Annotated in this window: 103 protein-coding genes and 3 pseudogenes (2 of these 106 only partly in view); 51 read left to right on the top strand and 55 right to left on the bottom strand. The window is 73.1% G+C overall.

What is annotated here, in order from left to right:
* The 9 genes from J2X68_RS09830 to J2X68_RS09790 form a co-directional block, all read right to left on the bottom strand.
* Positions 1–77: the beginning of a FadR/GntR family transcriptional regulator gene (locus J2X68_RS09830; RefSeq protein WP_310432085.1), read on the bottom strand. The gene continues 655 nt to the left of window position 1, outside the view; 77 of the gene's 732 nt are visible here — the first part of the coding sequence; it begins with the start codon at positions 75–77; the stop codon falls past the left edge of the window.
* A 153-nt stretch (positions 78–230) separates the two neighbouring features.
* Positions 231–1067 (bottom strand): undecaprenyl-diphosphate phosphatase, encoded by an 837-nt coding sequence (locus J2X68_RS09825; RefSeq protein WP_310432084.1) that lies wholly within the window; start codon positions 1065–1067, stop codon positions 231–233.
* 94 nt (positions 1068–1161) lie between these two features.
* Positions 1162–1527 (bottom strand): fluoride efflux transporter CrcB, encoded by a 366-nt coding sequence (gene crcB, locus J2X68_RS09820; RefSeq protein WP_310432083.1) that lies wholly within the window; start codon positions 1525–1527, stop codon positions 1162–1164.
* On the bottom strand, positions 1524–1955 hold the full coding sequence (locus tag J2X68_RS09815) for a DUF190 domain-containing protein (protein ID WP_310432082.1): 432 nt from the start codon (positions 1953–1955) through the stop codon (positions 1524–1526). Before J2X68_RS09815 ends, crcB (J2X68_RS09820) begins: the two co-directional genes overlap by 4 nt.
* Positions 1952–2407: a fluoride efflux transporter CrcB gene (gene crcB / locus J2X68_RS09810; RefSeq protein ID WP_310432081.1), complete on the bottom strand. Its 456-nt coding sequence runs from the start codon at positions 2405–2407 to the stop codon at positions 1952–1954. The genes J2X68_RS09815 and crcB (J2X68_RS09810) overlap by 4 nt, the downstream gene beginning before the upstream one ends.
* A 78-nt stretch (positions 2408–2485) precedes the next feature.
* Positions 2486–3454: an SMP-30/gluconolactonase/LRE family protein gene (locus tag J2X68_RS09805; protein ID WP_310432080.1), complete on the bottom strand. Its 969-nt coding sequence runs from the start codon at positions 3452–3454 to the stop codon at positions 2486–2488.
* A 133-nt stretch (positions 3455–3587) separates the two neighbouring features.
* Positions 3588–3875, bottom strand: a complete 288-nt coding sequence (locus J2X68_RS09800) for an ArsR family transcriptional regulator (protein WP_310432079.1) — start codon at positions 3873–3875, stop codon at positions 3588–3590.
* Positions 3876–4086: 211 nt separating this feature from the next.
* Positions 4087–5655 carry an arabinogalactan endo-1,4-beta-galactosidase gene (locus J2X68_RS09795; protein WP_310432078.1) on the bottom strand — a complete coding sequence of 523 codons (1569 nt, stop codon included), beginning with the start codon at positions 5653–5655 and terminating at the stop codon, positions 4087–4089.
* 103 nt (positions 5656–5758) lie between these two features.
* Complete coding sequence (locus J2X68_RS09790; protein WP_310432077.1) at positions 5759–7777, bottom strand: beta-galactosidase; 2019 nt, start codon at positions 7775–7777, stop codon at positions 5759–5761.
* 228 nt (positions 7778–8005) lie between these two features.
* On the opposite strand from J2X68_RS09790, the gene J2X68_RS09785 reads away from it, so the two are divergent.
* The 6 genes from J2X68_RS09785 (at position 8006) to J2X68_RS09760 (ending at position 13151) form a co-directional block, all read left to right on the top strand.
* Positions 8006–9334 (top strand): extracellular solute-binding protein, encoded by a 1329-nt coding sequence (locus J2X68_RS09785; RefSeq protein ID WP_310432076.1) that lies wholly within the window; start codon positions 8006–8008, stop codon positions 9332–9334.
* Positions 9331–10269 (top strand): sugar ABC transporter permease, encoded by a 939-nt coding sequence (locus tag J2X68_RS09780; protein ID WP_310432075.1) that lies wholly within the window; start codon positions 9331–9333, stop codon positions 10267–10269. The genes J2X68_RS09785 and J2X68_RS09780 overlap by 4 nt, the downstream gene beginning before the upstream one ends.
* Positions 10266–11171, top strand: a complete 906-nt coding sequence (locus J2X68_RS09775; protein WP_310432074.1) for a carbohydrate ABC transporter permease — start codon at positions 10266–10268, stop codon at positions 11169–11171. Before J2X68_RS09780 ends, J2X68_RS09775 begins: the two co-directional genes overlap by 4 nt.
* A complete protein-coding gene (locus J2X68_RS09770) occupies positions 11168–12202 on the top strand; it encodes a LacI family DNA-binding transcriptional regulator (RefSeq protein WP_310432073.1) in 1035 nt (344 codons plus the stop codon). The genes J2X68_RS09775 and J2X68_RS09770 overlap by 4 nt, the downstream gene beginning before the upstream one ends.
* A gap of 130 nt (positions 12203–12332) precedes the next feature.
* Complete coding sequence (locus J2X68_RS09765; RefSeq protein WP_310432072.1) at positions 12333–12683, top strand: VOC family protein; 351 nt, start codon at positions 12333–12335, stop codon at positions 12681–12683.
* Between the two features lie 75 nt (positions 12684–12758).
* Positions 12759–13151: a MarR family transcriptional regulator gene (locus J2X68_RS09760; protein ID WP_310432071.1), complete on the top strand. Its 393-nt coding sequence runs from the start codon at positions 12759–12761 to the stop codon at positions 13149–13151.
* Between the two features lie 54 nt (positions 13152–13205).
* Here the strand turns inward: J2X68_RS09760 and J2X68_RS09755 are convergent, their stop codons facing one another.
* Positions 13206–13604 (bottom strand): SseB family protein, encoded by a 399-nt coding sequence (locus J2X68_RS09755; protein ID WP_310432070.1) that lies wholly within the window; start codon positions 13602–13604, stop codon positions 13206–13208.
* A 268-nt stretch (positions 13605–13872) separates the two neighbouring features.
* On the opposite strand from J2X68_RS09755, the gene J2X68_RS09750 reads away from it, so the two are divergent.
* On the top strand, positions 13873–15318 hold the full coding sequence (locus J2X68_RS09750; RefSeq protein ID WP_310432069.1) for a glyceraldehyde-3-phosphate dehydrogenase: 1446 nt from the start codon (positions 13873–13875) through the stop codon (positions 15316–15318).
* 78 nt (positions 15319–15396) lie between these two features.
* Here the strand turns inward: J2X68_RS09750 and gndA are convergent, their stop codons facing one another.
* The 3 genes from gndA to J2X68_RS09735 form a co-directional block, all read right to left on the bottom strand.
* Entirely contained in the window at positions 15397–16836 is a 1440-nt protein-coding gene (gene gndA, locus J2X68_RS09745; protein WP_310432068.1) for an NADP-dependent phosphogluconate dehydrogenase, read from the bottom strand.
* A 188-nt stretch (positions 16837–17024) separates the two neighbouring features.
* On the bottom strand, positions 17025–17531 hold the full coding sequence (locus J2X68_RS09740; RefSeq protein WP_310432067.1) for a MarR family transcriptional regulator: 507 nt from the start codon (positions 17529–17531) through the stop codon (positions 17025–17027).
* A 395-nt stretch (positions 17532–17926) separates the two neighbouring features.
* On the bottom strand, positions 17927–19555 hold the full coding sequence (locus tag J2X68_RS09735) for a cellulase family glycosylhydrolase (RefSeq protein ID WP_310432066.1): 1629 nt from the start codon (positions 19553–19555) through the stop codon (positions 17927–17929).
* A gap of 465 nt (positions 19556–20020) precedes the next feature.
* Between J2X68_RS09735 and J2X68_RS09730 the strand changes: the two genes are divergently transcribed.
* Positions 20021–20461: an SDR family oxidoreductase gene (locus J2X68_RS09730; RefSeq protein ID WP_310432065.1), complete on the top strand. Its 441-nt coding sequence runs from the start codon at positions 20021–20023 to the stop codon at positions 20459–20461.
* A pseudogene (locus J2X68_RS40275) lies at positions 20350–20718 on the top strand (SDR family NAD(P)-dependent oxidoreductase); the annotation flags it as partial. The gene J2X68_RS09730 and the pseudogene J2X68_RS40275, both read left to right, overlap by 112 nt.
* 104 nt (positions 20719–20822) lie before the next feature.
* Here the strand turns inward: J2X68_RS40275 and J2X68_RS09720 are convergent.
* Positions 20823–21566, bottom strand: a complete 744-nt coding sequence (locus J2X68_RS09720) for a GntR family transcriptional regulator (RefSeq protein ID WP_310432063.1) — start codon at positions 21564–21566, stop codon at positions 20823–20825.
* Positions 21567–22612: 1046 nt separating this feature from the next.
* Here J2X68_RS09720 and J2X68_RS09715 point away from each other — a divergent pair.
* Positions 22613–23272, top strand: coding sequence for a YceI family protein (locus J2X68_RS09715; protein ID WP_310432062.1), 660 nt, complete (start codon positions 22613–22615; stop codon positions 23270–23272).
* Positions 23273–23458: 186 nt separating this feature from the next.
* Here J2X68_RS09715 and J2X68_RS09710 read toward each other — a convergent pair whose 3' ends face one another.
* Entirely contained in the window at positions 23459–24019 is a 561-nt protein-coding gene (locus tag J2X68_RS09710; RefSeq protein WP_310432061.1) for a TetR/AcrR family transcriptional regulator, read from the bottom strand.
* A 110-nt stretch (positions 24020–24129) separates the two neighbouring features.
* On the opposite strand from J2X68_RS09710, the gene J2X68_RS09705 reads away from it, so the two are divergent.
* Positions 24130–24816 carry an SDR family oxidoreductase gene (locus J2X68_RS09705; RefSeq protein ID WP_310432060.1) on the top strand — a complete coding sequence of 229 codons (687 nt, stop codon included), beginning with the start codon at positions 24130–24132 and terminating at the stop codon, positions 24814–24816.
* A 40-nt stretch (positions 24817–24856) separates the two neighbouring features.
* On the opposite strand, the gene J2X68_RS09700 is transcribed toward J2X68_RS09705, so the two are convergent.
* Complete coding sequence (locus J2X68_RS09700) at positions 24857–25357, bottom strand: PaaI family thioesterase (RefSeq protein ID WP_310432059.1); 501 nt, start codon at positions 25355–25357, stop codon at positions 24857–24859.
* Between the two features lie 91 nt (positions 25358–25448).
* Between J2X68_RS09700 and J2X68_RS09695 the strand changes: the two genes are divergently transcribed.
* On the top strand, positions 25449–25916 hold the full coding sequence (locus tag J2X68_RS09695) for a helix-turn-helix domain-containing protein (protein WP_310432058.1): 468 nt from the start codon (positions 25449–25451) through the stop codon (positions 25914–25916).
* 122 nt (positions 25917–26038) lie between these two features.
* Here the strand turns inward: J2X68_RS09695 and J2X68_RS09690 are convergent, their stop codons facing one another.
* Entirely contained in the window at positions 26039–26758 is a 720-nt protein-coding gene (locus J2X68_RS09690) for a DinB family protein (RefSeq protein ID WP_310432057.1), read from the bottom strand.
* Positions 26759–27082: 324 nt separating this feature from the next.
* Between J2X68_RS09690 and J2X68_RS09685 the strand changes: the two genes are divergently transcribed.
* The 3 genes from J2X68_RS09685 to J2X68_RS09675 all read left to right on the top strand — a co-directional run bounded on the left by J2X68_RS09685 (position 27083) and on the right by J2X68_RS09675 (position 30179).
* Positions 27083–27940, top strand: a complete 858-nt coding sequence (locus tag J2X68_RS09685; protein WP_310432056.1) for an SDR family oxidoreductase — start codon at positions 27083–27085, stop codon at positions 27938–27940.
* A 156-nt stretch (positions 27941–28096) separates the two neighbouring features.
* Positions 28097–28855: a nuclear transport factor 2 family protein gene (locus J2X68_RS09680; RefSeq protein ID WP_310432055.1), complete on the top strand. Its 759-nt coding sequence runs from the start codon at positions 28097–28099 to the stop codon at positions 28853–28855.
* A 166-nt stretch (positions 28856–29021) separates the two neighbouring features.
* Positions 29022–30179 carry a macro domain-containing protein gene (locus tag J2X68_RS09675; RefSeq protein WP_310432054.1) on the top strand — a complete coding sequence of 386 codons (1158 nt, stop codon included), beginning with the start codon at positions 29022–29024 and terminating at the stop codon, positions 30177–30179.
* A gap of 30 nt (positions 30180–30209) precedes the next feature.
* Here the strand turns inward: J2X68_RS09675 and J2X68_RS09670 are convergent, their stop codons facing one another.
* Complete coding sequence (locus tag J2X68_RS09670; RefSeq protein WP_310432053.1) at positions 30210–31121, bottom strand: AraC family transcriptional regulator; 912 nt, start codon at positions 31119–31121, stop codon at positions 30210–30212.
* 121 nt (positions 31122–31242) lie between these two features.
* On the opposite strand from J2X68_RS09670, the gene J2X68_RS09665 reads away from it, so the two are divergent.
* A complete protein-coding gene (locus tag J2X68_RS09665; protein ID WP_310432052.1) occupies positions 31243–32109 on the top strand; it encodes an NAD-dependent protein deacetylase of SIR2 family in 867 nt (288 codons plus the stop codon).
* Positions 32110–32124: 15 nt separating this feature from the next.
* Here J2X68_RS09665 and J2X68_RS09660 read toward each other — a convergent pair whose 3' ends face one another.
* The 3 genes and pseudogenes from J2X68_RS09660 to J2X68_RS09650 all read right to left on the bottom strand — a co-directional run bounded on the left by J2X68_RS09660 (position 32125) and on the right by J2X68_RS09650 (position 35635).
* Positions 32125–33642, bottom strand: a complete 1518-nt coding sequence (locus J2X68_RS09660) for a glycoside hydrolase family 43 protein (protein ID WP_310432051.1) — start codon at positions 33640–33642, stop codon at positions 32125–32127.
* A 273-nt stretch (positions 33643–33915) separates the two neighbouring features.
* A pseudogene (locus J2X68_RS09655) lies at positions 33916–34779 on the bottom strand (GNAT family N-acetyltransferase); the annotation flags it as partial.
* An 85-nt stretch (positions 34780–34864) separates the two neighbouring features.
* A complete protein-coding gene (locus tag J2X68_RS09650; RefSeq protein WP_310432049.1) occupies positions 34865–35635 on the bottom strand; it encodes a response regulator in 771 nt (256 codons plus the stop codon).
* A 110-nt stretch (positions 35636–35745) separates the two neighbouring features.
* Between J2X68_RS09650 and J2X68_RS09645 the strand changes: the two genes are divergently transcribed.
* Together J2X68_RS09645 and J2X68_RS09640 are read left to right on the top strand one after the other, a co-directional pair.
* Entirely contained in the window at positions 35746–37353 is a 1608-nt protein-coding gene (locus J2X68_RS09645) for a CHASE3 domain-containing protein (protein WP_310432048.1), read from the top strand.
* Positions 37350–38555, top strand: a complete 1206-nt coding sequence (locus J2X68_RS09640; protein WP_310432047.1) for a SpoIIE family protein phosphatase — start codon at positions 37350–37352, stop codon at positions 38553–38555. Before J2X68_RS09645 ends, J2X68_RS09640 begins: the two co-directional genes overlap by 4 nt.
* Positions 38556–38579: 24 nt before the next feature.
* Here J2X68_RS09640 and J2X68_RS09635 read toward each other — a convergent pair whose 3' ends face one another.
* Positions 38580–39386, bottom strand: coding sequence for a VOC family protein (locus tag J2X68_RS09635; RefSeq protein ID WP_310432046.1), 807 nt, complete (start codon positions 39384–39386; stop codon positions 38580–38582).
* 331 nt (positions 39387–39717) lie between these two features.
* Between J2X68_RS09635 and J2X68_RS09630 the strand changes: the two genes are divergently transcribed.
* On the top strand, positions 39718–41880 hold the full coding sequence (locus tag J2X68_RS09630; protein WP_310432045.1) for a SpoIIE family protein phosphatase: 2163 nt from the start codon (positions 39718–39720) through the stop codon (positions 41878–41880).
* A 60-nt stretch (positions 41881–41940) separates the two neighbouring features.
* Here the strand turns inward: J2X68_RS09630 and J2X68_RS09625 are convergent, their stop codons facing one another.
* The 4 genes from J2X68_RS09625 to J2X68_RS09610 all read right to left on the bottom strand — a co-directional run bounded on the left by J2X68_RS09625 (position 41941) and on the right by J2X68_RS09610 (position 49617).
* Positions 41941–43125 carry a type III polyketide synthase gene (locus J2X68_RS09625; RefSeq protein WP_310432044.1) on the bottom strand — a complete coding sequence of 395 codons (1185 nt, stop codon included), beginning with the start codon at positions 43123–43125 and terminating at the stop codon, positions 41941–41943.
* A 645-nt stretch (positions 43126–43770) separates the two neighbouring features.
* Positions 43771–46716, bottom strand: a complete 2946-nt coding sequence (locus tag J2X68_RS09620) for a hypothetical protein (RefSeq protein WP_310432043.1) — start codon at positions 46714–46716, stop codon at positions 43771–43773.
* 2 nt (positions 46717–46718) lie between these two features.
* On the bottom strand, positions 46719–48566 hold the full coding sequence (locus tag J2X68_RS09615; RefSeq protein WP_310432042.1) for an HSP90 family protein: 1848 nt from the start codon (positions 48564–48566) through the stop codon (positions 46719–46721).
* Positions 48567–48633: 67 nt separating this feature from the next.
* Positions 48634–49617: a hypothetical protein gene (locus J2X68_RS09610; protein WP_310432041.1), complete on the bottom strand. Its 984-nt coding sequence runs from the start codon at positions 49615–49617 to the stop codon at positions 48634–48636.
* Positions 49618–49884: 267 nt separating this feature from the next.
* Between J2X68_RS09610 and J2X68_RS09605 the strand changes: the two genes are divergently transcribed.
* Positions 49885–51306, top strand: coding sequence for an MFS transporter (locus J2X68_RS09605; RefSeq protein WP_310432040.1), 1422 nt, complete (start codon positions 49885–49887; stop codon positions 51304–51306).
* Positions 51307–51381: 75 nt separating this feature from the next.
* Here J2X68_RS09605 and J2X68_RS09600 read toward each other — a convergent pair whose 3' ends face one another.
* The 4 genes from J2X68_RS09600 to lnt all read right to left on the bottom strand — a co-directional run bounded on the left by J2X68_RS09600 (position 51382) and on the right by lnt (position 56383).
* Positions 51382–53310 carry a GAF domain-containing protein gene (locus J2X68_RS09600; RefSeq protein WP_310432039.1) on the bottom strand — a complete coding sequence of 643 codons (1929 nt, stop codon included), beginning with the start codon at positions 53308–53310 and terminating at the stop codon, positions 51382–51384.
* Between the two features lie 98 nt (positions 53311–53408).
* A complete protein-coding gene (locus J2X68_RS09595; RefSeq protein WP_310432038.1) occupies positions 53409–54212 on the bottom strand; it encodes a 3-hydroxybutyrate dehydrogenase in 804 nt (267 codons plus the stop codon).
* Positions 54213–54272: 60 nt separating this feature from the next.
* Positions 54273–54746: an NUDIX domain-containing protein gene (locus tag J2X68_RS09590; RefSeq protein ID WP_310432037.1), complete on the bottom strand. Its 474-nt coding sequence runs from the start codon at positions 54744–54746 to the stop codon at positions 54273–54275.
* A gap of 26 nt (positions 54747–54772) precedes the next feature.
* Positions 54773–56383: an apolipoprotein N-acyltransferase gene (lnt, locus tag J2X68_RS09585; protein ID WP_310432036.1), complete on the bottom strand. Its 1611-nt coding sequence runs from the start codon at positions 56381–56383 to the stop codon at positions 54773–54775.
* A gap of 257 nt (positions 56384–56640) precedes the next feature.
* Here lnt and J2X68_RS09580 point away from each other — a divergent pair, with 257 nt between their 5' ends.
* The gene (locus J2X68_RS09580) at positions 56641–57720 is read left to right on the top strand and encodes an O-antigen ligase family protein (protein WP_310432035.1); all 1080 of its coding nucleotides are present in this window, start codon (positions 56641–56643) and stop codon (positions 57718–57720) included.
* A 25-nt stretch (positions 57721–57745) separates the two neighbouring features.
* On the opposite strand, the gene J2X68_RS09575 is transcribed toward J2X68_RS09580, so the two are convergent.
* Together J2X68_RS09575 and J2X68_RS09570 are read right to left on the bottom strand one after the other, a co-directional pair.
* A complete protein-coding gene (locus J2X68_RS09575) occupies positions 57746–58321 on the bottom strand; it encodes a hypothetical protein (protein WP_310432034.1) in 576 nt (191 codons plus the stop codon).
* A gap of 117 nt (positions 58322–58438) precedes the next feature.
* Positions 58439–59224 carry an aspartate/glutamate racemase family protein gene (locus J2X68_RS09570; protein WP_310432033.1) on the bottom strand — a complete coding sequence of 262 codons (786 nt, stop codon included), beginning with the start codon at positions 59222–59224 and terminating at the stop codon, positions 58439–58441.
* Between the two features lie 39 nt (positions 59225–59263).
* On the opposite strand from J2X68_RS09570, the gene J2X68_RS09565 reads away from it, so the two are divergent.
* Positions 59264–60457 (top strand): glycosyltransferase, encoded by a 1194-nt coding sequence (locus tag J2X68_RS09565; RefSeq protein ID WP_399039589.1) that lies wholly within the window; start codon positions 59264–59266, stop codon positions 60455–60457.
* Between the two features lie 52 nt (positions 60458–60509).
* On the opposite strand, the gene J2X68_RS09560 is transcribed toward J2X68_RS09565, so the two are convergent.
* Positions 60510–61835, bottom strand: coding sequence for a TerD family protein (locus tag J2X68_RS09560; protein WP_310432142.1), 1326 nt, complete (start codon positions 61833–61835; stop codon positions 60510–60512).
* Between the two features lie 298 nt (positions 61836–62133).
* On the opposite strand from J2X68_RS09560, the gene J2X68_RS09555 reads away from it, so the two are divergent.
* The 4 genes from J2X68_RS09555 to J2X68_RS09540 all read left to right on the top strand — a co-directional run bounded on the left by J2X68_RS09555 (position 62134) and on the right by J2X68_RS09540 (position 66764).
* Entirely contained in the window at positions 62134–62556 is a 423-nt protein-coding gene (locus tag J2X68_RS09555) for a DUF6643 family protein (RefSeq protein ID WP_310432031.1), read from the top strand.
* 39 nt (positions 62557–62595) lie between these two features.
* The gene (locus J2X68_RS09550) at positions 62596–63420 is read left to right on the top strand and encodes an MOSC N-terminal beta barrel domain-containing protein (RefSeq protein ID WP_310432030.1); all 825 of its coding nucleotides are present in this window, start codon (positions 62596–62598) and stop codon (positions 63418–63420) included.
* Between the two features lie 183 nt (positions 63421–63603).
* Positions 63604–64209 carry a hypothetical protein gene (locus J2X68_RS09545; protein ID WP_310432029.1) on the top strand — a complete coding sequence of 202 codons (606 nt, stop codon included), beginning with the start codon at positions 63604–63606 and terminating at the stop codon, positions 64207–64209.
* Positions 64210–64316: 107 nt separating this feature from the next.
* Positions 64317–66764 (top strand): right-handed parallel beta-helix repeat-containing protein, encoded by a 2448-nt coding sequence (locus tag J2X68_RS09540; protein ID WP_310432028.1) that lies wholly within the window; start codon positions 64317–64319, stop codon positions 66762–66764.
* 4 nt (positions 66765–66768) lie between these two features.
* Here J2X68_RS09540 and J2X68_RS09535 read toward each other — a convergent pair whose 3' ends face one another.
* On the bottom strand, positions 66769–69108 hold the full coding sequence (locus J2X68_RS09535) for a hypothetical protein (protein ID WP_310432027.1): 2340 nt from the start codon (positions 69106–69108) through the stop codon (positions 66769–66771).
* Between the two features lie 281 nt (positions 69109–69389).
* Between J2X68_RS09535 and J2X68_RS09530 the strand changes: the two genes are divergently transcribed.
* On the top strand, positions 69390–70220 hold the full coding sequence (locus J2X68_RS09530; protein WP_310432026.1) for a DeoR/GlpR family DNA-binding transcription regulator: 831 nt from the start codon (positions 69390–69392) through the stop codon (positions 70218–70220).
* 53 nt (positions 70221–70273) lie between these two features.
* Positions 70274–70744, top strand: coding sequence for an SRPBCC family protein (locus J2X68_RS09525; RefSeq protein WP_310432141.1), 471 nt, complete (start codon positions 70274–70276; stop codon positions 70742–70744).
* Between the two features lie 34 nt (positions 70745–70778).
* Here the strand turns inward: J2X68_RS09525 and J2X68_RS09520 are convergent, their stop codons facing one another.
* The gene (locus tag J2X68_RS09520) at positions 70779–71903 is read right to left on the bottom strand and encodes a PLP-dependent cysteine synthase family protein (protein ID WP_310432025.1); all 1125 of its coding nucleotides are present in this window, start codon (positions 71901–71903) and stop codon (positions 70779–70781) included.
* 397 nt (positions 71904–72300) lie between these two features.
* On the opposite strand from J2X68_RS09520, the gene J2X68_RS09515 reads away from it, so the two are divergent.
* Complete coding sequence (locus tag J2X68_RS09515; RefSeq protein WP_054240675.1) at positions 72301–72624, top strand: hypothetical protein; 324 nt, start codon at positions 72301–72303, stop codon at positions 72622–72624.
* A gap of 214 nt (positions 72625–72838) precedes the next feature.
* The gene (locus J2X68_RS09510) at positions 72839–73375 is read left to right on the top strand and encodes an ATP-binding protein (RefSeq protein WP_310432024.1); all 537 of its coding nucleotides are present in this window, start codon (positions 72839–72841) and stop codon (positions 73373–73375) included.
* A gap of 63 nt (positions 73376–73438) precedes the next feature.
* Here J2X68_RS09510 and J2X68_RS09505 read toward each other — a convergent pair whose 3' ends face one another.
* Genes J2X68_RS09505 through J2X68_RS09495 form a run of 3 tightly spaced genes read right to left on the bottom strand, consistent with a single transcriptional unit; the run spans position 73439 to position 77045 of the window.
* Positions 73439–76000, bottom strand: a complete 2562-nt coding sequence (locus J2X68_RS09505) for an FtsX-like permease family protein (RefSeq protein ID WP_310432023.1) — start codon at positions 75998–76000, stop codon at positions 73439–73441.
* A complete protein-coding gene (locus J2X68_RS09500) occupies positions 75997–76755 on the bottom strand; it encodes an ABC transporter ATP-binding protein (protein ID WP_310432022.1) in 759 nt (252 codons plus the stop codon). The genes J2X68_RS09505 and J2X68_RS09500 overlap by 4 nt, the downstream gene beginning before the upstream one ends.
* On the bottom strand, positions 76752–77045 hold the full coding sequence (locus tag J2X68_RS09495) for an SHOCT domain-containing protein (RefSeq protein WP_310432021.1): 294 nt from the start codon (positions 77043–77045) through the stop codon (positions 76752–76754). Before J2X68_RS09495 ends, J2X68_RS09500 begins: the two co-directional genes overlap by 4 nt.
* A 186-nt stretch (positions 77046–77231) precedes the next feature.
* On the opposite strand from J2X68_RS09495, the gene J2X68_RS09490 reads away from it, so the two are divergent.
* The 3 genes and pseudogenes from J2X68_RS09490 to J2X68_RS09480 all read left to right on the top strand — a co-directional run bounded on the left by J2X68_RS09490 (position 77232) and on the right by J2X68_RS09480 (position 79285).
* Entirely contained in the window at positions 77232–77798 is a 567-nt protein-coding gene (locus J2X68_RS09490) for a TetR/AcrR family transcriptional regulator (RefSeq protein ID WP_310432020.1), read from the top strand.
* A gap of 8 nt (positions 77799–77806) precedes the next feature.
* Positions 77807–78391, top strand: coding sequence for a DUF4865 family protein (locus tag J2X68_RS09485; RefSeq protein ID WP_310432019.1), 585 nt, complete (start codon positions 77807–77809; stop codon positions 78389–78391).
* Positions 78388–79285, top strand: a pseudogene (locus J2X68_RS09480) (phosphotriesterase). The gene J2X68_RS09485 and the pseudogene J2X68_RS09480 overlap by 4 nt, the downstream one beginning before the upstream one ends.
* A gap of 21 nt (positions 79286–79306) precedes the next feature.
* Here the strand turns inward: J2X68_RS09480 and J2X68_RS09475 are convergent.
* Both J2X68_RS09475 and J2X68_RS09470 read right to left on the bottom strand, forming a co-directional pair.
* Positions 79307–79729, bottom strand: a complete 423-nt coding sequence (locus J2X68_RS09475) for a PPOX class F420-dependent oxidoreductase (RefSeq protein ID WP_310432018.1) — start codon at positions 79727–79729, stop codon at positions 79307–79309.
* Between the two features lie 64 nt (positions 79730–79793).
* Entirely contained in the window at positions 79794–80678 is an 885-nt protein-coding gene (locus tag J2X68_RS09470; RefSeq protein ID WP_310432017.1) for an NAD(P)-dependent oxidoreductase, read from the bottom strand.
* Between the two features lie 330 nt (positions 80679–81008).
* Here J2X68_RS09470 and J2X68_RS09465 point away from each other — a divergent pair, with 330 nt between their 5' ends.
* Positions 81009–81593, top strand: coding sequence for a TetR/AcrR family transcriptional regulator (locus tag J2X68_RS09465; RefSeq protein ID WP_310432016.1), 585 nt, complete (start codon positions 81009–81011; stop codon positions 81591–81593).
* 89 nt (positions 81594–81682) lie between these two features.
* A complete protein-coding gene (locus tag J2X68_RS09460; RefSeq protein ID WP_310432015.1) occupies positions 81683–82549 on the top strand; it encodes a glucose 1-dehydrogenase in 867 nt (288 codons plus the stop codon).
* A 46-nt stretch (positions 82550–82595) separates the two neighbouring features.
* Here the strand turns inward: J2X68_RS09460 and J2X68_RS09455 are convergent, their stop codons facing one another.
* The gene (locus J2X68_RS09455) at positions 82596–83840 is read right to left on the bottom strand and encodes an ROK family protein (RefSeq protein ID WP_310432014.1); all 1245 of its coding nucleotides are present in this window, start codon (positions 83838–83840) and stop codon (positions 82596–82598) included.
* 27 nt (positions 83841–83867) lie between these two features.
* The gene (locus J2X68_RS09450; protein ID WP_310432013.1) at positions 83868–84530 is read right to left on the bottom strand and encodes an alpha-ketoglutarate-dependent dioxygenase AlkB; all 663 of its coding nucleotides are present in this window, start codon (positions 84528–84530) and stop codon (positions 83868–83870) included.
* Positions 84531–84608: 78 nt separating this feature from the next.
* Between J2X68_RS09450 and J2X68_RS09445 the strand changes: the two genes are divergently transcribed.
* A complete protein-coding gene (locus J2X68_RS09445; protein WP_310432140.1) occupies positions 84609–85748 on the top strand; it encodes a methyltransferase in 1140 nt (379 codons plus the stop codon).
* Between the two features lie 335 nt (positions 85749–86083).
* Here the strand turns inward: J2X68_RS09445 and J2X68_RS09440 are convergent, their stop codons facing one another.
* From J2X68_RS09440 to J2X68_RS09425, 4 genes are all read right to left on the bottom strand, one after another.
* The gene (locus tag J2X68_RS09440) at positions 86084–87040 is read right to left on the bottom strand and encodes a collagen binding domain-containing protein (RefSeq protein ID WP_399039582.1); all 957 of its coding nucleotides are present in this window, start codon (positions 87038–87040) and stop codon (positions 86084–86086) included.
* A 489-nt stretch (positions 87041–87529) separates the two neighbouring features.
* Positions 87530–89455, bottom strand: coding sequence for a molecular chaperone HtpG (gene htpG / locus J2X68_RS09435; protein ID WP_310432012.1), 1926 nt, complete (start codon positions 89453–89455; stop codon positions 87530–87532).
* 157 nt (positions 89456–89612) lie between these two features.
* The gene (locus J2X68_RS09430; RefSeq protein WP_310432011.1) at positions 89613–90185 is read right to left on the bottom strand and encodes a hypothetical protein; all 573 of its coding nucleotides are present in this window, start codon (positions 90183–90185) and stop codon (positions 89613–89615) included.
* A 54-nt stretch (positions 90186–90239) separates the two neighbouring features.
* The gene (locus tag J2X68_RS09425) at positions 90240–91043 is read right to left on the bottom strand and encodes a class I SAM-dependent methyltransferase (protein WP_310432010.1); all 804 of its coding nucleotides are present in this window, start codon (positions 91041–91043) and stop codon (positions 90240–90242) included.
* A gap of 345 nt (positions 91044–91388) precedes the next feature.
* On the opposite strand from J2X68_RS09425, the gene J2X68_RS09420 reads away from it, so the two are divergent.
* From J2X68_RS09420 to J2X68_RS09390, 7 genes are all read left to right on the top strand, one after another.
* Positions 91389–92675, top strand: coding sequence for a sensor histidine kinase (locus J2X68_RS09420; protein WP_310432009.1), 1287 nt, complete (start codon positions 91389–91391; stop codon positions 92673–92675).
* Positions 92672–93319: a response regulator transcription factor gene (locus J2X68_RS09415; protein ID WP_310432008.1), complete on the top strand. Its 648-nt coding sequence runs from the start codon at positions 92672–92674 to the stop codon at positions 93317–93319. The genes J2X68_RS09420 and J2X68_RS09415 overlap by 4 nt, the downstream gene beginning before the upstream one ends.
* A 144-nt stretch (positions 93320–93463) precedes the next feature.
* Positions 93464–94027 carry a CGNR zinc finger domain-containing protein gene (locus J2X68_RS09410; protein ID WP_310432007.1) on the top strand — a complete coding sequence of 188 codons (564 nt, stop codon included), beginning with the start codon at positions 93464–93466 and terminating at the stop codon, positions 94025–94027.
* 337 nt (positions 94028–94364) lie between these two features.
* Positions 94365–95456, top strand: a complete 1092-nt coding sequence (locus tag J2X68_RS09405) for an alpha/beta hydrolase (protein WP_310432006.1) — start codon at positions 94365–94367, stop codon at positions 95454–95456.
* Between the two features lie 97 nt (positions 95457–95553).
* Positions 95554–95997: a VOC family protein gene (locus J2X68_RS09400; protein WP_310432005.1), complete on the top strand. Its 444-nt coding sequence runs from the start codon at positions 95554–95556 to the stop codon at positions 95995–95997.
* 171 nt (positions 95998–96168) lie between these two features.
* Positions 96169–97359 (top strand): MFS transporter, encoded by a 1191-nt coding sequence (locus J2X68_RS09395; protein WP_310432004.1) that lies wholly within the window; start codon positions 96169–96171, stop codon positions 97357–97359.
* Positions 97360–97409: 50 nt separating this feature from the next.
* Complete coding sequence (locus J2X68_RS09390) at positions 97410–98156, top strand: maleylpyruvate isomerase family mycothiol-dependent enzyme (RefSeq protein WP_310432003.1); 747 nt, start codon at positions 97410–97412, stop codon at positions 98154–98156.
* A 210-nt stretch (positions 98157–98366) separates the two neighbouring features.
* Here J2X68_RS09390 and J2X68_RS09385 read toward each other — a convergent pair whose 3' ends face one another.
* Positions 98367–98771, bottom strand: coding sequence for a MarR family transcriptional regulator (locus J2X68_RS09385; protein WP_310432002.1), 405 nt, complete (start codon positions 98769–98771; stop codon positions 98367–98369).
* Positions 98772–98857: 86 nt separating this feature from the next.
* On the opposite strand from J2X68_RS09385, the gene J2X68_RS09380 reads away from it, so the two are divergent.
* Together J2X68_RS09380 and J2X68_RS09375 are read left to right on the top strand one after the other, a co-directional pair.
* The gene (locus J2X68_RS09380; RefSeq protein WP_310432001.1) at positions 98858–100348 is read left to right on the top strand and encodes an MFS transporter; all 1491 of its coding nucleotides are present in this window, start codon (positions 98858–98860) and stop codon (positions 100346–100348) included.
* 101 nt (positions 100349–100449) lie between these two features.
* Complete coding sequence (locus J2X68_RS09375) at positions 100450–100734, top strand: DUF6332 family protein (RefSeq protein WP_310432000.1); 285 nt, start codon at positions 100450–100452, stop codon at positions 100732–100734.
* Here the strand turns inward: J2X68_RS09375 and J2X68_RS09370 are convergent.
* From J2X68_RS09370 to J2X68_RS09360, 3 genes are all read right to left on the bottom strand, one after another.
* Positions 100695–101360 carry a response regulator transcription factor gene (locus J2X68_RS09370; protein ID WP_310431999.1) on the bottom strand — a complete coding sequence of 222 codons (666 nt, stop codon included), beginning with the start codon at positions 101358–101360 and terminating at the stop codon, positions 100695–100697. The genes J2X68_RS09375 and J2X68_RS09370 overlap by 40 nt on opposite strands.
* Before the next feature lie 145 nt (positions 101361–101505).
* Complete coding sequence (locus J2X68_RS09365; protein ID WP_310431998.1) at positions 101506–102768, bottom strand: histidine kinase; 1263 nt, start codon at positions 102766–102768, stop codon at positions 101506–101508.
* A gap of 285 nt (positions 102769–103053) precedes the next feature.
* On the bottom strand, positions 103054–103743 hold the full coding sequence (locus J2X68_RS09360; protein ID WP_310431997.1) for a TetR/AcrR family transcriptional regulator: 690 nt from the start codon (positions 103741–103743) through the stop codon (positions 103054–103056).
* A gap of 154 nt (positions 103744–103897) precedes the next feature.
* Here J2X68_RS09360 and J2X68_RS09355 point away from each other — a divergent pair, with 154 nt between their 5' ends.
* Positions 103898–104353: a nitroreductase family deazaflavin-dependent oxidoreductase gene (locus tag J2X68_RS09355; protein WP_310431996.1), complete on the top strand. Its 456-nt coding sequence runs from the start codon at positions 103898–103900 to the stop codon at positions 104351–104353.
* A gap of 15 nt (positions 104354–104368) precedes the next feature.
* On the opposite strand, the gene J2X68_RS09350 is transcribed toward J2X68_RS09355, so the two are convergent.
* The gene (locus tag J2X68_RS09350; protein ID WP_310431995.1) at positions 104369–105640 is read right to left on the bottom strand and encodes a geranylgeranyl reductase family protein; all 1272 of its coding nucleotides are present in this window, start codon (positions 105638–105640) and stop codon (positions 104369–104371) included.
* A gap of 193 nt (positions 105641–105833) precedes the next feature.
* On the opposite strand from J2X68_RS09350, the gene J2X68_RS09345 reads away from it, so the two are divergent.
* Positions 105834–107189, top strand: coding sequence for a dipeptidase (locus tag J2X68_RS09345; RefSeq protein WP_310431994.1), 1356 nt, complete (start codon positions 105834–105836; stop codon positions 107187–107189).
* 319 nt (positions 107190–107508) lie between these two features.
* Here J2X68_RS09345 and J2X68_RS09340 read toward each other — a convergent pair whose 3' ends face one another.
* Entirely contained in the window at positions 107509–108552 is a 1044-nt protein-coding gene (locus J2X68_RS09340) for an NUDIX domain-containing protein (protein ID WP_310431993.1), read from the bottom strand.
* A 151-nt stretch (positions 108553–108703) separates the two neighbouring features.
* Complete coding sequence (locus J2X68_RS09335) at positions 108704–108898, bottom strand: hypothetical protein (protein ID WP_310431992.1); 195 nt, start codon at positions 108896–108898, stop codon at positions 108704–108706.
* 117 nt (positions 108899–109015) lie between these two features.
* On the opposite strand from J2X68_RS09335, the gene J2X68_RS09330 reads away from it, so the two are divergent.
* Positions 109016–109150 (top strand): hypothetical protein, encoded by a 135-nt coding sequence (locus tag J2X68_RS09330; RefSeq protein ID WP_310431991.1) that lies wholly within the window; start codon positions 109016–109018, stop codon positions 109148–109150.
* Positions 109151–109245: 95 nt separating this feature from the next.
* On the opposite strand, the gene J2X68_RS09325 is transcribed toward J2X68_RS09330, so the two are convergent.
* Positions 109246–110205, bottom strand: coding sequence for an ROK family protein (locus J2X68_RS09325; RefSeq protein WP_310431990.1), 960 nt, complete (start codon positions 110203–110205; stop codon positions 109246–109248).
* Between the two features lie 233 nt (positions 110206–110438).
* Here J2X68_RS09325 and J2X68_RS09320 point away from each other — a divergent pair, with 233 nt between their 5' ends.
* The 3 genes from J2X68_RS09320 (at position 110439) to J2X68_RS09310 (ending at position 112696) form a co-directional block, all read left to right on the top strand.
* Positions 110439–111476, top strand: a complete 1038-nt coding sequence (locus tag J2X68_RS09320) for a LacI family DNA-binding transcriptional regulator (protein WP_310431989.1) — start codon at positions 110439–110441, stop codon at positions 111474–111476.
* Positions 111477–111482: 6 nt separating this feature from the next.
* Positions 111483–112220 (top strand): hypothetical protein, encoded by a 738-nt coding sequence (locus J2X68_RS09315; protein WP_310431988.1) that lies wholly within the window; start codon positions 111483–111485, stop codon positions 112218–112220.
* 86 nt (positions 112221–112306) lie between these two features.
* Positions 112307–112696: a VOC family protein gene (locus J2X68_RS09310; protein WP_310431987.1), complete on the top strand. Its 390-nt coding sequence runs from the start codon at positions 112307–112309 to the stop codon at positions 112694–112696.
* A gap of 147 nt (positions 112697–112843) precedes the next feature.
* Here the strand turns inward: J2X68_RS09310 and J2X68_RS09305 are convergent, their stop codons facing one another.
* A protein-coding gene (locus J2X68_RS09305; RefSeq protein WP_310431986.1) for a DUF6986 family protein crosses the window boundary here: on the bottom strand, positions 112844–113159 show its 3' portion. 989 nt of this gene lie beyond the right edge of the window; only the last 316 of its 1305 coding nucleotides appear in the window; its start codon lies off the right edge, out of view; its stop codon occupies positions 112844–112846.

Genomic DNA, 113159 nt, shown 5'->3' with positions numbered 1-113159 from the left:
AGGTGGGTGAGTACCGCTTCCATCGCGCTGACGCGACGCGGCCCCGCACCACCTGTCTGGCTGTCTGACAGGTTCACGGAAGTGATACTCCGGGTGCGTTGCCGCCGCTGTCAAGACGGTCCGTGAAAGAAAAAATTCAGGGGGCGGGGAGCCTGAAAGGCGCTTTCCGCCCCCTGCGGGGACGACGAGGGGATGCGACCGGCTGGCCGCCGGCCGGTTCCCCGGGGCGGTCAGCTGTCGAGGACCCCGGCGGCCAGCAGGCCGAACAGCGCCACCCCGACGACCAGCCGGTAGACGACGAACGCGTTGAAGGAGTGCTTGGCGACGAACTTCAGCAGCCAGGCGATGGAGGCGTAGGCGACCACGAAGGACACCGCCGTGCCGACGGCCAGCGGCGCCGCCCCGGCGCCGGTGCCCAGCGCGTCCTTCAGCTCGTAGATGCCCGCCCCGGTCAGGGCGGGGATGCCGAGGAAGAACGACAGCCTGGTGGCGGCCACCCGGTCCAGGTCGAGCATGAGCGCGGTGGACATGGTGGCGCCGGAGCGGGAGAAGCCGGGGAAGAGCAGCGCGAGGATCTGCGAACTGCCGACCAGCATCGCGTCCTTGAACGAGGTGTCGTCCTCGCCGCGCTTGTGGCGGCCCATCTGGTCGGCCGCCCACATCACGCCGCTGCCCACGATCAGGGAGCCCGCGACCACCCACAGCGAGGCCAGCGGGCCCTCGATGAGCGGCTTGGCGGCGAGGCCCACCACGACGATCGGGATCGTCGCGTAGATCACCCACCAGGCGAACTTGTAGTCGTGGTGGTGACGCTCCTCACGGCTGCGCAGACCGCGGAACCAGGCCGAGACGATCCGCACGATGTCCTTGCGGAAGTACACCAGCACGGCGGCGATCGCCCCGACCTGGATCACGGCCGAGAACCCGACCACGGCGTCGTCGTCGACCGGGATGCCCATCAGCCCCTCGGTGATCTTCAGATGGCCGGTGGAGGAGACGGGGAGGAACTCGGTCACTCCCTCGACGGCTCCGAGGACGACGGCTTGGCCGACGGAGATGGCGCTCATGGAATCCAGTTCTGAGGAGACGGATCGGTCGACAGCGTGGTGGACGCTCCGGTGTCGTACACAGTCCTACCAGGCGCGGAGCGGGCCGGACCGGCTACGACCACGCCCACTGGCCTATCGCGACTCCGGCGGACGCGGCACCGATGCCCGCCACCACGCTCGCGGCGGCATTGACGGCGGCGTAGAGGCCCGCGCCGGTCTCGGCCAGTCGCAGCGTCTCGTACGAGAACGTCGAGTACGTCGTCAGCGCCCCGCAGAATCCCGTGCCCAGGAACAACCGCAGGTCGGGACCGACGGTGGCGGCGCCGGTCAGGGCGCCGAGGATCAGACAGCCGCTGATGTTGACGACGAAGGTACCCCAGGGGAAGAGCGCGTCGCGCCGGGCCTGCACCGCGCGGTCGGTCAGGTAGCGGAGCGGGGCGCCGATCATGCCGCCGACGACGACCACCAGCCAGTTCACAACGACTTCTTACCCTCCATGTCCGAATCGCCCCGGTTCTCGGTCCGGATGCCGCCTCGGACCGCGCCCTGGCCCCCCGCCCGGGCGGTCCCGCCCCGGCCGACGTACCGGATGACCTCGCAGGGATCGAGGATCACCATGCCCTCCGTGACCAGCTCGTCGAGTTCGGGCAGGAAGGCCCGCACCCGCTCCTCGGTGTCCACGACCACGATCGCGACCGGCAGGTCCTCGCTGAGCGAGAGCAGCCGGGAGGTGTGGATCAGCGAGGAGGCGCCGAAGCCCTCGATGCCCCGGAAGACGCTGGCTCCCGCGAGACCGGCCGCGTGGGCGCGGTGCACGATCTCCGTGTAGAGGGGCTTGCGGTGCCAGGTGTCGTTCTCGCCGACGAAGACGGTCAGCCGCAGGGCACTTCCGGTCAGTCTCGTCATCGCTGCCTCCACAGGAGAACGCGGCGGGTGGCCGTGGCCGCCAGCCAGACCGCGAGGAGCGCCGCGAGCAGGGTCGCGGCGAGGTAGGCCAGGGCCGTGCCGGGACGGTCCTCGCCGAACAGCTTGCGGATGTCGACGGCGTACGTCGAGAAGGTGGTGAACCCGCCCAGCACCCCGGTGCCGAAGAAAGGGCGCACGAGCCGGTGGGTGGTGACCGCCTCGGTGATCACCACCAGGAAGACACCGATCACGGCACAGCCGACGACGTTCACCCAGAAGGTCGTCCAGGGGAAGCCGCCGGACTGCGTGGGCCACCACAGCGAGGCCGCGTACCGGGCGACGGCGCCGATCCCGCCGCCGACGGCCACGACGGCGACCACCGGGAGCTGACCCGTCCCGGTGGCCCTCCGTACCGCGCCGGCGCGGAGGCTGTCGGCCTCCGGAACTGTCATGTCGTACGTCTCCTGCCCGGGGCCGGACCGTCCCGCCTCATCGGAGTGATCACCACCGGCACCAGCGTAACGCCGCCGCTACGTGCCCACGGGCGCCTCGCAGACCGCGATGCCGCGCTCGTGGAGACTGCCCAGGACCAGCCGGCCGCCGGTCTCGCAGACGCTGGTGACCATGCGGAACCCCGAGCGGCGGCGGGTGAGGTGGTGGACGATCCGGCCGTCGTCGTCGACCGCCAGCACCCCCGTCGTGCCGGACGGGCGGTACGGCACGTGCAGGGCGAGGCGAGCGGCGCGGCGGCGTACGGCGGGACCGGCGCGGTGCAGGAGGTCGAGCGGGGGGACGCGCGGGCCGGCCAGCGCCACCCAGACCGGGCCGCCGGGCGCGCCGCGCCAGAGGTTGTCCGGGAACCCCGGCAGCTGCTCGACAAGGGGTTCGGCCGTGCCGGCCCCAGGGCCGGTGAGCCGGTAGCGGGTGAGCCGGCGGGCCCCGGTCTCGGCGACGATCAGGAAGGAGTCGTCGGCGGCGCGCGCGAGACCGTTGGCGAACTGCAGCCCCTCCAGGACGACTTCGGCCTCCCGGGCGCCGGGGTCGAGGCGCAACAGGCGTCCGGTGCCGGTGTGTTCGACGAGGTCGCCGATCCAGTCGCGCAGGGGGTGGACCCGGCTGGACACGGTGAAGTAGACGGTTCCGTCGGGCAGCGCGACGGCGTTGCTGCAGAAGCGCAGCCGCTCCCCCGCCGCCGACTCGGTCAGGACGCGGACGTTGCCGGGGCCGCCGTCGGGGTCGACGCGCAGCAGCGCGCCGTCGGCGCAGCACACCAACAGGTCGCCGTCCGGTAGGAGTTCGAGGCCCAGCGGACGGCCGCCGATCTCGGCGACGTGCTCGATCCGGGCGGCGGGCGGGTCGTCCAGACCGTCGACACGCAGGATCCGCCCGTCCGACACCCCGGTCAGCACCCGCCCTCTGGGGTCGGCGACGACGTCTTCGGGACCGTGCCCGGGGAGGGTGATGAACCTGAGGGGGACGAGAGGCGTCCTACGGTCCATATGGGCCGCCCTTCTTGAGGAGGCGGCCATCCTCCCAGGCGGGCACGGTGTCGACGGGGCGTGGCGATGGTCCTTTGCCGGGCCTTTCCGGAGGGTGGGATCTCCGTTCCCCGGCGCCCCTTCCCGAAGTCCCCTACCACCCCTTCTCGAACATGCGCGCCACTTCGGCGATGCGCATCTCGTCGCGCCGGTAGTAGGTGCGGCGCCTGATCCGCTTGGCGCGCAGCACACCGATGCCGGCGAGCAGGCTGAGGTGGGTGCCCGCCACCTGGCGGCCCACGCCCAGCTTCGCCGCGACGACGTCCGCCGTGACGCCGTCCTCGACGAGGTCGCCGTGCCGCTGCGGCGGGAAATGCCGAGCCGGCTCCTTCAGCCACTCCAGTATTTCCAGTCGCCTCTCACTGACGGGAGTCCTCAGCATCGTCGTGCCCTCCGTCCCTGTGGTCGGGGCTCCCCCGGTACCGCGTCGTCCCACTGTTCCGCAGCCGGGGCCGCCGTGTCCCGGACTCCGCGAGCCTTGGCCGGGATCGAACACCCTTGCCACACAAGGGCGTTCGCGCTAACTGCGGGTGAAGGGCCGGAGGCCCGGCCGCGGGTGCGGCCGGGCCTCCGGTTCGGGAGTGCGGGGCGGATCAGCGGTGGCTGAACCACGACATGGAGGACAGGGCCTTGTCGTCGTAGCCGAACAGGGCCTGGTTCTCCCAGCCGTTGCCGGAGGTGGCGTCGGTCGGGTCCCAGCCGTTGCCGGTGACCGCGGTCCAGGTGGACTCCCAGTAGAAGAGGCCGAGCCCGCGGCCGTTCGGGACGGCCTCCACGATGCTCGCCACGTCGTTCATCCACCGGGTCTGGCCGGCGACGGTCGCCGGGTAGCCGGAGACCAGTTCGCTCGAGAGGTCGATGATGTTCTCGGTCGAGTCCTCGCTGTCCAGCCGGAAGGGGTACGCCGTCTCGGCGACGAACACCGGCTTGGCGTAACGGGAGGCGGCGTCGTCGAGGGTGGTCTGGAAGTCGGCGAGCGTGCCGTGCCAGTACCCGTAGTACGACAGGCCGATGACGTCGAACTTCACGCCGTTGGAGACCGCGTTGTCGAACCACCAGCGGGTGCCGGCCAGGTCACCGCCCTTGGCGAGGTGCAGCGCCACGCTCGTACCGGAGTTGACGGCCTTGACCGCGTCGTAGCCGGAGTTGAGCAGTCCGGCGAGCTGCGACCAGTTGTCGGTGGAACCCGTGGACCACAGCATGCCGCCGTTGATCTCGTTGCCGACCTGCACCATGTCGGCGGTGGTGCCCTGCGCCTTGAGGGCGTTGAGGACGTCGTAGGTGTGGTTGTAGACGTCCGTCTTCAGCCGGCTGTACGAGTGTCCCGCCCACGCGGCGGGCACGGTCTGCGCCCCCGGGTCGGCCCAGGTGTCCGAGTAGTGGAAGTCCACCAGGAGCTTCGTGCCCTGCGCCTTGATGCGCTTGGCGGCCGCCAGGACCCGCGCCTTGTTGTTGTAGCCGTCGGCGGGGTTCACCCAGACCTTGACGCGCGCGTAGTTCTGCCCGGCGTTCTTCAGGACGGCGAGCGCGTCCTGGGTGGTGCCGGAGCTGTTCTTGTAGACGCCGCCGAGGGCCTCGCTCTTGATGAGCGACGACACGTCCGAGCCCTTGACGGACAGGCCGGTGGAGCCCGACGCGAAGGTCAGGTCGTCGACGTTGATCCAGTTCCCGGCGTTGGCGTCGGAGTTGACGCTGATCGTGCACTGGTTGTTCGTCACCGCGATGGAGGTGACGATGCGGATCCAGCCGCTGGAGGACACCGGCAGGGCGGTGCGCTGCTCGGCGCTGCCGCAGTTCTTCAGCGCGATGTAGGCGGAGTTCTGGCCGCCGCCGGAACGCACCCAGGCGGTGAGCGTGTAGGTCCCGTTGGAGAGGCCGGACAGGTACTGGTACGTCTCGACCTTGTAGGCGGAGGCCGAGTAGTGCGAGAGGCGGTAACCGCCCGTGTGGCCGCCGGACTCGGTGTAGGAGGCGGCGTTCTGGCCGGCCGCCGAGTACGTCGTCCAGCCGGACGGTGCCGCGGTGCCGGCGCCGTCGGTCTCGAAGCCGCCGTTGGTCAGCGTGGTGGCCGCCTGCGCGCTCGGTGCGGGCAGGACGGTGAGGGCGAGCCCCGCGGCGAGCGGCAGCAGCAGGGTCCTGAGCGTGCGTCTGGGATGGAACATCGTCGTCCGTCGTCCCTTCGACATGTTGGATGGGGATTCCCTCGTGGGGCGAGGGCCCCCTCCGCCCGCGGCTCGCGGCTCCACGGGCGAAGGGGGAGTCGGCTCAGCCGTCGAGTCGTACGACCCGTACGGCTCCCGCCGGGACCGCGAGGCGGCCGGCGGCGCGTTCGCCCGTCAGCAGTTCGGTGCCGGAGCTCTCCAGCGGCACCTTGGCGTCGGCCGTGGTGTGGTTGATCGCGAAGAGGTAGCTGCCCGTCCCGCCGGAGCGGCGCACGACCTCCACGTCGCGCGGCAGGTCGGCGCGCGGGGCGATCGCCGCGTCCTCGGCCGCCCGGCCGAGCAGCGCGTCCAGGCCCTCGGGGCCGAGGCGGGTGGAGACGTACCAGGCGGTGCCCTCGCCGAGCCGGTGCCGGGTGACGGCCGGGTGGCCGGCGGTGAGGCCGTCGGCGTAGGTCCACACGGTCTCGGCGCCGCGCGGCACGACGAACTCCGTCCACACGTCGCCGGCGAGCTCGCCGCCGGGGCCGGTGACGCGCACGCTCTCGCCCTGGAGCAGCGGCGAGAACTCCTCGACCGTCAGGCCCAGTACGTCGCGCAGCGCGCCGGGGTAGGCGCCCTCGTGGACGGCGTCGTGCTCGTCGACGATGCCGGAGAAGTACGACACGACCAGGGTGCCGCCGCCGGCGACGTAGTCCCTGAGGTTGTTCCCGGCCGCCTCCGTCATCAGGTACAGGGCGGGCACCACGACCATCGGGTAGCGCGTGAGGTCGGCCTCGGGATGCGCGAAGTCGACGGTGAGGTGGCGGTCGTAGAGGGCCTCGTAGAAGGCGTCGGCCCGCTCGCGCGGGTCGGCGTCCTCGCTGGGCCGCCAGTCGAGGTTCTGCGCCCACCAGGAGTGCCAGTCCCACAGGACCGCGACGTCGGCGTCGGTGCGGGTGCCGCGGATCGGGCCGAGCGAGTCGAGGGAGGCGCCGAGTTCGACGACCTCGCGCCACACGCGGGTGCCGGTGCCGCCGTGCGGGACCATCGCCGAGTGGAACTTCTCGGCGCCGCGCCGGGACTGCCGCCACTGGAAGAACATGGCGCCCTCGGAACCGCGGGCCACGTGGGCCAGGGAGTTGCGGGCCATCTGGCCGGGTGCCTTGGCGGGGTTGCGCGGCTGCCAGTTGACGCCCGAGGTGGAGTGCTCCAGAAGGATCCAGGGGGCGCCGGCGGCGACGGAGCGGGTGAGGTCGGCGGCCATCGCGAGGTTGACGTGGGTGCGGCGGCCGTCGGTGATCAGGTAGTGGTCGTTGGTGACGATGTCGACCTCGCGGCCCCAGGCCCAGTAGTCGACCGAGTCGCACTGGCTGAGGGCGGTCATGAAGTTGGTCGTCACCGGGAGGCCCGGCGCGAGGCGGTGCAGGATGTCCCGCTCCGCGCAGAAGTTCTCGCGCATGGTGGCGTCGGCGAAGCGCCGGTAGTCCAGCGCCTGTCCCGGGTTGCCCACGGTCGGGGTCGTGCGCGGCGGGTTGACGTCCTCGAAGCTCGCGTAGCGCTGGCCCCAGAAGGCGGTGCCCCAGGCCTCGTTGACCGCGGCGACGGTGCCGTACGTGGTCTCCAGCCAGCGGCGGAAGTGGGCGGCGCAGGAGTCGCAGTAGCAGGCGGAGACGGGCACACCGTACTCGTTGTGCACGTGCCACATCGCCAGCGCCGGGTGGTCGCCGTAGCGCTCGGCGAGGCGCGTGGTGATGTTCGCCGCGGCGGCGCGGTAGTCCGCGTTGCTGTGGCACAGCGCGCCGCGGGAGCCGAACTCGTAGCGCACGCCGTCGGCGGACACGGGCAGCGCGTCGGGATGGTTTCGGTAGAACCAGACCGGGGGCGCGACGGTGGGGGTGCCGAGGTCGACGCGGATGCCGTTGTCGTGCAGCAGGCCGAGGACGCGGTCCAGCCAGCCGAAGTCGTACTCCCCGGGCGAGGGCTCCAGCAGGGCCCAGGAGAAGATCCCGACACTCACCATCGTGACGCCGGCCTCGCGCATCAGCCGGACGTCGTCCTGCCAGACGCTTTCCGGCCACTGCTCGGGGTTGTAGTCCCCACCGAAGGCGAGCCGGGTGAGGCCCTTGGGGTTGGTCTCCGGCATGGATGTCTCCCGTTTAGTCGATCATTTGGGAACGTGCACACACAGCGGCGGCGTTCGGAGACCAACATAACCGCACAGCAACAACCATTGACAAGTGTCCGGGATGTTTCTCTACTGTGAACGCTCACAGACAGCAGAGCAGCTTCTCGCGACGGGCGGGGAGCCCGCTCCTGCGATCGCATGGCAGGTTTTCGCACCGGGCGAAGACCCAGGTCAGGGGAGAGATCCATGCCCAACACGAAGCGCCGGCGGCTCGTTGTCAGAAGTGCGGCTGCCACCCTCGCCGTCGCCCTCGGCGCCACCGCACTCACCGCCTGCGGCTCGTCCGACGAGGACAGCGCCGAGTCCGGTCCTGTCTCGCTCACGTACTGGACGTGGACGCCCGGTATGGACAAGGTCGTGGACCTGTGGAACAAGGGCGAGGGCAAGAAGGACCAGATCACCGTCACGGTGAAGAAGCAGGCGTCCGGCGACACGCTGGTCACCAAGATCCTCACCGCGCACAAGGCCGGCAAGGGTCCCGACCTGGTCCAGGCCGAGTACCAGGCACTCCCGACACTGGTCAGCAACGACGCGCTGGCGGACATAGCGAAGAACGTCGGCGACGCGAAGGCCAAGTTCGCCGACGGTGTCTGGCAGCAGACGACGCTGGGCACGGACGCCGTCTACGCGGTGCCGCAGGACATCGGCCCGATGATGTTCTACTACCGCGCGGACCTCTTCGAGAAGTACGGCCTGACGGTCCCCACGACCTGGGAGCAGTTCGCGGCGACCGCCCGGACGCTGAAGGAGAAGGCTCCGGACACGGACCTCACCACCTTCTCCGCCAACGACTCCGGTCTCTTCGCGGGCCTCGCCCAGCAGGCCGGCGCCAAGTGGTGGACCACCTCCGGCGACAAGTGGAACGTCGGCATCAACGACGCGGCCACCAAGAAGGTCGCCGACTTCTGGGGCGGCCTCGTCAAGGAGGGCGCCATCGACAACCAGCCGATGTACACCCCGGCCTGGAACAAGGCGCTCAACACCGGCAAGCAGATCGCCTGGGTCTCCGCCGTGTGGGCCCCCGGCACCCTGACCACCGCCGCGCCCGACACCAAGGGCAAGTGGTCCATGGCCCCGCTCCCCCAGTGGTCGAACAGCGAGGACGTCACCGGCAGCTGGGGCGGATCCTCCACCGCCGTGACGACGGACTCGAAGCACAAGGAGGCCGCCGCCCGGTTCGCCGCCTGGCTGAACACCGACGGCGACGCCCTGAACGCCCTGGCCAAGGAGAGCGGCATCTACCCGGCCTCCACCTCCGCCCAGCTCAGCGGCGCCTTCACCACCCCGCCGGACTACTTCTCGAACCAGGCGGACTTCTACACCACGGCCGCCAGGATCGCGAAGACCACGGCGCCCTCGGCCTGGGGCCCGAACGTCAACGTCGCCTACACGACCTTCAAGGACGCGTTCGGCGCCGCCGCGAAGGACAAGTCGGACTTCTCCGCCGCCCTGGACAAGATGCAGGCGGACACCGTCGCCGACATGAAGAAGCAGGGCTTCGAGGTCTCCGAGTGACCACCGCACACCGCCGGAGGGCGTACGGGGTCAAGGGGGCCCCGTACGCCTTCCTCCTCCCCGCGGCGATCCTCTTCGCCCTGTTCTTCGCGCTGCCCATCGGATACGCGATGTGGCTCAGCTTCCGCAAGGTGCACGTCTCCGGCCTGGGCCTCGGCTCGGGTGCGCGCAAGGAGGTCTGGGCCGGCCTCGAGAACTACACCGCCGCCCTCACCGACAGCGAGCTGCTCGACGGCGCGCTGCGCGTCCTCGGCTACGGCTGCATCGTCGTCCCGGTGATGCTGGGCCTGGCGCTGCTGTTCGCGCTGATGCTCGACTCCGAGAAGGTGCGGCTCACCTCGTTCACCCGGCTCGCGATCTTCCTGCCGTACGCCATCCCCGGCGTGGTGGCGGCGCTGCTGTGGGGATTCCTGTACCTCCCCGACGTCAGCCCCTTCTACTACGTGCTCGAGAAGCTGGGCATGCCGCAGCCGGACCTGCTGGACGGCGGTCCGCTGTACCTCGCCCTGTCGAACATCGCGGTCTGGGGCGGCACCGGCTTCAACATGATCGTCATCTACACCTCGCTGCAGGCCATCCCGGCCGAGGTGTACGAGGCGGCGAAGCTGGACGGCGCCACCCCGACGCAGATCGCGCTGCGGATCAAGATCCCGATGGTGGCGCCCTCGCTGGTGCTGACCTTCTTCTTCTCGATCATCGCCACGCTCCAGGTCTTCAACGAGCCGACCACCCTCAAGCCGCTCACCAACTCCGTCTCCACGACCTGGAGTCCGCTCATGAAGGTGTACCGGGACGCGTTCGGCACCGGGGACATCTACCAGGCGGCCGCCGAGGCCGTGATCATCGCTTTCGCCACGCTGGTGCTGTCGTTCGGCTTCCTGCGGGCCGCGAACCGCCGCAACAGGCGGGACGTCAGTCAGGGAGGGGCCCGATGAGTTCTCTTGCCGTCCACAAGGCCCCCTCGGCGGCCGGCGCCGCCGGCACCGCCCGCAGCCGTCCGCCGCTGCGCGGCCGGATCGCCCTCGTGCCGACGCTCACGCTGCTCCTGGGCGCCGTCTACTGCCTGCTCCCGGTGGCCTGGGTGGTGATCGCGTCCACCAAATCCGGCAGTGAGCTGTTCTCCACGTTCACGTTCCTGCCGGGCAGCGGCTTCACCGACAACGTGCACGACCTCAACGCCTACCGCGACGGCATCTACTGGCAGTGGATGACCAACTCCGGCCTGTACGCGGTGCTCGGCGCGCTGCTGTCGACCTGCGTGTCGGCGTTCAGCGGCTACGCGCTGGCGACGTACCGCTTCCCGGGCCGCGAGGCGCTGTTCAACGTGCTGCTCGCGGGCGTGCTGATGCCGCCGATCATCCTCGCCGTCCCCCAGTACCTGCTGATGGCGCAGGCGGACCTCACGGACTCCTACTGGTCCGTGCTGCTGCCGCAGATCCTCTCCCCGTACGGCGTCTACCTCTCGCGCATCTACGCGGCCGCGGCCGTGCCGGGCGACGTGGTCGAGGCCGGGCGGATGGACGGGGCGAGCGAGTGGCGGATCTTCACCCGGATCGCGCTGCCGATGATGGTGCCCGGCATGGTCACGGTGTTCCTGTTCCAGTTCGTGGCGATCTGGAACAACTTCCTGCTGCCGTACATCATGCTCAGCGACGACGAGAAGTTCCCGATCACGCTCGGCCTGTTCACGCTCCTCGAACAGGGCGCCAACACCCCGGCGCTCTACACGCTGGTGATCACCGGCGCCTTCCTCGCGGTGATCCCGCTGGTGGCGCTGTTCCTGGTCATTCAGCGGTTCTGGAGCCTGGATCTGCTGTCCGGAGCCGTAAAGTCATGACCATGAACAATGGTGCGGGGGGCCGGCGCAGACCGCCGACCATCCACGACGTGGCGCGGGAGGCGGGAGTCTCGCGGGGCACCGTCTCACGGGTGCTCAACGGTGGACACTACGTCAGCCCCAGCGCGGCCGAGGCGGTCAACGCCGCCATCCGCAAGACGGGTTACGTCGTGAACCGGCACGCCCGCTCCCTGATCACCGGCCGTTCCGACTCGGTGGGCTTCCTGCTGACGGAGCCCCAGGAGCGGTTCTTCGAGGACCCCAACTTCAACGTCCTGCTGCGCGGCTGTACGCAGGCGCTGGCCGCGCACGACATCCCCCTCCTGCTGATGATCGCCGGGACCGAGGACGAGCGGCGGCGCATCACGCGGTACATCACCGCCGGGCATGTCGACGGGGTGCTGCTGGTGTCCAGCCACTCCGGGGACCCGGTCGCCACGGAGCTGCGCGAGGCGGGCGTCCCGCTGGTCGCGTGCGGCAAGCCGATCGGCATCGGCTCCAAGGTGAGCTACGTGGCGGCCGACGACCGCGACGGCGCCCGGGACATGGTGCGCCATCTGCTGGCCCAGGGCCGCCGGCGGGTCGGCGTGGTCACCGGACCGCTGGACACCCCCGGCGGTGTGGAGCGGCTCGCGGGCTACCGTGAGGTGCTCGCCGAGGCGGGCGTCGACTACGACGAGCGGATCGTCGTCTCCGGTGACTACAGCCGGGCCAGCGGCGAGGCGGGCGGCGAGCGGCTGCTGGCGCAGGCGCCGGACCTCGACGCGGTGTTCGTCGCGTCCGACCTGATGGCGCAGGGCGTGCTGACGGCGCTGCACCGGGCCGGCCGGCGGGTGCCCGAGGACGTCGCGGTCGGCGGCTTCGACGACTCCCCCGCAGCCACCGCGGCCAGCCCCTCGCTCACCACGATCCGCCAGCCCTGGGACCGGATCAGCAACGAGATGGTCCGGGTGCTGCTCGCCCAGATAGGCGGCGAGGACCCGGCGGCGGTGATCCTGCCGACGGAGCTGGTCGAGCGGGAGTCGACGTGAGGAACCCCCGGGACCGCGCGCCGAAGCGGTCAGGATCGGAGAAGCCGTGAGCGGCTTCCCGGCCTAGCGTGAGCAGTGGGGAGCGACACGGACCCGTTCGCCCCTACCGCACCTCACCGAGGAGAACGCCATGAGCGCCGGCATGCAGACGATCATCTACCCCGTCAAGGACCTCGCCCGGGCGAAGGCCCTGTTCAGCGCGCTGCTGGAGGTCGAGCCGTACGCCGACGAGCCCTACTACGTCGGTTTCAAGGCCGCAGGGCAGGACATCGGTCTCGACCCGAACGGCCACGCGAAGGGCATGACCGGGCCGGTCCCCTACTGGCACGTCACGGACCTGCGCGAGCGGCTCGCGGCGCTGGTCGCGGCCGGGGCCGAGCTGCTGCAGGACGCGCAGGACGTCGGCGGCGGCAGGCTGATCGCCTTCGTGAAGGACGCGGACGGCAACCTGGTGGGGCTGCTCCAGGATCCGGCCGCCTGAGGCTCCCGGGGAACCGCTTGCACCCGCACTAGTTGCACACTCAATGATTCGCCTTTTTGGTGTTACCGTGCGGGTATGGCAGCGAAGACGGCCGGGGCGGGCCTCGAGGATCGGTGGCGGGACATCCTGTCGGTGCACGCGCGCACGATGTGCGAGATCGATCGCGCGCTGCACCCGCACGGCCTCGGAGCGAGTGACTTCGAAGTGCTCGACATCCTCGCCTCCGAGGCGCCCCGGGAGGGCGACCAGTGCCGGGTGCAGAACCTGGTCGGCCGGGTGCACCTCAGCCAGAGCGCGCTGTCCCGCCTCATCGGCCGGCTGGAGAAGGACGGCCTGGTGGAGCGCTCCGTCTGCGTGGAGGACCGGCGCGGGGTATGGGTGGCCCTCACCCGCAAGGGCCGCGACCTGCACACCGAGGTGCTGCCGCTCCAGCGGGCGGTGCTGGGCCGGATGCTGGCCGACTCCTAGGCCTCCCGGCTCCCCCGGCCCTCGGGGGAGCCCGATGCGGGAAGCGCCCGCGGGTCAGCGGACCAGCAGGGTGCGGACCCCTTCCGAGGTGAGCGTCAGCGGATGGTCGCCGGCCGCGTCGATGGACAGGGACAGCTCACCGGTCGGCCACTGCGCGGCGAGCGCGCCGAGCGGCACGAGCCGGTAGCGGGCGACCTCCGGCAGCAGATCCACCATCTCCGGTTCGGAGGTGAACACCGGCACCACGGGCGCGCCCCCGGGCTGTTCCAGGACGGGCAGCGCGACGGTGGCCGGATTGGTGATGTCCTCGTCCGTGGCGTCGTCGGGCACGGGCACGAGCACGTCGCAGTGCGCGAGCGTGTCCAGGGCGGCGGTGTCCTCGGTGTCCCGGGCCAGCGCGTCCAGCGCCAGCGCGGCGGGGTTGTCGGTGCGGTCGTGCGCGGGTGTCTCCATGACGGTCTCCCCTGGTAGCGGCGGTTCGGCCACGCGTACCCGACCGGCAGTGGCTCAATCCCCCCGCCGACGACCGAACCACCGACCCCCCTGCCTGTCGGCGGGTGGGGGCCCGGCGACGGCCCGCCGAACAGGAACGTCCGGCGTTGCCCGCTCCCCCCCTCCAGCCGTGCCGGCACGGGGTGCACAGCTGAGCGCGGGCCCGCTTGAATGATCGAATTCCCGGAGGGTTAGCATATGAGCGCCACCTAGCTCGAAAGATAGGCCCGTGACGCTCAACGACGATTCGTTCACCAACTGGAAGAACCGCGAGGAGATCGCGGAGTCGATGATCCCGATGATCGGGAAGCTGCACCGCGAGCGGGACGTGACCGTCCTGCTGCACAGCCGCTCCCTGGTGAACAAGTCGGTGGTCAGCATCCTCAAGACCCACCGGTTCGCCCGCCAGATCGCGGGCGAGGAGCTCTCGGTCACCGAGACGCTGCCGTTCCTCGAGGCGCTCACCGCGCTCGACCTCGGCCCGTCGCAGATCGACCTCGGCATGCTCGCCGCGACCTACCGGGCCGACGACCGGGGTCTGTCGGTGGCGGAGTTCACCGCCGAGGCCGTGGCCGGCGCTACCGGCGCGAACAAGATCGACCGGCGTGAGCCGCGCGATGTCGTCCTGTACGGCTTCGGCCGCATCGGCCGGCTCGTCGCCCGGTTGCTCATCGAGAAGTCCGGCTCGGGCAACGGCCTGCGGCTGCGTGCCATCGTGGTGCGCGGCGGCGGCGAGCAGGACCTGGTCAAGCGCGCGTCCCTGCTGCGCCGCGACTCGGTGCACGGCCAGTTCCAGGGCACGATCACGGTCGACGAGGCCAACAACAAGATCATCGCCAACGGCAACGAGATCACGGTGATCTACGCCGACGACCCCAGCCAGGTCGACTACACGGCGTACGGCGTCCGCAACGCCATCCTCATCGACAACACCGGCAAGTGGCGCGACCGCGAGGGCCTCGCCAAGCACCTGCGGCCGGGTGTCGACAAGGTCGTGCTGACCGCGCCCGGCAAGGGCGATGTGCCGAACATCGTGCACGGCGTCAACCACGACACCATCAAGCCGGACGAGCAGATCCTGTCCTGCGCTTCGTGCACCACCAACGCGATCGTCCCGCCGCTGAAGGCGATGGCCGACGAGTTCGGTGTGCTGCGCGGCCACGTGGAGACCGTCCACTCGTTCACCAACGACCAGAACCTGCTGGACAACTACCACAAGGCCGACCGTCGCGGCCGTTCCGCGCCGCTGAACATGGTCATCACCGAGACCGGTGCCGCCTCCGCCGTCGCCAAGGCGCTGCCCGACCTCAAGGCGCCCATCACCGGCAGCTCGATCCGCGTGCCGGTGCCGGACGTCTCGATCGCGATCCTCAGCCTGCGGCTCGGCCGGGAGACCACCCGCGAGGAGGTCCTCGACCACCTCCGCGAGGTGTCGCTGACCTCGCCGCTCAGGCGCCAGATCGACTTCACCACGGCGCCTGACGCGGTCTCGATGGACTTCATCGGCTCGCGTCACTCGTCGATCATCGACGCCGGCGCCACCAAGGTCGACGGCGACAACGCGATCCTCTACCTCTGGTACGACAACGAGTTCGGCTACTCCTGCCAGGTCGTCCGTGTCGTCCAGCACGTCTCCGGGGTGGAGTACCCGACGTACCCGGCGACGGGCGTCTGAGACCGACGGCACGCGTCGGAGAACGACGGCACGAAAGGAGTGGGGCGCCCTGGGCCGAGGGCGCCCCACTCCCCTGTGTCAGGCCGACGTCTCCGGACGGCCGGCCTCGGCCCAGTGGGTGTGGAAGGCGCCGGGACGGTCCGTGCGCTGGTAGGTGTGGGCGCCGAAGTAGTCGCGCTGGCCCTGGAGAAGGGCGGCGGGCAGGCGCTCGGCGCGCAGGGTGTCGTAGTGGGCGAGCGCGGCCGAGAAGGCGGGCACCGGGATGCCACGGCGCGCGGCCGAGGCCACGGTCTCGCGCCAGGGCACCTGCGCGTCCGTGATCTCCATGGCGAACTCCATCTCGCCGAGCAGGCTGACCAGGTCCGGGTCGGCGGCGTACGCGGCACGGATGCGGTCGAGGAACGAGGCGCGGATGATGCAGCCGCCGCGCCAGATCCGGGCGACCGCACCGAGGTCGATCTTCCAGCCGAACTCGCCGGCCGCGTCCTGGATCATCTTCCAGCCCTGGTCGTAGGCGATGACCTTCGAGGCGTACAGGGCGTGCTCGACCTGCGAGGTGAAGCGGGTGGCCTCGGTACGGCTGAGCGCAGGCGTGGTGCCGCCGGGGAGGCCGGCGTAGGCGGCGCGCAGCGCGCTCTGGCCGGAGGAGGCGCGCGCGAAGGTGGCCTGGGCGATGGCAGTGACCGGGGAGCCCAGGTCCAGGGCGGTCTGCACGGTCCAGCGCCCGGTGCCCTTCTGGCCGGCGGCGTCGGCGACGACGTCGACGAACGCCAGGCCGGTGGTGGCGTCGGTGTGCGCGAGGACCTCGGCGGTGATCTCGATGAGGTAGGAGCCGAGGCGGCCCTCGTTCCAGGTCCGGAAGATGCCGGCGATCTCCGCCGGGGTGTAGCCGGCGACCTGGCGCAGCAGGTCGTACGCCTCGGCGATGAGCTGCATGTCGGCGTACTCGATGCCGTTGTGCACCATCTTGACGAAGTGCCCGGCGCCGTCCGTGCCGATGTGCGTGGCGCAGGGCTCGCCGCCGACCTTCGCGCTGATGGACTCGAACATCGGACCGAGGACGTCGTACGACTCGTTCGAGCCGCCCACCATCACGGCCGGCCCGTTCAGCGCGCCCTCCTCGCCGCCGGAGACACCGGCGCCGACGAAGTGCAGACCGCGCTCTCGCAGGGCCTCCTCGCGGCGGCGGGTGTCGGCGTAGTGGGCGTTGCCACCGTCGATGATCATGTCGCCGGGCTCCAGGAGCGGGGCGAACTCGTCGATGACCGCGTCGGTGACCGCGCCCGCCTGCACCATGATCATCAGTCGGCGGGGACGTTCCAGCGCGGCCACGAAGTCCGTGGCCGACTCGGCGGGGACGAAGGCGCCCTCGTGGCCGAACTCCTCGACGAGCGCGCGGGTGCGACCGGCGGAACGGTTGTGGACGGCGACGGTGTAGCCGTTGCGGGCGAAGTTGCGCGCGAGGTTGCGGCCCATCACGCCGAGGCCGGTGACGCCGATGGCGGCGGTTGCGTTCACGAGGTACGTCCCTAGGATCGGTGGCGTGGTCGAAGGGGCGGGCGGCCCCCCGGTACCCCCAGGTACGGACCGTCGGCCTGTTCTTCTCGATCGGTCACCGATTCCTTGCCGCGATCGGCGTGTCCGTGAGCCGGTCGGGCCGGACCGAGCCGCCCCGACCGGGCGGGACCGACGGGCGGGACCGACCGCTACCGGCGTCGCCAGGGCAGCCCCGCGGGGTCGGCCTCGGTGTTCTCGGCCCGGACGAGGGCCGCGCTGATGGCCTCGCCGATGTCCGCGAACTGGCGCACCTGTTCGGGCGTGAGGGCGTCGAACACCGCCCGCCGTACGGCTTCCACGTGCCCCGGGGCGACCTCCTCCAGCAGGGACCTGCCCTGCTCGGTGAGGAAGGCGAGCTGGCCCCGGCCGTCGGCGGGGTCCTCCCGGCGGTCCACGAGACCGTCCTCGCGCAGCCGGTTCACCGCGTGGGTGAGCCGACTGCGGGTGATCTTCAGGCGCTGGGCGAGCTCGGACATGCCGAGGGCCCCGTCCGGGGCCGCGGAGAGGTAGGCCAGCACGCTGTAGTCCGCGTGCGTCATCCCCGCGTCACGACGCAGCTGCCGGTTGAGGTGGTCGGCGAGCAGCGTGGAGAAGTCGACATAGGCCAGCCAGGCTCGTCGTTCGTCGGCGTTGAGCCAGCGGGGGGTCGTGGACATGGGCACACCCTACGGCGTGGGCCCTGTGCACCCGAGGAGCCGGAACACCCGGACCAGCGAAAACGGACAGCCCGCAGAGACGGCGGACGGCTGGGGCGGTGAAGGCCCGGGGCGGTGGACGGCTGGGGCGGTGGACCGCCCGGGGCGGGCGGACCGCTGGGGCCGGCGGACCGCTGGGGCCGGCGGACCGCTGGGGTCGGCGGACCGCTGGAACAGCCCGACAGGTGGAGCGGCGCGACACCCGGACCGGCCCCGCGGGTGGAGCGGCCCGGCAGGTGGAGCCGCGCGACACCCGGTCCGGGCGCGCGACCGGACCGGGCGGAACGCCCTTTCACACTGCGCACCACCGGTCGGCGGAGGTACCGGCTTCCTCCGCCGGCCGGTGAGGCGGTCGGTCAAGTGGTCGCGCAAGAACCGCCGTTGAGCGTGAACGCGGTCGGTGCGGTGTTGGTGGCGCCCTTGCTGCCGATGAAGCCGACGGTGACCGAACCGCCGGCGGGGACGGTGGACGTGTACGCGGCGGGGGCGACACTGACCGAGCCACCGCTCTGGGTCGCGGTCCCGCCCCACATGTTGGTGACGGTCTGACCGTCGGCGAAGGCGAAGGCCAGTTTCCATCCGGTGATGGCGGTGGTGCCCGTGTTGCGCAGGGTGATGTCGCCCTGGAAGCCGCCGGGCCACTCCCCCACGATCCGGTAGCCGACGGAGCACGCCACGGCGGGCGCGCTGCCGGTGGTGACGTTCACCGGGGCGGAGCGGGCGGAGCGGTTCCCGGCGGCGTCGCGGGCATAGACGGCGAAGGTGTAGGCGGTGTTCGCGGTGAGGCCTGTCACGGTGGCGGAGTTGGTGGTCGAGGCGGCGACGCCGGTCTCGGTGGTGCCGCTGATCCGTACGACGTCGTAGCCGGTGACGCCGACATTGTCCGTGGCGGCCGTCCAGGTGAGCGTCGCGGAGCCGGCCGTCACCGTGGCGGCGGTGGGGGCGCCCGGGGTGCTGGGGGCCTGGGTGTCACCCGGGGTGCCGCTGCCGAAGATCGTGGCCTCCTCGGCGGTCTGGGCGATGCCGTCGACGCCGTTGAAGATGCGTTGGCCCCATGAACTGAGCTGCGTGGGATCGAAGTTGATCGTCAGGTCGAGGATCGGGTCGGTGTTCCCGCTCCAGGACCAGGCGAGGTAGCCCAGGTCGAGCTGCTGGGCGGTGGCCATCATGGTGTCCTCGTCGGGGTCGCCCCACTGGTCCGCGGGGCCGCCGAACTCGCCGATGAGGATGGGGAGCCGGGCGTCGACGAAGGCGTTCAGATAGTCGGTGATCTCCGCCCCGGTGTCGAAGACGCTGTACATGTGGATCGAGAAGATCAGGTTGCCGGTGGTGTCGGCGGCGTACACGGACTGGGCGTTGGCGCGCATGACGCCCTGCCAGTCCTGGCCCCAGTTGGGCGCGTCCACCATGATCGTGTGCTGGAAACCGGCGTTGCGCAGCTTCTTGATCGCGGCGATGGTCGGATCGGTCCAGCCCGCCGGATCGGTGTTGCCCCAGGGCTCGTTGCCGATGTTGACGATGATGTAGTCCTCCTGGCCGGCCAGCACGTCCTTGAGGCCGATCCAGTAGTCGGCCGCCTGGTCGAGCGTGCCGGCGGCGGTGTCCTCGCCGTACCCGGTGGTGTCGTGCACCTCCAGTACGCAGATGAGCCGGTTGGCCTTGCACTGCGCGATGACGGTCGCCACGTCCGACGCGCTGTTGGCGCTCCAGCGGTGGCCGTCGGCGAGCACGACGCGCACCGCGTTGGCGCCCATCGCCTTGATGTCGGCGAGGGACTGCTGCGTCCTGCCGGGATACCAGGTGTGCGCGTGGTTCACGCCGCGCATGACGAAGTCGTTCCCGTTGCCCTCGACCAGCCGGCCGTCGCTGATGTGCAGGCCGGTGGCGAGGGCGTCGGGCGATCGGGTCTGCGCCTGGGCGGCGGCGGGGCAGAGGGCGCCGACGAGGACCAGGCCGAGGAGGGCCGCGAGTCCGGTCAGCAGCATGCCGAGCGGACGCGCTCGTGACGCGCTTCGGGTCGCGCTCCTTGCCGTGCTCGTTGTCGTGCTCCTTGTTCTTCTCACTGCGACTCCATAAGTGAGGCCAAGAAACTCAGGCGGCAGAGGGGGGTGGGGGTGCCGAGGGGTGCGGGGGGTGGCGTGTGGGAGCGCTCCCATGAAGCCACCACGTCAAGTACACGTCAAGACCTCGCGCAGCGCCACGCCCGCTCCCGGGAGGGCCCCCGGGACCGCGGAGCTGTCGTCCGCCGCACCGGCGCGGCGACCTCCCGGCCGTCCGAGCCGTGTCCGCCCGGATGCGGGAGGGCGCGCAACACGGCATTACTGTCGACAGAGCTGCTTCCTGTGCCCCACCGACCCCTTGACCAAGCCCTGGTGTCGACACCAGGAGGGAGGGCGTACCGCGTCGCGGTCGTGCACGACTGCCGAGACCGCCTTGCGGAAGGGGCGCATGTGACCGTCAGGCTCTCCGGGAAAGTCGCCCTCGTCACCGGCGCGGGCGCCGGGATCGGTCAGGGCTGCGCGCTGCTCTTCGCCGAACAGGGCGCGACCGTCGTCGACTGCGACCTCGACCCGGCGGCGGCCGAGCGGACCCGCAAGGCGACCGCCGACCGGGGGCTGTCCGTCGAGGTGCTCGCGCCGCTCGACATGACCGTCCCGGCCGACGCCCGTCGCTTCGCCGACGAGACGGCCGAACGCCACGGCCGGATCGACGTCCTGGTGACGGCCGGGGCCATCGCCCCGCACATGGCGACGGCCGCCGAGATGGACGTCGGCACCCAGTGGTCGCCGACCTCGAACGGCGAAGCGGCTGTGCTCTTCCTGCCGTACAGGCCGCATGGTGGCACCTGGCGGCCTCGGGGGGCGGGTCGATCGTCAACTGCGCCTCGGTGAACGCCTTCCGGAGCAGCGGGACCTTCGGGACGTTCGGGCACTGCGCGGGCAAGTCGGCCGTGCTCGGTCTGACCCGTCAACTCGCCGTCGAGGGAGGCCCGTCGGGCATCCGCGCCTACACCATCTCCCCCGGCATGGTGCGGACGCCCGCGACCGAGTCCGCCGGGGCCCACGACGGCGCGGCCCGGGAGGCGCTGCTGGCGCGGATCCCGCTCGGCCGGGTCGTCGGGACGCCCGAGGACATCGTCTGGTGCGCGGTGGACCCGGCGTCGGACGAGTCGGCCTGGGTGACGGGCGGCAACTTCCCGTCGACGGCGGGGTGCTGGCCAAGTGAGTGGCCCGGCGGGCCTCGCGGCGAGCGCTACGAAGCGGCGCGGCGGCTGCGGGCGGGCTTGCGGCCGCGTGCCGCGCCGTCCTGCTCCAACTGCTCCTCCACGGCCCGCTGCGCCCGTACGGTCGCCCCCGCGATCAGGGCGGAGGCCAGCTCCCCGTCGCGTTCCTCGCAGGCCTGGAGCAGTCGTTCCTGGTCGTCGACGCTGTGCGCCAGCCGGCCGACCCGGGTCAGGCTGAGGTGCCGCAGCATCAGCGTGCGCAGGGCGAGCGAGTCCAGGATCTGCTTCAGCGTGGGGTTGCCGACGATCTCGGTCATCCGCTCCTGAAGCAGGACGTGGTTCCAGAAGTACCCGTCCACGTCACCGTCGTCGGCGAGCTTGCGCATCCGTTCGACCCGGGTGCGCAGCTCGGCGAGCTCCTCGTCGTCGGCTCGCTCCACCAGCAGGCCCGCGAGCATGGACAGAAGGTTCTTGCGCACCTGGTAGATGTCGCGGATGTCCTGCGGGGTCGGTGCGGCCACCCGGGGGCGGCGGCGCGCCCTCATCTCGACCAGGCCCTCCTGTTCGAGGAGCATCAGCGCCTCGCGGACGGGTGTACGGCTGGTCTCGAAGCGGCGTGACAGATCGACGCTGTTGAGGTCCTGACCGGGCTCCAGCCGACCCTCGATGATGCCCGCGCCGACCCATTCGGCGATCTGCGCGACCAGCGGTTCCCGCCGGTCCCGCAGCCTCAGGAGGCGCTCCAGCACGAGGCGCGTGTCCTGATCGGTCATGCGGCACTTCTCCCTGCCTGTCCGGGCTCACAGCCGACGCAACGGTGTCGACATCATCTCACCCCGGATCGCCCCCGGGGTGGTCTGCACCGGAGATCCTCCGGCTCCTGTCGACAGACAGGGCCGATACGGCGGTTCGCCCCGGAAGCCGACACAAACGTCGGCGGAAATGGCGGCGGAAATGGCGGCGGAACAGTCGACGTAAGCGACGTGGACGTCGACGACGGGTTCCGACGCGGTCCCGAGTCACCGGAGAAACGAGGAGACATGAAGCGAGGCCGGACGAGTACACCAGCGACGCATGTCGTCCGCGAGGCGGGCCACAACCCGCACTGGGAGCAGCCGACCGCGTGGAACCGGCTGCTGATCAACTTCCTCGCCGACACCGCGGGGGCCGCGGCCAGCGGCAGATCCCGAACCGCCGAAACAGGACCGGCGAGCGGGGTCGCCCTCGGTCGCGCGCGAGCAGGGTTGCCCTCGGTCCGACCGGTCCGACCGAGTGGACGTCGGCGTCGGCGTCGCGGGCGCAGGCGCCGGCGTCGGCACCGGCGTCGAAGGGCTCGGCGGGGACATGGATGTCACGGGTCATCGCGTCGAGGGAGGCGATGACCTGTGACGACCCTCGTCGAAGTCCACGCCCTCGCGGCGCGGTTCGGCCAGACCGACGGTGTGAACCAGGTGCGCTCCGACGACGCTGCCGAACCGCGCAAGCCGGTGGCCGCCCTGCGCCCCAGCCTCCCGACTTCCCGGCCTCCCGACCTCCCGAATTCCCGGCCTCCCGGCCTCCCGGCCTCCCGGCCTCCCGATCACGGGTCTTCGAGATGCGGACCGCCGGTGTTTTCCCGGGATTTCTTCGCGCATTTCCGGTACGGAACTCCCCACCGAAGTCCGTGGATCGACTTGGCCATGGAGTGACGGGAATGTGCGGGTGTTGTACCCACCGGACATTCGGTGACGGCGTATCAGCCTTTCGGTACCCATTCGATCCGCCGTCGCCCGAGAGGAAGGCTTGCGGCGATATCCGGCGTGGAGTAACTACGTGAACCATGAACCTGTTCACCCGCGGCGCATCCCCCCGACGCCCGGCTCCCCCCACAGCTCCGCCACGCACCACCGACTCGCCCTCCGCTCCCGGCGCCGGTCTGCCGAGTCCCGCCCTCGCGGCGCTGACCGGTGACTGGATGATCGACCCGGCGCACAGCCGTATCGGCTTCTCCGTCCGGCACGCGCTGGTCACCACCGTGCGCGGGGCTTTCACGGAGTATCAGAGCCGGCTCTACTTCGACGGCCGCAACCCGGCCCGTTCACGGGCCGAGATCCTTTTGTCCACCGCGAGCGTCGACACGGGCGTGGAGCAGCGCGACGCGCATCTGGTCGGCCGTGACTTCCTGGACGCCGCGAGATATCCGCGGATGCGTTTCATCAGTACCGCCGTGCAGCTCGCGGGCCCGGACGTCTACCGCATGACCGGCGATCTCACCATCAAGGAGACCACCCGTCCCGTGGCCCTTGAACTCACCTACCTAGGGCATGTCACCGACCCGTTCGGCTATGAACGGGCCGGTTTCGACGGCACCACCACCATCAACCGTTCGGAATGGGGTCTGACGTACAACGCGCGACTGGCCGAGGGCGGCGCGATGGTGAGCGAGAAGGTGCGGCTCCAGTTCGACATCGCCGCGATCCGCACCACCCCCGTGGACTGACCGGCGCACGCGTACACGCATGCGTCCGTGTCCCCGTCCGAAGTCCGCCGCACGTCCCCACACGTGAAGCGGACCCGGCCCGCACGCGGACGCCGTCGCACGACGCAAGCCCCCAGCCTCACGAGGTGACCCCCGACCCTGCGAGGCGAGCCCCGGTCGTACAAGGCGAGTCCCCGCCGGGCGGCCTCAGTCGGCTTCCGTCAGGGCCGCCCGCGCGGTGGCGAGGATCTTCTCGGAGAGCGGCGAGTCCTTGGTGGCCCGGGCCAGGACGAGTGCGCCGATCATCGTGCACAGCCGGGCGATGCCGTCCTCGTCCTCGGTGGCGAGCCACTCGGCGAAGTCGCCCACCCCTTCGGTGTAGACCCGGTGCGCCTCTTCGGCGCCGGGTTCGCGGGCCATGTCGTGGGCGAGCGCGGCGGTGGGACAGCCTTCCGCCGGGTTGTCGCGGTGCTCCACGGACAGATAGGCGTCGATCAGCGCCCGCTGGGCGGCGGCGCGCCGCCCGGTGCCCTGCCCGAGGGCGTCCGCGCGACGCTCGGCGAGTTCCCCGAAGGCATGCGCGGTGGCTTCGTCGATGAGCGCCTCTTTGGACGCGAACTGCTTGTAGAAGCCCCCGTGGGTCAGGCCGGCGGCCTTCATCAGGTCGGCGACGCTGATGTGCGTGCCCTGCTCCCGGAAGAGCCGGGAGGCGGTTCGCACGACCCGCTCGCGGTTCTCCCGCGCCTGTGCCTGTGACACACGACCCATCGGCCCTCCTCAGTTGAATGTCGGTTGCAATCTATTCTATGCTCACGTTAGATTGCAATCGTAATCTAAAAGCGGCCCCTCGCCCGGGGCCCTCAGTACTGGGAGCGGACATGGAACTCAAGGACGCCGTCGTAGTGGTCACCGGCGCCAACCGGGGGCTGGGCCGCGAGCTGGCCGCGCAGTTCCTGGAACGCGGCGCGAAGGTGTACGCGGCAGCGCGCCGCCCGGAGACCATCGACCTGGCCGGCGCGACCCCGCTCCGTCTGGACGTCACGGACGAGGAGTCCATCCGGTCCGCGGCCCGCGTGGCCTCCGACGCGACCCTGCTGGTCAACAACGCCGGCATCTCGACCGGGACCTCCCTCATCGCGGGCGGCCTGGACGCGGTGCGCCTGGAGATGGCGACGAACTTCTTCGGGCCGCTCGCCGTGACCCGCGCCTTCGCCCCGGTCATCGAACGCAACGGCGGCGGAGCCGTGCTCAACGTGCTGTCCGTGCTCTCCTGGCTGCACCCGGCCGGCCTCGGCTCCTACGCGGCGACCAAGGCCGCCGCATGGGCGCTCACCAACGCGACCCGGGAGGAGCTGGCACCGCGCGGCATCTCCGTGTCCGCGCTGCACGTCGGGTACATGGACACCGACATGGCCGCCGCCGTACCCGCCGACCAGAAGGCGGACCCCGCCGACGTCGCCGCCCAGGCGCTCGCCGGCCTCGAGAAGGGTCTGCCGGAGATCCTCGCCGACGAGACGACCCGGTACGTCAAGCAGGGTCTCGCCGCGGCGCCGACCGCGGCATGACGGGGGTGCGCCGGACGGTCAGGCCCCACGGGGAGCTGGGTCACCCCTGAGGGCGAGGCACCGGGAAGATCAGGCAGCTGCTGGTGGCGTGGGCGAGGAGCCGGTCCGACGCGTCCAGCAGCTGCGCCTGGGCCAGGGCGGTCCGACGGCCGCCGCTGACCAGCGTGCCGATGGCGCGGACGGTGCCCGTGTCCGCGGTGATCCGCCGCAGGAACTTCACCGTCAGGTCGAGGGAGGTGTAGGCCATGCCCTCCGGGAGGGTGGACTGGACCGCGCACCCCGCCGCCGAGTCGAGCAGGGTGGCGAAGACGCCGCCGTGGACGCTGCCGATCGGGTTGTAGTGCTCCTCACCCGGCGTCATGGAGAAGACGGCCCTGCCGGGCTCCACCTCGTCCAGGGTGAAGTCGACGGTGCGGCCGATCGGCGGTGCCGGAAGCCGTCCCGCCCGGACTTCGCGCAGGAAGTCGATACCCGCCATGCCTCCGGCGGCGTCCGCCAGGATCGCCGGGTCTTCCCAGTGATACGTACGTGTGCGTCCCACAGCCGAGCGCCTCCCTCTGACTTTTGCAAGTGAAGCTAGCCTTCGCCTCAGCTGACTGTCAATGACGAAGCCAGGGTCCTACGATGGCGGGATGAAGTGGCTTGAGGCGAGCACGGAGAACTGCCCCGTCCAGCGCACGCTCGACGTGATCGGGGAGAAGTGGACCTTGCTGATCCTGCGCGACGCCGTCAACGGAGTCCGTCGCTTCGACGACTTCCACCGCCATATCGGCCTGTCGGAGGCCGTCCTCAGCGATCGCCTCCGCAAGCTGACCGCGGCCGGCGTCCTGAGGACCGTCCCGTACCGGGAACCGGGCAGCCGCCCCCGCAACGAGTACCGCCTGACCCGCAAGGGCTGGGACCTGTGGCCCGTCCTGATGGCGCTGAGCCAGTGGGGCGAGGCGTACACCCTCGACTCCGACGGCCCCGTGCTGGACGTGCGCCACACCGACTGCGGCGCCCCGCTCCGCGTCGTCGTCGAGTGTTCCGCGGAACACTCCGCCCTCGGCCCCGGGGAGGTCACCGCCCGGCTGGGGCCGGGCGCACGGCCCCGGACGTGAGCGTGACGTCGTCGGCTTCCGGACCGCACCCCGCCGGCCTTCGCCGCAACCGGCCCGGCGCCCGGCCAGCCGGGCGGGGTGCTGCCAGCCGGGCGGGGTGCGGCCAGCCGGGCGGGGTGCGGCTAGCCGGGCGGGGTGCGGCGGAACCGCCACAGGTCGCGCAGCAACGCGATCTCGGCCATGTGGTGGATGAACTCGAGGTTCGCCGACGCCAGTACGCCGATGTACGGGTAGTCGCCGTCGTTGCTGTACGGGTACTGCGACAGCCCGACGGTGTCGAGCTGCTCGTCGGTGACGCCGGCGACGCTGTCCCGCCAGCGGTCGATGACCGCCCAGAAGCGCTCCAGGGTCGGAGCGGCGGAGGGGCTGAAGTCGACCATCAGCTTCGGGTCCCGCCGCCGCTCGCCGAAGGTCCACTCCCACGCGCCCGCGAACTCGAAGTGCAGGTGTCCCAGCCGCCACGCGATGGTCGTGATCGGCGTCGTGTCGGGCTCCGGGGGGCCGGTGCGGGCGAGGATCTGCTCGACCCGTTCGACGCTCACGCTCCAGTCCTCGGCGATCCTGGCGACGCTCATCCCGTCGGCGGCCTGCCGGGCGACCTCGTCGTACTCGTTCGCCGGGATGTCCGCGGCGCCCAGGTCGAGCACCCACTCGCCCGGTCCGAAGGCCCTGGGCGTCACCGCCTCGTCCCGGCGCCTGATCGACCAGCTGCCGGGCGCGGGCTCCCACAGGTACTCCTCGTCACCGAGTCCCGTCAGCCGCACCCGGGCCATCTCCCGGGCCTGGTCGAACTGGTCGAGCAGTGGCCCCAGACGGCCGGGTGGCGTGCCCTCGGTCTCCATGGCTGGCTCCCCTCACGGTCGCGCCCGTAACTCGCCTGGCTCCGGCGGAAGTTAACGTCTCACGTCACGGGGCGCCACCGATTTCCCCGCCGCCGGGAGCGGCCGGAGGCGCGGAACCGGCCGACCGCGCACCACCCCGAAGTGACGCGGACCGACGCATCGCGGACCGGCGCATGGTTCGATCATCATCGACGCACGGTCCGATCGTCATCGGCCTCCTCGTCCCCCGCGCACCGCACGGGCGCGCCTGCCCGCCGGGCGGGCGGCCGGCGCCGGTTTCCCCACACCGGCGTCACCCACCGACCTGACGGAAGTGATGTCAGCATGACCGGATCATCCCGACCGACCCTGGTGGTCACCGGAGCCACGGGCCGGATCGGCGGTCGCGTCGCCCGCCGCCTGGCCGCGCGGGGAGTGGCCCAGCGGCTGCTGGTCCGCAGCCCCGAACGGGCTCCGAGGCTGCCCGACGCCACACCGGTCCAGGGCGCCTACGGCGACCGAGACGCCGTCGTCCGCGGCCTGGAGGGCGCGAAGACCGTGTTCATGGTGTCGGCCTCGGAGAGCCCCGACCGGCTCGTCCAGCACCGGACCTTCGTGGACGCCGCGGCCGAGGCGGGCGTCGAGCACCTCGTGTACCTGTCCTTCTTCGGCGCGGCGCCCGACGCCACCTTCACCCTCGCCCGCGACCACTTCCACACCGAGGAACACATCCGTGCGCGCGGTCTGTCGTACACGTTCCTGCGCGACAACCTGTACGCGGAGTTCGTCCCCGAACTTGCCGGTGCGGACGGCGTCATCCGTGGTCCGGCCGGGCAGGGACGTGCCGCGTTCGTGTCGCAGGACGACGTCGCCGACGTCGCCACCGCCGTGCTGACCCGACCCGCCGGGCACGCCGACCGGGTGTACGACCTGACCGGGCCCGCCTCGCTGACGTTCGCCGAGGCCGCGGCGATCCTGTCCGAGGCGCAGGGCCGCACCGTGACCTATCAGCCCGAGACGGTCGACGAGGCGTACGCCTCCCGCGCCTCCTACGGCGCCCCGCGCTGGCAGCTCGACGCCTGGGTGTCGACCTACACGGCCGTCGCCGCCGGTGAGCTCGACGGGGTCGGCGAGGCCGTGCCCCGCCTCACCGGCCGCCCCGCCACCCCGCTCGCCGACGTCGTCCGCGCGAGCCGGGGCTGACCGGCGCGGGCGCCTGCCGTCGGCGTCACCGGGGCCCCGGACCGCGGTGATGTCGGTTTTTGACTATCAGAGGTCGCCAAAAGGCGACAGCATCCCTTCCTCGTCGGCCTAGTTTGAACACATCACCCCGTTCGACCGCCGACAAGGAAGACAGCCATGAGCAACGCCAAGAACACGGTCCTGCAGGCCGCCACCGAACTGTTCGGCGACAAGGACCCCTCCGCCGTGGACCGCTGGGTCGCCGCCGACTACACGCAGCACAGCTCCCTCGCGGCCGACGGTCCCGAAGCGCTGCGCGGGCTGGTCGCCGGTCTCGGCGCCGACTTCCGCTACGAGGGCGCCCGGGTCATCGCCGACGGCGACCTGGTCGCCCTGCACGGCACCTACCACGGCTTCGGCCCGGACCCGCTCGTCGGCTTCGACATCTTCCGGGTGGCCGACGGCAGGCTCGCCGAGCACTGGGACGCCCTGACCCCGTTCGTGAAGGACACCGTCTCGGGCCGCTCCCAGACCGACGGTCCCGCCGAGGCCACCGACGCCGGCCGGACCGAGGCCAACCGCGCGCTGGTGGCGGAGTTCGCGGCGAAGGTGCTCGTCGGCGCCGACTACGCGGTCCTGACCGACTACATCTCCACCGAGACCTACCACCAGCACAACCCGGAGGCCGCCGACGGGCTGGACGGCTTCGGCGCGGCCGCCGCGCGATGGGCCGGGCAGGGCAGGAACCTCCACTACACCGAGGTCCACCGGGTCATCGCCGAGGGGGATCTCGTGCTGGTGCAGTCCGAGGGCGAGTTCGGGGTGCCGGTCGCCTACTACGACCTCTTCCGCGTCGCCGACGGCAAGATCGTCGAGCACTGGGACGTCATCGCTCCCGTTCCGGCCGAACTCCCCCACACCAACGGCCTGTTCTGACCGCCGCCGCGACCGCCCCGCCGCCGGCGGCCCGTTCCGGCAAGGGTCCGCTCCGGCGAGGTCCGCACCCCGGCCCGGCGTGAGCGCGCCGCCGCGCCCATGCCGGGCCGGGGCACTCCCCGCCGCCTTCCGTTCACCGATCCGCCGCCCCACCCGGAGCCGTTCCATGACCACGTCGCGGCCGCAGTTCAGCGATCCCGCCCGGCCGGACGCCCGAGCCGGCACCCGGGCCCGGACGTCGACCGATTCCCCCGCCGACACCCGACCCCGGACATCGACCGACACCTCGACCGACAACGGGGCCGATTCGCGGGCCCGTTCCGGGGCCGGGACACGCGCCGGGTCAGGGGCCGGGAGCGGGGGCCGCCCCTCGGCGTTGCCGCTGGCCGCCTACCGTGAGGCCGTCGCCCTGGACGAACCCTTCCGGCCGTCCGCGGCCCCCGCCCGGGCCGACCGGCTGGACCTGCACGTGCGCACGGCGCTGCGTCTGCTCGGCACCGACCGGGCAGTGTCGCGGCGGGGCCTGCCGCCCGGCTCGCTGCGGGATCTCCGGCACGCCGACGCGGTCACGGCGCGCCGGCTCCTGCGTGCCGTGCTGACCGTCCGCCCTCCCGGGCCGCTGCCCGAGGGCGCCGAGGAGGCCGTGGACCGCGTCCTCGGCGCGGAACGCCTCCTGCGGCCCGGTGTCCGGGTAGATCAACTGCCCACGATCGCGGAGGAGTTCCCCGGCACTGCCTTTCCGGCGGCCCGGCGGACGACGCTGTGGCGGGGCGACATCACCGCGCTCGCGGCGGACGCCGTCGTCAACGCCGCCAACAGCGCGCTGCTCGGCTGCTTCCAGCCCCTGCACGCCTGCATCGACAACGCCGTCCACCACGCCGCCGGGCCCCGGCTGCGCGACGACTGCCACAGCCTCGTCACCCTGCAGGGAGACGCCGAGCCGACCGGCGGCGCCAAGATCACTCGCGGCTACCATCTCCCCGCCCGCCACGTCCTGCACACCGTCGGCCCGATCATCGACGGTCGGCCGGGCGCCGGTGACGCGCGAGCCCTGGCCTCGTCGTACCGCGCCTGTCTTGACCTGGCGGCCGAGGTCGGGACGATCCGCACCGTCGCCCTGTGCGCGGTGAGCACCGGCGTCTTCGGCTACCCCAAGGACGAGGCGGCCCCGGTGGCCCTGCGCACGGTCGCGGACTGGCTCGACGGACATCCCGGCCGGTTCGACCGCGTCGTGTTCACCGTCTTCGCGGACGCCGACGAGACGGCGTACCGCCGTGCCCTCGGCCGACTCCCGCCGACGCGCCCCGCGGGCGCCCGCCGGTAGGGCGCCGAGCCCGTCGGGAACCGCGTGGGCTCACACCGGCCCCTGGTCCTCGGCACGGCCGCGGACCTGCTCGCGGAAGTCGATCGGGGACCGGCCGACCCGGTGCAGGAAGTACTTGCTGAACTGGGACGGACGGGCGAAACCCAGCTGATCCGACACCTGGGCCGCGGTCCGGTCGCTGTGCGCGAGCAGCCGTTTAGCCTCCAGGACGACCCGGCGGTCCACGAACTCCTTGGCACTGATCCCGGCGGCGGTCAGGGTGGCCCGGGCGAGCGTGCGCGCCGAGTAGCCGAGCATCCCGGCGTAGTCCTCCACACGCCGGGTCCGGGTGAAGTTGCGCTCGACGGCGTCCCGGAACCGCAGGTATGTCTCGTCCGGCTCCGGGGCGGGGCTGCCGACCGGGACCGTGAGGTGCGCCAGGCGCAGCACGAGGACCGACAGGAGATGGCGGAGGGCGGCCAGATGGACGTCCAGCGGCAGGTGGCCGAGTGCGCGGAACTCGCGGCCCAGGTGCTCCAGCGCCAGGTCGAGCGCCTCGGCGTCCTCGGCGACGGGTGTGCTGACGACGGGTGCGTGCGGGTCGTCGACGCGGGCCGCCGTCGCGGTGGCCGCGTCGAGGAACTCCTGCCGGAACAGGACCAGGGTGCCCTCGGCCCCGGTCAGGTCGCCCCACTGCTGCACCTGCCCGGGGCGCACCCACAGCCAGGAGCCCGGCCGCAGGACGTGAGCGGCGAAGTCCACCGTGTGCCGGAGTTCCCCCGACGTCAGGACGAGCAGATGGTGGAAGTCGGGACGCTGCGGCTGGGCGAGGACGCGCTCCGGCACCCGCCGCCGCAGGTCGGCCGCCGACATGACCTCGACACCGGCGGGCGTCCCGGCCGGCGCGGCGAAGAGGACCTCGGGAATCCGCCGCGAGGCATCCTGTCGGTTTTTGGCCATCATCAGTCAGAAGTGTATCCCGACGGCACCTGCCCCTCCTCGTACGTTGAAGGGGTCGCGCGGGCAGGGACGCCTCGCGTGACGGAAAAGGACAAGGCCGTGCGAAGGAAGGAACGCCGCACCCGTGAGTACCACGAGCAAGCTCCCGCGCTCCGCGGTCCGGGCCGCCGACACGTTCCGCGCCTGGTGGGGCGAGGCTGACCGGATCCTGGTCGCGGCCGGCGCCGGTCTGAGCGCGGCGGCCGGCTACGACTACGGCGACGCCGAGCGTTTCGGGCAGCTGCTCCCCGCGCTGCACCGCCTCGGCCTGCGCTCGCGGTACCTGCTCGGGGTGCCGCTGCCGAAGGACATGATGTGGGGCTACTGGGCCGTCCACATCGACGACATCCGCTACGGCGCCGCCCCGAACGCGCTCTACCGGCGGCTGCGCGAGCTGGTCGGTGAGCGCGACCACCGGGTGATGACGTCGAACGTCGACGCGCTGTTCGTCCGCAACGGCTTCGCGGCGGACCGTGTCTTCACCCCGCAGGGCGACTACGGCCGTCTCCAGTGCACCGTGCCCTGCACCCGGGAGACCTGGTCGAGCAGGCCGTTCCTCGACGCGGTCCTCGCGGCGTACGACCGGGAGAGCGGTCGCGTGCGTGACGAGGCGGCCCTGCCGCGCTGCCCCCGCTGCGGCGCGGACCTCTTCCCCGACGTCCGGGTCGGCCCCGGGTTCGTCGACGACCTCCATCTGCCCGCCGGGCGGCGCCTGGCCGAGTGGCTCGACCGGAACCCGGCGGACGAGGGGCTGCTCGTCGTGGAGATCGGCGCCGGGTTCAACACCCCGGGCGTGATCCGCCGGCCCATGGAGAACCTGGTGCGCCACACCCCGCGGGCCCGACTCGTCCGGGTCGACCCCGAGCACCCCGAGGTGCCCGCCGACCTCGCCGGACGAGCGCTGTCCGTCCCGCTGGGCGCGGACCGGCTCCTGCCCGGACTCGTCGCCTGACCGGCCCGTGACGGGTCAGCGGTCGGCCGGCTCGTACGCGAACCAGTCGAAGTGGACGGAGCCGCCGCCGGCGAACATGCCGATCACCCGGCCGGTGAAGCCGCCGGCGACCTCCGTGGAGAGGTACCGCCCGTCCAGCGCGGCCAGTTCGACGAAGGCGCCGTCCGGCTCCTCGACGCCGAGCGTGACGGTGTCCGGGCCGGTGCGGGCGTCGTCCGGGGTGTGCGCGGCGGCCGTCTCGATGCGGAGGACCACCGGGCCGGGGGACGCCGGCCGGGAGGCGAGCACGGTCTTGGCCGGACCGATCCGGGCCATCACCCGTACCTCGCCGGCCGAGGTCTCGATGTCGTAGTGATGCCGCTCGTCGAGGCGGACCGCGAGGCCACCGCGACCGTCCGCCGCGTCGACCAGGGCCCGCACCCGGCACGACAAGTGCTGCTGCCGCCGTCCGACGAAGGTCGCGTCGCTCTCGTCGAGCGATCCGCCGCGAGCGCGGAGCGTGAGCCAGCCGGGCCTCTCCCCGGTGGTGCAGACCTCCGCCGGCCGGTGCCGCAACGAGACCCAGAACGGGGCGAGTTCACTCGACCCGAAGTCGTCCCGGTCCGGCGCGGCCGCCCGGGGCACCAGCGGCCAGGCGGGCGCGGGCATGGAGGCCGACAGTTCGCCGACGACCGGCCAGCCGTCCACCCACGCGACCGGCGCCAGACAGGTCTCCCGGCCGAGCACGTGCCAGCCCGGGCTGCCTCCGCCCGGCCGCACGGCGAGCAGCACCATCCACCACGAGCCGTCGGGCGCCTGGACGAGGTCCGCGTGACCGGTGTTCTGGAGGGGGTGGTCGGTGCCCCGGTGGGTCAGGATCGGGTTGGCCGGGCACGGCTCGAACGGGCCCGTGGGCGTGCGGCCACGGGCGATCGAGACGCTGTGGCAGCGCTCGGTGCCGCCTTCGGCGATGAGCAGGTACCAGTGGTCGCCGATCCGGTAGAGGTGCGGCGCCTCCGGAGCCTTGGCGCCCGGGCTGCCGGACCAGAGCCGGCGCCGCGGGCCGAACGTCTCCCCGGTGCGGGGATCGATGCGGACCTGCCCGACCCCGGCGGTGGTGCACCAGCAGGCGCCGTCCTCGTCCCAGGCGAGGTCCGGGTCGATGCCGTGCACGCCGGGCAGCCGGACGGGGTCGGACCAGGGGCCGGCCGGGTCGGTGGCCGTGAACAGCAGATTCCCGTCGGCGCTCACGTTCGTGACGATCAGCCAGAACAGGCCGTCGTGGTGGCGGAGGGTGGGGGCGTAGACGCCGCCGGAGGACGGGGTGCCGAGGGGCAGGCGCAACTGGCTCGGCCGGTCGAGGGCGTTGCCGATCTGCGTCCAGTGCACCAGGTCCCGGCTGTGGAAGACGGGCACCCCGGGGAAGTACTCGAAGCTGGAGCAGGCCAGATAGTAGTCGTCGCCGACCCGGCAGACGGACGGATCGGGATGGAAGCCCGGAATCACCGGGTTGGCGATGGTCCTGGCCTTCTCGGGCTTGCTCGACACCCTCATCAGGTCCTTTCCGTGGTGCGATCCCCGGTGACCCTGGTGCACCGTGCCAACGGCACCGGCACGGCCGGGCCGGCCCGTTCGGTGGTGGAGATCGACGATCACGATCGAGTAGGCGTGGCGCACCGTCCGGTGTCAATCACCGCGCCGGGCCCGAAAGTTTCCGTGACCACGAGACCCGCCCGGAGGTGCGCGCCCGCCCGTCGGCGGCGCTGTGCTCACCGGGCCGGCCCGATCGGTCCGGGCCGACGGGGGCGCGCGAAGGGAGGCGGCTGAGGCGTCCCGGCACAGGTCCCGGGTCTGGGGAAGCCGCCGGAAGCCGGCCGACTCGTAGGCGGCGACCGCGCCGGCGTTCGCGCTCGGGGTGCACACGATCGCGCTCGACGAGCCGAGTTCCCTGAGCGCGGCCGCCGCGGCGACGGCGATCGCCTGTCCGTGGCCCCGACGGCGATGTTCCCGGTGCACGCCCATCGGCTCGAGCAACCCGGGCCTGCCCGGACCGGCCGACCACACCGTCACCGCCGCCACCGCCTGGCCCCTGGCGTCGTGCGCGATCAGGCACCGGGCGTCGGCGGACGGCGCTCCCGCCGCCATCGCGTGCCTTTGCTCCTCCGTGCACGTCGACCTGTCGAACGCCGCCCGCTGTACGGCGGTCCGCGCACGGACGTGCCGCGGGCCGGCCACCTCGATCCGTACGCCCGGGTCCGGCACCGGCCGCGTGAGGTCACGGCGCAGCGGCGTCCAGGGTTCGCCGGCCCGCCGGCCGTTCCCGGACAGCAGGTCCCGGAGCAGGGCGCCCGTCGGCGCCTCGACGGACGCCTCGCCCGCGGCCAGTACGCCGCGCTCCGGGTCGGTCAGGTCGTCGAGCGGTCGCCGCGCCGGCTCCCGGTCCCGCCGGGCGTCCGGAGCGATCGTCAGCCGCAGCGGCCGGGGCTCGTCCAGCAGGCCGACGGCGAGAACGCGTCCGTCCCGGCTCCAGGTCCGGACCGCCGCGGCCGTCGCCCGCGCGCCGAACCGCCAGAACCAGCCCAGATCCCCCGGATGCAGTTGCGCCGGCGCCCCGTCGCACCGCCACTCCCGCAGCACCCCCACGGCCTCGCCCAGCCCCTCGACACCCGGCTCGCGCGGCACTGTCGCCATCCCCCGACGACATACCACCACACCGGCCGTCGGCACCTGGTTTCCGGTGGACGAGGTGTGGTGGGGGCTCGGGGACGCGGGTGCCTCAGGGGCGGGGCCGGGTGGCGGTGTCGAGGTAGAAGGCGTCGATGCTCTGGACGGCCCGCTCGAACTCGTCCAGGTTGACGGGCTTCGTCACGTAGGCGTTGGCGTGGCTGCTGTAGGCGTCGGTCACGTCGCCGGGGGCGGTGGACGTGGTGAGGACGACCACCGGGATGGTCTGCAGGTCCTCGTCGTTCTTGAGGACCTTCAGCAGCTCACGGCCGTTCATGCGGGGCATGTTCAGGTCGAGGACGATGAGGTCGGGCCGCGGGTTGCCCGGGGTGCGCAGGTGCTCCAGCGCGGCGACTCCGTCGGTGACCTGGACCAGGTTGCGCGCTCCGCGCTCGGAGAGGGCTTCCTCGATGAGCATCGCGTCGGCGACGTCGTCCTCGACGAGCAGGACGTCGAAGGGGCGGGCAGGGGTGGTCATCATCGGATGCTCCGTGGGTGTCTCGTCAGAGTGGTCGAAGAGCCCCGGCCAGCGGCGCCGGGCGCCTTGCCGGGTCAGGCCGCAGGCGGCGCCGAGCTGCGGGTAGCCCGCTCCCGCCCGGGCGGCGGCCACGGCCGCCGTCCGCTGGAGCCGTTCGGCGGCCTGTTGGAGTTGGTTCAGCAGATGGAGCAGTGCCAGGGCCTGTGCCGGATCGTCCGGTGCCGGGTGCGGGGGGTCCTCCAGCAGCCGGTGCGCGAGGCGCTGGGCAAGGTCGCCGACCGCGGCGTCCGCGATGACGGCCGTCTCCTGCGGAGTGGTCCGCAGATCGAAGTTCTTGCCTGGCATGCCTGGCACTCTATGGTCCTGGAGCAGTTCGCGACAACAAGCGTTGTCGCCGTCTAGAGTGTGCTGACCGTTGCCTTCGGGCAAGTGTTCGCAGCGAGGAGTCCCACAGAATGACCGGCAGTGAGAGACCACCGCGTACGCGGTGGCTTTCCACGTGGACGACCCGGCGGTGGCTCCGCGTCGGGGCGGCCGCGTCCTTGGCGGTGCTGGCTCTCCTCGGTGTCACGGGAGCGTGGATCCTTGCACGCACCGAGACGATCAGCAGGGACCTCGTGGACGTGCGCTCGCCCGCGCTGACCACGGCGATCCGTCTGGAGTCGGCCCTGCTCGACCAGGAGACCGGGATCCGCGGCTACGGGATCACCGGCACCCCGGACTTCCTCACGCCGTACGAGGAGGGGCTCGCCGAGCAGAAGACGAGCGTCGCGCTGCTCGGCGAGCTGCTGACCGGCGACCGGGGCCGCCTGGCCGACCTGAAGACCGTGCAGGACGCGCTGGACACGTGGCAGGAGAGGATCGCGCGGCCGATCGCGGCCGCGCCGGCCGGCGCCCCCTCGGCGCTGGCCGCCGAGCGGGCCGCGGAGGGCAAGAAGGAGTTCGACGCCGTACGGGCCGCCCTGAGCGCACAGCAGGAGCGGCTGCGCGCGGACCGCGTCCGGGCCAGGGACGACCTGATGCACACAATGGCCCTGCGGAACGTGGTGTTCAGTGCCGCGGCGGTGCTCGTGCTCGTCCTCACCGCCTTCGTCTTCGAAGGACTGCGCCGCGGCATCACCAGGCCGCTCGACCGGCTCGGCGCGGACGCCCGCACCATCGCGGACGGTGACTTCGAACACGCCATCACCCCGACCGGCCCGGCCGATCTGCGGCGCCTCAGCGGCGAGATCGAGTTCATGCGCCGCCGTCTCGTACGGGAACTGGCCTTCAGCGAGGAGGCCCGGCAGCGTCTCGACGCGCAGGCCGCGGACCTTCAGCGTTCCAACGCGGAGCTGGAGCAGTTCGCGTACGTCGCCTCCCACGACCTCCAGGAGCCGCTGCGCAAGGTCTCCAGCTTCACCCAGCTCCTCCAGCGGCGCTACGGGGGGCAGCTGGACGCCAAGGCCGACCAGTACATCGACTTCGCGGTCGACGGGGCGAACCGCATGCAGGTCCTCATCAACGACCTGCTCGACTTCTCCCGGGTCGGACGGATGCACAAGACGCACCAGAGCGTCGACCTGGACAAGGTGCTGGAGCGGACCCTGTCCGCGCTCAGCGTCGGCATCGAGGAGGCCGGAGCGACGGTCACCCACGATCCGCTGCCGACCCTGGTCGCCGACCCGACCCAGATGGGCATGCTCTGGCAGAACCTGATCGGCAACGCCGTCAAGTTCCGCCGCCCCGACGAGGCGCCCGAGATCCATGTCACAGCGGCCCCGGAAGGCGAGCTCTGGCGGTTCACCGTCACCGACAACGGCATCGGCATCGCTCCGGAGTACGCCGACAAGGTCTTCGTGATCTTCCAGCGGCTGCACACCAAGGACACCTACTCCGGCAGCGGCATCGGCCTCGCGATGTGCAAGAAGATCGTCGAGTTCCACGGCGGTACCATCGGCGTCGACACCGCCTACCAGGACGGCACGCGCATCGCCTTCACCCTGGCACCCGAGCCGCCGGCGAGCCCGGGCCCGTCCACGCTGCCGGAGGCCGACCGCTCCGGAACCGAGCAGACACGATGACCACGGCGATGACGACCGGCCCGGACGCCGCGTCCGACGATCCGATGTACCGCATCCTCCTGATCGAGGACGACGAGGGCGACGCCCTGCTGGTCGAGGAGCTCCTGTTCGACACGGGGCTGCGGTTCGAGCTGACGATCCGCACCACGCTGGCGGAGGCCCGCACCGAACTGGCCGGCGCCCCGATCGACTGCGTCCTCCTCGACCTGCACCTGCCCGACGTGTCGGGCATCGACGCGGTCGCCGCCGTGCGGGCGCTGGCCCCGCACACCGCGGTCATCGTCCTGACCGGGCTGTCCGAGGCCCAGGCGGGCACCGACGCCATGGCGGCCGGAGCTCAGGACTACCTCGTCAAGGGCAAGGTCGAAGCGGATCTGCTGCACCGGACGGTGCGCTACGCCGTCTACCGCAGCCAGACCGAACGCGCGAGCGCCGAGGCCCAGGCCACCCGGCTCCGGGCCGAGGAGAACGCGCGCCTGGAGCGCGGCCTGCTGCCCCAGCCGATGCTCGACACCTCCACCGTCCGGGTGACCTCCCGCTATCTGCCCGGCGCCGCGATGGCCCTGCTCGGCGGGGACTTCCTCGACGTGGTGGAGGGGGACGACGGGCTGCTGCACGCCGTCGTCGGCGACGTCAGCGGCCACGGCCCGGACGCCGCCGCGCTCGGTGTCTGCCTGCGCATCGCCTGGCGCTCGCTCGTGCTCGGCGGACACCGCGGCGAGGACCTGCTGCACCTGATGGAGCGCATCCTGATCGCCGAACGCGGCAGCCAGCAGTTGTTCGCCACCTGCACCCTCCTCACCCTCGACCAGGACGCCGGCACCGCCACCCTCCATCTCGCCGGCCATCACGAGCCCCTCCTCACCACGGCCGAGGGCACGCGGGAACTCAGCGCCGCGCACGGCATCGCCCTGGGCATCGTCCCGGGGCTGCACAGCTGGCCCTCCACCGTCCTGCCGCTCCCGGACACCGGGGCCCTGACCCTCTACACCGACGGTCTCACCGAGGGGCACAACGGGGCGACGAACGAACGGCTCGGCGTCGAAGGACTGCTCACGCTGATCGGCAACCTGCCGTCGGCGGACCCGGCCACGCATGTCGACCTGCTCATCAAGGAGACCCACGAGCTGAACGCCGGACGCCACTCCGACGACCTCGCCGTGCTCCGCCTCGACTGGGGCGACCTCCCCGCCCGCGGCTGAGGCCCGCCGATCGAGCCGGAGTCCTCAGCTCGGGGAGGACGGGGTCAGCACCACGAAGTCGGCTCCGGACGGATCGAGGCAGACGGCGAGCCGGCCGACGCCCTCCGCGTCCGTCGGGCCCATCTGCACGCTGCCACCGTTCCCGGTGACCGCGGCGACGGCGGCGTCACAGTCGGCGACGGCGAACACCGGGTGCCAGTACGCCCGTCCACCCGCCAGGGCGAGGTCCTCCGCACGAACCTGCATCAGGCCGCCCTGCATACGCTCCTCGGGAAGCCCGGACGGGGTGATCAGGGTGTAGGCGCCTCCGCCGCCCGGCATCTCCATGTCGCTGAACCGCCAGCCGAGGACCGCGCCGTAGAACTCCCTCGCGGCCGTGGCGTCGCTCGTGTACAACTCGGTCCAGGACAGTGAGCCGGGCTCGTCGGCCAGCTCGAAGCCCGCGTTCTTCCCCGGCTGCCAGACCGCGAACTGGCCACCCGACGGGTCGGTGTACTGCGCCATCCGCCCCCACTCCCCGAGGTCCCTCGGGGGCACCCGGACCGCGCCGCCCGCGACCTCCACCGCCCGGCTGACGGAGTCCGCGTCGGTGACGCAGTAGTAGATCATCCAGGCCGACCGGGCACCCTCCTCGGACAGCTTGCCCAGCCCGGCGACGGTCCTGCCGTCCTTCCGGAACATGCCGCCCTCCATGTCCCCGCCTTCGTTCCCGCCCATGGGCTCGTAGTCCCAGCCGAGCACCGAGCCGTAGAAGGCCGCCGCGGCCGGGACATCGGGCGCGCCCAGGTCGAGCCAGCAGGGCGCGCCGGGAGTGAGTTCGGTCGTGATCACGGCTGTTCCCTTCGCAGGTCCTGTGGCTTTTCAGCGTGACACCGGCCACCGGCGATCGCGCGTCGGCCGAGCCCCGGGGGGGGCCGGCGGGGCGAGCGCAGTTCCCCGGGCAGGGTGATCGCGGCCCGTATGCCCCGGTGCGCGCGGCTCCGCCGGCCGCGGCATTCCGCGGCTTTCCCCGGGCTGCCGGTGTTCACCGGGCGATCCGCTGGTGTGGGCGAAGCGTCCACGGGTGGTATTCAATGAGGTGTGCGTCAGGGATCTCGGGGCCCCGCCGCACGGGTCGGAGTAACGACCCCGGCGTCGCGCCGGGGACTGCCGAGAGAGCCTCATGGACTCTACGCCCTCACCCCCGCCCTCGTCGCCGTTCAACCTGGTCAGCAGCGCCCTGGGGCGATACATCCCGAGCGGCGGACAGACGGCGGACACCGGTCCCGCCCAGTCGCGGGGCGACCGCGCCACGCCCCGGAGCGCACCCGACGACCCGACGGACGACCGTCACGATCAGATTCTCGGCGTGGTCAACCTGGACCGGGATCTGAGGATCACCCGGTCCAATCTGGACGCCGCCGTGTTCGCGGGTCTGGACGCCGCGCCCGGGACCCTCTTCGCCGATCTCCTGCCCGCCGGGGACGTACCGACGGTCACCCGGCGGCTGCGGCAGGTCCTGGAGATCGGCGAGGCGCATGTCGCCCGCATCCAGCGCCTGCGGCGCGGGGACGGCTCGGAGCTGGTGGTCTCGATGAGCATCCTGCCCGCCGCCGCGCCGCAGGAGGGCTTGACCGTCTCCCTGATCGCCATGGCCAGGAGGTTGCACCTGTACGCGGCCGAGACCGCGATCGGCACCTCGCTGGACGTCGGCGAGACCGCGCAGTCGCTGGCCGAGTCCCTGCTGGCCTGGGGGGACGTGGCCGCCGTCGATCTCGACTTCGCCGTGTGGACGGGCGAGGGAGTCGTCGGGCAGGCGCAGGGGCGTATCCGGCTCCGGCGGGCGGCGCTGGTGCCGGACCGGGTGTGGCCCGAGGGTTACGTGACTCCGGGCGAGGATCTTCCGAGCGACGCGAGCCGACTGCTGGCGCAGGCGGTCCGGCGCGACGACGCCCCGCAGGCCCTCGTCGTGCCGGACCGGGCGGCGATCGAGCGGCTGCTCGGCAGCCCCCGGGTGATCCGCGCCCTGGTGCCCGGTGACCTGTCGGCGAGCGTGGCGTGCATTCCGCTGGTCCTGGACGGAACGCCGCCCGTCGTGCTGGGCGTGGCGGAGGTCTGGCGGCGCGTGGACCGTCCGTTCCGCGACAGCGAGTTGTTCGACCTGCAGGAACTGGTGGCCCGGACCGCCCATCACGTCGACCTGGCCCGGCAGCACCAGCGCGAGCACACCCAGGTGCTGGCGTTGCAGCGCCGGCTGCTGCCCCGGACGGGCGGCCACACCATCGAGATCGCCAGCGTCTACCAGCCCGCCACCCCGGACAGCGCGGGCGTCGGCGGCGACTGGGTGAACAGCTTCCCGCTGCCGGACGGCCGGACCGCGCTGGTGGTCGGCGACGTCGTCGGGCACGGCCTGGGAGCGGCGGCGACCATGGGCCAGCTGAGCATGGAGGCCCGCGCGCTGCTGTCCGCGGGGCTGGCGCCCGACGAGGTGCTGGAGCACCTGGACGCGACCGTGACACTGCTGGACGACGCGGAGTCCGGGCTGGCGGCCGGCTACAGCGCCCTCGGCTCCACCTGCTGCATCGCCCTCTACGACCCCGTCACCCACCAGGTCGCGCTCTCCAGCGCCGGCCACCTCCCCCCGGTCCTGGTGCTTCCGAACGGCCGGGCGAGCCCGCTCGCGGTCAGCCCGCACCCCGGTCTGGGCGCCGAGTTCGCGCTGCGGGAGCCGTTCCACGTGTACACGTTCGGTGTGCCCCCGGGCTCCCTGCTCGCCCTCTACACCGACGGCCTGGTGGAGGATCCTGCCCTGTCGATCGACGAGGGCATCGGCAGGCTGGCGGACACCCTGGCCACGGTGCACCCGTGGGACACCCTGCAGCAGGCCGCACGGCACGTCGTCTCCACGCTGGCGCCCGCGCGCCAGCGCGACGACGTGACCCTGCTGCTCGTGCGCATGATCGGCTACCGCAAGGGGGACACCGCGACCTGGCGGCTGCCCGCCCGCGACGACGCGCCCGCCCGCGCCCGGGCTCACGTCTGCGCGCTGCTGCGGCAGTGGCGCACCCGGACGGACACCCGGGACGACGTGCGGCTGCTGGTCAGCGAGCTGGTCACGAACGCGGTGCGCTTCGCCACCGGCCCCGTCACGGTACGGCTGATCAGGGCCGGTCACGGCCTGCTGTGCGAGGTCGGCGACACCGGCAACGGCAGGCCGCGGCTGAGCCGGGGCGGCCTCCTCGACGACGGCGGGCGCGGCCTGCACATCGTGCACCGGCTCACCACCCGGTGGGGGGTGCGGTGGACGGACACCGGCAAGGTGGTCTGGGCGGAGATCGCGAGGTGAGGCGACCGGCTCGACGTCAGCACGCGGCCGGGTGGCGGGACGGGCCCGCCGGCCGGCCGGCTAGAGCCACTCCCCTTCCAGGGCGGTGGCGGTGAGGCCCGGCGCCGCCGCGTACAGGACGGCCCGGCTGCCCGGCTTCTGCCCCGCGTCGTGCGCCCGCCGCAGGATGTCGAACACGGCGGCGCCGCCGCGGTTGCCGCTGGTGTAGCTGTCCCGGCTGTGGTCGAGCAGCCCCGACGGCCACCCGTCGGGCATCGTCTGCTCCATGTACTCCAGCACCCTGGTCCCGCCGGGGTGCGCGAGCAGCACGTCGGGGTGCCAGGAGTCGGGGTCGTCCTCGTACCGCAGCCGCAGCCACTCCCACATCGCGGTGACCGTCTCCTGCACGGCGCGCGGCCCGCGCCGGTCCATCACGAAGTGGGCGCCGTCCGCACGCGTCTCCAGGCGGTGCAGGTCCTGGGTGCCGGGCAGGGTGTGGTGCCAGGCGGCGTCCAGCCGCAGCACCGACTCCGGCCTCGGGCGGCCCGTGACCACCGCGGCGACCGCGGTGTCCGCGAACAGCAACCGGACGATCAGGGACTCGAGGGTGTCGTCCGCGGGCTGGTAGGTCGTGCTCAGCGCCTCGGCGATCACGACCAGGACCACCCGGTCGGGGTCCGCGGCCACGAGCTCCGCCGCCAGGGCCAGGGAACGGGTCCCCGCGACACAGGCCCACTGCGTGGCCGGCAGCAGCATCGCGTCACCGCGCAGCGGGAGCCGGTTGGCCAGGGAGACGTCCAGGCCGGGCAGCGCGGGGGTGGTGGAGTGACTGGTGATCAGGCAGTCGACGTCCGAGGCGTCGAGTCCGGCGATCTGCAGCGCTCCGCGCGCCGCGCGCTCCCCGTAGGCCTGCACGGCCTCCCAGGCCGGCGCGGTGCGCTCCTGGGCGGTCTGCGGCGCGGGTATCGCCTCGAGCGCGGCGATGACGCGGTCCACGTCCTGCTGGGTGAACCCGTCGCGCGCCAGCGCCTCTTGGGCGGGTCCGACGCCGACCTCCCGCAGGCCGCCGCCCTCGCCGGGCGCGACCGCGGTCTCCAGCGGCAGCATCCACCCGCGGGTCTCGATGCCCGTGCCGGCCGCGATGCCGTCGATCCGCGGCGCCCATGCCGCATGCGGATGCCGATCGCGCACCTCCGCCACGATCCGGCTGGTCTCCACCGCGTGCTCACCGTGAATCACGGCAGGGGGACAGAGGTAAGCGGCCATGAGGGGGCACCTTTCCAGGGGAACAGGAGAAACGTCACGAGGGCTGCTGCATGGGCGACTTTGGAACGTCACGCCCGGGGCGAGGGGCTCCGCTGCGGGAGTCGCTGTCCTGTCGAGCATGGACGCCAAATGGACATTTCCGCTGTGACCCAGACAACTTGGGCGGCATTCAAGGTGCGTGATACGGCACACACCGCCACAACAGGGGCCTCTCGGGGCGACCGGTTCCCCAGACCTTGACTGACGTACCGTCAGGCCATTCGCCCACCGGGTCCGGGCACGTGCCGCCGACGGCGGCGGCGCGCGGTCGGAGGGCCCGTGCGAGGCGGCCCCGGCCAGGCGGCCGCCCGCGTCACTCGGCCCGCCGGCCGACGGTGCGATCGCTCCTCCGCACCGGAACGCGCCCGCTCCGCGTGTGGCGGGGGTGTGACGTGCCGGCCCCGGGCGTCACCCGGGGAACGGCGGCGCCCCGCGTCCGGGCACGCTTCGTCCAGGGTGCGCCCGCCCGGCGGCTCGCCGAAGTCGGCGGGACCGGCGCGGCGTTCACGTCGTCGCGCGCGCTCGCGCACCCGGCGGCCGCCCGTCGACGGCCCCGGAGGTGGCCCGTACCGGTGCCGGGGCGGGCCTCGCCCCGGCACCGGCTCGTCACGCCTCGTCGCGCAGCCGGGCCGCCAGGGAGCGCAGCGTCTCGCTCTCCTCGGTGTGGCCCAGGGCGGTCAGGCGGGTGATCGCCGCGTCGAGGCGGGTGAGGGCGGGGGCGGTGCGTTCCAGGTAGACGCCCTCCACGACGCAGGCGAGGCGCACGCACTCGGCCCACTCGCCGGCACGGTCGTCGCCCTCCCCCGGCTCGCCGAGCAGGGCGAGGGCCTTTTCGAGGGCTGCCAGGGAGGTGGCGAACTCGCCGGCGTGGGCGTTGACCCGTCCGTGCTCGTAGGCCAGGGCGGTGTCCAGGGAGCGGCCGCGGGCCTGGTGTCCGGCGGCGCGGGCCTCGTCGGCGATCCGGCCGGCGTCGTCGAGGAAGGCGAGGGCCTCGGCCAGGCCGTCGGGGCCCTGCTGCTGCGCCTGCAGACGGGCCAGTTCGCGCAGGCAGTTGCTGAGCCGTTCGTAGCCCGGCGCCTTGGCGTGGGCGAGGAGCGCCTGATCGACCGCTTCGCGGGCCCGGCCGAACTCGCCGGTCTCGCCCAGGAGGACGGCCGTCTCCGCGGCGATCATGACATGGCTGTCCGGATCGTCGTCCCAGCCCGCCGACTCGGCCGCGAGGGCGACGAACTCCGCCGTGGCGGCCTTGAGATCGTCCCCCTCACGCAGCGCCCGGGCCCGGGTCAGGCGCAGTTGGGCGACGAGCCGGCCGTTCATCTCCCCGGAGGTGACGTCCGGTTCCGCCAGCAGGGAGTCGAGCAGCGCGATGCAGTCCTCGACGCGGCCCAGGTCGAGGCTGAGCCGGGCCACGTTGCTGTACGCGCCGAACGCGTCCGCCCGGCTGCCGCGGCGGAGCTCCAGCTCCGCATGGCGCGTCAGGTGGCGCAGGGCCTCTTCGGGGCGGCCCAGGTGCATGCAGGCCTCGGCGAGATCAGCGTGCAGGCGGGTGGTGTCGACCGTGTCGGCGGGCCAGTCGGCGGCCAGTCGCAGGCCTTCGGTCAGGTTCGCGTGGGCGGTCTGCGGGTCCTGCAGGACGAGCTGGAGCCGGCCGCGCAGTCCGAGCGTGCGGGGCAGGTGCCAGGCGGGGCCGTGCGCCTTCAGCCGGTCGAGGAGGGCGTCGATCTCGGTGACCGCGGCGGGCAGGTCGCCGGAGATGGCGTACGTGCTGGCCCGCAGCAGCAGGGCGCCGGAGATCTGCCCGGCCAGGTCGTGCCGGGTGGCGAACGCCTGCAGCTGTCCGACCTCGGCGAGCACCGGGGCGGCGTGTCCCTCGTCCCCCGTGGTCTGCAGGCGCAGGCCGAGCGCGGTTGCCCGCAGCCGCAGCAGGCGGGCCTCCTGGAACGGGGCGAGGCCGGACGTCTCCTCGTGCAGACGGACCGTGGCCGCGTGGGCGGCGGTCAGGGCGGCGGCCTTCGCCTCCGCGCCCTCGACGCCCTCGGCCGCGGACTCGGCGGCGGTGAGCAGGGCGCAGGCCCGGGCGAGCGCCGCGTGCCCCGGCAGTCCGGCCTCGTCGTAGAGGGCGGCGGCCTCCTCGTGGAGGGCGGTGGCGCCGGCGGGCCCGTCCTTCTCGTCCGCCCGGTTCGCCTCGTCGGACAGCAGGTCCGCGCGCAGTTGCGCGACCGGGCCGAGGGCGGGGTCGTCGGGGTGGGTGTAGTCGTGGGCGGCGACGAGGACGCGCAGCCGTGCCCAGCAGGCCTGAGCTTCCGGGTGCCCCTGTTCCTCCAAGTCCCTTGCTCGCCGCACGAGTTCGGGCAGCGAGTCGGGGACTGCGGTCGCCGCACGCGGGACGGGGGCGGCGGGGGCGGCGGCCGGTGCCGCCGGGGCCACGTCGTCGAGGCTGCGGGTGCGCAGGGTCAGTTCCAGCGCGTCCAGGAAAGGGGCACGGTCGAGACGGGCCCTGCGGCGGTCGGCGTGGGCCGAGGTGCCGTTGCGGGCGTCGAAGCGGGCGGCGAGGTCGTCCGCGCTGCCGCGCACCTCGGCGAGCAGCCCGGCCACCGTCCAGGTGCGGCCCGCGTGTCCGGCGGCGGGCAGGTCACCGCGGCCGAGCAGCTCGACCCGCTGGAGGAGCACCTCCACGCCGGTGAGGAAGCCGAGCAGGTCCAGCGGCGAGTCGACCTCGTCGAAGAGCCCCCGGTTCTCGGCGAGCAGCTCCAGGCCGCGTGCCTCGTTGCCGGTGAGCGCGCAGAACTCCAGGTGCCGCCCGACCTCCTGGGACATCGAGGGGTTGCGGCGGCAGCTGCGGTAGCCGGCGAGGTGCAGTTCGCGTGCCCGGTCGGTGCGGCCGGTGCGCAGCAGGGGCAGCAGCGCGTACGAGACGGATCGGGCCGGTTCCTCCTGGCAGGATTCCTTCCCCTCCAGGACGGGCTCCCAGATGTGCAGCGCCCGCTCGTCGTCGCCCGCCGCGAGGTGGTGCAGTGCGCGCTCGCAGATCTCGCAGGCCTCGCAGTCGCTGAGCCGGGTGCGGGAGCGGCCCGCCCACAGTTCGTAGGCGAGGGCGGTGTCCTCGCCTGTGTGGGTGGCCAGTTGGTACGCCTGTCCGTAGTACGGCTGGAGGCCCAGGCCGGCCTTCTCGTACCGGTCGCGCATCTCCGTCAGCCACTGGCGCAGGCTCGCGAGCGGTATCTCCGGCAGTGCGCGCAACGCGCCGGCCACCCACTTGAACCGCCAGAACAGCAGGTGGCGCAGGCGCTCGTCGAAGACGTCGGGCTGCTCGTCGAAGAGGGTCAGCAGGCGGGCGAAGACGACGGGCGACTTCCGGGGTTCGGAGCCGTAGGTGTACGCCTCCTGGAGTTCGAGGAGTGCGTGGACGAGGGGGAGCGGCTCCGCGAACTGCTCGGCGGCGTCGACGAGTTCCTCGGCGGTGAGCGTGCGGGTACGGCCGTAGGGGCGCCGGTCGTTCTCCTCGAGCGCCCGGTACAGCTCGTCGGTGGTCTGGGGTGCGGCGGTCGGCATCGTCAGCTGTCCTTGCGGAGGGCGTGGGCGAGCAGGTTGAGGAAGGAGCGGTTGATCAGGCTCGACTCGGCGGGCCTCAGCGGGCGCCGGGACAGCATCGCGGCCTGCCCGTAGAGGGCTTCGGCGCTGGTGCGGGCCAGCTCGGGCTCGTCGATGGTGACGGCGGTGCGGACCAGCGGGTTGAGCTGGTTGAGGATCAGCTGGGCCCGCGGCGCCTCCTGGCGCAGGGCGCCGAGGATGTCGCCCCACACGCCGCCCTCCTGCTCACGGGCGAGCTGGGAGCGGGTGCGCTCATGACGTGCCTCGCGGCTGTCGACGAGGAGGGCGGGGGCGGAGGCGGGCTGGAAGGTGCGCAGCGCGACGTCGCAGTCGAAGACCGAGAGGGCGTCGCGGGCCTGGGCCAGGTAGGCGGCCGCGGCCAGTTCCGTCTCCCGGTCGACGGGGTCCAGGTGGGCGGTGAGGGTCCCCGGGTCGAGGTCGGCGACGACGGCCTCGGGCCTGATCTCCGGCAGCCGGTGGACCAGTTCGCGGTCGTAGGTGTAGCCGCCGTTGACGACGCCGAGCCCGGCGGCCGAGGCGATCGCCGCGACCTGGCGGAATTCCTCCACGCTCGACGTGACGAGCACGGTGCGGTGGGTGCGCGCGAACTCGTCGAGGGTGCAGTGCCCGTCGGTGGTCTCGAACGGCAGCCAGGGCAGCAGCATCCGGAGGATCTCGTCGTCGTGCACGGCGAGCGACTTCACGGCCAGGTGGTGTGCCTGGAGGAAGCGGGCGAGCAGGTCCGGGTCGCTGGCGGCGACCCTGGCCATCCACGCGCGCAGCCGCTCGGCGAGGGCGTCGCGGACGGCGGCGAGGGTGTCGTCCTCGTACAGGGACTCCCGCGACGCCGTCGGGCGCAGGCTCTCGGCGTCGACGACGCAGCGGACGAAGAAGGCCCACTCCGGCAGGATCTCCTCGGCCTGCTCGGACAGCAGCATGCCCTTGACGTGGACGCGATGCCCGTGTCGTCGCCCGGCCGGGACCGCCTCGGGCAGCACGCACGCGATGCCCTTGAGGCCCACGGCCGGCAGGTCCAGCTCGATGGTGTCCAGCGGCGTGAAACCGAGGACGTCCGCGCCGTAGGCGGCCAGCGCGCGGGACCGGGATCCCGGTGTGGGATACGTACGGGCCCAGGGGGCGGGCTCGGGGTTGACGGGCGAGCCCGGGCCGCCCGTGCCGTCGTCGAAGGTCACCGGGTGGCGCAGCAGCGAGCCGAAGTGCCGGGCCAGCGTGTGCACCTGCGCCGGGCGGGTCCACTCGCGCGCGTCGGCGCGCGGCGTCAGCGTGACGGTGGTGCCGGGCCGGGGGCGGGCGGAGGCGGGCAGGGTGCGGACGGTGTAGCTGCCGTCGCCGCGTCCCCGCCATTCCACGGCGGGGGCGTCGGGGGTGCGGGCGGAGCGGCTCAGGACGTGGATCTCGTCCGCGACCAGGAAGCAGGAGAGCAGGCCGATGCCGAACTGGCCGATGAAGTCGCCGCGTTGCTCGGCGATGCCCTCGGCGCGCTTGCTGCTGCGGCCGATCGTCGCGAGGAAGGTGTGCACGTCCGCCTCGGTGAGGCCGACGCCGTCGTCCTCGACGCGGACGACCGAGGCGTCGGCGTACAGCCGGATCCCGAAGGCGTCGGCGGGAGCGGCCGGTTCGAGGCGGTGCCGGGCGGTCAGCGCGTCCACCGCGTTCTGGAGGAGTTCGCGCAGGTAGACGCGTGGGCTGGAGTAGAGGTGGTGGGAGAGGAGATCGACGAGGCCGCGCAGGTCCACCTGGAAGGTGCGGTCGGCGCCGGCCGGGCTCACGGGGGTGTCGTGCAGAGTCATCGGGCAGTCCGGGGTGAGGTGTTCGGAGAAGGCGGGGCGAGGTGCTCGGCGGAGGCCGGGGCCGGCGTCAGGCGCGGCGCCGGAAACGGGCGTACGCCTTCTCCGGCTGTGCCATGTACTTCCAGGGCCACGGGGTCCAGGCGCCGCCCAGCTCGTGGAAGACGCGCGGGGCCACGACGCTCTCGGCGGACAGGGCCAGGGCCATGGCGAAGATGTTGAAGTCCTCCTGCCAGCCCGGACGCCGCTCGTAGGCGGGATGGAGGATGCTGCGTCGGGCCGCCTGCCGCAGCTCCTCCTGGGTGGCCGGTGTGTCGAGATGGCCCTGACGCTCCGACTCCACCCACTCCTCGATGTGGGCCATGGCGATCACGCAGCCGAGGCGGTGCCCGTCGGGCGCGGCGGCGAAGGCCTTCCGGGCGAACGCCAGGGCCTGGCCGGGCTCGCCGCTCCAGCGGGGCTGGAGGTGCGACACCCACTCGATGTGGGTCTCCAGGTCCAGCGGGTCGCGCCGCAGAGCGGCGTCCCGCCGGGTCTCGTTGACGACGGAGCCCAGCGACATCCCGCGGCCGGAGGTGAGGAGGCGACGCCACGGCGTCACCCACTCCGGCCGCAACTCGGCGGCCTCCAGCAGCTGTTCCTCGGCGACGGCGAGCCGCTCGTGGAAGACGCGCCACTGCTCCTGTGTGACGTCCACGGCACGGGCGGCGGTGCGCGCCTCCCAGCCCCAGACGATGTGGCGGGCCCCGGATATGAGCAGGGCGGTCGCCCGGTGCTCCTTGTCCTCCTGCACGGCCCGGCCGATCCAGTCCTGCACCCCGGCCACCTCGGCGAGCACGCCGAGCACCTGGTGGTCGCGGCCGAGGTCGAACGGGGCCGGCACCGCCCTGACCGTCTCCCAGTCGCCCGCCCGGGCGGCCTCCACCAGCGCGAGCACCCGGGTGTCCCCGAGCGCGTGCAGCTGGTGGACTCCGTTCTGTCTGCGCGGAACGGGAAGGGCGTACGGATCCGCCACCGGTCTCTCCGCGCCCCTGCCGAACAGCTTGCCGAACATGCCGCGTCCTCCCCTGGTCCCGCGTGATCGTCCGGGGCAGCTTAAACGGCCCCACCGACACCACTTCCACAGGGTTTTCACCGGCACATCACGGTCCCGGTCCCGTCGGCGCCCGCCCCGGTCCCCGCCGAACAGGGCCTCGCCATGGTGGTCGCACGCACCTCAGCGCACAGAACTATGGTGTCCCACCACATGTGCCCTTGACCTGCGGATTCCTACGGTATGGCGACACGGAACGTCCCCGCCAACCGCTTGGAAGTGGTACCGATGTCCTCCCCCGCGACCGCTCCCCCGTCCCCGGGCACCCCAGCCAGCCTCAAGCGCATCGTCGCCGCCAGTCTCATCGGCACCACCATCGAGTGGTACGACTTCTTCCTCTACGGCTCGGCCGCCGCTCTCGTCTTCAACAAGCTGTTCTTCCCGGACTCCGACCCGCTCGTCGGCACGCTCCTGTCGTTCCTGACGTACGCCGTCGGTTTCGCCGCGCGGCCGCTCGGTGCGCTGGTCTTCGGGCACTACGGTGACCGGCTCGGGCGCAAGAGGCTGCTGGTGCTGAGCCTGCTGCTGATGGGCGGGGCGACCTTCGCGATCGGCCTGCTGCCGACCCATGCGACCGTCGGGAGCGCCGCCCCGGTGCTGCTGACCGTGCTGCGGCTGATCCAGGGGTTCGCGCTCGGCGGCGAGTGGGGCGGAGCCGTGCTGCTGGTCTCCGAGCACGGGGACGCGCGGCGGCGCGGCTTCTGGGCCTCGTGGCCGCAGACGGGCGCTCCCGCCGGGCAGTTGCTGGCGACCGGCGTGCTGTCCCTGCTCACGGCCGTGCTCTCGGACGCCGCCTTCGCCTCCTGGGGCTGGCGGATCCCCTTCCTGCTCTCCGGGGTTCTGGTGATCGTCGGTCTGTGGATTCGTCTGTCCGTCGACGAATCGCCCGTGTTCCGGCAGGCGTTGGCGCGGGCCGAGGCCCGCAAGGCGGCGCGCTCGGCGCAGGAGCGGGCACAGGCGGAGCAGCTGCCGCTGGTGTCGGTGCTGCGGCACCACTGGCGTGACGTGCTGGTCGCGATGGGCGCGCGGATGGCGGAGAACATCTCCTACTACGTCATCACCGCGTTCATCCTCGTCTACGCGACGACCTCGGCCGGAGTCTCCAAGCAGACCGCGCTCAACGCCGTGCTCATCGCCTCCGCCGTGCACTTCGCGGTGATCCCGGCCTGGGGTGCGCTGTCCGACCGGGTCGGGCGGCGGCCGGTGTATCTGCTGGGCGCGGTCGGGATCGGGCTGTGGATGTTCCCGTTCTTCGCGCTCGTCGACACCGGCACCTTCGGGAGTCTCGTCCTCGCCGTGACGGTGGGCCTGGTACTGCACGGGGCGATGTACGCGCCGCAGGCCGCCTTCTTCTCCGAGATGTTCGCGACCCGGATGCGCTACTCCGGCGCCTCGATCGGCGCCCAGTTCGCCTCGGTCGCGGCGGGCGCGCCCGCGCCGCTGATCGCCACCGCGCTGCTGGCCGACTACGACAGCTCCACCCCGATCGCCCTCTACGTGATCGCCGCGGCCGTGCTGACGGTCGTCGCCGTGGGGGTGGCCAAGGAGACCCGCCACCGTGACCTGGCCGCGGGCGACCTGGCCGACGGCGGTCCCGGCGCGGAGGCGGAGCACCCGCGGACGCCGACGACGGACGCGCGCGCCGTCTGATCCCGTCGCCGTGCCCGCCGCTCCGGCCCGCCCCCGCCCCCGCCCCCGTACGCCGTCCGCGCGTACGGGGGCGGGTCAGTGCGGTGCCGGGGTCGCCAACCGGTGCAGGCGCAGGGCGAGCTGGATCTCCAGGGCGCGGGCGGGGCTCTGCCAGTCGTCGCCCAGGAGGCGGCCGACGCGTTCGAGGCGCTGGGCCACCGTGTTGACGTGGACGTGGAGTTCGTCCTTGGTGCGGGCCGGGCTCATGCCCGAGGCGAAGTAGGCGTCGAGGGTGCGCACCAGGTCGGTGCCGCGCCGTTCGTCGTAGGCGACGACCCGGCCCATGGTGCGCTCCACGAAGCCCGCCACGTCCCGGTCGCCGGCGAGGAGGAGCCCCAGGAAGCCGAAGTCCTCGGCGGCCGCCCCGTCGCCGGAACGGCCGAGCAGCCGCAGGGCGTCGAGACAGCGCCGGCCTTCCGCGTAGGCGGCGACCACCCTGTCCGGGTCGGCGGCGAGGCCCCGCACCGGGGCGGACGCGCCGACGGTGACCGCTTCGTGGACGGCGGTGCCGAGGTGCAGCGCGGTACGGCGGGCCAACTCCGTCGCGGTGTCGCCGTGTTCGAGGGGCAGCAGCAGGACGGTGCCGCCGTCGCGGGCGGCGGCCAGACCGTGCCGGGTGGCGGCGAGGTGGGAGGCGGCGGACCACAGACGGCGGCGCGCGGCCGCCTCCTGGTCGGCGTCGGGTGCGGCGGCGTCGAGGCGGGCCGCCAGGACGACATGGGTCGCGTCGAGGTCGGCGTGCAGCCGGGTGGCGCGCTCGCGCAGCAGGCGCGGGTCACGGTCGCGGGCCTCGAGCAGGTCGTCCAGGAGCTCGCCGCGCACGCGCTGTTCGGCCTCGGCGGCGGAGCGTCTGGCCAGGAGCAGCAGGGAGGTGACCATCGCGGCCCGCTCCAGGGTCCGCTGGTCGACCGGGTCGAGGTCCGGGTGACCGCGCAGCACCAGGGCGCCGAGCAGTTCCCCGCCGGCCGCGACGGCAGCGATCCAGTCGTGTCCATGGCGTACGGCGTGGCCCTCCGCGCGGGAGGCCGCCACTGCGGCGGCGGGCGCGGTCTCCAGGAACTCCACGGTGCCGTCGAGCACCTGGGACACCGCGGCGGCCACGTCGTGGACCCCGCCGCCGCGCAGGACCAGCTCGGCGAGCCGGTCGTGGACCTCCGAGGCGCGTTCGATGACCGCGCTGCGGTCCCGGATGATCTCGTTGGCGCGCTCGAGGCCGGCCAGCGCGGAGCGGGTCTCGGTGAGCAGGTTGGCGGTGTCGATGGCGGCCGCGGCGAGGGCCGCGAAGGATCCGAGCAGGGCGATCTGCTCCCGTTCGAAGACCCGGGCGCGCCGGTCCGCGGCGAACAGCACCCCGATGACATGGGGACCCAGCATGAGCGGAACGCCGAGGATCGCGACCAGCCCCTCGTCGCGTACGCCCGCGTCGATGGTCGTCGTGTGCCGGAAGCGGTCGTCGCGGAAGTAGTCGTCGGTGACGTAGGGACGGGCCGTCTGGGCGACCAGGCCGCCGAGCCCCTCCCCCATGCCGAGGCGCAGTTGCTGGAAGCGGGCGGCGACCGACCCCTCGGTGACCCTCATGTACGTGTCGCCCCTGGCCGGGTCGTGCAGGCTGAGGTAGGCGATGTCGGTGCCGAGCAGGGAGCGGGCGCGCTGCACGATGGCCTGGAGCACGGCGTCCACGTCACGGGGGCCCGCGAGGTCGTGGGCGGTCTCGAAGAGGGCGGACAGCTCGGCCTCCCGCCTGCGTCGGCCCTCCAGCTCGGAGCGGACCCGCAGCGCGAGCAGCTTGGCGTGTTCGAGCGCCGCGATCCGCTCGCCCGGCCCTCCCTCGGCGCGGGCGAGCAGCACGGGCCGGTCGTAGGCCTCGGCGGCCGCGCCCCGGGCGAGCAGTTCGAGGAACGGCGCGTCGGCGTCGTGGGCGGGGCCGGGTGCCGCCGTGGCGCCCTTCAGGTGATCGCGGGACATGCTCACAGGATTCCTCATCGCCGGGCCGCCCCGTCAGCCCTGTGGACAACTCCGCCGCCGGGGCGCCCCGACACGGCCGGGCGGGGTGTCCGGTGCGCTCAGTGCGCGGTCCAGCCGCCGTCGAGGACCAGCGAGGTGCCCGTCACGAAGGACGCCTGCGGGCCGCACAGGTAGGCGACGGCCTCGGCGACCTCCTCCGGTTCGATGAGCCGTTTGACGGCGCTGTCGCGCAGCAGTACGTCGGTCAGCACGCGCTCCTCGGGCACGCCGTGCGTCCGTGCCTGGTCGGCGAGCTGCCGCTGCACGAGCGGGGTGCGCACATAGGCGGGGTTCACACAGTTGGAGGTCACCCCGTGGGGCGCGCCTTCGAGGGCGGCGGTCTTGGAGAGGCCCTCGAGTCCGTGCTTGGCGGCGACGTACGCCGACTTGTAGGCGGAGGCGCGCAGTCCGTGCACGGAGGAGACGTTGACGATGCGGCCCCAGCCCTGCCCGTACATGTGGGGCAGGGCGCCACGGATGAGGCGGAACGGCGCCTCCAGCATCACGGTGAGCACCGTGTGGAAGACGTCCGGCGGGTACTCCTGCAGCGGGGCGACCCGCTGGAGCCCGGCGTTGTTGACCAGGACGTCGGCTCCGGCGGCCGCGAGTTCGGCGGCGTCCAGGTCGGTGAGGTCCAGGACGTACGGTTCGACCGAGCCGGGCAGACCGGCCGCGCTCGCGGCGAGCGTCTCCAGTCCCGCCGGGTCCCGGTCGACGGCGCGGACCTTGGCCCCGGCGGCCGCGAGCCGCAGCGCGCAGGCCCGTCCGATGCCGCCGGCCGCGCCGGTGACGAGGGCGGTGCGCCCGCCGAGGTCGAGCGAGGGGGCGGCGGGAAGGGGAGCGGCGACCTGGGGCGAAGTCATGCGTCGAGCCTAGGCAGAGCCCGGTCCTCGCCCCATGTGGTCGCCGCCCATACTTCCGACCTAAGGCGTGGTCTCGAACCACGTGGGTTCGTCGGCGAGCGCCTGCTTGATGCGGAACAGCTGCCGGTCCCGCATCGTCGGCAGCGTGTCCAGCGCGAACCAGCCCACCTCGACGGACTCGTCGTCGTTGACCCGCGCCTCGCCGCCCACCGCCCGGCAGCGGAAGGTGACGTCCATGAACTGGCAGGCGTCGCCGTTCGGATACTCGACCCGTCGGCCGGCGCGGATCAGGACGACGCGTTCGGGAACGCACCGCACGCCCGTCTCCTCGTGGACCTCCCGGACCGCGCAGTCCGCGGGCTGCTCGCCGGGCTCCGGGATGCCCGAGATCACGCACCATTCGTGGTTGTCCGCGCGTCGGCCGAGCAGCACCCGCCCCTCGTCGTCGAAGACGACGGCGCTGACGCCGGGGAGCCAGAGCAGTTGGTGGCCCGCGGAGGCCCGGATCTCGGTGATGAAGTCAGGAGTCGGCATGCGGCGAGCCTATCGGGGCCGCCCGGTCAGTCGGTGGTGCTCCGTCGGGCCCGCACCCCGGCGCCGATCGCCCAGCCCAGGCCGCCCGCGGCGACGAGCACCAGGGCGACCTCGGGCAGGATGCCGAGCTTCGTCGCCGGCGTCTCGGAGGAGCGCAGGGGCACCTTCTGCACCAGGGAGTCCGCGACGAACATCCCGGTCTTCTGGGTGATCTTCCCGTCCGGCATGATGATCGCGCTGACGCCGCTGGTGACGGGCACCGTCACGGTACGGCTGTGCTCGACGGCGCGGACCCGCGACATGGCCAGCTGCTGGTAGGTCATCTCGCTGCGGTCGAAGGTGGCGTTGTTGCTGGGCACGGAGATCAGCTGGGCGCCGTGGGTGACCGTGTCGCGCACGGCCCAGTCGAAGGCCGCCTCGTAGCAGGTGGCGAGGCCGACCTCGGTCCCGTCCATGTCGAACACACCCGGCTCGGCGCCCCGGCTGAAGTCCTGGCCGACCATGGAGGTCCAGTTCTCGTTGATGGCTCCGATGAACGAGCGCAGCGGGAGGTACTCGCCGAACGGCTGGACCTGCCGCTTGTCGTACGTCTGGGTGGGTCCCTTCACCGGGTCCCACAGGATCTGCTCGTTGTAGAGCTTGCCGTCCCGCTCGACCACGCCGCCGACCGAGATGGGCGCGCCGATCGCCTTGGCGGCCTTGTCGATGACGGCGGCGGCGTCGGCGTAGGCGAAGGGGTCGATGTCGGAGGAGTTCTCGGGCCACAGCACGAAGTCGGGCCGGGCGACCTTGCCCGCCTCGACCTCGGCGGCCAGCCGTTCCGTCTCGCGCGCGTGGTAGTCCAGCACGGCCCGGCGCTGGGCGTTGAACTCCAGACCCAGCCGGGGCACGTTGCCCTGGATGACGGCGACCGTCGCGGTGCCGTCCTGCGCCTTGTCGCTGACCAGCGAACGAGCGGCCACCGCGGCGACCACCGGGACGGCCACGCTCAGCAGCGCCAGGGCGGCCGCCGACCGCCGCACCTCGCCCGAGCGGCGCCGCTCCTGCACGAGGCGCACGACCTCGTACAGGCCGAAACCGCACAGGACGACGGCGAAGCCGAGGACGGGGGTGCCGCCGACCGCGGCGAGCGGCAGGAAGACGCCGTCCGCCTGACCGAAGGCGATCTTGCCCCAGGGGAAGCCGCGGAAGGGCACACGCGCGCGTGCCGCCTCACCGGCGACCCAGAGCGCCGCCGCCCACAGCGGCCAGGCCGGCAGCCTGGACACCGCCGCCACGCCCACGCCGACCAGCGCGACGAAGACCGCCTCGATGACCACCAGGGCGATCCAGGGGCCGGGGCCGACCTCGACGCCGGTCCACACCAGGAGCGGCAGCAGGAAACCCAGGCCGAAGAGGTAGCCGAGACCGAGGGCCGCCTTCCAGCTGCGCCCGCGCAGCACCCAGCCGAGGATGGCGAAGGCCGGGAGCGCCAGCCACCACAGGGTGCGCGGCGGGAAACTGACGTAGAGCAGCACTCCGGAGAGCGCCGCAGCGGCGGCCGGGACGAGGCGCAGGAGCCGCGCGCCGCGCGAGGCCCGCGCGGTCGGGGGCTCCAGCTGGTCCGGCTGGCCCACGGAAGTTGCGGTGACGGTCACTCCGGGAGTGTACGGCGAGTGACCTTTTGGCCGACAGCGCAGTCCGTGGGGGGGCCTCGCCGTCCGCGCAACCCGGTGCAACTCATCCACAAACCGCCCATCAGCGGTTACGGTGTGCCCGTGCTCCGGTCACGCGCGGGCGGCAGGGGTCCGTCACGCGGGCGGCAGGGGTCCGTCACGATGCAGGGCCGTCGGAATGCAGGGCCGTCACGGTCGGGGGGCGACCGGGTTCGGGGGGACGGGTGGGTTCCACAGGGATGACGTCCGCGGTCGGCGCCGCCGCGGACCGGGAAAGACGAAACGTTTCTGACGCGGCGGGCGTAGCCGTGCTCGGGGCCTGCGCCGCCTGGTCCCTGGTCACCGCGGCCGTGCACGACGGACGCCCCGAGGGCGTCCTGCTCGCGGTGCTGGCGGTCGCGGCCGGCTACGCGGCGGGACGGATCCTGGGCGTGCTGCTGCCGGTCGCCGCGCCCTGTGCCGCGGCACTGGCGGGGCTGACCCTGTCGGTGGCCCGGCCCCGGCTCGCCCCGGGCCCCGAGACCGTCGAGCCGCTGGGCCACGCGGGCGCCACCGCCGCGGTGCTGACCCTGTCGGCAGGGGCCGCGTGCTGCGCGGCCCGGGCGACGACCGCGCCCGCGCTCCGGCTCGGGCTGTGGGTGCTCGCCGCAGGCATCGCGGCCGCGGGGGCCTGCCTGGGCTCGACCACCGCCGTGCTGACCTGCTGCGCGGTGCTGCTGTGCTCCCTGGCCGCCGGCCGGATGCGCCGGGGGCCGACGCTCGCGGCCCTGGCGGTGGGCGCCGCCCTGGTGACGGGTCTGACCTGGGCGGTCGCCGGGAACGTGCTGTCCGGTGGCCTCGCCCGTTCGCTGACGGACCGGCTGACGGCGCACCGGGTCGATCTGTGGCGGGACGCCCTGGGCATGGCCCGGCGGGAGGCGGGACTCGGCGTGGGCCCCGGGCGCTTCGGGGAGCTGAGCGGCACGGCGGCGCAGTCGGCGCTGTCCGACGGCAAGCCGCACTCGGCGCCGCTCCAGCTGGCGGCGGAGCAGGGTGTCGTCGGCGTGCTCCTGCTCGCCGCGGCCTTCTGCTGGGTGCTGTTCGCCCTGTGGCGCGCGCCGCGCCCCACGCCGGTCGTCCTCACCACGGGTGCCACGCTCACTTGCCTGGCCGCGGTCGCCGCGATCGGCAACGCGCTGAGTTTCACCGCGGTGTCGGTCGGCGCGGGACTGCTCGCCGGTCTGGCGACGGCCCGGCCGCTCGCCGAGGAACCGGAGGCGCCCGCCTTCCGTCCCGAGTTCGGCCGGGACCTGCGCCACGACGACCACCCGGCCGCCTGACCTCGGCGCGTGCCGGGCGCGGGGGTCAGGGTGTGGCGTCCGGGGCGCCCGCCCGCAGGCGGTCCCTGATGACGCGCACCGCGGACTCCGCGTCGTCCACGGTGATCGTGAACGTGTGACCGTCCCAGAGCCGCAGCAGCACGCCCTCGCCGCGGCGGACCACGACGGCCGTGCCCTTCTCCGGCCGCCAGCGATAGCCCCAGCCGCCCCAGTGGCGCGGGGTGACGAGCGGGACGAAGTCGGCCCCGGCGACATGGGCCAGCGGGATCCGCCGACGCGGCAGCCCGATGTGGCCGCAGCGCACTTCCAGCGACTCCTTGTCCAGCTTCAGGTCGACGTGGACGAAGGCGAGGGTGCCGAAGAGCACCAGCAGCCCGGCGGCGATGCAGCCGACGACGGACATCGCGAGCGGGGCGGCGCCGGACGTCCACGCGGATTCGACGGCCAGTTCGATGCCGAGTGCCATACAGGCGGCGCCGACGAGCGCGAGCACCCACTGGAACCGGTTGGTGGCGCGCCCGGTCCAGACGTCGGGATGCGGGGCGTCGGCATGCGGGACGTCGGGAAGCGGGATGCTCTCGTCGTGGGGGTGGTCCCTCATATCCATGAGATTACTCAGGTTTCGCTGCGGCGGTAGCTCGTCGCGCAGGGTGACTGCTCCGCCCGGGCGGCGGACGCCCTGAGGGGCCGGTGCGAGATGCCGGGCCGGGCCCCTCGGTCACTGAGCGGGGCTGACCGCCTCCAGCAGTCGCCCTTCCGCGTAGGAGAGGGCCGGCGCCGGGAGAGCGCCTGGGCGGCCGCTGAGGAGGATGGTCACGGTGCCGAGCGCCGCCGCCTCGGGCGCCGGGCTCGCGCCGATCCGGCGGAGTGCCTGCGCGGCCACGGCGCCCGCCGAGCCGTGCAGGACGAGCGGCGGCCGCCCGGGCTGCTGCACGGCGGCGCGGATCCGGTCGGCGACCAGTTCGTAATGGGTGCAGCCCAGGACGACGGTCGTCACTTCCTCGGGGGTGAGCGCGGCGGCCGCGGCGACCGCCGCGTCGATCGCCGCCTCGTCCGCGTGCTCGACCGCTTCCGCCAGTCCCCAGCAGGGCACCTCGGCGACCGTGACGTCACCGGCGAAGTCCTCGATGAGGTTGCGCTGGTAGGGGCTGCCGGTGGTGGCGGGCGTGGCCCAGATCGCGACGGGACCGCCGCCGGCCGCGGCCGGCTTGATCGCCGGGACGGTGCCGATCACCGGGATGCCGGGTTCGAGGAGGGACCGCAGCGCGGGCAGGGCGTGCACGGTCGCCGTGTTGCAGCCGACGATGAGGGCCTCGGGCCGGTGCGCGGCGGCGGCCTCGGCGACGGCCACGGCACGCTCGGTGAGGTCCTGCGGGGTGCGGGGCCCCCAGGGCATGCCGTCGGGGTCGAGGGAGAGCACGAGATCGGCGTCGGGGCGCAGGCGCCGTACCGCGGCGGTGGCCGCCAGCAGGCCGATTCCGGAGTCCATGAGCGCGATCTTCACCCGGCCACCATAGACGATGTGCTCTCGCGGCCCGATGGCGTGGGGCAGACTGCGCGCGTGAGCGCCATCGTGTGGATCGCCGCCGTCACCCCGGCCGCCTGGCTGTGGCTGTTGCTCTGTCAGGGCTTCTTCTGGCGCACGGACGTCAGGCTCCCCCACCGGGAGGAACCGCGGGAGTGGCCCTCCGTCTGTGTCGTCGTCCCCGCGCGCGACGAGGCGGCGGTGCTGCCCGCGAGCCTGCCCTCACTGCTCGCGCAGGACTACCCGGGGCGGGCGGAGATCTTCCTCGTCGACGACGGCAGTTCGGACGGCACGGGAGAGCTGGCGCGCACGCTCGCGCGGCAGCGGGGCGGGCTCCCGCTCACCGTGGCCTCGCCCGGCGCGCCTCCCGCGGGCTGGACCGGGAAGCTGTGGGCGGTGCGTCACGGCATCGGCCTGGCACGCGCGCGTGAGCCCGAGTACCTCCTCCTCACCGACGCCGACATCGCGCACGCGCCCGACAGTCTGCGGGAGCTGGTGGCGGCCGCGCGCACCGGCGGGTTCGACGTCGTGTCGCAGATGGCCCGGCTGCGGGTGGAGAGCCTGTGGGAACGGCTGGTGGTACCCGCCTTCGTCTACTTCTTCGCGCAGCTCTACCCCTTCCGGCGGATCGGCCGACGTGGCGCGCGGACGGCGGCCGCCGCGGGCGGCTGCGTCCTGCTGCGCGCGGACGCGGCCGAGCGGGCGCGGATCCCGGACGCCATCCGGCACGCCGTCATCGACGACGTGGCGCTCGCGCGGGCGGTGAAGGGGGCGGGCGGCCACATCTGGCTGGGACTGGCCGACCGGGTGGACAGCGTGCGGCCGTACCCGGCGCTGCGCGACCTGTGGCGGATGGTCTCGCGCAGCGCCTACGCGCAGCTGCGGCACAGTCCGCTCCTGCTGGCCGGCACGGTCCTCGGCCTCGCGCTGGTGTACCTGGCCCCTCCGCTCGCCCTGCTCGGCGGGCTCGCCGCCGGCAGCACGGCCACCGCGGTGTGCGGCGGTGCGGCGTGGCTGGTGATGACCGGGACGTACGTCCCGATGCTGCGCTACTACCGTCAGCCGCTGTGGCTCGCCCCCCTGCTGCCGTTCACCGCGTTCCTCTATCTGCTGATGACGGTCGACTCCGCGGTCCAGCACCAGCGGGGACGCGGCGCGGCCTGGAAGGGCCGCACCTACGCCCGGCCGGACGCCGTCGCCGACGAGGGCTGAGCCGTCGCACCGGGGACCCCGCGCACAGGGCCCCGGTGGACCGACAGGACCGCTACTTCCGGCCCGGCGTCCAGTTCATGCCCCATCCGTAGGCGTAGTCGACGGTCCGCTGCGGGCTCACCCCGCGCTCGGGCACCAGGTAACGGGCCTCGCGCTGGACGACGAGGTCGCCCCCGTTGTTGGTGATCAGCGCGAGCGCGCAGACGGTCGAGGGGACCGTGCACTCGTCCAGGGAGAAGTCGATCGCGGCGCCGAACTGCGGTTGCAGCGTGACCGTGGCGTGCAGGTCGGCGAAGGAACGGGCGCCCTCGTAGATGGTCACGAAGACGAGGATCCGCCGGAAGTCGTTCTTGTGGTCGAGGTTCACGGTGAGGTTCTCACCGCTCGCCACGGCGCCGGTGCGGTCGTCGCCGTCGAGGTGGATGAACGGCGGTTGGTGCAGGGCGCCGAAGGCGTTGCCGAGGGCCTGGACCACGCCCTTGCGTCCGTCGGCGAGCTCGAACAGGGCGCACAGGTCGAGGTCGAGGTCGTTGTGCAGGGCGACCGCGCGGCCGCGCTTGCTGCCCCACCCCGAGAACTGCTTGCGCACCTCCCAGTTCAGGTTCACGCGCAGGGCGCCCGACGTGCCGCCCTGCTTGCTCAGGGACACCGACGGGGCGGACTTGGTCAGGGTCACCTTGGTCAGCCGGACCGGAGCGACGGGCGGCGCCGGCGGCGGAGGCGGCGGGGCCTGGTGGACGGGCGGGGGCACCGTGGCCGGGAAGGCGGGCATGGTCGGCTGCTGGGACGGCGGCGACGGAGGGGCCTGCCAGGTCGCCGGGGCAGGAGCCGGGGCCGGGGCCGGGGCGGGCGCCCGCTGCGGCTCGTCCACGGTGATCCCGAAATCGGTGGCCAGGCCTTCGAGGCCGCTGCTGTAGCCCTGCCCGACCGCCCGGAACTTCCAGGCGCCCTGACGGCGGTAGAACTCCCCCAGCACGAAAGCCGTCTCCACCGTCGCGCCGGCGCTGTCGAACCGGGCCACCACGGTGCCCTGCCCCGCGTCCCGTACCTCGATGTAGAGGTCCGGCACCTGACCGAACGAGCCGCCGTCGGTCGAGGCCGCCAGGACGACGGTCTCGATCGCGGGCTCCACGCGCGCGAGGTCGACGAGCAGGCTGTCGGTCACCCGGCCCCCGGCGTCGCGCTTGCCCTCGTGACGGACGGCTCCTGAGGAGTGGGCCGGCTGGTTGTAGAAGACGAAGTCCGCGTCGGAACGGACCTTGCCGCCCACCAGCAGCAGCGCCGACGCGTCCGTGTCCGGGACGCCCGTTCCCGAGCGCCAGCCCAGTTCGACCCGCAGTGCCGTGGTCGGCACCGGAGCATTGGACCCCTTCGACATTGACATGTACGCCCCCATCGCGTGTCAGTGCACCAGGCCGCACGCCTCGGCACCCTCGGGTTGTCTTTCCGGCCAACCTATTGCGCGTGACGGTGAACGCCCATCGGGAGCGCAGGATCAGCCCGGGCCGACCGCCGGTAACCCGCTCGGAACTCGGTTTTTACACGATCGGAAGCACGCTCGCCGTCCTTTTTTCCCAAGTTCGCTCGCATTGGGGGTCCCAGGCCACTGCGGACACGGAAATCAACCCTCTTATCGGTCTCCCCAACCAGCACATCGTGGGCTTAACTTATGTGCCATGACCTCCCCCCGCTCCACCTATGGCGGCGGCTACTACGCCTCCTTCCCGGACACTCCGATCTACGACTCGCTCGTGGCCGAGCGGGGCACCCCGCAGATCGCCCCGATCCGGGTCCCCGCCGCGTACGACATGGGCAGCAGCAACCTGCCCGCGCTGCCGTCGGCACTGCCCGCCCTCCCGGCCGGCCCCTCCCCGTACGGCTACCCGCAGGCGCAGCAGCCCGCGCCGTTGCAGCAGGCTCCGGCCGCGTACATCCCGCAGCAGGCCGCCGCGCCGCGCGGCTATCCCGGACCCCAGGCGCAGCAGCAGCCGCGCCCGGCGGGCCCCGGCACGGGCTACGACGCCATGCGCCCGGCCGCTCCCCGGCCCGCCGCGCCCCAGTACCAGGACCCGTACAACCAGCAGTACCGGGGGTACTGAGCCCACGGGGTCGTCGGCGCCACCTGGCAGGATGACCCCATGGGGCATGTACAGCTGCTGTCGATACACGTTCATCCGGTCAAGGCGTTCCGGGGCCAGGCTCCCCAGGAGGTCGTCGTGGAGCCCTGGGGGCCGGCCGGGGACCGACGCTGGGCGCTGATCGACCACGGGGGAAAGGTCGTCACCCAACGTCAGCAGCCGCGCCTCGCACTGGCCGCCGCCGAGCTCCTGCCCGGCGGCGGCGTACGGCTGTCGGCGCCCGGTCTGGAGCCGCTGACCGTGCCGGTGCCCGAGCCGGTGGGCACGGTGTCGATGGAGATCTTCCGGGACAAGGTGGAGGGGGTCCTCGCCGACGACGCCGCGCACGCCTGGTGCAGCGCGTATCTCGGCGCCGACGTGCGGTTGGTGCACATGGACGACCCCGCGACCCGCCGGCCCGTCGACCCCGGCCACGCGCGGCCCGGCGAGACCGTCGCCTTCGCCGACGGATATCCGCTGCTGGCCACCACGACCGCGTCCCTCGACGCCCTCAACTCGCTGATCGCGCAGGGCGATCACGCCGAGGAGGGTCCGCTGCCGATGAACCGCTTCCGGCCCAACCTGGTCCTGACGGGCGCCGACGCGTGGGCGGAGGACGGCTGGTCGCGCCTCGCCGTCGGCGAGGTCGAATTCCGGGTCGCCAAGCCGTGCGGCCGCTGCGTCGTGACCACCACCGACCAGGACACCGCGACCCGCGGCAAGGAACCGCTCCACACCCTGGGCCGGCACCGGCGACTCGACGGCAAGCTGATCTTCGGACAGAACCTGGTGCCGCTCGGTCGCGGCACGATCAGAGTCGGCGACGCGGTGCGCGTCATCGCATAGTTCCGGCCTGGTTCAAAGGCCTTGGCGATCCGTGGGAACCCCCGCCCGGTCCCGGGGCGTTGAGACGGGGTGAGAAGTTCATGAGAGGTCCCGGGCCCTGGTGATGTCGCTCTCTCTTTCCCCGGGCTCGCGCGTGAACGGCTCCGACGGGGGTTATCACGGAGCGGGAAGGGGGTGCGGGCGGTGCGAGCGATCGGCGGAATCTGGCGCTGGCGACACAACCCGCTGCGCCGTACGACGGATCTGGTCGAGGCGTGGGTGGCCTTGTCCGCCTTGTCGCTGATCCTTCTCGTCGCGCCCGTGGTGGGTTCCCTCGTCGGCGCCGTGGCGCAGGACGTCCTCCAGCAGTCGGTCCACGAGCAGCGGCAGTCCCGTCACCAGGTCACGGCCACCGTGGTGCGGCAGGTGGCCGGTTCGCCGCTGGACGTGGAACCGGAGACGACCACCGGCCGGGAGGCCCGCGCACGGGTCGTCGCGAACTGGACGGCGCCGGACGGCACGGCACGGCACGGCACGGTCCTGGCGGGCCTCAAGGCCCCGCGCGGCGGCGACCACTTCGCGATGTGGACGGACGGGCACGGCACTCCGGTGGGCCGCCCGCTGGACTCCGCCACGGCGACGACGCACGCCGTGCTCGCGGGCTTCGGCGCGGCCCTGCTCACCGCGGCCGCCGTCGAGGGCGCCAGACGGCTGATCGTCTGGCGTCTGGTCCGTCGCCGGTACGCCCGTTGGGACCAGGCCTGGGACCGGGCGGGCCCGGACTGGGGGCGCACCGGCACCGGCAGCTGACGGCCTTCCGTCTCTGGTCAACCCACCACCCGCGCGCACGCTACGGTGGTCCGGCCGAAGCATTCGGCATCAACCCGCGTACCACGAGGTGGGGGCACATCAACGCCATGGCACAGGGCACGGTCCAGGTGACGCACACCGGCACATCGAGGTGGCGGCGCCGCACGGGTGAGTACGCATCGCTCGCCGCCGCCCTGGAGGCCGCGGCCGAGGGTGACGTCCTCACCATCGCTCCCGGGACCTACCGGGAGAACCTGGTCGTCGAGCGGTCGGTGACGCTGCGCGGCCCCGAGGGCTCGCCCGGTTCCGTGCGTCTCGCGCCCCTGGACGGGGTGCCGTTGACCGTACGGGCCTCGGCGGTGGTACAGGACCTGCACGTCGAGGGCCAGGACGCGGCCGCGCCCGCGGTGCTCGTCGAGGACGGCACACCGGAGCTGCTGGACGTACGGATCGTCACGCGGTCCGCGGCGGGCATCGAGGTGCGCGGCGACGCCCGCCCGACGGTGCGCCGGTGCACCGTGGACAATCCGGCGGGCATCGGCATCGCCGTGGTCGACGGCGGCGGCGGTGTCTTCGAGGAGTGCGAGGTCGTCGCGGCGGGTCAGGCCGGCGTCTCGGTGCGCGGCGGCGCCCACCCCCGGCTGGAGCGCTGCCGGGTGCACCACACGTCGGGCGCGGGTCTGAGCGCGACCGGCGACAACTCCTCCCTGGAGGCGGTCGGCTGCGAGGTCTACGAGGTCAGGGGCAGCGGTGTCCAGATCACCGCCCGGGCCACCGCGCACCTCACCGACTGCGATGTGCACCGCACGACCTCCGACGGCGTCACGCTCGACACGGACGCCGTGCTCACCCTGGCCGACTGCCGGATCCACGACATCCCGGAGAACGCGGTCGACCTGCGTTCGCGCTCCGTGCTGACGCTGACCCGCACGACGGTGCGTCAGTTCGGCCGCAACGGACTGTCGGTGTGGGACCCGGGCACACGGGTGGACGCCAACCAGTGCGAGATCTTCGACAGCACCGGTGACTACCCGGCCGTCTGGGTCAGTGACGGCGCCACCGCGGTCCTCGACTCCTGCCGGGTGCACGACGTGCCCGACGCCCTGTTCGTCCTCGACCGGGGCTCGCGCGCGGACGTCGTCGACAGCGACCTGTCCCAGGTGCGCAACACGGCCGTGTCGGTGAGCGACGGGGCGACCGCCCAGCTCGACGACTGCCGGATCAGGGACGCGGCGACCGGCGCGTGGTTCCGCGACCACGGCAGCGGCGGCACCCTCAACAACTGCACCGTGGACAGCACCCAGACCGGCGTGATCGTCACCAAGGGCGCCGACCCCACCGTCGAGCGCTGCACCGTCGACTCCCCCGCCGAGGCCGGGTTCTACGTGTCGGCCGGCGGCCGCGGCACCTTCCTGAACTGCCGGGTGACGAACAGCGGCGGCTACGGCTTCCACGTCATAGACGGCAGCCGTACGACGTTGCGCAAGTGCCGCACGGAGCGCTGCGCGCGCGGCGGTTACGAGTTCGCCGACGCCGGCGCGGACGCGGGCCCGGGCTCCGGTCCCGTGGTCGAGGACTGCACCAGCGACGAGAGCGCGGGCGTGCGGACGCCCGGGGCCGCGGCGGCCCCGGAACCGGCGGTGCAGACGACCGTCCAGTCGCCCGGTCTGCTGGGTTCGGTCCCCGGGCAGCGGGTCACCGCGCCGGAGCCCCAGCAGGCCTCCGGTGAGGCGGACAGGCCGGTGCGGACCTCGAAGGACGTGCTCGGCGAGTTGGACACGCTGGTGGGCCTGGAGAGCGTCAAGCGCGAGGTGCGGGCCCTCATCGACATGATCGAGGTGGGCCGGCGCCGTCAGCAGGCGGGGCTCAAGGCGGCGTCCGTCAAGCGCCATCTGGTCTTCACCGGCTCCCCCGGCACCGGCAAGACGACGGTCGCCCGGCTCTACGGCGAGATCCTCGCCGCCCTGGACGTGCTGGAGAAGGGCCATCTCGTCGAGGTGTCCCGCGTCGACCTGGTCGGCGAGCACATCGGCTCGACGGCGATCCGCACCCAGGAGGCCTTCCAACGGGCGCACGGCGGTGTGCTGTTCATCGACGAGGCGTACGCGCTGTCGCCGGAGGACGCGGGCCGCGACTTCGGCAAGGAGGCGATCGACACCCTGGTGAAGCTGATGGAGGACCAGCGGGACTCCGTGGTGGTGATCGTGGCGGGCTACACGGCGGAGATGGAGCGCTTCCTCTCGGTCAACCCCGGTGTGGCGTCCCGTTTCTCCCGGACCATCACCTTCGGCGACTACGGCCCCGACGAGCTGCTGCGGATCGTGGAGCAGCAGGCCGAGGAGCACGAGTACCGGCTCGCTCCGGGCACCGCGGACGCTCTGCTGAAGTACTTCACCCAGCTGCCCAAGGGGCCCGCGTTCGGCAACGGCCGCACCGCGCGCCAGACGTTCGAGGCGATGGTGGAGCGGCACGCCGGCCGGGTCGCCCAGGTGACCGAACCGAGCACGGACGACCTGACCCTGCTGTACGCGGAGGACCTGCCCGAGCTGCCCTGAGCGTTCAGGCGCGCTGCTGGGGCAGCTCGGGTCGCAGCCGTCCCAGCAGCTTCTCGCGCTCCTGCGCGAACGCCGGGTCGGCCTGGTAGTCGGAGTGGCCCAGGACGGGCGCGGGCAGCGGATGCTCCTCGGTGCGGCCGTACGCCAGCGGGTCCGCGAGGGGTTCGCGGTCCACCTGGGGGCCGCAGTCGTCGCCGTCCAGCCGGACCGGGCCGCCGATGGGGTCGGTGAGCCGGTACAGGTTGCGCCAGCAGGCGATGTCCTCGTGCAGGGCGGCGAGCGCGGCCGGCCCGAAGTGGGCCGGGAACCAGCGGCCGTAGAGGCGCTCGATCGGGGAGCCGTAGGTGAGCAGGGCGACCCGTCTGCGGTCGGAGGGTTTCAGCTGCCAGGCCGCGGCCGCCGCGAGGACGCTGCCCTGGGAGTGGCCGGAGATCACCAGGCGTCCTCCCGTGGCGCGCGTCCAACTGGCCATCCGCCAGGTCAGGTCGGGGACCGCGCGCTCCGCGTAGCAGGGCGGGGCGAAGGGATGCGCGGCGCGCGGCCAGAAGGTGCCGACGTCCCAGAGGATGCCGATCGTGCGCCGCGCGGAGGGGTCCTTGTAGGCGCGCCTGCCCCAGGTGACGAAGAGGACGAAGCCGAGGCCGATGAGCCAGGAGCCCATCGCCTGCGCGGTCTGGGCGGCGCCCTGGACGAAGGGCTGGGCCCCGTCCCCGGCGCGGACCGGGGTCCTGCCGGTGGCGAAGGCACCGACGAGTGCGCCCGCGCCGAGGAGCAGCGTGGCGGTGGAGACGACGGCGACGAGGAGCGGGCCGCGGTCGGTGAGCGTGGCCATCGCGCGGGCGCGGGCGATGCGACGGGTGCGGGCCGGGTCGCCCGGACCGACGCCGTACTCGCGGCCGACCGCGTCCTCCTCGGCCCGGGTGAGCAGCCAGGTCTGCCGGCCGAGCAGGGCGCACAGCGACAGCAGGACGGCGAGCAGCACGGGGATGACGGAAGCCTGCCAGGTCAGGAGGACGGGCGGTCCGTCGAGGAACGTCCCGGTGCCGTCCAGCCAGTCCGACACGCGCTGCGACACTCCTCCGGACATGACCCCGCCGAGCGCACAGGCGAGCATCGCGACGGCGGGCCCGCCGAGCCCGCGCAGGGCGCAGCGCTCCTGCTGGGCGAGCTGGACGCGCTCGACGGCGGTGGCCCCGTCCGGGTCCGGCTGCGCGGAGCGCTCCCGCGGACAGTGGTGCAGGACGCGGGCGACGGCCGCGAGGGCGATCACCAGGGCGCCCTGGGCGAGAGCGAGTCCGCCGAAGGTCGCGTCGCCCGGGAGGCGGCCCGCGGAGTGCCAGCCGGGGCGCTCCCAGCCGGCGTACACCAGGGTGAGGGCGAGCAGGACGAGGGCGGCCAGCGGCAGCCGGTGGACGAGGTGCGCGTCGACGCGGCGGTCGAGGCGGTGCTCGCTGCGGCCCCTGCGGCACACCACCCACACCGTGGCCAGCGCGCCCGCCACCAGGGACGCCTCCAGCAGCCGGCCGAGACCGTCGAGGAGGGCGGGACCGCCGGGTCGGCGGTCCTGGCGTACGGCCGCCGTGCCGACGGCCGCGGCCACCGTCAGCAGTCCGGCCGCGGTGTGCGCCGCGCGCAGACGGGCCACCAGCCGGCGCCCGTACCAGAAGCCGGGGCGGCCGAGGGCCGTGTGGGCGGGGCCGTTCTCGGGTTCGGACGCGCGGTCGAGGGGCTCCTGGGACTCGTAGGCGCGCCAGGTGCGGTGGGACAGGTACCAGAGGAGTCCGACGAGGGCGGTCGGGACCAGGGCGGCGAGGGCGAGCCGGCGGCCCGGCAGGCTCCACCAGCCGCCGTCGGAGACCGCGGGCGAGAGGAAGCCCAGCCAGGAGTGACGCTCCGCGCAGGCGGTCGTGCCCGCGCACTGCCAGGCGGTCAGGTCGAGGGCGACCTCGCAGGCCGCGGCGACCAGCAGCACCGTCAGGCTGAGCGCCGCGAGCCGCACGAGCAGCCCGTACAGCCGCACCGCGCGGCTGCCCTCCCGTGCGGCGGGGCGCATCCAGTGGGCGAGGTTGACGACCATGAACGGCAGCAGCAGGAGCCACAGGGCGCGGGTGCCGTTGCCGGAGGTGAGGTTGGACCACACGTAGGCCTCGGGGACCGGCGCGTCGCGGCCTCGGTCCTCGGCGGTGTCCGCGGTGACGTCGTCGGCGCGGCGGAACACGGCCGCCGTGTGGTCACCGGTGATCCGCACGGTGCGCGGGTCGTTGAGCATCTTCTCGGGCGTGGCGCCACCCACGCCGTGGACCAGGAGTTCCAGGGCCGTTCTGTCGGCTGAGGCACGTTCCACTGTTCGCACTTCCCCCGTGACACGCCTTCGACATGTGTCCGCGCGGACATAAGGATCGCCACTTCGACGGCTTGATACACCTCCCGTCACGGAACCTCCGCGGACCGGGTGGGGAACGCCCACGCCACACGGGGGTGGCATGCACGCGTCGGGGTGGTGGACCACCTGTGAGCAAGCCGTGCGAGGATGGGACGCCCCCGCACCGGAATCGGCGAGAATGGCCTTGTCGGAGCAGGTGAGCGGGCCTGGCGGACGGGTCGAGGGAAAGGACCGGAGCGTACGTGAGTGAGAATCAGAACCTCCTCGCGGAGCAGCGCCGCGCCCTGATCCTGGACGAGGTACGCCGCCGGGGCGGTGTCCGGGTCAACGAGCTGACCCGCAAGCTCGGCGTGTCGGACATGACGGTGCGCCGCGACCTCGACGCGCTGGCGCGCCAGGGTGTGCTGGAGAAGGTGCACGGCGGTGCGGTGCCGGTCGTGGAGGCGAGCACGCACGAGCCGGGCTTCGAGGCGAAGTCGGGTCTCGAACTGACCGCCAAGGAGGACATCGCCAAGGCCGCGGCGGAACTCGTCGCGCCGGGCAGCGCCATCGCACTGTCGGGCGGTACGACGACGTACGCGCTGGCGCACCATCTGGTGGACGTGCCCGATCTGACCGTGGTGACCAACTCGGTGCGGGTGGCCGACGTCTTCCACGTGGCGCAGCGCACCTCGGGCCCCCGGCAGGGCGCGGCCACGGTGGTGCTGACCGGCGGGGTGCGCACGCCCTCCGACTCGCTGGTGGGTCCGGTCGCCGACCAGGCCATCGCGGCGCTCCACTTCGACGTGCTGTTCCTCGGTGTGCACGGGATATCGGCCGAGGCCGGGCTGTCGACGCCGAACCTCGCGGAGGCCGAGACCAACCGGCGCCTGGTGCAGTCGGCGCGCCGGGTCGTGGTGGTCGCGGACCACACCAAGTGGGGTGTGGTGGGCCTGAGTTCGTTCGCGGCGCTGGAGCAGGTCGACACGCTGGTGACGGACGAGGGGTTGCCGGAGGCGGCGCGCGTGGAGGTCGCCGAGCACCTGCGGCGGCTGGTGGTCGCGGGCGAGCCCGGTGAGGGTACAGACATCTGACGGTCCTGCGGCTAGGGTGACGCACCCGTTTCCTCACCCTGGGGGTTGTGCGCATGGCTCACCGGCTGCGCCCCGAAGGACTCGCGTTCGTCGAGACCGCTCCCGTACGGCTGGTCTTCGCCCGGGAGACGGCCGCTCCCCCTGAGCTCGTCTTCCGCGCCCTCGCCGAGGACGTGTCCGGCTGGGCGGAGTGGTTCCCGGCGGTGGCGTCCGTGCGGCCCCTGGACGACGGCGCGGGGCGCGACGTACGGCTCAGGGGCGGCACGCGTTTCCGGGAGACGGTGCTCGTGGCGAAGGAGCCGGAGCTGTACGCCTACCGCGTGGACGTGACCAACGCGCCGGGCGTCCGGGCGCTGGTCGAGGAGTGGCGGCTGGCTCCGGCCGGGGCGGGGACCCGGGTGCAATGGACGTTCGCCGCCGACGGCAACGGGGCGTTCCGGGCGGGTCTGCGGCTGGCGCGGGCCGGTCTGGGCCGGTCGTTCCGGGGCGCGGTGACGAAGCTGGAGCGCCGGCTCGCCCCGTGAGGGGCCCGGCCCGACGGCGCGGGAGTCCCGCAGGTCAGGCCGGCCACACGCCGGTGGCCAGCAGTGATGCGATCGCGGCGGTGTACGGGGCGATGTCGAGGCCCTGCTCGGCGAGCCAGTCGTCGGAGTAGTACTTGTCGAGGTAGCGGTCGCCCGGGTCGCACAGCAGGGTGACGACGCTGCCGCGCTGTCCCTCGGCCACCATCTCGGCGACGATCTTCAACGCGCTCCACAGTCCCGTGCCGGTGGAACCGCCCGCCTTGCGGCCGATGGCCCGTTCCAGGGCGCGCACGGCGGCGACGCTGGCCGCGTCCGGCACCTTCATCATCCGGTCGACGGCGCCGGGCACGAAGCTGGGTTCCATGCGCGGGCGGCCGATGCCCTCGATGCGCGAGCCGCAGTCGCAGGTGACGTCCGGATCGCCGGTGGTCCAGCCCTCGAAGAAGCAGGAGTTCTCGGGGTCGGCGACGCAGATGCGGGTGTTGCGCTGGGTGTAGTGGACGTACCGGGCGAGGGTCGCGGAGGTGCCGCCGGTGCCGGCCGTGGCCACGATCCAGGCGGGCTCCGGGAACCGCTCCCACTCCAGTTGGCGGAAGATGGATTCGGCGATGTTGTTGTTTCCGCGCCAGTCCGTGGCCCGTTCGGCGTAGGTGAACTGGTCCATGTAGTGGCCGCCGCTGTCGGCCGCGAGGCGGGCGGACTCCTCGTACATCGTGCGGGAGTCGTCCACGAAGTGGCACTGGCCGCCGTGGAACTCGATCAGGCGGATCTTCTCGGCGCTCGTCGTGCGCGGCATGACCGCGATGAAGGGCACGCCGATCAGCTTGGCGAAGTACGCCTCGGAGACGGCCGTCGAACCGCTGGACGCCTCGATCACCGGGCGGCCCGGCCGGATCCAGCCGTTGCACAGCCCGTACAGGAAGAGGGAGCGGGCGAGCCGGTGCTTGAGGCTGCCGGTGGGGTGGGTCGACTCGTCCTTGAGATACAGGTCGATGCCCCACTTCTCGGGGATCGGGAAGCGCAGGAGATGGGTGTCGGCCGAGCGGTTGGCGTCGGCCTGGACCTTGCGGACGGCTTCTTTCAGCCAGTCACGGTAGGCGGTGTCGCTGCGGTCGACGTCGAGGGTGGCGCCGGTCCTGCTGTGCTGGGAGGTGGTCACGGCGGGGCTCCTTCAGGCTTCGCGCCGACGGTGGTCCGCGCGGCCGACACACCGATCATAATCACCGGCCACACGCTTCTCACCTGCATAAACACACCTTTGGGTGTCTCAAAGCCGACCCTGGGGGGCGGCTTCGGGCGCGTGGGGGCGCATTCCGGCGAATGCTCCCGGACAGGTACCGCCGAGGCGTCGTGCGCACTGGTGCTCGACGGCGGGCGCGGGCAGACTGCACCGGGTCGGGCGAGGGCCCGGACGGGGCGATGACGCCGGTCCGGACGCGGGTCCGGACGGGGGCGCGCACGGGACCGAGGACGGGTTCGATCACGACGCGGGCTGGATCACGACCCACGCGGGTGCACGGTTCGGCTCGCCCAGGCACACGAGGGGGCGGGAAGGCATGGCGGAGCCGGAGTTCACGGCTACGGGCGTGCGCATCGGCAAGCGGCTGCGTTCGCTCACCCGAGCCGGCCAGGTCCGGATCAGCGACGGCAGGCTGGAGCTGCTGACCAGCTACGGCAGCGAGATCGACAGCGCGCCCGTGCAGGCGGTCCGCGCCTCCAGGCCCTGGTTCGCGCCGGAGGACCGGGCGCTGGCCGACCTCAACGGCAAGCGGTACCTGCTGACGCTCGGCGACCACGACCCCGCTCCGGGCGAGCCGGGGCCGCCTGCGGCGCGCCGCTTCATCGAGGCCGTGCGCCGGGCGGCGGGGCGCGGCGGCTGAGCCGGCGCCGACGAGGGCCGGACGGGTGGCCGGGCCGACGCGAGTTGCGGCACCGAGCCCACTGCGCCACTCTGGTCTCACGTCACTCTGGGTTTACCGGCGATAACGCTGCGAACCAGCCCGCCGGCCACGACAGCAGGCGGACGCCTTGCGCAGACGCTCTGCTCGATCCGAATCCCGTGTTCTTCCGGACCTAAGTCGGGGAGTCGCAGCCGTGATCACCAACCCGAACAGGCACTGCACGGTCGAGCTTCAGGCCCTGCCGTCGCGGATCGGCCAGGTCCGCAGAATCGTATCCGCGCAATTGCGCTACTGGCATATGGATCCGCTCATAGACCGCGCCGCGCTCGGTGTGACGGAGCTGTTGACCAACGTCCACCTGCATGCGCAGCCCGACAAGACGTGCGTCGTGGAGATGGAGCTGCTGCTCGACCGGCTCACCGTCTCCGTGCGCGACCACGACCCGCGTCTGCCGGTCGTGGGCGTCGTCGACGACGAGACCCTCTCCACCTGCGGACGCGGCCTGGCCATGGTGGCGGCGGTGAGCGAGAGCTGGGGCGCCCGGCCGGACGGCGAGTCCGGCAAGGTCGTGTGGTTCACGCTGCCCGCGCCCGTCGCCACGCGGGAGCTGTCGGCGCGTCCGCCGCGTCGCACGCCCCGGGAGCAGGTCCCGCCGCGGTTCACGGAGGTCGTGTCCGTCGACGACCTGCGGCCCGCACATGCCCCCGCCCGGTCGGCCGTCGTCGGCTGACCGGGCGGTGACGTCACCCCCGGGGCGCGCGTCGCCCCGGGGTGTGTGCCGTCCGGGTGCGGGTCACTCCGTGGCGATGGCCCGCAGCACGTCCAGGCGGGCCGCGCGCCGGGCCGGACGCAGCCCGGCGAGGGCTCCTGCGCCGACGCCCACCAGGGCCACCACGGCGAGTCGCGCGGGCGGCAGCGCGAAGGCGAAGGCGCTGTCGCTCGACCCGTCGGAGGCCCGGACCAGCACCCAGCCGAGGAAGGCGCCGAGGACCAGGCCGCCCGCCGTGCCGAACGCGGCGACCAGGACCGACTCCCAGCGGACCATGGCCCGCAGCTGGGAGCGGGTCTGGCCGACGGCCCGGAGCAGACCGAGTTCGCGGGTGCGCTCGTGGATCGCCAGGGTCAGCGTGTTGGCGATACCGAGCAGGGCGATGAGGACCGCGAGGGCGAGCAGGGCGTAGACCAGGGTGAGCATCATGTCGATGCCGCCGGCCGACGACTGCGCGTACTCGTCGCGGGTCCGCACCTCGGGGTTGCCGTAGCGGGCCGTGACCTTCTCCACCGCGGCCTTGCCCTCGGCGGTGTCCACGCCGTCCGCGAAGGTCACCGCGAGCAGCGTGTCCGCGTCCTGGGTGCGGTGCGGGGCCCAGGCCGCGCGGGTGATGACGTAGTCGCCGGCGAGCTCGGAGCGGCCGTAGACCGCGCGGACGGTGAACGTTTCCTCGTCGCCGTCGGCGAAGGCGAGCCGGGCGGTGTCGCCGGTGGTCAGACGGCGGCGGTCCGCCTCCTGCCGGGTGATCGCGATCCCGTCGGTCCCGAGGGCGCCCAGGTCGCCCCGGACGGTGCCGAGGTCGAAGGTGCGGCGCAGCGCGACGGGGTCGGTGACGGTCAACGCCCGCCCCTTCCCGTCGACTTCCGCGACCCCCCGGCCGAGCCCGACGGCCGTGTCCACCTCGGGCAGCTCGCCGAGGGCCGGGGCGAGCCGGGGGCTGAGTCCGCTGCCGCCCGCGCCGAAGGAGGGCGTGCTGACGGCCACGTCGCCCGCGAACGAGCGGGACACGGTCTGGTCCATGGTCGCCTTGAGGGACGCGCCGAACACGGTGAAGAGGGAGACCACGGCGACGCCGATCATCAGGGCGCCCGCGGTGGCCGCCGTCCGCTGGGGGCTGCGCAGGGCGTTGCGGCGGGCGAGGCCCCCGGGGACGCCCCGCAGCCGGTCCAGCGGGCTGCCGAGGACGCGCACGGCGGTGCTGGAGGCGACCGGGCCGAGGACGACGAAGGCGATCAGCGCCAGAACGGCTCCGCCTCCCGCGAGCCACACGGAGGGCGCGACCAGGACGCCGGCGAGGGCCACCGCGACAGCCAGGGCGAGCAGGCCCGCGCCGGTGACGGCGCGGGAGCGGGAGGCGCCGGAGGAGTCCACGGCCGTCTCCCGCAGCGCGGCGAGCGGGGCGGTGCGGCCGGCCCGCACGGCGGGCGCCAGCGCGGACCCCAGGCAGACCAGGACGCCGACCAGGAGGGGGACGGCCAGCGCCAGGGCGCCGACGACCAGGTCGCCCTCGGGGAAGGGGAATCCGATGGCCGGGAACAGCGCCTGGAGACCGGCGGCGACGCCGACGCCGCCGACGAGTCCGGCGGCCGAGGCGCTCACCGCGACCGCGGCGGCCTCGACGAGGGTGGCCCCGGTGACCTGCCGGCGGGAGGCGCCCAGCGCACGCAGCAGGGCGTTCTCACGCGCGCGTTGGGCCACGACGATCGCGAACGTGTTGTGGATGGAGAAGGTCGCGACCAGCAGGGCCACGCCGGAGAACACCAGGAGGAAGGTGGTGAAGACCGTCAGGAACCGGCCGGCGATCATGTCGGTGTTCTCCTGCGCCGCCTCCTGGCCGGTGATGGCCTCGACGCCGTCGGGCAGGACGGGAGCCAGCCGGTCGACGAGCTCCGCCTGGCTCAGTCCCGGGGCGGCGCGCACGACGAGGCGCGTCGCCCGGCCGGGCCCGGCGGTCAGGTACTTCTCGGCGTCGGCGCGGGTCATGCCGGTGAAGGTCACCTGGGCCATGCCGTCCTCGCCGCCGAAGGTCGCGAGTCCGACGATCGTCACGCGCACGGGGTCGGGGGTGCGCAGCGTGGTGGTGTCGCCGATCTCCAGGCCGCCCTTCCCGGCGGCGCCCCGGTTGACGACGACCTCGCCCGAGCGGGCCGGTGCCCGGCCCTCCGCGAGGCGGTAGGGGTTGAGCTGCGTGTCGGTGATCCAGTTGCCGGCGAGGGTGGGCGGGCCCTGGCCGCCGATCGGTCGGCCGTCACCGCCGACGAGCTGGCCCGCGCCCTGGATGTCGGGGGCGACGGCCGCGACGCCGGGGACGGCCGCGACGGTGTCGGCCAGGGCCGTCGGGACGGGCTGTCGCACGCCCTGACTCTCGCCGGGGGTGGTGATGGCGTCGGCGCCGCGCACGACGGCGTCGGTGCCGGTCGTCGCGTCGCCGAACATCGAGTCGAAGCCGGCGCGCAGGGTGTCGCCCATGACCAGGGTGCCGGCCAGGAAGGCCACGCCGAGGAAGACGGCGAGGAAGGTTCCGGCGAAGCGGCGCCGGTGGGCGCGCAGGGACGCGAGGCTCAGCCGCAGGGACGCGCTCATGACGGCACCTCGAAGGCTTTCAAGCGGTCCAGGACGCGGTCGGCGGTCGGCGACTCCATCCGGTCCACGAGCCGTCCGTCGGCGAGGAAGACGACCTCGTCGGCGTGGGCGGCGGCGACCGGATCATGGGTGACCATGACGACCGTGCGACCGGTCCTGCGGACGGTGCGGGCGAGCAGGCCGAGCACCTCTCCCCCGGCGCGGGAGTCGAGGTTGCCGGTGGGCTCGTCGGCGAAGACGACGTCCGGCCGGCCGGCGAACGCCCGTGCCACGGCGACGCGTTGCTGCTGGCCGCCGGAGAGCTCGGAGGGCCGGTGGTGGAGCCGGTCGCGCAGCCCGACGACGTCCACGAGGGTGTCGATCCACTCCGACTCGCCCCGCTCGCCCGCCAGGTCCAGCGGGAGCCGGATGTTCTCCTCGACGGTCAGGGTCGGCACCAGGTTGAAGGCCTGGAAGACGAAGCCGACCCGGTCGCGGCGCAGCAGGGTGAGGCGGCGGTCGTCGAGCGTGCGCAGTTCGGTGCCGCCGATGTACGCGGTGCCCGAGGTGAGCGTGTCCAGGCCGGCGGCGCAGTGCATCAGGGTGGACTTGCCCGACCCCGACGGGCCCATGATCGCAGTGAACCGCCCGGCCGGGAAGGCCACGCTCACCCCGTCCAGGGCCCGCACGGCGGTGTCGCCGACGCCGTACACCTTCACGGCGTCGACGACCCGCGCGGCGTTGCGCGTGTCCGTGGCGGCGGTCGCGGTGCTCATGCCCCACCGCCCCGGCCCGTGCGGCCGAACTGCTCGTCCAGGACGGACAGCCGGCGCCAGTACTCGTCCTCGTCGATCTCGCCGGAGGCGAAGCGACGGCCGAGGACGGCGAGCGGCGAGTCACCGGTGGGCCGGGGGTCGCCGACCGCGCCCCACGGACCGCGGCGGCCCCGCCACGCCGTGCGGCGCAGGAGCGTGACGACGCCCACGACCACGGCCGCCCAGATCAGCGGGAAGAACAGGATCCACGGGCCGGGTCCGCCGCCGTCCCAGTTCGCCAGGGTGTTCATCTCGGGTCATCTCCTCGGTGATTCCTTGTGATGCCTCGAGAGTCCCGCCGGGCGGGGGTCCGGGTCGTCGTACGGCCAGCGGCACTGCGCATACCCCGGCGGGAGTACGCGCGCGTGTCCCGGCTGCTCCCCGGGGGTCGTCCCCCGGGCTCGACTTCTGTACCTACTGGTATGTACAGTCGGCCCATGAGCACTGCGGAGCGGCTGATCGAGTCCACCCGGGAGCTGCTCTGGGAGCGCGGCTATGTGGGGACCAGCCCCAAGGCGATCCTGGAGCGCGCGGGCGCCGGGCAGGGCAGCATGTACCACCACTTCAAGGGCAAGCCCGACCTCGCCCTGGCGGCGATCCGGCGGACGGCCGACGAGATGCGGGCCACGGCCGAGGGAGTACTCGACGGGCCGGGCACGCCGTACGAGCGCATCGAGGCCTACCTCACGCGTGAGCGGGACGTGCTGCGCGGCTGTCCCGTCGGGCGGCTCACGATGGACCCGGAGGTGGTCGCGAGCGACGAGCTGCGCGAGCCCGTCGACGAGACCATCGACCGGATCCGGGAACGGATCGCGCACCTCGTCGAAGAAGGCAAGGAGCAGGGCCGGTTCGGGCCCTGGCTGGACGGCGAGGCGATCGCCGCGACTGTCGTCGCGACCGTGCAGGGCGGCTATGTGCTGGCCCGTGCGTCCGGTTCGCCGACCGCCTTCGACGCGGCTGTCCGCGGGCTGCTGTCGCTGCTCGCCCCCCGGCCGGCCGTGTAGGAGGCCCGATGCACGCCATGCAGTACGACATCACGCTGCCCGCCGACTACGACATGGACACCCTCCACGCGCGCGTGTCCCGTGTCGGCCGACTCCTCGACGACTGGGAGGGCCTCGGCCTCAAGGCGTACCTGGTGCGCGCACGCGGTGTGCACGGTTCGCCGGTCAACCAGTACGCGCCGTTCTACCTCTGGAACACCGTCGAGGGTATGAACGCCTTCCTCTGGGGAGGCGGCTTCCAGCGGCTGAGCGACGACTTCGGGCGCCCGACGGTCCGTCAGTGGACCGGTCTGGCGTACGAGGAGGGCGTCGCCGCCGGGTCCCCCGCCCTGTTCGCCGTACGGCGGCGCGTGCCGCTCCCGGACGGGGTCGCGCTGTCCGCGGCGGCGCGGGACGCGGCGGCGGAGGCCGGGCGGCTGGCGCGGGAGGAGGGCGCGGTGCTCGCGGCGACGGCGGTGGACACGAGCCGCTGGGAGAGCGTGAGCTTCTCGCTCTGGGAGCACGGCACGCCGAAGGCCGACGGGGAGCTGTTCCGCGTGCTGCACCTGTCGGCGCCGGGGCGGACCGCCCTGCCCGGGGGCCGGCAGTGGTGAGTGCGGCGCGGACCGTGCTGGGGGACCTGCCGGCGGAGCGGCTCGGCGTGTGCGACGCGCACGACCACCTGTTCGTCGGCCGGCCGGGCAGGAGCTGAACAGCCGCTCCGCGGCCCTGGCCGAGCTCGCCGCCTTCCGCGCAGGGCGGCGACGCCGTCGTGCGGTGGACGCCGTACGGGCTCGGGCGGCGCGCGGCCGATCTGCCGCGGCTGTCCCGGGGAGGGCCGGGGGGCACGTGGTGGCCGCGACGGGGCTGCACCAGGACGTCCACTACGACGCGGCGACGCCCGGCGGTCTGCGGCGCCGGCTCGCCGAGGCGTTCGTGGCCGAACCGACCGAGGGCATCGGGACCTCGGGGGTCCACGCCGGTCTCGTCCAGGTCGCGGGCGGGTTCCACGCCCCTCGACGCGCACACCCGCTGGACCATGACCGCCGCGGCCGAGGCGCATCACGCGACGGACGCGCCGATCGCCGTCCACCTCAAGCCGGGCACCGGCGCGCTCGACGTGATCGCCCTGCTGTGCGGCGAGTCGGGCGTGCCGGTGCACCGGGTGATCCTCGGCCATCACCACCGCGCTGCCGACGCGGTGGTGCACCGGCAGGCCGCCGAGGCGGGCTGCCGGCTCGCCTTCGGCGGCCCGTCCCGCGCCCACCACGCCACCGACCGGCGGATGCCGGACGCCGTACGGGCCCTGGCCGGCGCCGGTTTCGGCGACCGGCCGGCGCTCGGCGGCGACACCACGACGGCCGCGGCCCGCTCGGTCGGCGGCGGCCCCGGCATGCCGTATCTGCTCCGCCGGGTCAGGCCACGGCCGGCTCGCCGTGGGCGCGGAACTCGTGGCGCGGATCCTGGCGGAGAACCCGGGACGGGCCTTCGGCGTCGAGTGGCGCTGACGCCGGGCCCGGCGCGGGCGTTCAGGTGGACGCCTGGTCGCTGTCCTTGAGGGCGCCCCAGCCGTGCCAGCGGTCGATCTCGATCCAGGCGCTGACACGGGGGCGGACCCGGTCGGGGTACGGCTTGCCCGTGTAGTGGGTGGAGATGCGGTCGATGTCGGCCAGGCCCTCGTCCTCGCGCAGCTCGGCCACCCGTCCGATGAGGGTGACGTGCGTGTACCAGTCGTCGGAGTCGAGGACCGTGAGGGTCACGCGCGGGTCGCGGCGCAGATGCCGCAGACGGACCCGGCCCTCGTCCAGGCTGATCAGGACCCGCCCGTCCTCCCAGAGGTACCAGGTGGGGGTGGAGACGGGGGTTCCGTCGGAACGCAGGGTCGCCATCACACAGGGGTGGGGGCCGCCCAGCAACGCGACGGCCTCGGGCGGGAGCGGGGGCTTGGACACGGGGATCTCCTCGCGGTCGGGGTGTCTCGCGGTTGGGGTGTCCGGCGGTGCGGTGTCTCGCGGTTCAGGCGTTCTCGTCGAAGCTGGCGAAGTAGGCGGCGGCCATGTCCTCGTCGCCGTGGCCCTGGGCAGCCGCCCGCTCCAGACGCTCGGCGCTCGCCGCCGCGACGTCCAGGCGGACACCGTGCCCACGACCGGCCTCGACGATCAGCCGCGCGTCCTTGGCCGCCGTCGCGACCGCGAACTGCGGCGGCGAGAGCCGGTCGTCGAGGATCAGGCCGGTCTTTGCCTTCAGGTACCCCATGTCGAGCGGACCACCCGCGATCAGCCCGAAGAACGCGTCCGGGTCGACGTCCAGGGACTGCGCCAGGGCGAGGACCTCGCCGGCCGCGGCGGTGGCCGCGATGACCCAGCTGTTGGCCACCAGTTTCAGGCGCGTGGCGCTGCCCTCGCCGCCGTCCTCGCCCGTCCACACCGTTCGCGCGCCCACCGCGTCGAACACCGGCGCCACCGCGTCGCGGTGCTCGCTCGGGCCCGCCGCGAGCACGGTCAGCTGACCGGCCTCGGCGGGTTGCCGGGTGCCCAGGACGGGCGCGTCGAAGAAGACCAGGTCGTGTGCGTCGGCAAAGGCCGCCAGGTCGCCGATGGCCCCCGTCCCGGCGGTCGTCGACTGCACCCAGGCCGCTCCCGCCCGCAGGCCGGGCACGGCCTCGCGCATGACCTCCAGGGCAGCGGGGCCGTCGTAGAGCATGGTGAGGACGACGTCCGCACCCTCGGCCGCCTCGGCGGGGGTGTCGACGACGGTGACGCCGTCCGCGGTGAGCGGCTCGGCCTTGGCCCGGGTGCGGTTCCAGGCGCGCACGGTGTGGCCCGCCCGGGCGAGGTTGCGGGCCATCGCCGCGCCCATGATGCCGGTGCCGAGGACGCTCACGGTCAGTTCGTCTGTCATGGCCTCAACCTACTTCGACGCGGCGCCGACCAGGCCGTCCAGCCACGCCTGGTGGCCGAGGAGCCGCCGCGCAGCACGCTCTTCCTGGTCCAGCGTCCCGGCAGCGAGGCCGAGCCGGATGTGCTCCGGGTCCGCGACCGGCTGCGGGCGGCGGCGCGGGACTGGTAGCGACGGGCGGGACGGACCCGGCACCGACGACGGTGGGCCGGCGGCGATGACGGCCGGACACCTCCTTCCCGCCCGCCCGCGGTACCAGCGACTCGCGCAGGCAGCCGACCGCACCGGCCGCCTTACTTGACCGTTCGTTCTCGTTTGATCTAGCGTCACCCCATGCCCAGGACCAAGGAATTCGACCCGGACGCAGCCCTCCGGTCGGCGCTGGAGCTGTTCTGGCGGCGCGGCTACGAGGCCACGTCGATGGCGGACCTCGTCGCACACCTGGGCATCGGCCGCGCCAGTCTCTACGCGACCTTCGGCAACAAGCACGCTCTGTACCTGAAGGCGCTGGACCGGTACGGCGAGACGTACCAGCCGCTGCTCCTGGACGAGTTGTCGCAGCCGGGGCCGGCCCTCCCCGCGGTACGTGCGGTCGTTCGGCGGTTCGCCGCGGAGGCGACGGACGAGGCGAGCCGGGCGTACGGGTGCCTCGTCACCAACACGGCGGCGGAACTGGCCCCGCACGACGCCGCGTCGGCCCGCCGGGTCGAGCGGAGCTGGGAGCATCTGGAGACGCTGCTGGAGTCGGCGCTGGTGCGCGCGCGGGCGCAGGGCGAACTGCCGGCCGGGCGCGATCCGCGCGGTCTGGCGCGCATGCTGCTGGTCCTGCTCCAGGGACTGCGGGTGGTCGGCAAGGCCTCACCCGATCCCGCGCGGGTGCGGGACGCGGCGGAGCAGGCGCTCACCCTGCTGGACTGACCGCCCAGCGGCCCGCCCGCACCGGCGGGGGCCCGTGGGGCGTATCGACCTGCCCGAATACTGGAATGATCGGTCTTGAAAGGACTGTCATGTCTCGGAACCGCTTCTCCGGCCGCACCGCGCTCGTCACCGGTGGTGGCTCCGGCATCGGACGCGCCCTCGCCCTGGCGTTCGCCGCCGAGGGCGCCCGGGTCGTGGTGGCCGGGCGTACCCGCGCCTCGCTCGTCACCGGTGGTGGCTCCGGCATCGGACGCGCCCTCGCCCTGGCGTTCGCCGCCGAGGGCGCCCGGGTCGTGGTGGCCGGGCGTACCCGCGCCTCGCTCGACGAGACGGCCCGGCTCGTCGAACGGGCCGGCGGGACCGCGCTCGCCCGGGTCGCCGACGTCTCGCGCGCCGCGGACCTGGACGCGCTCGTCCGGGCGGCCGTCGACCGCTTCGGCTCACTCGACGTCGCCGTCAACAACGCGGGGATCCTTCGGGCGGGACGGCCGCTCGCCGACGTCGACGAGGAGGACTGGCGGTCCATGGTCGACACCAACCTGACCGGCGTCTTCCTCGCGCTGCGCGCCGAGGTGCGGCAGATGCGGACGCAGCCGGGCGGCGGCGCGATCGTCAACGTGTCGTCCGACATCGGCGTGCACCGGCAGATCCCGGGCCTGACCGCGTACGCCGCGAGCAAGGCGGCCGTGACCTCGCTGACCCGAGGCGCCGCGCTGGAACACCTGGGCGACGGCGTCCGGATCAACGCCGTCAGCCCCGGCCCGTCCGGGACGGCCATGTCGCTGCGGCCCGGCGAGTCCGAGGAGGAGCGCGCCCTGCGGATGAAGGAGCAGTCACCGCTGGGCCGGGTGTCCTCGACCGAGGAGGTGGCCCAGGCGGTGCTGTATCTCGCCTCGGACGACGCCGCGTCCGTCGTGGGCGCCGACCTGGTGATCGACGGCGGGGCCGCGCTGTAGGCGGGCCCCACGGGTGACCGCGCGGGCGGAGGGGCGGCGCCGCGTCTCACAGGGGGCCCAGCGCCCCCAGCGGGTCGTCCAGCACCGGCTGCCAGGCCAACTCGGCAGCGCCGACCAGGCTGTTGTGATCGAGGGAGCAGGCCAGGATGGGGACGCCGCCGCTGCGGCCCCACAGGCTCCGGTCGGCCACGACGGCGCGCAGCCGGTCGGGGTCGGCGTCGAGGAGGGTGCGGTGCAGCCCCCCGAGGATGATGCGGTCCGGGTTGAGGATGTTCACCAGGCCCGCCAGGCCCAGGCCGAGCCGGTCGATCAGGGCCTCGGCGGCCATGCGGACCACCGGGTCGCCGGACTCCTCGCGGATCAGCTCGTTGGCCTGCTGGAGCAGGGACCCCTCGGGGCCGGGCTCGCGGCCCGCCGTGGTGAGAAGGGCGAGCGGGTCCGCCTCGACGTCGAGACAGCCCCGGCCGCCGCAGTAGCAGGGGCGGCCCTCGGGGTTGACGGTGAGATGGCCGACCTCCAGGGCGAGGCCCGAACTGCCCGTGTGCAGACGGCCGTCCAGTACCAGCGCGCCGCCGACGCCCCGGTGCCCGGTGGCCACGCACAGCAGGTCGCGGGCGCCGCGTCCGGCGCCGTGCCGGTGTTCCGCGAGGGCGGCGAGGTTGACGTCGTTGCCCACGAACCCGGGGCCGGTCAGACCTGCGGCCCGGATCCGCTCGGCGAAGATCTCCCGCACGGGCGCGCCCACCGGCCACGCCAGGTGGAGGGGGTTGAGGGCCAGCCCCTCGGGTTCGGTGACCGCGGACGGCACCGCGAGTCCGGCGCCCACACAGGTCCGGCCCGTCTGCCGCAGCAGGTCGGCGCCGGCGTCGACGGCGGCGCCGAGCACCTTGGCGGGGTCGGCGTCGACGGTCTCGCAGCTGGGCGTGGTGGCGACGATCCGGCCGCCGAGACCGACCAGCGCGGCCCGGAACCCGTCGGCGTGGACCTGCGCGGCAAGGGCGACGGGGCCTTCCTCGGCGACCTCGAGCCGGTGCGAGGGACGGCCCTGCGAACCGGCGGCGGCGCCCGGCCGTGCGTCGACGCGGATCAGGCCCAGCGCCTCCAGCTCCGCGGCGACCGCGCCGGCCGTGGCACGGGTGACGCCGAGCTCGGCGGTGAGCACCGCGCGGGTGGGCGCCCGTCCGGTGTGCACGAGCTCCAGCGCGGGTCCGAGCGCACCGCGCCCCCGGTCCAGCCGCGCTCTGGAGGTGGTCCCATCCCCCGCCGGCCGGGGGTCCGCCTTGCCGCTCATGAGGGCGAGTCTCCCATGATCCGTTCCTCAGCTGGCGTCGGGGAAGCCGCTCACCCGCAGGGTGATGTTCAGCCGTCCGGTCAGGCCGAGGCCGGGCGGCGCCGTGCCCGGCAGGACCCGCGGCACCCCGTGGTACGCGAGCCGCGACGGCCCCCCGAACACGAACAGGTCGCCGCTGCGCAGCTCGACGTCGGTGTAGGGCCGGGTCCGGGTCCGCGGGTTGCCGAAGCGGAAGACGCAGGTGTCGCCGAGACTGAGGGAGACCACGGGCGCGTCGGACTTCTCGTCGGCGTCACGGTGCATGCCCATCCGGGCGTCGCCGTCGTAGAAGTTGATCAGTGCGATGTCGTACGCCACGTCCCGGGCCCGCTCGGGTCCCAGCGCGTCGGCCACCGCGCGCCGGCCCAGCTCGCCCAGCCAGCCGGGGAAGGGCTTGACGGGCGCGCCGTCACCGTCGCTGACCGTGCGGGCGTAGGCGTACGGGTACCAGTGCCAGCCCAGGCAGACCTGCCGGGCGGTCATCGTGCCGCCGCCGGGTGTGCGGACCGTGCGCAGGCCGGCCGGCGGGCGGGCCCAGTCCCGGCAGGCCTCGAGCAGCTCGCGCTGGTGTGCCGGGTCCACCCAGTCGGGCACATGCACCGCGCCCGGCGCGACCTGCGCCCGTTCCCGCGGAAACAGCTCGGAGTCCATGCACCCATCCTGCGCCATGGGTCCGACACCGGGCCTGAGCTGCTGCTCGGTTAGCCTTGAGGCACGATGAACGACCGTATGACGACGCCGTGGGGCGAGGTCACGCTGGCCCGCCACCCCGAGGATCCGCGAGAGACGCTGCGTGCCTGGGACGCGTCCGACGCGTACCTGCTCAGACACCTCGCGGAGCGGGAGGTCCCGCCGACCGGCACGGTGGTGGTGCTCGGCGACCGCTGGGGCGCGCTGGTCACGGCGCTCGCGGCGCACCGCCCGACGCAGATCACCGACTCCTGGCTGGGGCAGGAGGCGACCCGGGCCAACCTGGCGCGGGCCGGCGTCGAGACCGGCGCGGTCCGGCTGCTCACGACCCAGGACCCGGTGCCGGAGCGGATCGACGTGCTCCTGGTCCGGGTGCCCAAGAGCCTGGCGCTGCTGGAGGACCAGCTGCTGCGGCTGGCGCCCGCCGTGCACGCGGAGACGGTCGTCGTCGGCACCGGCATGGTGAAGGAGATCCACACCTCGACGCTGCGACTGTTCGAGCGGATCCTGGGGCCGACCCGGACCTCGCTCGCCGAGCAGAAGGCCCGGCTCATCTTCTGCACCCCGGATCCGTCGCTGCGCCGTCCGGTCAACCCGTGGCCGTACGCCTACGACCTTCCCGACGACGTGGGCGGCGCCCTGTCGGGCCGTCCGGTCGTCAACCACGCGGGCGTGTTCTGCGCCGACCGGCTCGACATCGGCACCCGGTTCCTCCTGCGGCACCTGCCGGCGACCAGCGGCACCCGGCGGGTCGTCGACCTGGGCTGCGGCAACGGGATCGTCGGCACGGCGGTGGCGCTGGCCAACCCCGAGGCCGAGGTGCTGTTCACGGACGAGTCGTTCCAGGCGGTGGCGTCGGCGGAGGCCACGTACAAGGCGAACGGGGTGCCGGGGCACGCCGAGTTCCGGGTCGGGGACGGGCTGGCGGGGGTGGCGGACGGCAGTGCGGACATCGTGCTGATCAACCCGCCGTTCCACTCCCACCAGGCGACGACGGACGCCACGGCCTGGCGGATGTTCACGGGGGCGCGGCGCGCCCTGCGGCCCGGCGGCGAGCTGTGGGTGGTGGGCAACCGGCACCTCGGCTACCACGTGAAGCTGAAGCGGCTGTTCGGCAACAGTGAACTGGTCGCCGGTGACCGGAAGTTCGTGGTGCTGAAGGCGGTCAGGAGAGGGTGAGTCCGGCGCCGGTGACGGTCCGCTCCACGGTGCGCGCCGTGGCCTCCCGTCCCACGCCCGGGTAGAGGTGCGGCCGTCGACGGCGTCCGGGTGCGCTGTCGGACGGTCGCGGATCGCGCCGGCCGTCGCCTGGTCGAGCGCGCTGCCGATGTCGACGTTGGCGATGCCGTCGTGACGGCGGCCGTCAGCGTGGTCGAGGGGCGACGCGACCGGCACGGCGGCCCGTTCGGCAGCCGGCGGGCATCAGGGTCCTCCTCGCCTGAATCCGCCGCCCGGCGCCCGCCGTCCCATGCCGCCGGCCCCCCATCCGGCCCGTCGTCGCGTCATGGCCGTCGTCATGTCATGGCCGCTGCCGCGTCGTGGCCGCGGTCGGTGAACCAGTCGCCGGCGTGGGCGAGTTCGATGTCGTGGTCGTCCACGTCACCGCCGCCGAGGCTGACGCCGCCGGCGCGGGGCGGGTAACCGGCCGCGATGACCGTGTACCGGCCGCCGTCCAGGTCGGGGAAGGCGTACGCCCCGTCGCTGCCGGTCGTGGCGGTCGCGACGACGTTCCCCGCGGCGTCCACCAGGGTCACCCGCGCGTCGCACAGCGGCGCGGCGGCGCCGCGCACGGTGCCCCGCACCAGCGCGCCGGACCGCAACGCGACCTCGACCCGGGTCACGCCGGAGCCCCCGATCTCGACGGGCAGCGCCCGCGGCCGGTACTCGGGCGAGCTGACCGCGAGGGTCGCCGGACCCGGCACGAGGGCGGCTATGGAGAACTCTCCCGCGTCGTCGGTCCGTGCGGTGGCCAGCACATCGCCGCGCGCGTCCGTGAGGACGACCACCGCCCCGGCGACCGGCTTCCCGCCGTCCACGGACCGCACGGTGCCGACGAGCCCGCGGGCGCCGCCGAGCAGCACGTCGTACGTCACCGGCGTCGCCCCGACCGGCACGGTCGCCGCCTGCGGCTGGTGGCCGTCGGCGGCGGCGATGAGCACGTAGGTCCCCTCCCCCGGCGCCTCGACGGCGTAGGAACCGTCCGGCCCCGCGACCGCGCGGCTCAACTGCCGCCCGCCCGGCGAGATCAGGGTGATCGCGGCGCCGTCCACCGGCACGCCGTCCGCGCCCCTCACCTGCCCGCGCACCGGACGCCCGCCACTGACCGGAGCGTCGTCGGCCGGACCGTCGTCGGACAGCCCGGGGACCACCGCGACGAGTTCCGCGACCGCGCGGGCCAGCGGCACGGCGACCGCGGCGCCCACGGCCCGCGCGTCCGACGCCTCGGCGGACCTGGGTTGCGCATGGGACATGGCCGAGCTTCCGTGGGGGGATGCGGTCCTGCACGACTGCGCAGCATCGTAAGCCCACTTGCTTTACTCAAGCAACGAGTACTTTCGGTGTGCGGCGCGTGAAGAAACCGGGCAGAGGGCTCCGGGTGAGCGGGCCGACGGGCCGACGCGGGCCTGGGACGTACAGGCGCAGGACGAACGGGCCTGGGGGCCTCAGGCCGGGGCCTGTCGGAGAGGACGGACGGGGGCGCGGAGGGGCAGGACAGAGGACCCCGCAGGCAGCGGGGCGGGGGGCGGGCCGAGGCCGGACAACAGAGGACCCGGCAGCGACCGGACCCGAACGGCCGGAGCCGGAGCCGCAAGGCCGGAGCCGCAAGGCCGGGCCGGAGCCGGAGCCGCAAGGCCGGGCCGGAGCCGGAGCCGCAAGGCCGGGCCGGAGCCGGAGCCGGAGCCGCAAGGCCGGGCCGGAGCCGGGTCCGCCCGGCCCCGGCCCGGCCCTCGCGACGTCCGCTACAGCGCGCGCTCCAGCTGGTCGGCCACCAGCTTCACGAACCGTCCGGGATCCTTCGGCCGCCCGCCCTCGGCGAGAACCGCCAGACCGTGCAGCAGTTCGGCGGTCTCGGCGAGCCCCGCACGGTCCTCCCGCTCCTTGTAGGCCTCGTTCAGGCCCTTCACGAGCACGTGGTCGGGGTTGAGTTCGAGGATCCGCAGGGCGCGCGGCACCTCCTGCCCCATCGCGCGGTACATGTTCTCCAGCGCGGGGGTGAGATCGTGCGCGTCGGAGACGATGCAGGCCGGGGACACGGTGAGGCGGGACGACAGGCGCACCTCCTTGACGTCCTCGCCCAGTTGCTCCTTCATCCAGCCGAGCAGACCGGCGTACTCCTCGCCCTGCTTCTCGCGCTCGCCGTCGGCCTTGTCGTCGTCCTCCCCGCCGAGGTCCACCTCGCCCTTGGCGACGGACCGCAGCGGCTTGCCCTCGTACTCGCCCACGGCGTCGACCCACACCTCGTCGACCGGGTCGGTGAGGAGCAGGACCTCGATGCCCTTGGCCCGGAACGCCTCCATGTGCGGGGAGTTCTCGATGCTCTGCCGGGACTCGCCGGTCAGGTAGTAGACGGCGTCCTGTCCGTCCTTCATCCGCTCCAGGTAGCTCTTCAGCGTGGTCGGTTCGTCCGCGCTGTGCGTGGTCGCGAACGACGAGACGGCGAGGAGGGCGTCACGGTTGTCGGAGTCGGTCAGCAGGCCTTCCTTCAGGACGGCGCCGAACTCCCGCCAGAAGGTGGCGTACCGGTCGGGGGCCGAGGTCATCATGTCCTTGACCGTGGAGACGACCTTCTTCGTCAGCCGGCGCTGCATCATCCGGATGTGCCGGTCCTGCTGGAGGATCTCGCGCGAGACGTTCAGCGAGAGGTCCGCCGCGTCGACCACGCCCTTGACGAAGCGCAGGTAGGGCGGCAGCAGCGCCTCGCAGTCGTCCATGATGAAGACGCGCTTCACATACAGCTGCACACCGCGCTGGTAGTTCTGGTTGTACAGGTCGTGCGGGGCGTGCGAGGGGAGGAACAGCAGCGCCTGGTACTCGAAGGTGCCCTCCGCCTGCAGCCGGACGGTCTCCAGCGGTTCGCGCCAGTCGTGGCTGATGTGCTTGTACAGCTCGTGGTACTCGTCGTCGGACACCTCGTCGCGCGAGCGCGCCCAGAGGGCCTTCATCGAGTTCAGCGTCTCGGGTTCGGGCGCGGTGTCGGCCGCTTCCCCGGCGTCGGCGGTCTCGCCGTCGACCGCCTTCGGCACCAGCCTGATGGGCCAGGTGATGAAGTCCGAGTAGCGCTTGACGATCTCCCTGATCGTGTGGTCCGCGGTGTAGTCGTGCAGCTGGTCGTCGGCGTCGGCCGGCTTCAGGTGCAGCGTGACCGTGGTGCCCTGCGGCGCGTCGTCCACCTTCGCCAGCGTGTAGGTGCCCTCACCGCGCGACGACCAGCGGGTGCCGTGGCTCTCGCCGGCCCGCCGGGTCAGCAGCGTCATCTCGTCGGCCACCATGAAGCCGGAGTAGAAGCCGACGCCGAACTGGCCGATGAGCCCCTCGGCCCCGGCCTCCTCCTGGGCCTCGCGCAGCTCCTGCGCGAACTGCGCCGTACCGGAGTTGGCGATCGTGCCGATGAGCCGGCCGACCTCGTCGTACGACATCCCGATGCCGTTGTCCCGCACCGTCAGGGTGCGGGAGGCCGCGTCGGTCTCGATCTCGATGTGCAGGTCGGAGACGTCGGCGCCGAGCGCGTCGTCCCGCAGCGCGGCGAGACGCAGTTTGTCCAGCGCGTCCGAGGCGTTGGAGACGAGCTCGCGGAGAAAGACGTCCTTGTTCGAGTAGACCGAATGGATCATCAGCTGCAACAGCTGACGGGCCTCTACCTGGAACTCAAACGTTTCGGTCGACATGATGGGCGTGTACCTCACAGGTTCCGGAGTCTCCTGGACTGGCGAGAGCCACTGTAAAACACCAAGTCAGCCCGCGACGCTCGCTGTTCGTGATCGTCCGAACGCGGGTGACCGGGGAAGGCGCCCGGGGGGGCGGCCGGGTCGGTGGCCCCGTGGTTCAGCGCCGGATCTCCTCCACCTCCGCGAAGCCTTCCGCCTCGCTCCACCGGAGCCGGGTCAGCCACTCGGTGGAACCGCGGGAGAAGACCAGGTCTCCCGAGCCGCCCACGGGGGCGACCTTCGTCCAGCCGTCGAAGCTCGTGGTGAGTTTCGTGTCCCACCGGGTGAGGTCCGCCGTGCCGACGGCCGCGATCGACTCCATGGGCGGTTCGCCGTCGTAGCAGTAGGCGCCCCAGTCTGCCATGACCGCGACCCTCCCGCCGGACGCCTTGAGCGTGAGGCTCCGGCACCGGTCGGTGACGGTCGCGTACACCACGCGCGGCGCGCTCCACGCGCGTGTGTCCGCGTCCCGGTGCCGTTCCACGAGCCCGCGCCCCTCGACGTACGCCATGCCCACGCGTCGGCCGTCCGGCAGCCCGATCTCCTCGTCGAACCGGGGGGCCGGTTCGGTCGGGGCGGCCGGGGCGGTGGCCGACCGGGCGCCGTCTCCCTGCCCGCCGCAGGCCGCCGCGAGACCCGCCACCACCACCGCCCCCGCCAGGGCCCGCAGCCGCTCTCCGTGCATCCGCATGCCCCTATGGTCCCCTCTCACCGCGCCGAGGCGGGCCGCACGGTTCCGGTCGGGTCATGTCACGGCGGGTCTGCGGGCCGGTGAGCTTCCGTGGGTGACGCGGATCTTGGACTGGCCGTGCGGGAGTTCCTCCCAGTCGTGCATGAAGTCGGCTCGCAGGCCGTGCTTACCGGCCAGCGCCACGAGGGTGTCGGTGCGGTAGTAGAAGTCCTCGCGCAGGACGTGGTGTTCCTCGCCCTCGGTGCGGTCGAAGGTGAAGTCGAACCAGCCGCCCGGCGCGAGCACCCGTCCCACGTTGGCCAGGCACTCCTCGATGACCGGGAGCGGCGAGTGGGAGAAGACGCTGTGCGCGTGGACCACGTCGAAATGGGCGTCGGGCAGGAACCGCAGTGTCAGGTCGCGCACCGGTGTCAGCGCGGGCAGCCGCTGCTGCAGCCCCATCTCCACGATCGTGTCCTGCGCGGCCACGAGGATGTCGGGCGAGATGTCGATGCCGTGGTAGTGGCCGGGCTCCAGGTGCCGGATGAACCGCCAGCCGCCCCGCAGGTTGCCGCAGCCGATCTCCAGCATGCGGTGCTCCGGACGCAGACCGTGTCCGACCAGGTAGTCGAACTGCATGGCGCCGAGGGCGAGCCACCGTTCACGGTTGCGGCTGCCGACCGCCGCGTCCGGATCGGCGCGGGTGTCGGAGCGCATCACCGCCCGGTAGTAGGCGACGTGATCCTGGTGGCGGCGGCTCAGCCACAGGTCCCGGGCGGCGCGGGCGACATGGCGGGGCACCCGGTCGGGGTGGCGCAGGGCGTACCCGATGCGGTGACCGAGGGCCGCGCGGTTGACGGTGAGCTTCTTGGCAGGCATGCGATTCCCGGCCTTTCCGAGTGATGTCCTCGAGGTGACCCGAGGGGGCTTGGGGCGGGTGACGTTCGCGAGGTTCCGGTGACCGCGCGGCGCCCCGGTCCTGGTGGGTTTCCGGGCTGTCGCGCGGTCACCGGCGATCGTGAGGCTTCCGGCTGAGGGGGAGCCTCAGGCGGTCGTGGGTTCGCGAACGGCGTCTCCCGTCCGGTGCGGGATCCGGTTCCAGCCTCGCGGTGGTTCGGCGCGGCCGCCTCGTACGACCGTCTCGGCCGGCACGCCGGTTCGGGTGATCCGGATGTCAGCCGATCGGTTGATGCGGCCGGGCGTCCGTCGCGTTAGACACGGAGGATGAGACCCACGGATCCGGAAGAGCGCTGGCTGGGCACGGTCGTGCACCTCGCGTTCTTCGTGCTGCTCGGCTCCTCGTTCGTCCGCTTCCTGAGCCGCGACCGGGGTGGAGCGCACGCCGGATGGGTGGTGGCGCTGTACGCGGTCTTCTGCCTGCTCTACGTCCTCGGGCGGGTCCTGGCCCCGGCGCCCCTGCCCGGTTCCGGACCGTCATCGCGCCATCTGGTCTGGCTGGGCTCGGTCTCGGCCGTCTGGGTGATTCTTCTGGCGCTCGCGCCGAGCGCGACCTGGTGCGCCATGCCGCTGCTGTTCGCCGGCCTGCACGCCCTGCCGCCACGGCTGGCGGTGCCGCTCGCGGCCGTGCTCACCGCGCTGGTCGTGGTCTCCGAGGTGCGGGTGGCGGACGATGCGCTCAATCCCAACATGGTCCTGGCCCCGCCGGCCGTCGCCGCCGTGGCCACCGCCGTGATGGTCCATCTGCAGCGTCAGGGAGCCCGGCAGCGGGTGCTGATCGACGACCTGGTCCGGACGCGCCGCGACCTCGCGGCCTCCGAACGGCAGGCGGGTGTGCTCGCGGAGCGCCAGCGGCTGTCCACGGAGATCCACGACACCGTCGCGCAGGGCCTGTCCAGTCAGCGGATGCTGCTGCACGCGGCCGAGCGCGTCTGGGAGTCGGATCCGCGCGCGGCCCGGCGGCATCTGCGGGAGGCCGCCGAGATCTCCTCACGGGGCCTCGCGGAGGCCCGCCGGTTCGTGCACGGCCTGGGACCCGCCGACCTCGTCGCGCACACGCTCCCCGACGCCCTGGCCCTCCTCACCGCACGGGAGAGCGGCCCGGGCCTGGCCCTGGAGTTCCGGCTCGACGGCGACCCGGGGCCGCTGCCCGAAGGGGTCGAGGCGGCGCTCCTGCGCATCGCCCAGGGAGCGTTGGCCAACGTACGCGAACACGCCGCGGCGACCCGCGGTGTCCTGACCCTCACCTGTCTGGACAACCTGGTCTCCCTGGACGTCGCCGACAACGGACGCGGGTTCAGGGTTTCGGGACCGGGACCGGGACCGGGACCGGGGTCGGAGCCGGGGTCGGGGTCGGTGTCGGGGTCGGGGTCGGTGTCGGAACCGGAGCGGGACCGCACGCGCGGGCACGGGCTGCCGGCCATGCGGATCCGGGCCCGGCAGGCGGGCGGCGCGCTCAGCGTCGAGTCCACCCCGGGCGAGGGCACCGTCGTCACCGTCACCGTGCCCCTGCCCGCGTTCGTTCCCGACCTGGACAAGGAGCCCGTCCCGTGAGCGCGTCCGTGCCCCCGCCGCCCGTCCGGCTGCTGCTGTGCGACGACCATGCCGTCGTCCGGGCCGGACTGCGCGCCCTGCTGTCCAGCGCCGAGGGCATCGACGTGGTCGGCGAGGCGGGCACCGGCGAGGAGGCAATCGCCCTGGCCGCCCGGCTGCGCCCCGACGTGGTGCTGATGGACCTCCAGCTCGACGGCGGCATGGACGGCGTGACGGCGACGCGACGTCTGACCGGCGGACCGGAAGCAGGTCCCCGGGTCCTGGTGCTCACGATGTTCGACACGGACGCCGACATCACCCGGGCCGTCGAGGCGGGCGCCACCGGCTATCTCCTCAAGGCCGAGCGGCCGGACGACCTGTTCGCGGCGATCCGCTCCGCGGCGGCCGGCCGCACCACGCTGTCGGCGCCCGTCGCCGACCGTCTGCTGACCAGGCTGCGCAGTCCGCGCCCCGCCCTGTCGGCCCGTGAGCACGAGATCCTCGCTCAGCTGGCCCGTGGCCTGGGCAACCGGGAGATAGCCCGGGCGCTGTTCATCAGCGAGGCGACGGTCAAGACCCATCTCGGTCGGATCTACGGCAAGTTGGGGGTGGAGACGCGGTCCGGCGCGGTGGCGGTCGCCAAGGAGCGGCGACTGCTGCCGTGACGACGCGGGAGGAGACCGACGGGCCTCACCGCGCCCCCTCCGGACCATCGGCCACGCGTCGTCGTCGGCCACCTCCAGGCCGTGTCACCGGCCTGACAGGTGACGAGCCTTGCAAGCCCACATGTCACCTGTCAAGATGGTGACGTGAATCTGGACCATGTCTTCGTCTGCGGAAACCCGGCCCTCGACTTCGCGGCGACGCTCCGCGCGCGGCGATCGCTCCGGTTCGAGATGTTCGCGACGCCGAGCCGCCTGGAGGCGTGGTACGTCGAGTCCGGGGTCGTCGACGCGGTGACGCCCAGCGGCGAGACCGACGTGGCGCAGGCGATCGCGCTCCGCGAAGCCGTCTACGACCTGGTCACGGCCCGTCGCCTCGGGGAGGCCCACCGCGCCGAATCGCTCGCCGCGGTGAACGGCGTGGCCCGCGGGACTCCCGCGACCCCGCAGCTCACCGAGACGGGGCGATGGACGAACGCCACGCCGGAACAGGCGCTGGCCACCGTGGCGCGACATGCCGTCGAGCTCCTGGGCGGGCCGGACGTGCCGCTGCTCAAGGAGTGCGGCAACCCCGAGTGCACCCGCGTCTACATCGACCGTTCGCGCGGCATGCGCCGGCAGTGGTGCGGCATGGAGTCCTGCGGCAACAAGCTCAAGGCCGCGGCCTACCGGGCCCGCAAGAAGCAGCCACAGGAGCCCGCTTCCCGCTGACCCCCACCCGCCTTCCTCACCTCCTCCGCCCCATCAGCCTCGTCCGCCTCCCCCGTCTCTCTCCCTTCCCGAGGCGCACCGAGCGACCCAGCGACCTGGCGACACCGCGAATCGACCCGGCCGCGAACAGGGCGACCGGGCCTCACCAGGCGCGCCGCGCAGCGCCGGACGCGTGCCGGACGGGCCGCGCCCACGTCACCTCCGAACCCGAAGGGCCCGCCACCGGCGGGCCCTTTTGCATGTGCACCCTTCGTGCGTCACCGGTTTGACAGGTGACGCATCTCGTGTCAGGGTCGTGCCACGTTCGCGCCGTGTCCGATCGACGGAAGGTCTCCAGATGTTCACGAGGCGAGGTTTCGGCAAGGCCGTGGGGGTGGGCGTGGGTGCCGCCGGCGCGTCGATGGCCGGACTGCCCACGGCCGCCGGGGCGGTCCCCGCACCCGGCGGAGTCCCGACCTCCGGCGGGAGTGCCGCCGGGAGGACCTCCGCCGCCGTCGCGGTCTCCGCCCCCGGAGCGCCGGGCGGTTTCGGGCGGCTGAAGCGGGTCCGCGCCGGCGAGTTGGACATCGGCTACGTGGAGACGGGTCCCGCCCACGGCCCCGCCGTCGTCCTGCTGCACGGCTGGCCCTACGACATCCACAGCTTCGCCGAGGTGGCACCGCTGCTGGCGGCACGGGGCCACCGGGTGATCGTCCCGTATCTGCGCGGTCACGGCACGACGACGTTCCTGTCGGGCGCGACGTTCCGCAACGCGCAGCAGTCGGTGGTGGCACTCGACATCGTCGCCCTGCTGGACGCGCTGCGGATCGAGAAGGCGGTCCTGGCCGGTTTCGACTGGGGATCACGGACCGCCGGCATCATCGCCGCGCTGTGGCCGGAGCGCTGTCGGGCGCTCGTCTCCGTGACCGGCTATCTGATCACCGACCGCGAACGCCAGCGCCGCCCGCTGGCCGCCAAGGCCGAGTGGGCGTGGTGGTACCAGTACTACTTCGCCACCGAGCGGGGGCGGCAGGGCCTGCACGACAACACGCGGGACCTGGCCCGGCTGGTGTGGTCCTTCAACTCCCCTACCTGGCGCTTCGACGAGGCCACGTTCGAACGCACCGCGACCGCCTTCGACAACCCGGACCACGTCGACATCGTGATCCACAACTATCGCTGGCGGCTGGGCCTGGCCGAGGGCGATCCCCGGTTCGACGGCCTGGAGAAGCGGCTCGCCGCAGGTCCCGCCATCGCCGTCCCGACCGTCACCCTCGACGGCGAGAAGGACCCCTTCACCCCCGCGGGCGACGGCACCGCCTACCGCGACAAGTTCATCGGCCCCTACGCGCACCACACCCTGCCCGGGGTCGGCCACAACGTGCCGCAGGAGGCCCCCGAGGCGTTCGCGGAGGCCGTACTGGAGGCGGCCCGCCTCACCGGCACCTGACACCCGGGATCTGACACCAGGTACCTGACACCCAACATCTGACACCCGGTTCACCGCTCCACTCCGCCGCCCCTTCCCCCGGACAGGACTGCAAGTCATGGACATGAAACTCGAGGTCGTGGTCGTGCCGGTCTCCGACGTGGACCGCGCCAAGCGCTTCTACCAGGCACTGCAATGGCGGCTCGACGCCGACTTCACCACCGACGAGGGGCTGCGGGTCGTCCAGGCGACCCCGCCGGGCTCTTCGGCGTCGGTCATCTTCGGCACCGGGCTGAGCACGGCGGCGCCGGGGTCGGTCGAGGGCCTGCATCTCGTCGTCCAGGACATCGAGGCGGCCCGGGCCGAACTCGTCGCGCGGGGCGTGGAGGTGAGCGCCGTGTTCCACGACGCGGGCGGCGTGTTCCACCGCGCCGGGACCGAGGGGCGGGTGCCCGGCCCCGACCCGGAGCGCCGCAGCTACGCCTCGTTCGCCTCGTTCAGTGACCCGGACGGCAACGGCTGGGTGCTCCAGGAGATCACCACGCGCCTGCCGGGCCGGTGACAGAACCACCCGCCCGTCCGGCGCCGGACGAACACCCGGGAGCGGGGCGGGATCGGCCCGCACGCCCGGGTGAGGGAGGACGCGGTGGCCGGAGGTGGTCTTGTTCAGCTTCGAACAACCACCTAGCCTGATTTTGTGCCGCAAATAAACAAAATCCGAACACGCGACGCGGTGCCGGGTCACGACAAGGACCTCGTCCGGCTCCGCGTCGCCCTGACCACGTTCTTCGCCCTCGACGGCTTCGTCTTCGCCGGATGGGTCGTCCGGATCCCCGCCATCAAGGAGCAGACCGGCGCCTCCCCCAGCACCCTCGGTCTCGCACTCCTCGGCGTCTCCGCGGGCGCGGTGATCACGATGATGTTCACCGGGCGCCTGTGCGGCCGGTACGGCAGTCACCCGGTCACCGTGGTCTGCGCGGTGCTGCTCTCCCTCAGCGTCACGCTTCCTCCGCTCACCCACTCCGCCGCCGCGCTCGGCGCCGTCCTGCTGCTGTTCGGCGCGGCGTACGGGAGCATCAACGTCGCCTTCAACAGCGCCGCCGTCGACCTGGTCGCGGCGCTGCGCAGGCCGGTCATGCCCACCTTCCACGCGGCCTTCAGCCTGGGGGGCATGATCGGCGCCGGTCTCGGCGGGCTGGTCGCGGGGTCGCTGTCCCCCACCCGCCACCTGCTGGGCCTCGGGATCATCGGCCTGCTCGTCACCGCGCTCACGGCACCCACGCTGCTCCGGCTGGAACCGCCGAGACCGGCCGAGCACTCCACTGCCGGGCCCGAGAAGCCGACGCCGGGGAAATCGGCTCCGCACCGAGCGACGCCCCGCACCCGTCGTCTCGTGGTCGTCTTCGGTCTGATCGCCCTCTGCACCGCCTACGGCGAAGGCGCCCTCGCCGACTGGGGCGCCCTGCATCTGCGCCAGGATCTGGCGGCCTCCGCCGGGGCCGCCGCGGCCGGGTACTCGTGCTTCGCACTCGCGATGACGGTCGGCCGGCTCACCGGCACCACCCTCCTCGAACGGCTCGGCCGCACCCGTACGGTGGTGATCGGCGGCGGGGTCGCGGCCGCCGGGATGCTGCTCGGCGCCCTCGCCCCGGCTCTGTGGGCGGCGCTCCTCGGCTACTCGATCGCCGGACTCGGACTGGCCAACCTCTTCCCGGTGGCCGTCGAACGCGCGGGCTCCCTGGCCGGCCCGAGCGGCGTCGCCACCGCCTCGACGCTCGGCTACGGCGGCATGCTGCTGGGTCCGCCCGCCATCGGTTTCATGGCCGACTGGTTCTCCCTGCCCGCAGCCCTCACCAGCGTGGCCGTGCTGGCCGGGGTGGCCGCGGCGATCGGCTTCGCCACCCGCCGGGCGACCGCCGGATGACGACCACCGCCCCTCCCCTCGACCGCGCGGCATCCGGCACACTCCCCCACATGGAAACTGCCGAGTTCATCCACGCCCTGGACCAAGAGGGCCGGTCGCTCGCCGCCGCGGCGGCGGAAGCGGGCCCCGACGCGAAGGTGCCTACCTGTCCGGAGTGGCAGGTCAGGGACCTGCTGCGGCACACGGGCACGGTGCACCGCTGGGCGACGTCGTTCGTGGCCGAGCGCGACCCCTCGTTCCACCCCTTCGGCGAACCGCCCGAGCTCGACGGCGACGCGCTGCTGAACTGGTTCCGCGAGGGCCACCTGCGGCTCGTCGACACCCTGTCCTGCGCGCCGCCCGAGCTGCGGTGCTGGCATTTCCTGCCCGCGCCGTCACCGCTCGCCTTCTGGGCCAGGCGGCAGGCGCACGAGACGGCCGTGCACCGCGTGGACGCCGAAGCGGCCCGAGGCCGCACACCCGAGGAGGCCGCCCGGGACCTCACCGCCGATTTCGCGGCGGACGGCATCGACGAGCTGCTGCGCGGATTCCACGCGCGCGAGAAGAGCCGCGTACGCACGGACCGGCCCCGGGTGCTGCGGGTACGGGCGACGGACACGGCCGACGCCGTGTGGACCGTACGTCTGTCGACGGAGCCGCCCGTGACGGAGCGGAACGGCGAAGGGGACGCCGACTGCGAGGTGTCCGGCCGCGCGGCACTGCTCTACCTGTCGTTGTGGAACCGGCTGCCGCTCCCCGCCGTGACCGGGGACACCGCGCTGGCGGCGCTGTGGCGGGAGAAGTCCGCCATCGGCTGACCACCAGGACCGTTCTGACAGGCCGCCAGGAACTGACACACCACCACAAGACGGCGGACGGCTGACGCAGACGGCAGACGGCAGACGGCAGACGGCCAGACTGCCGTCGACCGACGGGCCGACTTCAGCCGCAGAGCCTTGTCGACCGACCGACCGGCCGCCGCGGCGGGTCAGCCCGTCAGCCCGTCAGTCGGTCAGTCGGTCAGTCGGTCAGTCGGTCAGCATCCGGGTCAACACCGCGCGCTGCACCGGCCTTACGTCGCCGTGCAGCGCGCGTCCCTTTCCGGTGAGCGCCACCCGGACGCCTCTGCGGTCCTCCGCGCACATGCCGCGCTCGACCAGGCCGTCCTTCTCCAGCCGCGCGACGAGCCGCGACAGCGCGCTCTGACTGAGATGCACCCGCTCGGCGATCTCCTGGACGCGATAGCTGCACGAGCCGTCCGGCGCCGCCGACTCCGCCAGGACGTCCAGCACCTCGAAGTCGCTTCCGCACAGGCCGTGTCGGTGCAGCGCCCGGTCGAGTTCGCACTGGGTTCGCGCGTGCAGCGCCAGCATGTCGCGCCACTGTTCCACGAGCGCCTGCTCGGCCTCGGCCTCACCCTTCTTAGCCGCCATGGGCCGCACCGTAGCAGAGAACCACAATTATTGCATCGGAATTAAATGCGTTTGCATTCGATGCATGCGCATGTAGTGTCTTCGCCATGACCTCTCCGCTCCCCTCCCCCGCGTCTCCGCTCGCCGAGGGCCGCTGGACCTCGCGGCTGTGGGGCACCCTGCTGGTGCTGTGCGCCGCCATGTTCCTGGACGCGCTGGACGTGTCGATGGTCGGCGTCGCCCTGCCGTCCATCGGCTCCGACCTCGGCCTTTCCACCTCGACCCTGCAATGGATCGTCAGCGGCTACATCCTGGGCTACGGCGGCCTGCTCCTGCTCGGCGGTCGCGCGGCCGACCTGCTCGGCCGACGCCAGGTCTTCCTGATCGCCCTCGGTGTCTTCGCGCTGGCCTCACTGCTCGGCGGGCTCGTCGACTCGGGCCCGCTGCTGATCGCGAGCCGGTTCATCAAGGGCCTCAGCGCCGCCTTCACCGCACCGGCCGGCCTGTCCATCATCACCACGACGTTCCCGGAGGGCCCGCTGCGCAACCGGGCGCTCTCCATCTACACCACCTGCGCCGCCACCGGCTTCTCGATGGGCCTGGTCCTCTCCGGCCTGCTCACCGAGGCGAGTTGGCGCCTCACCATGCTGCTGCCCGCGCCGATCGCCCTGCTCGCGCTGGCGGCCGGTCTGAAGCTGCTGCCGCGCAGCGAACGCCAGAAGGAGCACAACGGCTACGACGTGCCCGGCGCTGTTCTCGGCACCGCGTCGATGCTGCTGCTGGTCTTCACCGTGGTCCAGGCACCGGAGTCCGGCTGGACCTCCGCACGCACGCTGCTGTCGTTCCTCGCCGTCGCCGTCCTGCTGACCGTCTTCGTCCGCGTCGAGCGGCGCTCGGCCGGCCCGCTGATCCGGCTCGGCGTGCTGCGTTCGGGCAGCCAGATCCGTGCCCAGCTCGGCGCGATGGCCTTCTTCGGCTCGTACGTCGGCTTCCAGTTCCTGGCCACCCTGTACATGCAGACGCTGCTCGGCTGGTCGGCGCTGCACACGGCACTCGCCTTCCTGCCGGCCGGCGCCCTGGTGGCGGTGTCCTCTACCAAGATGGGCTCGATCGTCGACCGGTTCGGCACTCCCCGGCTGATCGCGGCGGGCTTCGCCTTCATGGTCACCGGCTACGCGCTGTTCCTGCGCGTCGATCTCGACCCGGTGTACGCGGCGGTGATCCTCCCCAGCATGCTGCTGATCGGCGCGGCCTGCGCGCTGGTCTTCCCCTCGCTCAACATCCAGGCCACCAACGGCGTGGCGGACCACGAGCAGGGCATGGTCTCCGGGCTGCTCAACACCTCCGTGCAGGTGGGCGGCGCGATCTTCCTCGCGGTGGTCACGGCGGTGGTGACCGCGGGCGCCCCGGCCGACCCCACCCCGCAGGCCGTCCTCGACAGCTACCGGCCCGGGCTGACGGTGGTGACGCTCGTCGCCGCCGTGGGGCTGCTCATCACCCTCCCCGGACTGCGCACCCGACGCGCCGGGAACTCGGTCGTGATCGCCAGGTCCACCGTGCCGGAGGCGGAAGCGGAGCCCGTGGGGGCCCGCGACTAGGACCTGTCCTGACCGACGGGTCCTGAGGGGGAAGCCGCCTCCAGGAGTGCGCCCGGCGGGGCCGATTGCCTCGCCGGGCGCACACCTGTGAGACTCGCCGTATGAGCGGGTACGGGGGCCGGCGCACACAGGCCGAGCGGGACGCGATCACCGTCGAGATCGGATACGCGCTGTGCAGCGCGGTGTTCGCGGCGGCGGTGCTCTTCGGGGCGGTCGCCGGTCCGGCGCTGCTGTTCCGACTGCCGGACCTGGTGGAGAAGTCGCTGCTGTGGGCGGGCCTCGTGCTCGCTCCCGTGGTGTTCGCGGTCCGGGTGGTCTCCGTCCTCGTCCGCCTGCGTACGGCTGCTCAGCCCAGCCAGCCCGGCCGGACCAAGCCCGACTCGTAGGCCAGGACGACCAGTTGGGCCCGGTCCCGGACGCCCAGCTTCACCATCGTGCGACTCACATGGGTCTTGGCGGTGAGCGGGCTGACCACCAGTCTGCGGGCGATCTCCTCGTTGGACAGGCCGATCCCGACCAGCGCCATCACCTCCCGTTCCCGCTCGGTGAGCCGGCTCAGCGAGCCGGCCGCCGCGGGCTCCTTGGAGCGGGCGGCGAACTCGGCGATGAGCCGACGGGTGACCCCCGGCGAGAGCAGCGCGTCCCCGGCGACCACCGCCCGCACGGCGCGCAGGAGTTCCTCCGGTTCGGTGTCCTTGACCAGGAAGCCGGAGGCGCCCGAGCGGATCGCCTCGAAGACGTACTCGTCGAGTTCGAAGGTGGTCAACATGATGACCTTCACCGGGGAGAGCGCCTCGTCGTCGGTGATCCGGCGGGTGGCGGCCAGCCCGTCCAGCAGGGGCATCCGGATGTCCATCAGCACCACGTCGGGCCGCAGTTCCCGCACCGCGCGCACCGCTTCCTCCCCGTCGGCGGCCTCGGCCGCCACCTCGATGTCCGGCTGCGCGTCCAGCAGCGCACGGAACCCGGCCCGGACCAACGACTGGTCGTCGGCGAGCAGTACGCGGATCACCGTGCCTCCCTCGTCCACCGGTCCCCCTCGTTCGCCGGTTCCGCCCCGCGGGACTTTCCCACCCCGGTCGAAGGTCGCCCCGCGTCCGGCTCTTCCGCCCCGTACGCCGTTCCCGCCCCGTCCGCGGGTCCCGCTGCATTGGCGTTCACGGGTTCCCCCCGGGCTTCGTGGGCAGGAGGGCGAGGACGCGGAAGCCGCCGTCGGGCCGCGGTCCCGCCTCGATCGTGCCACCCAGGGCCGCGGCCCGCTCCCGCATCCCGACGAGACCGTTGCCGCTGCCTCCCGCGTCGGCGCCGGTCGCCGGACCGTCGTCGTCGACGCGCAGCCGAAGGGTCCCGCCGGCCTGTTCGAGCCGCACGCGCGCGTGCCGCGAGCCCGAGTGGCGCACGACGTTGGTCAGCGCCTCCTGGACGATGCGGAAGGCGGCGAGATCCGTGTGCGGCGGCAGCGTGGGCGGCCGGCCGGACACCTCGACCGTGAGTCCCGCGCGGGCCGCCTGGTCCACGAGCTCGGGCAGCCGGTCCAGGCCGGGTGCGGGGGTGCGCGGCGCGTCCCCCGGTGTGCGGAGGCTGTCGAGCACCTGGCGCACCTCGCCCAGCGCCTCCTTGCTGGCGGACTTGATGGTGGTGAGCGCGCTGCGCGCCTGTTCCGGGTCGGAGTCGAGGAGCGCGAGGCCCACGCCCGACTGCACGTTGATCACCGAGAGGCTGTGGGCGAGGACGTCGTGCAGTTCGCGGGCGATCCGCAGCCGTTCCTCGTCGGCGCGCCGCCGGGCGGCCTGGGCACGCTCGGCCCGTTCACGGGCCCACTGCTCGCGCCGTATCCGGGCCGGCTCCGCGATCGCCACGATCGCCACGGCCCATCCCGCGACGACGATCTCCTGTCCGAAGGGTGCGGGGTCGTCGCCCGCGGGCGGCAGCCACCGGTACAGCCAGTGCGCGACCAGCAGGTGGACGGCCCACAGCAGACCGAGCGCCGTCCAGGCGGCCCGCCGGTGCCCTGCGACGACGGCGGAGAAGCAGGCCACGGCCACGGTCAGGAAGACCGGCCCGTACGGGTAGCCGGCGCCGAGGTAGAGCGCGGCCGCGGACGCCGTGCCGAACACGACGGCCACCGGGTGTCGCCGCCGCCACAGCAGCAGCCCCGACGCGAGCACCAGCAGCACCCGCGCGAAGCCGTCGAGCGGTGCCCGCTCGCCGTCCTGCGCGTGGGCCGCGAAGTTCGAGCCGACGAGGACGAAGGCGGTGATCAGCACGGTGGATCGCCAGGGCCACCGCGCGGCACGCGCCTCCGGGTCCGCACCGCCTTCCCGGTCGTCCCCGTCCTGCCGACGGCGCGGCCAGGGCGGCGGCCGGTGCGACCACCACTGTCCCGGGCCGCCGCGCCCCCGCGTCCGCTCTTCTTCCATGTCCGCCACGCTAGACGCCGCCGGGCGCCCCGGACGTCCGCCGGGCGAGGTGATCAGCCGTACTCCCCTGGAAGTACGCGCCGACGCCCGGACCAGGGGCGGGGCCGCCACCGGCAGCCGCCGTGGAGCGTCATGGGACCCGGGAGCCCCGTCCGGCCTCCCCGGACCGAGCCGAGCGGACCGCTCTGGACCTCACCGGGCCTCACCGGGCCTCACCGGGCCTCACCGGGCCTCACCGGGCCTCACCGGGCAACCCTGCCCGGCCGAGCAACCACGCCTGCGTGCCTAGCGGAGTCCCACGTCTCGGGCGAGGCGCGTGACCGCGTACCGGAAGAACGGTTCGCGGTCCTCCACGACCCGGTTGAACTGTCCGAACAGCTCGAACCCGACCAGCCCGAACAGCTGGGCCCACGCCGCCACGAGCGCCGCGACCGCCCCCGGCGGGAGGTCGGGGGCGAGGTCGGCCCCCAGTCGGACCGCCTCGGGAACGAGCTCGTCCGTGAGGAGCGGCACCTCCAGCGCGTGGCCGCTGTGCGCGTCCCGGACGATGCCGATGAGGAGCAGGCCCACCCGGGCGGCGGCCGGGACGGTCGTCTGCGGCGCGCTGTAGCCGGGCACCGGCGAGCCGTAGACCAGCGCGTACTCCTGCGGATGCGCCAGGGCCCAGCCGCGCACCGCCTCGCCGACCGTGACCCAGCGCTCGACCGGAGCGGCGTCGGCGACGGCCGCGTGCGCCGTTTCCGCGGCCTCGCCCAGGGAGTCGTAGGCGTCGATGATGAGCGCCGTGAGCAGATCGTCGCGGCTCGGGAAGTACCGGTACAGCGCGGAGGACACCATGCCGAGCTCACGGGCCACGGCTCGCAGCGAGAGCTTGGCCGCGCCCTCGGACGCGAGCTGTCTGCGGGCCTCCTCCTTGATGGCGGCGGTGACTTCGATCCTGGCGCGGGCGCGTGCCCCTCGAACGATGCTGCTCATGCCTGCCAGTGTCCCATGAAAGCGGAGCACCGCACCCGAATGCGATCGGCGCACAAAAAAGAGAGCACTGCTCTTGCTGTGGAGCAGCCGCTTACGGCAGACTCGAAGTGAGCGAGAGCAGTGCTCACACTTTCCACTACAGGAGGCAGCGGCCATGTCCACCCACGTGCAGAAGCCCGGCTGGTTCACCGTCAACGTCTTCAACCGCGCCGTGGCCTGGCTGACCCGCCGGGGTCTGAGCGTGTGGGGATCCCGGGTGCTGGCGGTCCGCGGCCGCAAGAGCGGCGAGTGGCGGACGACCCCCGTCAACCTGCTGACCGTGGACGGGCAGCAGTACCTCGTCGCACCGCGCGGTCACGTCCAGTGGACGCACAACATGCGGGCGGCGGGCGGTGGTGAACTGCGCCTCGGCAAGAACGTGGACGAGTTCACGGCGGTCGAGGTCGCCGACGACGACAAGACGCCGTTGCTGCGCGCCTACCTCAAGCGCTGGAAGGCCGAGGTCGGCGTGTTCTTCAACGGGGTGGGCCCGGACTCCCCCGACGCCGAGATGCGCCGTATCGCCCCGGACCACCCGGTGTTCCGGATCACCGTCACGAACGGACGGTGATCCGCGCCCGTCGGGTCAGGAGTCGCCGTCCTCGGCCGCCGGCCCGGCCGTCGCCGCCTGCCGCCGGTCCACCGCGGCCAGGGCCCGCTGGGCCATGGGGTGCGAGCGGATGAGCTCGCCCAGGGTCGTCCGGCCGCGGGTGATGTCCGTGAACGCCCGCCAGGCGGGGCGGATACCGGTGAGGGCGGCGTGGAAGAGTCCGGGACGGCGCTCGAAGAGGCTGAGCATCCGCTTGCCGACGCTCATCTCCACGCCGAGGCCGGCCTTGATCGCGAAGGCGTAGTTCAGCGCCTGGCGGCGGGCGTCCACCGCGTCGTGCGCCTCGGAGACACGGACCGCCCACTCGCCCGCGAGCCGGCCCGAGCGCAGCGCGAAGGAGATGCCCTCGCGGGTCCACGGCTCCAGCAGCCCCGCCGCGTCACCGCACACGAGCACCCGGCCGCGCGACAGCGGCGAGTCGTCGGCCCGGCAGCGGGTCAGATGGCCGGAGGAGATGCTCGGCTCGAAACCGGCGAGGCCGAGCCGCCCGATGAAGTCCTCCAGATAGCGCTTGGTCGCCGCGCCTTCGCCCCGCGCCGAGATGACCCCGACCGTCAGCGTGTCTCCCTTGGGGAACACCCAGCCGTAACTGCCGGGCATCGGGCCCCAGTCGATGAGGACACGGCCCTTCCAGTCCTCGGCGACCGTGTCCGGCACCGGGATCTCCGACTCCAGACCGAGGTCCACCTGGTCGAGCTTCACGCCGACATGAGCCCCTATGCGGCTCGCGCTGCCGTCCGCGCCGACCACCGCGCGCGCCAGCAGGGTCTCGCCGCCCTGGAGGACGACGGCGACCGTGCGCCGGTCCGGCACCGCCGAGCCGTGCTGCTCGACCCGCTGCACGGTGACGCCGGTGCGCAGCTCGGCGCCCGCCTTCTGGGCGTGCTCGACGAGCTGCTGGTCGAACTCGGGCCGGTTGATCAGCCCGAACAGCATCTGCCGGGAGCGGCGGGTGCGGGTGAAGCGCCCGTTGTTGGAGAAGGTCACCGCGTGCACCCGGTCGCGGAAGGGCAACTCGAAGCCGGGTGGCAGCGCGTCGCGGGAGGGGCCGATGATGCCGCCGCCGCACGTCTTGTAGCGGGGCAGCTCCGCCTTCTCCAGCAAGAGCACCCGCCGTCCCGTGACCGCCGCCGCGTAGGCGGCCGAAGCCCCTGCGGGGCCCGCGCCCACCACGACGACGTCCCACACCTGCCGTGCGTCGTCCGCCGAAGAGTTCTCGTCGTCCGCCGGAGAGTTCTCGCTGCTCACGATGGTCTACTGCTCCTGATCAAGCCGCTTGCCGCACCTGTCCCCCGCATCCTACGGCGGAGATCGCCAGGGTCCGCTGTGGGAGGATCGGCGGCGTAGGCGTCCCCCGTCCCGGCAGGCGCGTACGCTCGCACGGTCACCCGTACGGACCAGTACACACCAGTACAACGTCGCACCCACAAGGAGCGTGCCCATGTCGTCGAATTCGGTCGCCGAGACCGTCGCCTCGCTGCTGCCCAGGGCACGGGCGGAGCTCACCGAGCTGGTGGCCTTCAAGTCGGTGGCGGACTTCGACCAGTTCCCCAAGAGCGAGAGCGAGGGGGCCGCGAACTGGATCGCGGACGCGCTGCGCGCCGAGGGTTTCCAGGACGTGGCCCTGCTCGACACGCCGGACGGCACGCAGTCGGTGTACGGCTGTCTGCCGGGCCCCGCGGGTGCCAGGACGGTCCTGCTCTACGCCCACTACGACGTGCAGCCGCCGCTGGACGAGGCCGGCTGGATCACCCCGCCGTTCGAGCTGACGGAGCGCGACGGCCGCTGGTACGGCCGCGGCAGCGCCGACTGCAAGGGCGGCGTCATCATGCACCTGCTCGCGCTGCGCGCCCTCAAGGCCGACGGGGGCGTTCCGGTCACCGTGAAGGTGATCGTGGAGGGCTCCGAGGAGCAGGGCACCGGCGGTCTGGAGCGGTACGCCGAGCAGCACCCCGACCTGCTGGCGGCCGACACCGTCGTCATCGGCGACGCGGGCAACTTCCGGATGGGCCTGCCGACCGTCACCACCACCCTGCGCGGCATGACCATGCTGCGGGTGCGGATCGACACCCTCGAGGGCAATCTGCACTCCGGCCAGTTCGGCGGGGCGGCGCCGGACGCGCTGGGCGCGCTGATCCGCGTCCTGGACTCGCTGCGCGCCGAGGACGGCTCCACGACCGTCGACGGCCTCACCGACGACACGCGCTGGGAAGGCCTCCAGTACGACGAGGCTCAGTTCCGCCAGGACGCCAAGGTGCTGGACGGCGTCGACCTGATCGGCTCCGGCACGGTCGCCGACCGCATCTGGGCCCGCCCCGCCGTGACCGTCCTCGGCATCGACTGCCCGCCGGTCGTCGGCGCGACCCCGTCCGTGCAGGCGGCCGCCCGTGCGCTGATCAGCCTCCGGGTGCCGCCGGGCGTGGACGCGGCCGAGGCGACGAAGCTGCTCCAGGCCCATCTGGAGGCCCACACGCCGTGGGGCGCGCGCGTGAGCACCGAACAGGTCGGTCAGGGGCAGGCGTTCAGCGCCGACACCACCAGCCCGGCGTACGCGGCGATGGCCGACGCGATGGCGATCGCCTACCCCGGCCAGGACATGCAGTACGCGGGGCAGGGCGGCTCCATCCCGCTGTGCAACACCCTGGCCGCCCTCTACCCGCGGGCGGAGATCCTCCTCATCGGCCTGAGCGAGCCCGAGGCGCAGATCCACGCGGTCAACGAGAGCGTGTCCCCCGAGGAGTTGGAGCGGCTCGCGGTGGCGGAGGCCCTGTTCCTGCGCAACTACGCGGCCGGCTGACCCGCACTGCCGTGGACCGAGGGCCTCACCCACCCGGCGGGGTCCTCTCCACGGTCGTCCCACGGACATCCCCGCCGCCCGCCCCGCCCCGGCTGCACCTGCCGCGCTTCCCCGGCGCGCAGGCCTGTCTCCGGCGCCACGGGGACGAGTTGGCCGTGGTCGCCTCGGCCGTGGTCGACGGCGGAGCGCCGCGCTCGTCAGCCGTCGTGCCCCGGTCGCCGAGGTGAGGGAGGGGGTCGAGCGGCGGTGCCGTGAGGCGAGCCGGCCGGTTCCCTTTCCGGCGCGGGCGCCGCGGCGGGTCTCGTCCCCGGAGCGGGGTTCACTCGGTCGGCACGCCCGCCTCCAGGTACAGTGCCGCCCCGCGCTCGCGGGCCCGCAGCGCCCAGCGCAGCCGCTCGTAGCGGACCGGCGGCAGGAGGCCGGCCGCCTCCTCCTCCGTGACGAAGCGCCAGGCGCGCAGTTCGGGGCCGGGCAGGAGCAGCCCCGCCACGGCGGCGGCGTCGAGCCGTCCGCCGTCGAAGAGGAGGCGCAGCCCCCCGTAGGCGGGAGGGGTCGGCCGTTCCCAGTCGACGACCAGCAGCCGGGGCATGGCGTCCAGCCGGATCCCGGTCTCCTCCTCGACCTCGCGCACGCCCGCGCGCGCGGGCGCCTCACCGGGCTCCACCACGCCGCCGGGGAACTCCCAGCCGGGCTTGTACGTCGGGTCCACGAGCAGCACCCGGTCCTGCTCGTCGAAGAGGAGGACGCCGGCGGCCACCGTCTCGGCGGTGGGCTCGGGGGTCTGCACGATGTCGCACGCGGCCACGGCGCCGCTGCCCACGGCCTCGGCTATCCGGGCCGCCGTCTCCCGCGGAGTGAGGACCCCGTTGTCGACGGGGTGGGCGTCGGCGGTGAGCCAGGAGGCGAGTGCGGCGCGGTACGGCTCGATGTGGTCGTAGGACCACTGCCGGATCCGGATCTCGCCGTCGGGGAGGTCCGGGGGGACCTCACGGGCGGCTATGCGCTCGCGCAGGATCGTTTCCCCCGGGGCGAGGAGCACATGCCGGACGGGGATACGGCGGGCGGCGAGTCCGCCGAAGATCTCGTCGCGGTACTCCTGGCGCAGCAGGGTCATGGGGACGACGAGCGTGCCGCCCAGCTCCGCGAGCAACGCGGCCGCCGTGTCGATCACGAGCCGTCGCCAGATCGGCAGGTCCTGGAAGTCGCCGACCTCGGCGAGACGTTTGGGCGGCAGCAGGTGCGGGAGTGCGCCGCCGATGACCTCGGGGTCGAAGAGCGTGCTGTTCGGGATCAGGTCGATCAATTCCCGTGCGGTGGTGGTCTTCCCCGCACCGAACGCGCCGTTGATCCAGACGACGGTCACGGTTCCCCCTCTTCTGTTGGCCCCCTGTGGCTTGCCCGCTCCACCCTGCCACGGAAACCAGTTCCCTTGGAGGGCGCACGAACGCCGTGGCTCCGACCCCCTTCGCGGTGAGGTGCCGACACCACGGCGTTCGTGGTCCGTGCCCGGTCGGTCAGTCGTTCTGCCCCAGGGCGTCGTCGTCGATGGCCAGGCTGTCGCTGGCGATGGTGTGGTCGAGGGTGCTGAGGGTGTCGCCCACGTTCAGCCCGTCGAGGTCCGCGCCGTCCAGGCCGTGCGAGGGGGTGATCGCCGCGACGACGAAGCCGGTGGCGAGGGAGGCGATGGCGAGCATGCTGCGCTTCTTCATGCGGGGATCAACGGCGCGGACGGCCACCGGGTCACGCCCGACGTGCCGATCCGCGCACGCGGTCGACCCGTCCGGGGCGAGCATGCCGTGGTCACCGGCGGTTCGGAGGAGCGTCCCGTGATCGGCCCGCAGCATGCCCACGCGGCCCTGGACGGTCTGGTGACGGGCGACGCCCTCGGCGACCGCCCCGCCTGGAGCGGCCGGGACGCCGCCACGGCCTCCGGGACGGCGGCCCGGCCCGCCGTCGAGTGACCCCGCCCCACCCGTCGCCCTGACACCGGAACGTCGCTCCGCCCACCGCCCGCACGACCCGACGCCGGAACGTTCCTCCATCAGCCCCGCCGGGGTCAGACTCCCGCCGCCGTCGCGCCGGCCCCCGTGTGCGCCGCCAGCGCCGCCGCCGCGGCTCCCACCAGGCCCGCGTCCGTGCCCATCTGCGCGGGCGTCACGGTCAGGCGCTGGACGAAGGAGAGGGTGGCGTAGTCGCGCAGCGCCCGGCGCAGGGGGGCGAAGAGCACCTCGCCCGCCTTGCCGACGCCCCCGCCGATCACCGCGATGTCGATCTCGACGAGGGTGGCGGTGGCCGCGATGCCGGCGGCCAGGGCCTGGGCGGCCCGCTCGAAGGAGGCGACGGCGACCGCGTCGCCCGCGCGGGCGGCGGCGGCCACCGCGGCCGCGGAGGTGTCGCCGTCGGGACCGGGCTGCCAGCCGTTCTCCAGGGCCCGGCGGGCGATGTGCGGGCCGCTGGCGATGCGTTCCACGCACCCGCGTCCGCCGCACGGGCACAGGTCCCCGTCGAGTTCGACGCTGATGTGGCCGATGTGGCCCGCGTTGCCGGTGGGGCCGGGGTGCAGTCGGCCGCCCAGGACCAGACCGCCTCCGACGCCGGTGGAGACGACCATGCACAGCGCGTTGTCGTGCCCGCGGGCCGCGCCCTGCCAGTGTTCGGCCGCCGTGATCGCCACGCCGTCGCCGATGAGTTCCACCGGGAGGTTCCCCGTCGCCGCCCGGACCCGGTCGACCAGCGGAAAGCCGCGCCAGCCGGGCACGTTCACCGGACTGACGGTGCCCGTCGAGGCATCCACCGGGCCCGCGCTGCCGATGCCGACGGCTCTGACCCGCCCCCACAGCGGAGCCGCGGTCAGTTCCGCCAGCGTCTCCGCGACGGCCCGCATCACGGTGTCGCCGTCCTCCTGGGCGGGCGTGGGGCGCTGCGCGCGGGCCAGGATCGTGCCGTCGCCGTCCACCAGCGCTCCGGCGATCTTGGTGCCGCCGATGTCGAGCGCGGCCACGAGGTCGGTGTACATCAGTCTGGTTTCTCCCGGTCCACCATGGAATGGGCTGGCCGGTCCAGCGATTGGGGGACGCGGGCCGGAGATGCGGTGGACAGTCTCTCCCGCATCTGACAACGTTGTCCAGGCTCTATGCTCGACGCCACATCCTCATACACACCCTGGGACCCACGCATCCCCGTGCGCAACATCTTGTGGACGGCGTGCATGGCCGACCTCCCGTGGACGACAGGACAGGACACAGCATCGTGCCCGAGACGCAGCGCCGGCCCGAGAGCCGCTACGGCAACCGTCCCACCATGAAGGACGTCGCCGCTCGCGCCGGAGTCGGCCTCAAGACGGTCTCCCGCGTGGTGAACGGCGAGCCGGGCGTCACGCCGGAGACGGAACGCCGCGTCCAGGAGGCCATCGACGCGCTCGGCTTCCGCCGCAACGACAGCGCCCGGGTGCTGCGCAAGGGCAGCACGGCCAGCATCGGGCTGGTCCTGGAGGACCTCGCCGACCCGTTCTACGGACCGCTCAGCCGCGCGGTGGAGGAGGTCGCCCGCGCCCACGGCGCGCTGCTCATCAACGGCTCCAGCGCCGAGGACCCGGACCGGGAGCAGGAGCTGGCGCTGGCGCTGTGCGCGCGCCGGGTGGACGGCCTGGTGGTGATCCCGGCCGGTGACGACCACCGCTATCTGGAACCGGAGATCAAGGCGGGCGTGGCCACGGTGTTCGTGGACCGGCCGGCCGGGCAGATCGACGCCGACTGCGTCCTGTCGGACAACTTCGGCGGCGCCCGCGAGGGTGTGACCCATCTGGTCGCGCACGGGCACCGCCGGATCGGCTTCATCGGCGACATGCCCCGCATCCACACCGCCGCCGAGCGGCTGCGCGGCTACCGGGCGGCGATGGAGGACGCGGGCATACCGGTCGAGGACGCCTGGATGTCGCTGGGCGCGACCGATCCCCTGCGGGTGCGCCGCGCGGCGGAGGAGATGCTGTCCGGGCCCGCGCCGGTCACGGCGATCTTCTCGGGCAACAACCGGGTGACGGTCACCGTGATCCGGGTGCTCGCCGAGCAGGCCCGGCGGGTCGCCCTGGTGGCCTTCGACGACCTGGAGCTCGCCGACCTGCTCCAGCCGGGGGTCACGGTGGTCGCCCAGGACGCGGCCACGCTGGGCCGTACGGCCGCGGAGCGCCTGTTCGGGCAGCTGGACGGCACGCTGATCACCCCCGAGCGCATCGAACTGCCGACCCGGCTCGTCAGGCGCGGCTCGGGCGAGCTGCCGCCGGCCGACTGAGGCGCCGTGGACGGACGCGACGAACACCGCACGCTTCGGGCCCTGGGCCTGGCCGACGCACCGCGCGACCACCCGCTGAGCTATCCCGGCGCCTGGCCCGCCGAGTCCGGGTTGCTGCGCGGGGACGAGCTGCTGCCGCTGGACCGGCTGACGCATCCCGGCCGCACTCCGGTCGTGGCCGTCGGTTCCAACGCCAGCCCCGCCCAACTGCGGCACAAGATGGCCGCGTGCGGGGTCACGTCCCCCATCCCCATGGTGAAGGCCCGGGTGACGGGCCTCGACGTCGGCGTCTCGGCGCATGTCAGCCACCTCGGCTACGTGTCCGCGTCCCCGATCGGCGCACCGGGCGTCACCCGGGAGCTGTTCGTCATCTGGCTGGACCCGGAACAGCTCGCCCTGATCGACGCGACGGAGCCGAACTACGACCGGGTGCTGCTGCCCGCGCCGGGTTTCCGGGTCGAGCTGGAGAACGGCGAGGCCCTCCTCGACGCATGCGCGTACGTGAACCATCACGGCGTACTGCACAACGGCGACGGCATCCCGCGCGGCCATCCGGGACAGCGTGCCCTGATCACCGAACTCCTCGCGCGTTCAGTGGCGTTGCGGCGGCTGTTCGGCGCGACCCCGGAGGAGTTCTGCGCCCGCGCACGGGCCGACGCGGGGCGGTGCGCGCAGGGGACCCTGCTGTTCGCGGAAGAGAACCTGGTGACCGCGTCCGGCCTGGAGCACCTGCACGTCCGATAAAGTGATCGCACGGCATCGCGTGTCGGTCACCGGCCGGGTGAGGCATGGAGGTGCCCGTGAGTTTGCCTTACGGAGGCATTCCACACATGTCAGTCGAGCTGAACCACACCATCGTCCACTCCCGTGACAACCGGGAGTCCGCCGAGTTCCTCGCGCACATCCTGGGACTCGAAGTCGGCCCCGAGTGGGGCCCGTTCGTCCCGGTGAGCACGAGCAACGGCGTCACCCTGGACTTCGCCGCCGTCCCGGCGGAGTCGATCGTCATGCAGCACTACGCGTTCCTCGTCTCGGACGAGGAGTTCGACGCGGCCTTCGAGCGGATCGAGCGGGCGGGGATCACCTACTTCGCCGATCCGCACGGCAGGCAGCCGGGCGAGATCAACCATCACCACGGCGGCCGGGGCGTGTACTTCATGGATCCTGCCGGGCACGGCATGGAGATCATCACGCGGCCGTACGAGCTGCCGCAGCGGTAGCCGCCGCTGAACGAAGGCCGGTGGGGCGGGGGTTGCGCGGTATCGGCGAGCGCCCCGGGGCCTCGGCGGTGGTCGCCGCCCCGCCGGCCCGCCCACCGGACCGGCGGGCGCCCGGGTGCACCGAGCGCCGGCCGCCGCCCCTAGCCCCTACTGCCCGGAGGCCGTCAGGTCGCCCCGGCGCGGCGTCGCGAACCCCTCCAGGGCCGCCCGGCCGAGCCCGGTCGCGCCGGTCACCTCGTCGAGGTCGAGGGCGCCGCAGTCGAGGCCGCGCAGCAGGTAGCCGCTGAGGGCCTTGGCGGTCGCGGGCTCGTCCATCACGTCGCCGCCGGCCCGGTTCGCGTACCGGGCGAGCCGCTCCGCGGCCTGGGCGAAGCCCTCCCGGTAGAAGGCGAAGACGGCCGCGTAGCGGGTGGGGAGGTGGCCGGGGTGCATGTCCCAGCCCTGGTAGTAGGCGCGGGACAGG

It is taken from the genome of Streptomyces sp. 3330, assembly GCF_031456635.1.
Taxonomy (GTDB): Bacteria; Actinomycetota; Actinomycetes; order Streptomycetales; family Streptomycetaceae; genus Streptomyces.
This window is presented reverse-complemented; position numbering and strand designations above follow the sequence as displayed.

Coding starts and splice junctions, on each gene's coding strand:
- J2X68_RS09695 (WP_310432058.1), top strand. CDS start 25,449: ATGAAGTGGCTTGAGGCGAGCACGGAGAACTGCCCCGTCCAGCGCACG.
- J2X68_RS09465 (WP_310432016.1), top strand. CDS start 81,009: ATGCCCAGGACCAAGGAATTCGACCCGGACGCAGCCCTCCGGTCGGCG.
- J2X68_RS09555 (WP_310432031.1), top strand. CDS start 62,134: ATGACCTCCCCCCGCTCCACCTATGGCGGCGGCTACTACGCCTCCTTC.
- J2X68_RS09590 (WP_310432037.1), bottom strand. CDS start 54,746: ATGCCGACTCCTGACTTCATCACCGAGATCCGGGCCTCCGCGGGCCAC.
- J2X68_RS09500 (WP_310432022.1), bottom strand. CDS start 76,755: ATGAGCACCGCGACCGCCGCCACGGACACGCGCAACGCCGCGCGGGTC.
- J2X68_RS09690 (WP_310432057.1), bottom strand. CDS start 26,758: ATGGAGACCGAGGGCACGCCACCCGGCCGTCTGGGGCCACTGCTCGAC.
- J2X68_RS09760 (WP_310432071.1), top strand. CDS start 12,759: ATGGCAGCGAAGACGGCCGGGGCGGGCCTCGAGGATCGGTGGCGGGAC.
- J2X68_RS09600 (WP_310432039.1), bottom strand. CDS start 53,310: ATGTCCCGCGATCACCTGAAGGGCGCCACGGCGGCACCCGGCCCCGCC.
- J2X68_RS09805 (WP_310432080.1), bottom strand. CDS start 3,454: ATGGACCGTAGGACGCCTCTCGTCCCCCTCAGGTTCATCACCCTCCCC.
- J2X68_RS09525 (WP_310432141.1), top strand. CDS start 70,274: ATGGCTCACCGGCTGCGCCCCGAAGGACTCGCGTTCGTCGAGACCGCT.
- J2X68_RS09390 (WP_310432003.1), top strand. CDS start 97,410: ATGGAAACTGCCGAGTTCATCCACGCCCTGGACCAAGAGGGCCGGTCG.
- J2X68_RS09400 (WP_310432005.1), top strand. CDS start 95,554: ATGGACATGAAACTCGAGGTCGTGGTCGTGCCGGTCTCCGACGTGGAC.
- J2X68_RS09450 (WP_310432013.1), bottom strand. CDS start 84,530: ATGGACTCCGAGCTGTTTCCGCGGGAACGGGCGCAGGTCGCGCCGGGC.
- crcB (WP_310432081.1), bottom strand. CDS start 2,407: ATGACAGTTCCGGAGGCCGACAGCCTCCGCGCCGGCGCGGTACGGAGG.
- J2X68_RS09645 (WP_310432048.1), top strand. CDS start 35,746: ATGACCGGCAGTGAGAGACCACCGCGTACGCGGTGGCTTTCCACGTGG.
- J2X68_RS09540 (WP_310432028.1), top strand. CDS start 64,317: ATGGCACAGGGCACGGTCCAGGTGACGCACACCGGCACATCGAGGTGG.
- J2X68_RS09670 (WP_310432053.1), bottom strand. CDS start 31,121: ATGATGGCCAAAAACCGACAGGATGCCTCGCGGCGGATTCCCGAGGTC.
- J2X68_RS09685 (WP_310432056.1), top strand. CDS start 27,083: ATGACCGGATCATCCCGACCGACCCTGGTGGTCACCGGAGCCACGGGC.
- J2X68_RS09785 (WP_310432076.1), top strand. CDS start 8,006: ATGCCCAACACGAAGCGCCGGCGGCTCGTTGTCAGAAGTGCGGCTGCC.
- J2X68_RS09595 (WP_310432038.1), bottom strand. CDS start 54,212: ATGACTTCGCCCCAGGTCGCCGCTCCCCTTCCCGCCGCCCCCTCGCTC.
- J2X68_RS09755 (WP_310432070.1), bottom strand. CDS start 13,604: ATGGAGACACCCGCGCACGACCGCACCGACAACCCCGCCGCGCTGGCG.
- J2X68_RS09770 (WP_310432073.1), top strand. CDS start 11,168: ATGACCATGAACAATGGTGCGGGGGGCCGGCGCAGACCGCCGACCATC.
- J2X68_RS09580 (WP_310432035.1), top strand. CDS start 56,641: ATGACGTCCGCGGTCGGCGCCGCCGCGGACCGGGAAAGACGAAACGTT.
- J2X68_RS09375 (WP_310432000.1), top strand. CDS start 100,450: ATGAGCGGGTACGGGGGCCGGCGCACACAGGCCGAGCGGGACGCGATC.
- J2X68_RS09445 (WP_310432140.1), top strand. CDS start 84,609: ATGACGACGCCGTGGGGCGAGGTCACGCTGGCCCGCCACCCCGAGGAT.
- J2X68_RS09735 (WP_310432066.1), bottom strand. CDS start 19,555: ATGCTGCTGACCGGACTCGCGGCCCTCCTCGGCCTGGTCCTCGTCGGC.
- htpG (WP_310432012.1), bottom strand. CDS start 89,455: ATGTCGACCGAAACGTTTGAGTTCCAGGTAGAGGCCCGTCAGCTGTTG.
- J2X68_RS09680 (WP_310432055.1), top strand. CDS start 28,097: ATGAGCAACGCCAAGAACACGGTCCTGCAGGCCGCCACCGAACTGTTC.
- J2X68_RS09825 (WP_310432084.1), bottom strand. CDS start 1,067: ATGAGCGCCATCTCCGTCGGCCAAGCCGTCGTCCTCGGAGCCGTCGAG.
- J2X68_RS09815 (WP_310432082.1), bottom strand. CDS start 1,955: ATGACGAGACTGACCGGAAGTGCCCTGCGGCTGACCGTCTTCGTCGGC.
- J2X68_RS09640 (WP_310432047.1), top strand. CDS start 37,350: ATGACCACGGCGATGACGACCGGCCCGGACGCCGCGTCCGACGATCCG.
- J2X68_RS09795 (WP_310432078.1), bottom strand. CDS start 5,655: ATGTTCCATCCCAGACGCACGCTCAGGACCCTGCTGCTGCCGCTCGCC.
- J2X68_RS09575 (WP_310432034.1), bottom strand. CDS start 58,321: ATGAGGGACCACCCCCACGACGAGAGCATCCCGCTTCCCGACGTCCCG.
- J2X68_RS09620 (WP_310432043.1), bottom strand. CDS start 46,716: ATGCCGACCGCCGCACCCCAGACCACCGACGAGCTGTACCGGGCGCTC.
- J2X68_RS09385 (WP_310432002.1), bottom strand. CDS start 98,771: ATGGCGGCTAAGAAGGGTGAGGCCGAGGCCGAGCAGGCGCTCGTGGAA.
- J2X68_RS09740 (WP_310432067.1), bottom strand. CDS start 17,531: ATGTCCACGACCCCCCGCTGGCTCAACGCCGACGAACGACGAGCCTGG.
- J2X68_RS09625 (WP_310432044.1), bottom strand. CDS start 43,125: ATGGCCGCTTACCTCTGTCCCCCTGCCGTGATTCACGGTGAGCACGCG.
- J2X68_RS09405 (WP_310432006.1), top strand. CDS start 94,365: ATGTTCACGAGGCGAGGTTTCGGCAAGGCCGTGGGGGTGGGCGTGGGT.
- J2X68_RS09675 (WP_310432054.1), top strand. CDS start 29,022: ATGACCACGTCGCGGCCGCAGTTCAGCGATCCCGCCCGGCCGGACGCC.
- J2X68_RS09550 (WP_310432030.1), top strand. CDS start 62,596: ATGGGGCATGTACAGCTGCTGTCGATACACGTTCATCCGGTCAAGGCG.
- J2X68_RS09765 (WP_310432072.1), top strand. CDS start 12,333: ATGAGCGCCGGCATGCAGACGATCATCTACCCCGTCAAGGACCTCGCC.
- J2X68_RS09425 (WP_310432010.1), bottom strand. CDS start 91,043: ATGCCTGCCAAGAAGCTCACCGTCAACCGCGCGGCCCTCGGTCACCGC.
- J2X68_RS09560 (WP_310432142.1), bottom strand. CDS start 61,835: ATGTCGAAGGGGTCCAATGCTCCGGTGCCGACCACGGCACTGCGGGTC.
- J2X68_RS09660 (WP_310432051.1), bottom strand. CDS start 33,642: ATGAGGGTGTCGAGCAAGCCCGAGAAGGCCAGGACCATCGCCAACCCG.
- J2X68_RS09345 (WP_310431994.1), top strand. CDS start 105,834: ATGTCGTCGAATTCGGTCGCCGAGACCGTCGCCTCGCTGCTGCCCAGG.
- J2X68_RS09360 (WP_310431997.1), bottom strand. CDS start 103,743: ATGAGCAGCATCGTTCGAGGGGCACGCGCCCGCGCCAGGATCGAAGTC.
- J2X68_RS09710 (WP_310432061.1), bottom strand. CDS start 24,019: ATGGGTCGTGTGTCACAGGCACAGGCGCGGGAGAACCGCGAGCGGGTC.
- J2X68_RS09715 (WP_310432062.1), top strand. CDS start 22,613: ATGAACCTGTTCACCCGCGGCGCATCCCCCCGACGCCCGGCTCCCCCC.
- J2X68_RS09335 (WP_310431992.1), bottom strand. CDS start 108,898: ATGAAGAAGCGCAGCATGCTCGCCATCGCCTCCCTCGCCACCGGCTTC.
- J2X68_RS09440 (WP_399039582.1), bottom strand. CDS start 87,040: ATGTCCCATGCGCAACCCAGGTCCGCCGAGGCGTCGGACGCGCGGGCC.
- J2X68_RS09515 (WP_054240675.1), top strand. CDS start 72,301: ATGGCGGAGCCGGAGTTCACGGCTACGGGCGTGCGCATCGGCAAGCGG.
- J2X68_RS09455 (WP_310432014.1), bottom strand. CDS start 83,840: ATGAGCGGCAAGGCGGACCCCCGGCCGGCGGGGGATGGGACCACCTCC.
- J2X68_RS09630 (WP_310432045.1), top strand. CDS start 39,718: ATGGACTCTACGCCCTCACCCCCGCCCTCGTCGCCGTTCAACCTGGTC.
- J2X68_RS09430 (WP_310432011.1), bottom strand. CDS start 90,185: ATGCGGATGCACGGAGAGCGGCTGCGGGCCCTGGCGGGGGCGGTGGTG.
- J2X68_RS09420 (WP_310432009.1), top strand. CDS start 91,389: ATGAGACCCACGGATCCGGAAGAGCGCTGGCTGGGCACGGTCGTGCAC.
- J2X68_RS09505 (WP_310432023.1), bottom strand. CDS start 76,000: ATGAGCGCGTCCCTGCGGCTGAGCCTCGCGTCCCTGCGCGCCCACCGG.
- J2X68_RS09800 (WP_310432079.1), bottom strand. CDS start 3,875: ATGCTGAGGACTCCCGTCAGTGAGAGGCGACTGGAAATACTGGAGTGG.
- J2X68_RS09310 (WP_310431987.1), top strand. CDS start 112,307: ATGTCAGTCGAGCTGAACCACACCATCGTCCACTCCCGTGACAACCGG.
- J2X68_RS09355 (WP_310431996.1), top strand. CDS start 103,898: ATGTCCACCCACGTGCAGAAGCCCGGCTGGTTCACCGTCAACGTCTTC.
- J2X68_RS09495 (WP_310432021.1), bottom strand. CDS start 77,045: ATGAACACCCTGGCGAACTGGGACGGCGGCGGACCCGGCCCGTGGATC.
- J2X68_RS09365 (WP_310431998.1), bottom strand. CDS start 102,768: ATGGAAGAAGAGCGGACGCGGGGGCGCGGCGGCCCGGGACAGTGGTGG.
- J2X68_RS09775 (WP_310432074.1), top strand. CDS start 10,266: ATGAGTTCTCTTGCCGTCCACAAGGCCCCCTCGGCGGCCGGCGCCGCC.
- J2X68_RS09790 (WP_310432077.1), bottom strand. CDS start 7,777: ATGCCGGAGACCAACCCCAAGGGCCTCACCCGGCTCGCCTTCGGTGGG.
- J2X68_RS09615 (WP_310432042.1), bottom strand. CDS start 48,566: ATGACTCTGCACGACACCCCCGTGAGCCCGGCCGGCGCCGACCGCACC.
- J2X68_RS09650 (WP_310432049.1), bottom strand. CDS start 35,635: ATGCCAGGCAAGAACTTCGATCTGCGGACCACTCCGCAGGAGACGGCC.
- J2X68_RS09720 (WP_310432063.1), bottom strand. CDS start 21,566: ATGACCGATCAGGACACGCGCCTCGTGCTGGAGCGCCTCCTGAGGCTG.
- J2X68_RS09460 (WP_310432015.1), top strand. CDS start 81,683: ATGTCTCGGAACCGCTTCTCCGGCCGCACCGCGCTCGTCACCGGTGGT.
- J2X68_RS09485 (WP_310432019.1), top strand. CDS start 77,807: ATGCACGCCATGCAGTACGACATCACGCTGCCCGCCGACTACGACATG.
- J2X68_RS09325 (WP_310431990.1), bottom strand. CDS start 110,205: ATGTACACCGACCTCGTGGCCGCGCTCGACATCGGCGGCACCAAGATC.
- J2X68_RS09490 (WP_310432020.1), top strand. CDS start 77,232: ATGAGCACTGCGGAGCGGCTGATCGAGTCCACCCGGGAGCTGCTCTGG.
- J2X68_RS09470 (WP_310432017.1), bottom strand. CDS start 80,678: ATGACAGACGAACTGACCGTGAGCGTCCTCGGCACCGGCATCATGGGC.
- J2X68_RS09380 (WP_310432001.1), top strand. CDS start 98,858: ATGACCTCTCCGCTCCCCTCCCCCGCGTCTCCGCTCGCCGAGGGCCGC.
- J2X68_RS09705 (WP_310432060.1), top strand. CDS start 24,130: ATGGAACTCAAGGACGCCGTCGTAGTGGTCACCGGCGCCAACCGGGGG.
- J2X68_RS09605 (WP_310432040.1), top strand. CDS start 49,885: ATGTCCTCCCCCGCGACCGCTCCCCCGTCCCCGGGCACCCCAGCCAGC.
- J2X68_RS09610 (WP_310432041.1), bottom strand. CDS start 49,617: ATGTTCGGCAAGCTGTTCGGCAGGGGCGCGGAGAGACCGGTGGCGGAT.